Source organism: Exiguobacterium alkaliphilum 12/1, from assembly GCF_000714435.1.
GTDB lineage: Bacteria > Bacillota > Bacilli > Exiguobacteriales > Exiguobacteriaceae > Exiguobacterium > Exiguobacterium alkaliphilum.
Window position 1 is genome coordinate 1 of the sequence record NZ_JJMW01000022.1, and the last position, 107,835, is coordinate 107,835.

The 107,835-nt window shown below is 52.6% G+C and carries 109 protein-coding genes, 1 tRNA gene and 1 other annotated feature; of the genes, 41 read left to right on the forward strand and 69 right to left on the reverse strand.

Annotated elements, in window-relative coordinates; translation table 11 throughout:
* Positions 1-220: 220 nt before the first annotated feature.
* Together RT52_RS05435 and RT52_RS05440 are read right to left on the reverse strand one after the other, a co-directional pair.
* Positions 221-1,318, reverse strand: a complete 1,098-nt coding sequence (locus tag RT52_RS05435; protein WP_245175470.1) for a PstS family phosphate ABC transporter substrate-binding protein — start codon at positions 1,316-1,318, stop codon at positions 221-223.
* 115 nt (positions 1,319-1,433) lie between these two features.
* On the reverse strand, positions 1,434-2,300 hold the full coding sequence (locus RT52_RS05440) for a nucleotidyltransferase-like protein (protein ID WP_034815692.1): 867 nt from the start codon (positions 2,298-2,300) through the stop codon (positions 1,434-1,436).
* A 170-nt stretch (positions 2,301-2,470) separates the two neighbouring features.
* Between RT52_RS05440 and RT52_RS05445 the strand changes: the two genes are divergently transcribed.
* On the forward strand, positions 2,471-2,830 hold the full coding sequence (locus tag RT52_RS05445) for a YgzB family protein (protein ID WP_034815694.1): 360 nt from the start codon (positions 2,471-2,473) through the stop codon (positions 2,828-2,830).
* Between the two features lie 29 nt (positions 2,831-2,859).
* On the opposite strand, the gene perR is transcribed toward RT52_RS05445, so the two are convergent.
* Entirely contained in the window at positions 2,860-3,291 is a 432-nt protein-coding gene (gene perR / locus RT52_RS05450) for a peroxide-responsive transcriptional repressor PerR (protein WP_167331253.1), read from the reverse strand.
* 192 nt (positions 3,292-3,483) lie between these two features.
* Between perR and RT52_RS05455 the strand changes: the two genes are divergently transcribed.
* Positions 3,484-4,782: a glutamate-1-semialdehyde 2,1-aminomutase gene (locus RT52_RS05455; RefSeq protein WP_034815695.1), complete on the forward strand. Its 1,299-nt coding sequence runs from the start codon at positions 3,484-3,486 to the stop codon at positions 4,780-4,782.
* 32 nt (positions 4,783-4,814) lie between these two features.
* Here RT52_RS05455 and RT52_RS05460 read toward each other — a convergent pair whose 3' ends face one another.
* Complete coding sequence (locus RT52_RS05460) at positions 4,815-6,452, reverse strand: ABC transporter substrate-binding protein (RefSeq protein ID WP_034815696.1); 1,638 nt, start codon at positions 6,450-6,452, stop codon at positions 4,815-4,817.
* A 93-nt stretch (positions 6,453-6,545) separates the two neighbouring features.
* On the opposite strand from RT52_RS05460, the gene RT52_RS05465 reads away from it, so the two are divergent.
* Both RT52_RS05465 and RT52_RS05470 read left to right on the forward strand, forming a co-directional pair.
* A complete protein-coding gene (locus RT52_RS05465) occupies positions 6,546-7,778 on the forward strand; it encodes an MFS transporter (RefSeq protein WP_034815698.1) in 1,233 nt (410 codons plus the stop codon).
* 53 nt (positions 7,779-7,831) lie between these two features.
* Positions 7,832-8,248 (forward strand): thiol-disulfide oxidoreductase DCC family protein, encoded by a 417-nt coding sequence (locus RT52_RS05470; RefSeq protein WP_034815699.1) that lies wholly within the window; start codon positions 7,832-7,834, stop codon positions 8,246-8,248.
* A 15-nt stretch (positions 8,249-8,263) separates the two neighbouring features.
* Here RT52_RS05470 and RT52_RS05475 read toward each other — a convergent pair whose 3' ends face one another.
* The 5 genes from RT52_RS05475 to mutY all read right to left on the reverse strand — a co-directional run bounded on the left by RT52_RS05475 (position 8,264) and on the right by mutY (position 13,709).
* Positions 8,264-9,412: a DUF3238 domain-containing protein gene (locus tag RT52_RS05475; protein ID WP_034815700.1), complete on the reverse strand. Its 1,149-nt coding sequence runs from the start codon at positions 9,410-9,412 to the stop codon at positions 8,264-8,266.
* A 433-nt stretch (positions 9,413-9,845) separates the two neighbouring features.
* Complete coding sequence (locus tag RT52_RS05480) at positions 9,846-11,594, reverse strand: ABC transporter ATP-binding protein (RefSeq protein WP_034805394.1); 1,749 nt, start codon at positions 11,592-11,594, stop codon at positions 9,846-9,848.
* A gap of 36 nt (positions 11,595-11,630) precedes the next feature.
* Entirely contained in the window at positions 11,631-12,173 is a 543-nt protein-coding gene (gene ntdP / locus RT52_RS05485; RefSeq protein WP_034805392.1) for a nucleoside tri-diphosphate phosphatase, read from the reverse strand.
* Between the two features lie 89 nt (positions 12,174-12,262).
* Positions 12,263-12,688 (reverse strand): hypothetical protein, encoded by a 426-nt coding sequence (locus RT52_RS05490; RefSeq protein ID WP_034815702.1) that lies wholly within the window; start codon positions 12,686-12,688, stop codon positions 12,263-12,265.
* On the reverse strand, positions 12,657-13,709 hold the full coding sequence (gene mutY / locus RT52_RS05495; protein WP_034815704.1) for an A/G-specific adenine glycosylase: 1,053 nt from the start codon (positions 13,707-13,709) through the stop codon (positions 12,657-12,659). Before mutY ends, RT52_RS05490 begins: the two co-directional genes overlap by 32 nt.
* Before the next feature lie 84 nt (positions 13,710-13,793).
* Between mutY and RT52_RS05500 the strand changes: the two genes are divergently transcribed.
* Positions 13,794-14,774 (forward strand): metal-dependent hydrolase, encoded by a 981-nt coding sequence (locus RT52_RS05500; RefSeq protein WP_034815708.1) that lies wholly within the window; start codon positions 13,794-13,796, stop codon positions 14,772-14,774.
* Positions 14,775-14,803: 29 nt separating this feature from the next.
* Here the strand turns inward: RT52_RS05500 and RT52_RS05505 are convergent, their stop codons facing one another.
* The gene (locus RT52_RS05505; RefSeq protein ID WP_034815710.1) at positions 14,804-15,337 is read right to left on the reverse strand and encodes a YceI family protein; all 534 of its coding nucleotides are present in this window, start codon (positions 15,335-15,337) and stop codon (positions 14,804-14,806) included.
* 221 nt (positions 15,338-15,558) lie between these two features.
* Here RT52_RS05505 and exaC point away from each other — a divergent pair, with 221 nt between their 5' ends.
* Together exaC and RT52_RS05515 are read left to right on the forward strand one after the other, a co-directional pair.
* Positions 15,559-17,079: an acetaldehyde dehydrogenase ExaC gene (gene exaC / locus RT52_RS05510; RefSeq protein WP_034815712.1), complete on the forward strand. Its 1,521-nt coding sequence runs from the start codon at positions 15,559-15,561 to the stop codon at positions 17,077-17,079.
* Between the two features lies 1 nt (position 17,080).
* Complete coding sequence (locus tag RT52_RS05515; RefSeq protein ID WP_034805372.1) at positions 17,081-17,440, forward strand: DUF779 domain-containing protein; 360 nt, start codon at positions 17,081-17,083, stop codon at positions 17,438-17,440.
* A 55-nt stretch (positions 17,441-17,495) separates the two neighbouring features.
* Here the strand turns inward: RT52_RS05515 and RT52_RS05520 are convergent, their stop codons facing one another.
* From RT52_RS05520 to recX, 12 genes are all read right to left on the reverse strand, one after another.
* Positions 17,496-18,566 (reverse strand): ABC transporter substrate-binding protein, encoded by a 1,071-nt coding sequence (locus RT52_RS05520; protein ID WP_034805370.1) that lies wholly within the window; start codon positions 18,564-18,566, stop codon positions 17,496-17,498.
* On the reverse strand, positions 18,563-19,357 hold the full coding sequence (locus tag RT52_RS05525) for an ABC transporter permease (protein ID WP_034815714.1): 795 nt from the start codon (positions 19,355-19,357) through the stop codon (positions 18,563-18,565). The genes RT52_RS05520 and RT52_RS05525 overlap by 4 nt, the downstream gene beginning before the upstream one ends.
* Positions 19,354-20,175, reverse strand: coding sequence for an ABC transporter permease (locus RT52_RS05530; RefSeq protein ID WP_034815716.1), 822 nt, complete (start codon positions 20,173-20,175; stop codon positions 19,354-19,356). The genes RT52_RS05525 and RT52_RS05530 overlap by 4 nt, the downstream gene beginning before the upstream one ends.
* Complete coding sequence (locus RT52_RS05535) at positions 20,162-21,268, reverse strand: ABC transporter ATP-binding protein (protein ID WP_034815719.1); 1,107 nt, start codon at positions 21,266-21,268, stop codon at positions 20,162-20,164. The genes RT52_RS05530 and RT52_RS05535 overlap by 14 nt, the downstream gene beginning before the upstream one ends.
* Positions 21,269-21,284: 16 nt before the next feature.
* Positions 21,285-21,824, reverse strand: coding sequence for a helix-turn-helix domain-containing protein (locus tag RT52_RS05540; protein WP_034805364.1), 540 nt, complete (start codon positions 21,822-21,824; stop codon positions 21,285-21,287).
* Positions 21,825-21,994: 170 nt separating this feature from the next.
* Complete coding sequence (locus RT52_RS05545) at positions 21,995-22,264, reverse strand: YfhJ family protein (protein ID WP_034815721.1); 270 nt, start codon at positions 22,262-22,264, stop codon at positions 21,995-21,997.
* Positions 22,261-22,575 carry a YfhH family protein gene (locus tag RT52_RS05550; RefSeq protein ID WP_034805360.1) on the reverse strand — a complete coding sequence of 105 codons (315 nt, stop codon included), beginning with the start codon at positions 22,573-22,575 and terminating at the stop codon, positions 22,261-22,263. Before RT52_RS05550 ends, RT52_RS05545 begins: the two co-directional genes overlap by 4 nt.
* A gap of 69 nt (positions 22,576-22,644) precedes the next feature.
* Entirely contained in the window at positions 22,645-23,820 is a 1,176-nt protein-coding gene (locus RT52_RS05555; RefSeq protein ID WP_034815723.1) for an RtcB family protein, read from the reverse strand.
* Between the two features lie 9 nt (positions 23,821-23,829).
* A complete protein-coding gene (locus RT52_RS05560) occupies positions 23,830-25,875 on the reverse strand; it encodes an ABC transporter ATP-binding protein (protein WP_051690284.1) in 2,046 nt (681 codons plus the stop codon).
* Positions 25,876-25,897: 22 nt separating this feature from the next.
* Positions 25,898-27,622 (reverse strand): ABC transporter ATP-binding protein, encoded by a 1,725-nt coding sequence (locus RT52_RS05565; protein ID WP_034815725.1) that lies wholly within the window; start codon positions 27,620-27,622, stop codon positions 25,898-25,900.
* 316 nt (positions 27,623-27,938) lie between these two features.
* On the reverse strand, positions 27,939-29,579 hold the full coding sequence (locus RT52_RS05570; protein ID WP_051690285.1) for an L-lactate permease: 1,641 nt from the start codon (positions 29,577-29,579) through the stop codon (positions 27,939-27,941).
* A 51-nt stretch (positions 29,580-29,630) separates the two neighbouring features.
* Positions 29,631-30,443: a recombination regulator RecX gene (gene recX, locus RT52_RS05575; protein ID WP_034815727.1), complete on the reverse strand. Its 813-nt coding sequence runs from the start codon at positions 30,441-30,443 to the stop codon at positions 29,631-29,633.
* A gap of 158 nt (positions 30,444-30,601) precedes the next feature.
* On the opposite strand from recX, the gene RT52_RS05580 reads away from it, so the two are divergent.
* The 6 genes from RT52_RS05580 (at position 30,602) to RT52_RS05605 (ending at position 36,172) form a co-directional block, all read left to right on the forward strand.
* Entirely contained in the window at positions 30,602-31,510 is a 909-nt protein-coding gene (locus RT52_RS05580) for a TIGR01777 family oxidoreductase (RefSeq protein ID WP_034805353.1), read from the forward strand.
* 16 nt (positions 31,511-31,526) lie between these two features.
* Positions 31,527-32,681, forward strand: coding sequence for an amidohydrolase (locus tag RT52_RS05585; RefSeq protein ID WP_034815729.1), 1,155 nt, complete (start codon positions 31,527-31,529; stop codon positions 32,679-32,681).
* 178 nt (positions 32,682-32,859) lie between these two features.
* Positions 32,860-33,426, forward strand: coding sequence for a GNAT family N-acetyltransferase (locus tag RT52_RS05590; protein WP_034815731.1), 567 nt, complete (start codon positions 32,860-32,862; stop codon positions 33,424-33,426).
* 168 nt (positions 33,427-33,594) lie between these two features.
* Positions 33,595-34,284, forward strand: coding sequence for a response regulator transcription factor (locus RT52_RS05595; RefSeq protein WP_034815734.1), 690 nt, complete (start codon positions 33,595-33,597; stop codon positions 34,282-34,284).
* Positions 34,281-35,894 (forward strand): sensor histidine kinase, encoded by a 1,614-nt coding sequence (locus RT52_RS05600; protein WP_245175471.1) that lies wholly within the window; start codon positions 34,281-34,283, stop codon positions 35,892-35,894. The genes RT52_RS05595 and RT52_RS05600 overlap by 4 nt, the downstream gene beginning before the upstream one ends.
* Positions 35,895-35,914: 20 nt before the next feature.
* Entirely contained in the window at positions 35,915-36,172 is a 258-nt protein-coding gene (locus tag RT52_RS05605) for a transposase (protein ID WP_034805347.1), read from the forward strand.
* Here the strand turns inward: RT52_RS05605 and RT52_RS05610 are convergent.
* From RT52_RS05610 to RT52_RS05615, 3 genes are all read right to left on the reverse strand, one after another.
* Positions 36,169-36,741 carry a hypothetical protein gene (locus RT52_RS05610; protein ID WP_034815736.1) on the reverse strand — a complete coding sequence of 191 codons (573 nt, stop codon included), beginning with the start codon at positions 36,739-36,741 and terminating at the stop codon, positions 36,169-36,171. The two genes, RT52_RS05605 and RT52_RS05610, sit on opposite strands and share 4 nt — an antisense overlap.
* A 4-nt stretch (positions 36,742-36,745) precedes the next feature.
* A complete protein-coding gene (locus tag RT52_RS16330; RefSeq protein WP_156028785.1) occupies positions 36,746-36,916 on the reverse strand; it encodes a hypothetical protein in 171 nt (56 codons plus the stop codon).
* A 244-nt stretch (positions 36,917-37,160) separates the two neighbouring features.
* Positions 37,161-37,448 carry a hypothetical protein gene (locus RT52_RS05615; RefSeq protein WP_034805344.1) on the reverse strand — a complete coding sequence of 96 codons (288 nt, stop codon included), beginning with the start codon at positions 37,446-37,448 and terminating at the stop codon, positions 37,161-37,163.
* A 122-nt stretch (positions 37,449-37,570) separates the two neighbouring features.
* Between RT52_RS05615 and RT52_RS05620 the strand changes: the two genes are divergently transcribed.
* Positions 37,571-37,771 (forward strand): hypothetical protein, encoded by a 201-nt coding sequence (locus RT52_RS05620; protein WP_034815739.1) that lies wholly within the window; start codon positions 37,571-37,573, stop codon positions 37,769-37,771.
* Positions 37,772-37,801: 30 nt separating this feature from the next.
* Here RT52_RS05620 and RT52_RS05625 read toward each other — a convergent pair whose 3' ends face one another.
* From RT52_RS05625 to RT52_RS05635, 3 genes are read right to left on the reverse strand one after another with little or no spacing between them, the layout of a single operon-like run.
* On the reverse strand, positions 37,802-38,293 hold the full coding sequence (locus tag RT52_RS05625; RefSeq protein ID WP_338042349.1) for a cytidine deaminase: 492 nt from the start codon (positions 38,291-38,293) through the stop codon (positions 37,802-37,804).
* 7 nt (positions 38,294-38,300) lie between these two features.
* Positions 38,301-39,677, reverse strand: coding sequence for a 23S rRNA (uracil(1939)-C(5))-methyltransferase RlmD (gene rlmD / locus RT52_RS05630; protein WP_034815742.1), 1,377 nt, complete (start codon positions 39,675-39,677; stop codon positions 38,301-38,303).
* A gap of 6 nt (positions 39,678-39,683) precedes the next feature.
* Positions 39,684-39,881 (reverse strand): hypothetical protein, encoded by a 198-nt coding sequence (locus RT52_RS05635; RefSeq protein ID WP_024371614.1) that lies wholly within the window; start codon positions 39,879-39,881, stop codon positions 39,684-39,686.
* Between the two features lie 85 nt (positions 39,882-39,966).
* On the opposite strand from RT52_RS05635, the gene yfkAB reads away from it, so the two are divergent.
* The 3 genes from yfkAB to RT52_RS05650 are packed head-to-tail and all read left to right on the forward strand — an operon-like array spanning position 39,967 to position 42,504.
* Positions 39,967-41,073 carry a radical SAM/CxCxxxxC motif protein YfkAB gene (gene yfkAB / locus RT52_RS05640; RefSeq protein ID WP_034815745.1) on the forward strand — a complete coding sequence of 369 codons (1,107 nt, stop codon included), beginning with the start codon at positions 39,967-39,969 and terminating at the stop codon, positions 41,071-41,073.
* A gap of 52 nt (positions 41,074-41,125) precedes the next feature.
* Entirely contained in the window at positions 41,126-41,320 is a 195-nt protein-coding gene (locus RT52_RS05645) for a hypothetical protein (RefSeq protein ID WP_034805335.1), read from the forward strand.
* A gap of 41 nt (positions 41,321-41,361) precedes the next feature.
* On the forward strand, positions 41,362-42,504 hold the full coding sequence (locus tag RT52_RS05650; protein WP_034815747.1) for an MFS transporter: 1,143 nt from the start codon (positions 41,362-41,364) through the stop codon (positions 42,502-42,504).
* Positions 42,505-42,542: 38 nt separating this feature from the next.
* Here RT52_RS05650 and RT52_RS05655 read toward each other — a convergent pair whose 3' ends face one another.
* Both RT52_RS05655 and RT52_RS05660 read right to left on the reverse strand, forming a co-directional pair.
* Complete coding sequence (locus RT52_RS05655; RefSeq protein ID WP_034805333.1) at positions 42,543-42,845, reverse strand: hypothetical protein; 303 nt, start codon at positions 42,843-42,845, stop codon at positions 42,543-42,545.
* Positions 42,846-42,977: 132 nt separating this feature from the next.
* Complete coding sequence (locus tag RT52_RS05660; protein WP_034815749.1) at positions 42,978-43,913, reverse strand: DMT family transporter; 936 nt, start codon at positions 43,911-43,913, stop codon at positions 42,978-42,980.
* A gap of 198 nt (positions 43,914-44,111) precedes the next feature.
* On the opposite strand from RT52_RS05660, the gene RT52_RS05665 reads away from it, so the two are divergent.
* The 4 genes from RT52_RS05665 to RT52_RS05680 all read left to right on the forward strand — a co-directional run bounded on the left by RT52_RS05665 (position 44,112) and on the right by RT52_RS05680 (position 48,576).
* Positions 44,112-46,016, forward strand: coding sequence for a heavy metal translocating P-type ATPase (locus tag RT52_RS05665; RefSeq protein ID WP_034815751.1), 1,905 nt, complete (start codon positions 44,112-44,114; stop codon positions 46,014-46,016).
* 117 nt (positions 46,017-46,133) lie between these two features.
* On the forward strand, positions 46,134-47,060 hold the full coding sequence (locus RT52_RS05670) for a carbohydrate kinase family protein (protein WP_034815753.1): 927 nt from the start codon (positions 46,134-46,136) through the stop codon (positions 47,058-47,060).
* 66 nt (positions 47,061-47,126) lie between these two features.
* Complete coding sequence (locus RT52_RS05675) at positions 47,127-47,561, forward strand: NUDIX domain-containing protein (protein WP_034815823.1); 435 nt, start codon at positions 47,127-47,129, stop codon at positions 47,559-47,561.
* A 67-nt stretch (positions 47,562-47,628) separates the two neighbouring features.
* Entirely contained in the window at positions 47,629-48,576 is a 948-nt protein-coding gene (locus RT52_RS05680) for a YihY/virulence factor BrkB family protein (RefSeq protein WP_034815755.1), read from the forward strand.
* Between the two features lie 39 nt (positions 48,577-48,615).
* Here the strand turns inward: RT52_RS05680 and RT52_RS05685 are convergent, their stop codons facing one another.
* Together RT52_RS05685 and RT52_RS05690 are read right to left on the reverse strand one after the other, a co-directional pair.
* Entirely contained in the window at positions 48,616-49,167 is a 552-nt protein-coding gene (locus RT52_RS05685; RefSeq protein ID WP_034815757.1) for a beta-class carbonic anhydrase, read from the reverse strand.
* Positions 49,168-49,185: 18 nt separating this feature from the next.
* A complete protein-coding gene (locus RT52_RS05690; RefSeq protein ID WP_034815759.1) occupies positions 49,186-50,085 on the reverse strand; it encodes a 1,4-dihydroxy-2-naphthoate polyprenyltransferase in 900 nt (299 codons plus the stop codon).
* A gap of 148 nt (positions 50,086-50,233) precedes the next feature.
* Between RT52_RS05690 and RT52_RS05695 the strand changes: the two genes are divergently transcribed.
* The 6 genes from RT52_RS05695 to menC are packed head-to-tail and all read left to right on the forward strand — an operon-like array spanning position 50,234 to position 57,332.
* Positions 50,234-51,619, forward strand: coding sequence for an isochorismate synthase (locus RT52_RS05695; protein WP_034815762.1), 1,386 nt, complete (start codon positions 50,234-50,236; stop codon positions 51,617-51,619).
* A complete protein-coding gene (gene menD / locus RT52_RS05700) occupies positions 51,616-53,265 on the forward strand; it encodes a 2-succinyl-5-enolpyruvyl-6-hydroxy-3-cyclohexene-1-carboxylic-acid synthase (RefSeq protein ID WP_034815764.1) in 1,650 nt (549 codons plus the stop codon). The genes RT52_RS05695 and menD overlap by 4 nt, the downstream gene beginning before the upstream one ends.
* Positions 53,262-54,083 carry an alpha/beta fold hydrolase gene (locus RT52_RS05705; RefSeq protein ID WP_235193359.1) on the forward strand — a complete coding sequence of 274 codons (822 nt, stop codon included), beginning with the start codon at positions 53,262-53,264 and terminating at the stop codon, positions 54,081-54,083. The genes menD and RT52_RS05705 overlap by 4 nt, the downstream gene beginning before the upstream one ends.
* Entirely contained in the window at positions 54,043-54,867 is an 825-nt protein-coding gene (gene menB, locus RT52_RS05710) for a 1,4-dihydroxy-2-naphthoyl-CoA synthase (protein ID WP_034803849.1), read from the forward strand. The genes RT52_RS05705 and menB overlap by 41 nt, the downstream gene beginning before the upstream one ends.
* Before the next feature lie 49 nt (positions 54,868-54,916).
* Complete coding sequence (menE, locus tag RT52_RS05715; RefSeq protein ID WP_034815766.1) at positions 54,917-56,281, forward strand: o-succinylbenzoate--CoA ligase; 1,365 nt, start codon at positions 54,917-54,919, stop codon at positions 56,279-56,281.
* Positions 56,265-57,332: an o-succinylbenzoate synthase gene (gene menC, locus RT52_RS05720; protein WP_034815768.1), complete on the forward strand. Its 1,068-nt coding sequence runs from the start codon at positions 56,265-56,267 to the stop codon at positions 57,330-57,332. The genes menE and menC overlap by 17 nt, the downstream gene beginning before the upstream one ends.
* A gap of 237 nt (positions 57,333-57,569) precedes the next feature.
* On the opposite strand, the gene map is transcribed toward menC, so the two are convergent.
* From map to RT52_RS05745, 5 genes are all read right to left on the reverse strand, one after another.
* Entirely contained in the window at positions 57,570-58,319 is a 750-nt protein-coding gene (gene map / locus RT52_RS05725) for a type I methionyl aminopeptidase (protein ID WP_081852662.1), read from the reverse strand.
* A 14-nt stretch (positions 58,320-58,333) separates the two neighbouring features.
* Positions 58,334-59,515, reverse strand: a complete 1,182-nt coding sequence (locus RT52_RS05730) for an EAL-associated domain-containing protein (RefSeq protein ID WP_034815773.1) — start codon at positions 59,513-59,515, stop codon at positions 58,334-58,336.
* Between the two features lie 48 nt (positions 59,516-59,563).
* Positions 59,564-59,815: a hypothetical protein gene (locus tag RT52_RS05735; RefSeq protein ID WP_034803864.1), complete on the reverse strand. Its 252-nt coding sequence runs from the start codon at positions 59,813-59,815 to the stop codon at positions 59,564-59,566.
* A gap of 101 nt (positions 59,816-59,916) precedes the next feature.
* Complete coding sequence (cshA, locus tag RT52_RS05740) at positions 59,917-61,443, reverse strand: degradosome RNA helicase CshA (protein ID WP_167331251.1); 1,527 nt, start codon at positions 61,441-61,443, stop codon at positions 59,917-59,919.
* A 163-nt stretch (positions 61,444-61,606) separates the two neighbouring features.
* The gene (locus RT52_RS05745) at positions 61,607-62,458 is read right to left on the reverse strand and encodes a CvfB family protein (RefSeq protein WP_034803867.1); all 852 of its coding nucleotides are present in this window, start codon (positions 62,456-62,458) and stop codon (positions 61,607-61,609) included.
* Between the two features lie 287 nt (positions 62,459-62,745).
* On the opposite strand from RT52_RS05745, the gene RT52_RS16445 reads away from it, so the two are divergent.
* From RT52_RS16445 to abc-f, 5 genes are all read left to right on the forward strand, one after another.
* On the forward strand, positions 62,746-62,895 hold the full coding sequence (locus tag RT52_RS16445) for a hypothetical protein (RefSeq protein WP_167331252.1): 150 nt from the start codon (positions 62,746-62,748) through the stop codon (positions 62,893-62,895).
* A 126-nt stretch (positions 62,896-63,021) separates the two neighbouring features.
* Positions 63,022-63,264 carry a hypothetical protein gene (locus tag RT52_RS05750; RefSeq protein WP_034803870.1) on the forward strand — a complete coding sequence of 81 codons (243 nt, stop codon included), beginning with the start codon at positions 63,022-63,024 and terminating at the stop codon, positions 63,262-63,264.
* A gap of 86 nt (positions 63,265-63,350) precedes the next feature.
* Entirely contained in the window at positions 63,351-63,611 is a 261-nt protein-coding gene (locus RT52_RS05755; protein ID WP_034803873.1) for a hypothetical protein, read from the forward strand.
* 82 nt (positions 63,612-63,693) lie between these two features.
* Positions 63,694-64,395, forward strand: coding sequence for a lysophospholipid acyltransferase family protein (locus RT52_RS05760; RefSeq protein WP_034815775.1), 702 nt, complete (start codon positions 63,694-63,696; stop codon positions 64,393-64,395).
* Positions 64,392-66,281 (forward strand): ribosomal protection-like ABC-F family protein, encoded by a 1,890-nt coding sequence (gene abc-f / locus RT52_RS05765; protein ID WP_034815777.1) that lies wholly within the window; start codon positions 64,392-64,394, stop codon positions 66,279-66,281. Before RT52_RS05760 ends, abc-f begins: the two co-directional genes overlap by 4 nt.
* A gap of 9 nt (positions 66,282-66,290) precedes the next feature.
* Here abc-f and RT52_RS05770 read toward each other — a convergent pair whose 3' ends face one another.
* The 6 genes from RT52_RS05770 to RT52_RS17855 form a co-directional block, all read right to left on the reverse strand.
* Positions 66,291-66,833 (reverse strand): GNAT family N-acetyltransferase, encoded by a 543-nt coding sequence (locus tag RT52_RS05770; RefSeq protein WP_034803906.1) that lies wholly within the window; start codon positions 66,831-66,833, stop codon positions 66,291-66,293.
* A gap of 8 nt (positions 66,834-66,841) precedes the next feature.
* On the reverse strand, positions 66,842-67,474 hold the full coding sequence (locus tag RT52_RS05775; protein ID WP_024371642.1) for a response regulator: 633 nt from the start codon (positions 67,472-67,474) through the stop codon (positions 66,842-66,844).
* Positions 67,471-68,499: a sensor histidine kinase gene (locus tag RT52_RS05780; protein WP_024371643.1), complete on the reverse strand. Its 1,029-nt coding sequence runs from the start codon at positions 68,497-68,499 to the stop codon at positions 67,471-67,473. Before RT52_RS05780 ends, RT52_RS05775 begins: the two co-directional genes overlap by 4 nt.
* On the reverse strand, positions 68,496-69,188 hold the full coding sequence (gene liaF, locus RT52_RS05785) for a cell wall-active antibiotics response protein LiaF (RefSeq protein WP_034815780.1): 693 nt from the start codon (positions 69,186-69,188) through the stop codon (positions 68,496-68,498). Before liaF ends, RT52_RS05780 begins: the two co-directional genes overlap by 4 nt.
* Before the next feature lie 84 nt (positions 69,189-69,272).
* Positions 69,273-69,917: a PspA/IM30 family protein gene (locus RT52_RS05790; protein WP_034803884.1), complete on the reverse strand. Its 645-nt coding sequence runs from the start codon at positions 69,915-69,917 to the stop codon at positions 69,273-69,275.
* Positions 69,918-69,939: 22 nt separating this feature from the next.
* Positions 69,940-70,323, reverse strand: coding sequence for a lmo0954 family membrane protein (locus tag RT52_RS17855; RefSeq protein ID WP_024371646.1), 384 nt, complete (start codon positions 70,321-70,323; stop codon positions 69,940-69,942).
* Positions 70,324-70,567: 244 nt separating this feature from the next.
* Here RT52_RS17855 and rsgA point away from each other — a divergent pair, with 244 nt between their 5' ends.
* Complete coding sequence (rsgA, locus tag RT52_RS05800) at positions 70,568-71,542, forward strand: ribosome small subunit-dependent GTPase A (protein WP_034815782.1); 975 nt, start codon at positions 70,568-70,570, stop codon at positions 71,540-71,542.
* A 208-nt stretch (positions 71,543-71,750) separates the two neighbouring features.
* Positions 71,751-72,977: an NAD(P)-dependent malic enzyme gene (locus RT52_RS05805; protein ID WP_034815783.1), complete on the forward strand. Its 1,227-nt coding sequence runs from the start codon at positions 71,751-71,753 to the stop codon at positions 72,975-72,977.
* Between the two features lie 39 nt (positions 72,978-73,016).
* Here the strand turns inward: RT52_RS05805 and pflA are convergent, their stop codons facing one another.
* On the reverse strand, positions 73,017-73,733 hold the full coding sequence (pflA, locus tag RT52_RS05810; RefSeq protein WP_034815785.1) for a pyruvate formate-lyase-activating protein: 717 nt from the start codon (positions 73,731-73,733) through the stop codon (positions 73,017-73,019).
* 56 nt (positions 73,734-73,789) lie between these two features.
* Complete coding sequence (pflB, locus tag RT52_RS05815; protein WP_034803894.1) at positions 73,790-76,036, reverse strand: formate C-acetyltransferase; 2,247 nt, start codon at positions 76,034-76,036, stop codon at positions 73,790-73,792.
* 361 nt (positions 76,037-76,397) lie between these two features.
* Here pflB and RT52_RS05820 point away from each other — a divergent pair, with 361 nt between their 5' ends.
* The 3 genes from RT52_RS05820 to RT52_RS05830 are packed head-to-tail and all read left to right on the forward strand — an operon-like array spanning position 76,398 to position 78,679.
* Positions 76,398-76,820, forward strand: a complete 423-nt coding sequence (locus RT52_RS05820; RefSeq protein WP_034803896.1) for a hypothetical protein — start codon at positions 76,398-76,400, stop codon at positions 76,818-76,820.
* A 54-nt stretch (positions 76,821-76,874) separates the two neighbouring features.
* Positions 76,875-78,041 (forward strand): DEAD/DEAH box helicase, encoded by a 1,167-nt coding sequence (locus RT52_RS05825; RefSeq protein WP_034815787.1) that lies wholly within the window; start codon positions 76,875-76,877, stop codon positions 78,039-78,041.
* Complete coding sequence (locus RT52_RS05830) at positions 78,038-78,679, forward strand: hypothetical protein (protein WP_034815789.1); 642 nt, start codon at positions 78,038-78,040, stop codon at positions 78,677-78,679. The genes RT52_RS05825 and RT52_RS05830 overlap by 4 nt, the downstream gene beginning before the upstream one ends.
* 29 nt (positions 78,680-78,708) lie before the next feature.
* Here the strand turns inward: RT52_RS05830 and RT52_RS05835 are convergent, their stop codons facing one another.
* From RT52_RS05835 to RT52_RS05930, 21 genes are all read right to left on the reverse strand, one after another.
* Positions 78,709-79,806, reverse strand: a complete 1,098-nt coding sequence (locus RT52_RS05835; RefSeq protein ID WP_034815792.1) for a hypothetical protein — start codon at positions 79,804-79,806, stop codon at positions 78,709-78,711.
* A 9-nt stretch (positions 79,807-79,815) separates the two neighbouring features.
* Positions 79,816-80,622, reverse strand: a complete 807-nt coding sequence (locus RT52_RS05840; RefSeq protein WP_034815794.1) for a hypothetical protein — start codon at positions 80,620-80,622, stop codon at positions 79,816-79,818.
* On the reverse strand, positions 80,619-81,299 hold the full coding sequence (locus tag RT52_RS05845) for an ABC transporter ATP-binding protein (protein WP_034815796.1): 681 nt from the start codon (positions 81,297-81,299) through the stop codon (positions 80,619-80,621). The genes RT52_RS05840 and RT52_RS05845 overlap by 4 nt, the downstream gene beginning before the upstream one ends.
* The gene (locus RT52_RS05850; RefSeq protein WP_034808399.1) at positions 81,277-81,669 is read right to left on the reverse strand and encodes a GntR family transcriptional regulator; all 393 of its coding nucleotides are present in this window, start codon (positions 81,667-81,669) and stop codon (positions 81,277-81,279) included. The genes RT52_RS05845 and RT52_RS05850 overlap by 23 nt, the downstream gene beginning before the upstream one ends.
* A gap of 133 nt (positions 81,670-81,802) precedes the next feature.
* Positions 81,803-82,408, reverse strand: coding sequence for a kinase (locus RT52_RS05855; protein WP_051690287.1), 606 nt, complete (start codon positions 82,406-82,408; stop codon positions 81,803-81,805).
* Between the two features lie 54 nt (positions 82,409-82,462).
* Positions 82,463-84,112 carry a b(o/a)3-type cytochrome-c oxidase subunit 1 gene (locus RT52_RS05860; RefSeq protein ID WP_200871118.1) on the reverse strand — a complete coding sequence of 550 codons (1,650 nt, stop codon included), beginning with the start codon at positions 84,110-84,112 and terminating at the stop codon, positions 82,463-82,465.
* A gap of 37 nt (positions 84,113-84,149) precedes the next feature.
* Positions 84,150-84,620, reverse strand: coding sequence for a cytochrome c oxidase subunit II (locus RT52_RS05865; RefSeq protein ID WP_034808393.1), 471 nt, complete (start codon positions 84,618-84,620; stop codon positions 84,150-84,152).
* A 21-nt stretch (positions 84,621-84,641) separates the two neighbouring features.
* Complete coding sequence (locus RT52_RS16335) at positions 84,642-84,761, reverse strand: cytochrome c oxidase subunit 2A (RefSeq protein WP_152545902.1); 120 nt, start codon at positions 84,759-84,761, stop codon at positions 84,642-84,644.
* Positions 84,762-84,939: 178 nt separating this feature from the next.
* A complete protein-coding gene (locus tag RT52_RS05870; RefSeq protein ID WP_034815825.1) occupies positions 84,940-85,650 on the reverse strand; it encodes a Crp/Fnr family transcriptional regulator in 711 nt (236 codons plus the stop codon).
* Positions 85,651-85,819: 169 nt separating this feature from the next.
* Positions 85,820-87,205 (reverse strand): aldehyde dehydrogenase, encoded by a 1,386-nt coding sequence (locus RT52_RS05875; RefSeq protein ID WP_034815799.1) that lies wholly within the window; start codon positions 87,203-87,205, stop codon positions 85,820-85,822.
* 102 nt (positions 87,206-87,307) lie between these two features.
* On the reverse strand, positions 87,308-88,474 hold the full coding sequence (locus RT52_RS05880) for an MFS transporter (RefSeq protein ID WP_034815801.1): 1,167 nt from the start codon (positions 88,472-88,474) through the stop codon (positions 87,308-87,310).
* Positions 88,475-88,608: 134 nt separating this feature from the next.
* The gene (gene deoD / locus RT52_RS05885) at positions 88,609-89,322 is read right to left on the reverse strand and encodes a purine-nucleoside phosphorylase (protein WP_034815803.1); all 714 of its coding nucleotides are present in this window, start codon (positions 89,320-89,322) and stop codon (positions 88,609-88,611) included.
* Between the two features lie 15 nt (positions 89,323-89,337).
* Complete coding sequence (locus RT52_RS05890; protein WP_034815806.1) at positions 89,338-90,045, reverse strand: response regulator transcription factor; 708 nt, start codon at positions 90,043-90,045, stop codon at positions 89,338-89,340.
* The gene (locus RT52_RS05895) at positions 90,042-91,799 is read right to left on the reverse strand and encodes a sensor histidine kinase (protein ID WP_034815808.1); all 1,758 of its coding nucleotides are present in this window, start codon (positions 91,797-91,799) and stop codon (positions 90,042-90,044) included. Before RT52_RS05895 ends, RT52_RS05890 begins: the two co-directional genes overlap by 4 nt.
* 98 nt (positions 91,800-91,897) lie before the next feature.
* The gene (locus tag RT52_RS05900; RefSeq protein ID WP_034815810.1) at positions 91,898-93,106 is read right to left on the reverse strand and encodes a M48 family metallopeptidase; all 1,209 of its coding nucleotides are present in this window, start codon (positions 93,104-93,106) and stop codon (positions 91,898-91,900) included.
* Between the two features lie 95 nt (positions 93,107-93,201).
* On the reverse strand, positions 93,202-94,302 hold the full coding sequence (locus RT52_RS05905) for a PQQ-dependent sugar dehydrogenase (protein WP_034815811.1): 1,101 nt from the start codon (positions 94,300-94,302) through the stop codon (positions 93,202-93,204).
* 36 nt (positions 94,303-94,338) lie between these two features.
* Entirely contained in the window at positions 94,339-95,799 is a 1,461-nt protein-coding gene (locus RT52_RS05910; protein WP_034815812.1) for an MDR family MFS transporter, read from the reverse strand.
* Between the two features lie 175 nt (positions 95,800-95,974).
* Complete coding sequence (locus RT52_RS05915) at positions 95,975-97,270, reverse strand: ABC transporter substrate-binding protein (RefSeq protein ID WP_051622701.1); 1,296 nt, start codon at positions 97,268-97,270, stop codon at positions 95,975-95,977.
* A gap of 181 nt (positions 97,271-97,451) precedes the next feature.
* Positions 97,452-98,432 carry an aspartate--ammonia ligase gene (asnA, locus tag RT52_RS05920; protein WP_034815813.1) on the reverse strand — a complete coding sequence of 327 codons (981 nt, stop codon included), beginning with the start codon at positions 98,430-98,432 and terminating at the stop codon, positions 97,452-97,454.
* Between the two features lie 67 nt (positions 98,433-98,499).
* Positions 98,500-98,741 (reverse strand) — a binding site (T-box leader).
* Between the two features lie 106 nt (positions 98,742-98,847).
* Complete coding sequence (locus tag RT52_RS05925) at positions 98,848-99,753, reverse strand: carbohydrate ABC transporter permease (protein WP_235193458.1); 906 nt, start codon at positions 99,751-99,753, stop codon at positions 98,848-98,850.
* On the reverse strand, positions 99,750-100,655 hold the full coding sequence (locus tag RT52_RS05930) for a carbohydrate ABC transporter permease (protein ID WP_034815814.1): 906 nt from the start codon (positions 100,653-100,655) through the stop codon (positions 99,750-99,752). Before RT52_RS05930 ends, RT52_RS05925 begins: the two co-directional genes overlap by 4 nt.
* Positions 100,656-100,899: 244 nt before the next feature.
* Here RT52_RS05930 and RT52_RS05935 point away from each other — a divergent pair, with 244 nt between their 5' ends.
* From RT52_RS05935 to RT52_RS05945, 3 genes are all read left to right on the forward strand, one after another.
* Positions 100,900-102,585 (forward strand): formate--tetrahydrofolate ligase, encoded by a 1,686-nt coding sequence (locus tag RT52_RS05935; RefSeq protein WP_034815816.1) that lies wholly within the window; start codon positions 100,900-100,902, stop codon positions 102,583-102,585.
* A 19-nt stretch (positions 102,586-102,604) separates the two neighbouring features.
* A complete protein-coding gene (locus tag RT52_RS05940) occupies positions 102,605-103,534 on the forward strand; it encodes an alpha/beta fold hydrolase (RefSeq protein ID WP_245175473.1) in 930 nt (309 codons plus the stop codon).
* 167 nt (positions 103,535-103,701) lie between these two features.
* Positions 103,702-106,263 carry an SH3 domain-containing protein gene (locus RT52_RS05945; protein WP_034815817.1) on the forward strand — a complete coding sequence of 854 codons (2,562 nt, stop codon included), beginning with the start codon at positions 103,702-103,704 and terminating at the stop codon, positions 106,261-106,263.
* 41 nt (positions 106,264-106,304) lie between these two features.
* Here the strand turns inward: RT52_RS05945 and RT52_RS05950 are convergent, their stop codons facing one another.
* Genes RT52_RS05950 through RT52_RS05960 form a run of 3 tightly spaced genes read right to left on the reverse strand, consistent with a single transcriptional unit; the run spans position 106,305 to position 107,631 of the window.
* Positions 106,305-106,718 carry a hypothetical protein gene (locus tag RT52_RS05950; RefSeq protein ID WP_034808598.1) on the reverse strand — a complete coding sequence of 138 codons (414 nt, stop codon included), beginning with the start codon at positions 106,716-106,718 and terminating at the stop codon, positions 106,305-106,307.
* Positions 106,715-107,269 carry a hypothetical protein gene (locus RT52_RS05955; protein WP_034815818.1) on the reverse strand — a complete coding sequence of 185 codons (555 nt, stop codon included), beginning with the start codon at positions 107,267-107,269 and terminating at the stop codon, positions 106,715-106,717. The genes RT52_RS05950 and RT52_RS05955 overlap by 4 nt, the downstream gene beginning before the upstream one ends.
* A gap of 2 nt (positions 107,270-107,271) precedes the next feature.
* On the reverse strand, positions 107,272-107,631 hold the full coding sequence (locus tag RT52_RS05960) for a hypothetical protein (protein ID WP_034815819.1): 360 nt from the start codon (positions 107,629-107,631) through the stop codon (positions 107,272-107,274).
* Positions 107,632-107,760: 129 nt separating this feature from the next.
* Here RT52_RS05960 and RT52_RS05965 point away from each other — a divergent pair.
* Positions 107,761-107,834 (forward strand) — tRNA-Gly (locus tag RT52_RS05965).
* The last annotated feature ends 1 nt before the right edge of the window (position 107,835 follow it).

Here is a 107,835-nt window from a genome sequence, read left to right on the forward strand (position 1 = left end):
CATCGTTCAGTTTTCAAAGTTCGTCTGTCGCGCTTGGCGACTTTATTAATCTATCACGTCGTCGTTCTCCCAGTCAACAACTTTTTTCACAAATTGTTTTTCTGAAATAATCTTTTGCCGTGACAACGTTTATAACTATAATCTCTAATTCCCACATCGTCAATAGAAAATTCATAAATAAATAAAAAAAGTTGAGCCTCGTCTCTCGAGGCCCAACCCATTAGTCTTTAGCGAGTGGAACATACCCTGTTCTCTCTACGAGCGTCTGCCCTTCTTCCGAACCCATCCAGTCTAGGAAAGGCTTGAACTCTTCATAACGATCCTCAGTCGTGATCGCATAAAACTCCGACGTAATCGGATACGTCCCATCGGCAATCGTTTCAACCGTCGGAGCCACACCATTCACTTGAACCAGTTTAATGTCATGGTCTTCAATCATCTCGGTCGCATAGAAGCGGAAAGAGAAGCCAATCGCATTTTTATGGTTTTGGTAAGCGGCCGTCTGTTCGATGATGCCACCCATACCTTCCGGGACATCCTCGACCGGGGCGTCCATCAATTTCCGTTCACCCATCATTCGCTGCAAAGCAGTCTGACTTCCGCTTCCTTCCGGCCGCTGAAACGCACGAATCGAGTCATTCTTACCACCGACTTCTTGCCAATTCCGAATATCCCCTGAATAGATTTGCTGAATCTCTTCTAATTCAAGTGAGTCGACCGGATTGTCTTCATGGACAAAGAAGATGAACGCCTCACGTCCAATTGGTGTCATGTTGAACGCGACACCTTTTCGTTCCGCTGCGGCGATTTGTTGATCTGAAGGGCCGGCGACAAAAATGATATCCGTTTTCCCATTAATCAATCGTTCATACGCTTCACCCGTTGTCGTTGAGACGACCGCACTGTTCCCCCACTCGATATCGTACGGGTCATAGTCTCCTTGTGGATAGGTCGCCTCGACAAAAGAAGCATAGAGTGGGTAGAGCGCTGTCGCCCCATCGAGACGAGGTAGTTCTTCCTCGACCTTAAAGGAAGCCGGCGCATCCAGTTTTGCTAAATTGGATTCCGGTTTAAATGGACGGTAGTCTTGTAGCTCCACGCCCCGCTCTTCAATTCGCAGCCCCGCCGTATATACATAATAGCCTTTGACGGATGCGAACAAGACGACCGCGATGACCGTTCCAACCAAGCCGACGCGTTTTAAGTTTTGTTTGGAGAGTTTTGAGAAATCATATAGCGCAATGATCACAATCGCCAGTGCGGCGACAAACCAAAGCGTCCATATGATTGGACGCCCTCCCGCAATCGGGTCTCCCATAGTAAATATCGCGACCACGAAAGTTAAAAAAACAGTCGCAACGATGATGGATACACTACTTAATAGAAACTTTATCACTTTCATCAATCATACAATCCCCATTCTCATTCTATTCTTAAGAAATTTCATACGCGATTGCTTCAACCCCGACGCCCTTCGTCGGACGCGCAACTGCCCGGACATAGCCTTTCCGGACAAGGAAACTAATGATGCTCCCTAAATCGACACGTAACTCTTGCAAGTCCGGGTGTTCCATTAGTTCTGAGAATGACCATGGTTCTTCTTGTCGTTGCATGACTTGAAGCAACAACAGTGTTCCCGGCAACACTTTCGATTGAATCAAGTGCTCCATCCCAATGATAACGAGATGAATGCGCTGTTCGAGCTCTTCGCCCCCGCTCACAAGCTCTTCGTGTAGCTTATACACTTCTAAATCTAATTTTCGGACTTGTTTCCATAAGATAATCTCCGGATGAATGCCGGCCTCTAAAATCGACAACCGCGCCAAGTGCGTCAAGGCATGATGGATTTGCGTGAATGCGTCTTGATATTCTCCTTGTAAAAACAAACTGCGGCCGTCTTCGAACCGTCTGAGCAGTTTCGCGAACGCAAGCGAGAGTTGGAGACGTTGTTCTTCATTTGAGAAGTTGCGCAATCGCTGCCGAAGTTCTAGTAAGAATTCATTTCTCTCAAATAACACCATACCGTCCTCTATCCAATGAATGGCACGTCGATTTTCATTCAAGACAATCCAGCGATCCATCATCGAATCGCTCACAACGTGAAGGACAATTTTTTCTTGCCCGATTTGATAGTGTTTCACCGTCCAAAACGGATCGTCTTTCGCCTCGATAACAATCAACAGCCGATCCGATTGATCAGTCAACGGATCTCTCGGTCGCTTTTTCTTCACCTCGATAATCCCGAGCGTTGTTTTCAAGGCTGCATATTCTGAATAAATCGTTCGTGTGGCGTATTCCATCGTCACCTTGACCCCTTCTTTCTCATTGTGAACACTTCGTCCACACAAGTATCTACTCTGCTACGAAATTGATTCGCCTTGTTTATAAAATTCTCCTGCCATTGAACGCACGAACTTCTCACCGCTCGATAGATAAGATATAGTAAAGGCAGACATGGAGGGATTGTGGAATGAAAAAACGGGGGAATAAAATCAACCGAGCTCGGAACGTCGCGCTATTGCTCATCTTCGGCGGAATCGGTGTCATGTACCTCGGGTTGCTCGCGAAGAACATCACGTGGCTGATGATTATTTTCATGTTACTCGGTTTCTTGATGGTGTTATCGAGTTCTGCCCTTTACTTCATCATCGGAATGGCATCGACGAAAGCAATCATCGTCACGTGCCCGAATTGTGAGAGAGAGACAAAGATGCTCGGCCGCGTCGATTTATGTATGCATTGCGACGAGCCATTGACGATTGATCGCTCATTAGAAGGAAAAGAGTTTGACGAAAAGTATAACAAACGCCAATCCGGGCAACACGATTAAAAAACACATCCGCGTGTCGGATGTGTTTTTTAATGTGTATGCGTTTGTTCAGCCTGGCACGTCGGACATGTCCCGTACACTTCAAGACGGTGACGATCGACTTTGAAGCCGGTCAACTGAGAAGCGACCGCTTCAATCTCATCGAGTACCGGGTAGTTGAAGTCGACGACTTTTCCGCACGTATCACAGATAATGTGATAGTGACGCGAAGTGACGAAATCAAATCGGCTCGAGGCATCTCCATAGTTCATTTCTTGAACGAGTCCAATCTCTTTGAAGACGCGCAAGTTATTATATACCGTGGCGACACTCATGTTCGGAAAACGTCCCGATAGCGCCTTGTAAATATCATCCGCCGTCGGATGACTGTGCTCCGTGACGAGGTACTCCAAAATGGCCTGGCGCTGAGGCGTCATTCTGACTCCATGTTCTCGGAGCGACTGAACAGCATGGTCAAGCATCTCGCTTCCCACGTCAATCCCTCATTTCTTCTATTAGAATTCATGCGAAATGTTAGTTAGAATTAACCTATTTCTTACATAGTAATCTTTATAAATAGTGTACTGATTTCTAAAGCAGTCGTCAAACGTCGAGCTTAAGCGGTTGACGGCTATGATACAATAAGTGCGAATTTGTAAAAGGAGGCAATACATATGTCAACATCATCTACCCGGAAACAGTCAGACGTCTTGTACGAAGAGGCACAGACCCACATCGTCGGTGGCGTCAACAGTCCTTCACGCTCGTTTAAGGCCATTGGCGGCGGCGCTCCCGTCTATATGGAGCGCGGGGAAGGGGCATATTTTTATGATGTGGATGGCAATCGCTATATCGACTATTTAGCGGCTTACGGTCCAATCATCACCGGTCACGCCCACCCGCACATTCATCGCGCCTTGATGGAGGCGTCGTCAAAAGGACTGCTTTACGGGACACCCCACGCCCTTGAAGTCGATTTTGCGAAGAAATTGAAAGCTGCCATCCCATCGATGGATAAAGTCCGGTTCACCAACTCCGGGACGGAAGCCGTCATGACGACGATCCGGGTTTCCCGTGCCTACACCGGACGCGAACTCGTCGTCAAGTTCAGCGGTTGCTACCATGGCCACTCAGACTTGATGCTCATCGCCGCAGGAAGCGGTCCGGCGACACTCGGCTCACCAGATTCTGCCGGTGTCACACGTGCGACCGCCAAAGAAGTCATCACCGTCCCGTTCAATGACGTCGAGGCGTTCCGTAACATGATGAACGAATGGGGCGAACAAGTCGCTTGCGTCCTCGTCGAGCCGATCGTCGGGAACTTCGGCATCGTAGAACCAAAACCAGGTTTCCTCCAAGCCGTCAACGACATCACCCATGAACATGGCGCCCTCGTCATCTATGATGAGGTCATCACGGCGTTCCGCTTCACATACGGTAGCGCGCAACAAGTGTACGGCATTGAGCCAGACATGACGGCACTCGGAAAAGTGATCGGTGGCGGATTGCCAATCGGTGCTTATGGCGGGAAAGCTGAAATCATGGAGACCGTCGCGCCGCTCGGCCCTGCGTACCAAGCCGGGACGATGGCCGGAAACCCTGCTTCGATGGCGACCGGGATCGCCTGCCTTGAAGTGTTGGAACAGCCGGGCGTCTATGAGAAACTCGACGCCCTCGGCGCCCGGCTCGAGGCCGGAATTCGCGAGGCGGCAAACACACACGGTGTGACGATCACCCTCAACCGCTTGAAAGGGGCGCTCACGGTCTACTTCACAGACGAAATCGTCACCGACTATGACGGTGCCGAAAAGTCGGACGGCGAAGTGTTCGGCCGTTTCTTCAAGCTCATGCTCGAGAATGGCGTCAACCTGGCCCCTTCGAAATACGAGGCCTGGTTCTTGACGACAGAACATACGGAACAAGATATCGACGAGACGATCGCCGCGGTCAACCGCGCGTTCGCCGAACTATAAAGAAACGGAGATGCCGCGGCATCTCCGTTTCTTTATAGCGATGGTCGAATCCAAAGCTGCTCGTAGCGCGGATGACCATAGATGTCGATCGGCACATCGCCGAGGAAACTCGGGAATCGTCGTTCGCGGGCCACATGATAAAGCGGGACGACGTACGCTTGCTCGGTCACGTAACGTTCGACTTCACGATGAAGGTGCGGCCAGACGTCCAAATCGACTTGATGATATCGGTCCATCATCGTCCGAAGCGTCGCGTCTTCACCGAGCAACTTCCCGACAAGCGATAACTCGCTCGTCATGAACGCCAGAAACGCCAAGTCGCGGTCTTCATTCATCATCTCGCCACAAAGGATGATGTCGGCGCGCCGGAGCGTCTCTTCCTCGAACAAGACGGACAACGTATACACTTCTGTCTCCACGGTGAAACCCGCAAACGTCAATTGTTGTGCAATCAAGTTGGCGTCTTCCGTCGCCGTCGCGTAAGGCAAATGCAAGAGACGGATCGGACGCACATCGATGCGGTCTTCCGCTTCTCGCTTCACTTCTTGACTCGCTTCTGGGAAAAAGCCATGGGCGACTTGATGCCGCTCTCCGCCTAATGCGACGAGTGCCGTTTTGTCGATGGTACGGAGAATCGCTCGCCGAACGTCCGGGGCGTCCTTCAACCAAGAATGCCTCATGTTGAAGACGGCGTAACGCGCCCCAGCTTCGGCGACCCATTTCACGAGGCGATGGTCGTCTCGCATGCTCCATTCGGCGTGGTCCGCCTCCGAGAACGTCACGAACTCGACGACATCCAACGACGGCCGCGGACGCAAGCCCCGTTCGAACGCTTGGAAACGCGTGACGTCTTCGGACACACGTTCGAGTTTGAACGGCCCTGTCCCGACCGTCCCCTCAAACCCTTTATACGAAATCGAGGCGGGCGTCTGCGCTAAGAGCCGCTCGATGTAACCACCGTGCGCAGATGTATAGATGTCGACGATAAAAGGAGCCGGTGAATCGACTCGCTCGATTGGCGCGAACAGCCACCGTTGTTTCCCGTATCGCAACAATCGGTTGAGCGAGTAGACGATCTCATTCGCCGAGAGCGACATCCCGTTATGGAACAGTACCCCTTTTCGGATATATAAGCGAAAACCGAAACGTGTTGCTTCTATATGATGGGCGAGCGATGGTCGGATGACATTCCCGTCCCATTCGAACAACCGGTCGAACAGGTGGCGGGCGAGCGACGCCTCCATCGCGATGTGGATATCGAGCGGGTCGAGCGAGGCGAGCGCTCTCGTTCGCGGGAAGATGAAACGATCCTCTTCCGTCTGTTCGAAGCCGAATCGCCCCCAGATGTGAGCCTGGATTTTCTCTCGCAACAGCGGCGGCCATTCCCACTCTAGCCATTTTGCCGCCTCGGCCATCGTGATGCGGGCGAACGTCGTATCTACCCAAGTCGTCAACACCTGATTAAACGACGGCGCGAACTGAATGACGGACTCGTGCCCCCTGCCCCGGCCCGGGCGATACTCGACCCATCCGGACTGCGCCCACACGTTCACGTCTCGCTTGATTTGTTTTTCACTATACCCCGTGGCGTTGACCGCTTCGCGTAACGTCACGTCCTCTCGGTCCCGCTCGATGGCATAGCGATAGATGGAAACAAGCTTCGGATTCATCGGACTCCCCCTTAAAAGTGGACATCTCCACTTTATTTGTCTCTTTTTTCCAAGTGTAGTCCACGTTTAAAGTAGGTGCAAGGAGGTGCTCACATGAAATTTAAAGATTTTCCTACAAACGTCCGACTCCGGCTCGTCTGCGGCTTTTTTATCCGCATCGTCGGTTCGGCTATCTTCCCCTTCATGGCTTTATACTTTTCAGCAGAACTCGGCAAAATCGCCGCCGGGATCATCATGACATCTTTTGTCATCGTCGGGTACGTCACCGGCTTGTTCGGTGGGTACTTCTCGGACCGGTTCAATCGAAAACACGTCTTGCAAATCGGGCAAGTCGTTCAAATTTTATGCTTCATCGGCATGACGGTCGCGATTCACCCCTCGAACAACTGGGCACTCGCCGTCGCCGTCCTTTACTTCGGTCATGCGATTTCAAACGGATTGAACTATCCGGCGCTCGAGGCGATCGTTATCGACTCGATGGAAGAATCGAATCGAAAAGCGATTTACGTGTATGACTACTGGCTTGTCAACTTGGCCATCGCAGGCGGGGTCATGCTCGGCGGGTTGTTCTATCGCGATCATCGCTTCGCCTTATTCGTCGGGATGACGCTCGTCTTACTCATCACGACACTCGTCCTGCAGCGGTATCTCGTCGATTCGTATACCGGTAACCGCGCCACACCGGCGAACCCGATCGTCGGAGTCATCACGAACTACCGGATCGCCCTCGCCGACCGGCGTTGGATGCTGTTTGTCCTCGGCAGCATGCTCGTCTTCTCGACCGAGTTCCATATGGCGAACTATATCGGTGTTCACCTCGCCGAGACGTTTCAAGAACGAACGATTGTCGGTGTCCCATTTGACGGGGTGCGGATGATGGCGTTCATGCAACTCGAGAACACGCTCCTCGTCGTCGCAATCACGTTCGCCGTCACCGCCTTCGTCAAACGTTTCCGCGAGAAACACGTGTTCTTTATCGGTCTCGCGTTATACGTCACCGCATTCGCGGCAATCACGTCAATGAGCTCATTTTTCGTCTTGGCCGTCCTCGCCGTCGTCTTCACGGTCGGGGAACTCCTTTATTCTCCTATTCGCCAAGTGAAGCAAGTCGATTTGCTCGACCCGGAACGGCGGGCCTCATATTTGGCGTTCGGCGGATTGACGTTCCACGGGGCCAAACTCGTGGCCGCTGCCGGCATCGTCGTCGGTGCGTTCATCGGACCGGTCTTCATGAGCGGCTACATCTTCGCTTTCGGCGCGCTTGGAGGATATTTGTATTACTTGTCTCTCTACAAGATGGCGTCGACCCGACAACTGGCGGCATGACGTTTAACCTTTTGCTTGAGCGGTAACTACGAAGAGTGAAGGAGGCGATGTTTATGCCAGCAATCGTATTGTTCGACGGGGACTGCAATTTTTGTGATGCGAGTGTCCAATTCATTCTGAATCGTGACACGAAAGGTCACTTTCATTTTGCATCGCTTCAAGGCGAAGCCGGAAAAGCGTTACGGACCCGGCACCGGATTCCAGAAGCCATCGATAGTATCGTGCTTTTGAAAGATGGTGTCCCTTATCTCAAGTCAGATGCGGCCATCCGGATTGCAGAAGGGTTGGATGGGGGATGGCGTTGGCTCGGGCTCATCCGTATCGTACCGAGACCGCTTCGCGATTTCGGATACGACGTCATTGCCAAAAATCGCTACAAATGGTTCGGAATGAAAGAGACGTGTAAACTTCCGACACCAGAAGAACGGAGTCGGTTCCTCGATCAACAGACAAACCCGCCAACCTCTTGAAGGTGGCGGGTTTTCTTATTGCATACACGTGAGGTATGTCCAGTGACAGTACGGTAAAGGCTGAGCCATAAAGCTGACGCCCAAATCGTCGGCTCGGTGAATGGTGATCCACGGCGCCTCTCCCATGCGAAGATAAATCTCATGGTGGGGAGACTGTGTATGCTCACCAGACAACTTGAACGTCGGTCGATTTTTCAGATGTGCGACAATCGTATACTTAATGTCCGGTGCAATCACGAGCGGATTGCCGACTGAATGTTTAAGACGATACGTCACTTCTCCGGGCTCGATGGAGACATCTTCTAAATAGACTTGATCGACGGAAGCCACGTCTTCTCCCGTCAATTTATGATGTTTCGTATAGCCTCTCGTCACGTTCGCATCTTTCTTAATCGAGACGAATGGCACGTCACGCAACTGTTCGACCATGACTTCGGTTCGCGTTCGATAATCTTCAGCGTAAACATTGTATGAGCGACCATCCCCCTCAAAGTAAGGATGCGGGGAGAACACGTTCGGATTCTTTAAAATTGGCGGTTTTATGAACGGCTGGACACGTAACTGCACGTCGCTCACTTCTATGGTTTCCGGAGTCGACGGACTGACCATAAAGTACATGACATACAGCTCGCTATCCCGTCTCGTCGAGAGCGTATGTTCTTTCCCGAGCGTCATCGCCTTCCCGACAAAATCAATCAACTGCGTACCGGGCTTGCGGGAATGTTTCACCGGACGCAATGCCCGTACTTCATAAAACGTCGGCTCGTGTAACGGTGTATCATCGATATATCCGGACCCGCTCACTTCCGCGACGCGGCGCCCTTGGCGATAAATCGCATACGACTCCACGTCTGGTATCGGATCCCAATGCAAGTAGGTGCCTGCATCGGTTACGACAGCCGCGGTCAAATGTCGGTTCCAATATACGTCGTCTTTCGGGTTGACGGCCGCCGTGTAGACGCACGCCTCTTCCCCTGACGCAAACGTCAACTGATAGGCCACTTGTTCGCCGACTTTTGTTTCAAGGTCCACATAATGGTGCTCGGTTCCTTCGTAAACGTCCGTGCCATTTCGAACGACGTGTACTTCCCCTTCGAGTGACCACGTTAATTCAATCCCTTCATTGAGCGGCCGAACTTGAATCAATCCTTCCCCGTTCATCATTGAATCGTCCCCCTTTTCATGTCGTTACCTCATTCCCGTCTCGCACGAACGAAAAACAAAAAAAAGACTTCGAGTTTAGAACTCGAAGCCAGCTTGTTGACTAACATCAATCGAATCGCTCGTCCTTCCGGCGCCCACGCTTTCCGCAGGCAATCCCGGAGCCGCATCGCGACTTTCGTCGCTGCTGGGTCTCCGTTGGATTGCGTTCCTGTCGGAGTCGGGGCGCCGTCGGAAGATCAACACAAACGGTCGCCGTCTGGCGGCCATTTTTTTCTGTCGCCACGATGGCCGAAACGACCGTCGACATCGTACGTCATCCATTCCGAGTCGGGGTGAACAGATCAAGCTCGTTGAACACAAAAAAAGACGAACCCATTCGCTTTTTACGAATAGATTCGTCAACAGCCAGACTTCGAGTTTAGAACTCGAAGCCTTATTCGACGACAGCTAAGTCTTGAATCATATACAGGTCGTAGTAGGCACCCCGTCGACGCATCAATTCTTCATGCGTCCCGGTCTCCATGATTCGTCCATTGTCGACGACGACGATTTTGTCGGCGTCCGTGATTGTAGACAAGCGGTGCGCGACGATTAACGTCGTCCGCCCTCTCGTCAAGCGCGCGAGCGAGTCTTGAATCATCGCCTCACTCTCGAGGTCGAGTGCACTCGTCGCTTCATCGAGGATGATGATCGGCGGGTGTTTCAAGAAGACGCGGGCGATGGCGAGGCGTTGCTTTTGACCGCCTGACAGTTTCACGCCTTTCTCCCCGACTGGTGTATCATACCCGTTCGGCAAGTTCGAGATGAACTCGTGCGCGTTCGCTGCTTTCGCGGCGGCGATGACGTCCTCGTCTGACGCTTCCGGATTCCCCATCCGGATGTTCATCGCGACCGACTCGCTAAAGAGCACAGAGTCTTGCATGACCATACCGATTTGATCGCGGAGCGCGCGCAGTTTGAAGTCCCGCACGTCGACACCGTCGATTTTGATGCTCCCATCCGTGACGTCATAGAAGCGCGGGATCAAACTGACGAGCGTCGACTTCCCACCGCCGGACATACCGACGAAGGCGACCCGTTCCCCTTCCCGAATCGATAGGCTCACGTCATGAAGGGCACGTGTGCCTTCCTTCTCATAGGCGAACCCGACACGGTCGAGCTCGATTTTACCGGCCGTCTGGACCGGCACGAATGCGCCTCTTTTCTCTTCGATGTCATACGGTTCATCGAGGAACTCGAACACCCGGTCCATCGACGCGACCGACTGCGTGAGCGTCGTCGCCGAGTTGACGAGTCGGCCGAGCGGTGCATACAACCGATCGATATATGCGATGAACGCGACGAGCGTCCCGAGTGAGACTTGATCTTGCAAGACGAGCCATGAGGCCGTCGTGAAAATCAAAATCGGGGCGATGTCCGTAATCGTCGAGACGACGACATACGTCTTCGCGTTCCAACCCGTGTGTCGAAGCGCCGCTTTCAAGAAGCCACCGTTCTGTTGTTCGAACGCCTTGTTCTCATACGGTTCGAGGGCGAAGCTGCGGATGACGGCCATGCCGTTCACCCGTTCCGTCAAATGACCTTGCAAATCGGCGAGTGCGGCCGAACGTTCACGTGTCAAACGACGCAGGCGACCGTAAAAGTAACGGACAGCAATCGCATAGAACGGGAGCGGCAAAATCGCGATGAGCGTCAGTTGTGGGTCGATCGTATACATGATGGCGATGGCGATTAAAATCGTCACCATATCGAGCCAAATGTTCATGAGGCCGGTGATGACGAAGTCTTTCGTCTGCTCGACGTCGTTGATGATGCGGGAGATGATTTGCCCGGTCTTGTTGTTCGAATAATAACGGAGCGATAGCTTCTGCACGTGGTCGAACAAACGGTTCCGGACATCGAATAAGATTCGCGTTGCCGCCCATTGTGCCAAATATTGACGTAAATATTCAATCGGCGGTTTCAAGACGAGAAAGATGAAGAAGACGATGCTGAACAGCCAGACGAGCTCGGTGTAATCGGCCGCCGGGTCTGGATCTGTCAAATAAGTATCAATGACATATTTATAAAGTAACGGTAATCCGAGCGGAATCGAAAATTTCAAGATTCCGACGAAGATGGTGAGCGCAATCTGTTTCTTATACGGTTTAACAAATTGCAAATAACGTTTAATACTGCCCATAGTTCCTCCTTCAAGAAAAAAAGCGGAGATGAACAATCATCTCCGGTAACGTGCTTCGTATTCGCGATACCATTCATCGACGAATGTTGGGTTGAACGGCCCTTTCCGTCCTCGAATCCAGTTGATAAGTTCTTGAACGTTCTGTTTCAAGATTCGATCAATCGCTTTCGGATAATTCATCTCGCGACGATGCCGCTCGTATTCATCCTCATCTAAAATCGTGTACGACATATCTGGGAACACCTTGATGTCCAAATCGTAGTCGATGTACTTGATGGCGCGTTCGTTGCCATCAAACGTCGTCGGCGAACCTAGATTACAGTAATAGTAAATCCCATCTTCGCGAATCATACAGATGACATTGAACCAAAACTCAGATGAAAAGTAGCAAATTGCCGGCTCTCGCGTTCTCCATTGCCGGCCGTCTGACTCGCTGACCATGATACGGTCATTGAATCCGATCATATCCGTTTTTGACGACTGAAGGACGAGCGTTTCTTCCCAAACGCGATGCAAAGTTCCGTTGTGCTTGTAGCTCTGTATCTCGATCTTGCTACCTGCTTTGGGAAATAAGCTCATAAGCTCCTCCTTTCCGCTATGATGCTATACAATTCTCATATTTAATTATAGCGACTTTCAGAACCAATGAAAAAGGAAATCTCTTATTTTCAGGAATTTAGTATGTTTTGGAAAGCAGTAGCGCGTGACTTGAACATCGAGCGCAGCACGAAACGTTCGACGAGCACGTTCGGAAGATAACTGTCGAACGTGACTTCATCGATCATGACCGCCCGCCCCTCACGTGTCTCGACGCGATGGACGTGGCAAAATCGTTTGAACGGAAACGGTAGCTTCACGCCTTGATCACAAAAGGCACGGTCTCCAGCCAACGTGATGACGCTATTCCAAGGCAAAGAGACCGGACCGATTCCGATGCGGAGTTGGACGACGTTCCCTTCAACCGAGGCCCCGTCCCCTACGAGCGTCACTTTCGGGAATGACGTCAGTTTTGATAAGAGCGATGCGTCTTGCAGCAACGCCCATAGTTGCTCCGATGACGTCTCAAACGTCGTCGTTACGTCGAACTGTCTCATCGTCTACACCTGCCATCTGTTCTAATTTTTGTTGCGCGACCGACACCGTCAACTTGGCCCGCTCTTCCCCGTCGAGCCAGACCCAATCCCCTTCCGGTAGCGTCTCGACGACGTACAAATCTAAATACCAAACGATGTGCGAGAAAACATGCTTCACTTGTCCCACATAGGTTCCGTTTACCTGTTCCCCTGTTCCACGTTCTGTAAGCGGGTATTGCCACATTCCGGCGAGCAGACCCGCGTCCGGTCGTTTGACATAAGCTGTCTTCCCATCGCGGCGGCAATAGAGTGCGTCATACATCTCAATTCGGGACGCCCCTTTTTTCGTTTTGACAGGGAGTTCCTCTTGCACGTTATGGGTGTAAGCATAGCAGTGCTCTTGGACGGGGCAAAGCGAACACATCGGGTTTTTCGGCGTGCATACCGTCGCCCCGAGTTCCATAACGCCTTCATTAAAATCAGAGGCATGGCTCGGGTCCATCAAGCGCCGGACGACTCGTTCGAACAGCTTTCGCGTCTTCGGGAGGGCGATGTCGTCATAAATACCGAACTGCCGCGACATGACGCGCATGACGTTGCCATCAACGGCCGGTTCCGGTTGATTGTAGGCGATTGAGAGTACGGCCCCTGTCGTATACGGTCCGACCCCTTTTAGCTTTTCGAACCGCTCTTTCTCTTCCGGGACAATCCCGTCATAAACGGCGACGACTTCGCGGACCGCTTGATGAAGGTTGCGAACACGTGAGTAATACCCGAGCCCTTCCCAATACTTGACAACATCTTCTGGTTCGGCCTCAGCGAGCGACTCCATCGTCGGGAATCGCTCCATGAATCGATTGAAATAGGGGATGACCGTATCGACACGCGTCTGCTGTAGCATGACTTCGCTGACCCAGACACGATATGGATTTTTATTGTGGCGCCAAGGTAAATCGCGTTTTTCTCGATTGAACCACGTCACTAAATTTTCATTGAATTCAGGAATAGTATAATTTGTGAACAATTTATCAAGATCAAGCATTTCGTTTCCCCTCGTTTTAGAAATATTGTATGATATATGAGATCAGTTAACGACGTGTTTATTTGATGGAGGTGCTGAAGCACATTGGATACAGCTACTCACATTGGGATGGGACTTGGTTTAAGTGCCATGGCGACACTCAGCCCGGAAGTGTCAGGCGACGCACAGCTTTTCCTCGCCATGACCGCCACGGCGCTTGTCGGCTCGCACGCTCCGGATTTTGATACGGTCTTCAAATTAAAAGGCAATAGCACGTATTTACGCCAGCATCGCGGTCGTTCACACGGAATCACCGCACTCCTTGCTTGGCCGATCATCGTCAGCGCAGTCATCGGGACCGTGCTTGGCGTCAACCCCGCTTCGCTCTGGGTCATGGCCCAAATCGCCGTGTTGCTCCATGTTACCGTCGATTTGTTTAACGCCTATGGGACGCAGGCGCTACAACCGTTTTCGAAAAAATGGATCGGTTGGGGCGTCATCGGAACGTTCGATCCGTACTTGTTCTCCGCCTATTACGGAGCATATGTATTATGGCTCATCACAGGGGCGACTGTCCCGATTTTTGCATTGCTCATTGCGCTCGTCGTCAGTTATTATGCGATTCAGTTCAAGTTGCGTAACCGCGCGCTCGCCACGGTCGCGCGTCACTTCGCCGGTGCCCATGAGCTCTTCATCTCCCCAGGAATCGGTTGGGATGATTGGCACGTCGCGGTCCGTTTCCGTGATGGTCTCGGTGCCGTCAAAGTGAAAAAAGGGGAAGTCATTGAATGCGGCCGGTTCCGTGACAAACCGATGCCAGGTGAGGACGACCTTCATTTCGTCGAGGCACGAAAAAATGCCGACTTGCAAGCGTTCCTGGCGTTCTCGAAGATTCACACGTACACGGTCACACGCCACAACGGCATGATCGAGTACCGGTTCACGAACTTGCGCTACTTTTCAAAAGACATCTATCCGTTCGTCGCCGTCGTCATCGTCGACGAAGGATCGAACGAAGTGTTGTCTTCGTTCACCGGCTGGGTGTTCAGTGAAGAGAGCTTGCAGAAAAAATTGGCTTATGAATAAGAAAAGTCGCTCCGCGGAGCGACTTTTTATTATGCCTCCGATTCCGTGAACTGGAGCTCGAAATCGAATTTGACTTTCTTATCGACGAGGACGCCGCCCGCTTCGAGCGCTTGGTTCCACGTCAAACCGTAGTCTTCACGGTTGATCGACCCATCACCGGTGAAGGCATGCTTCATGTTGCCCCAAGGATCTTTGGCGCTTCCTTCATACTCGACTTCAAACGTCTCTTCACGCGTCGTCCCGCGAATCGTCAAGTTGCCTGTCAACTCGAATTCGCTGCCGCCTTTTGAGCGGAACGACGTCGACTCGAACACGATGTCCTCGTGTTGCTCCACGTCAAAGAAATCACCGGACCGCAAGTGGTTGTCGCGATCACCATTGTTCGTGTCAATCGATGCCGCTTTAATCGTCACCTTCACACTCGCGTTCGCGAGATCATCCGGTTGCCCGTTCGCCTCGACGTTGAAATCTTTAAATTCGCCTTTCACTTTCGAGATCATCATATGTTTGACGGTAAAGTTGATGGTGCTATGGGCTGGGTCGACTTGATACGTTTTTGCCATAAGTACGTCCACTCCTTCGGATTATGAATTCATTCTAATATGGTTTTTACCACAAATCTTGACTTCAAAACATTTTTTCGCAAATGTGACAAATTATTGTCGAAAAATTTTGACTTTTATCACAACTACCCGTTAGGATGGAAAAGGGAGCTATTTGCTTACTTGAAAATGTAAGCGCATACATAGGTTCCCGATACTTTACGGAAAAGGGAGGAACGACCATGATTTATGAAGTCCCAAACTCGACAGGCACGAAAGTACACTTTAAAGACCGCTATGAGAATTACATCAATGGCAAGTGGACAGCGCCTGCCGGGGGAGAATATTTTGAGAACACCTCTCCGGTCAACGGTAAAGTTTTATGTGAAGTCGCCCGCTCGACAAAGGAAGATGTCGAACTCGCGCTAGACGCGGCTCACGCCGCAAAAGAAGATTGGGGCAAGACGTCGGTGACGGAACGTGCCGTCATCTTGAATAAGATTGCCGATCGTATGGAAGAAAACCTTGAGATGCTCGCTTACGCCGAGACATGGGAGAACGGGAAAGCCGTCCGCGAGACGCTGAATGCCGATCTTCCGCTCGCCATCGATCATTTCCGATACTTTGCCGGGGTCATCCGCTCCCAAGAAGGTGGCATCAGCGAACTCGACAACGACACGGTCGCCTATCACTTCCAAGAGCCGCTCGGTGTCGTCGCGCAAATCATTCCTTGGAACTTCCCAATCTTGATGGCCGTCTGGAAAGTCGCGCCGGCCCTCGCCGCCGGGAACTGTATCGTCTTGAAACCAGCGGAACAGACACCTGCGTCAATCATGGTGCTCCTAGAATTGATTGAAGACCTGCTCCCGCCAGGCGTCTTGAATATCGTCAACGGGTTCGGGCTCGAGGCGGGTAAACCGCTCGCGTCGAGCGACCGTGTCGACAAGGTCGCCTTTACAGGTGAGACGACGACAGGCCGCCTCATCATGCAATACGCGTCACAAAATATCATCCCGGTGACGCTCGAGCTCGGTGGAAAATCGCCGAACATCTTCTTCGCCGACATTATGGATGCGGACGATGATTTCTTCGATAAAGCGATTGAAGGGCTCGTCATGTTCGCCTTGAACCAAGGTGAAGTATGCACGTGTCCATCACGTGCCCTCATCCACGAGTCGATTTATGAGCCGTTCATGGAACGCGTCCTCGAACGCGTGAAAGTGATCAAGCTTGGCAACCCGCTCGACCCTGACGTCATGATGGGCGCCCAAGCGTCGAACGAGCAGCTCGAGAAAATCTTGTCGTACCTCGAGATCGGCAAATCGGAAGGTGCCGAGTGCCTCATCGGTGGTGAGCGCAACGTGATGGATGGTGAGCTCGCGGACGGCTTCTACGTCCAACCGACGATTTTCAAAGGCCATAACAAGATGCGTATTTTCCAAGAAGAAATCTTTGGACCGGTCCTCTCGGTGACGACGTTTAAAGACGACGCCGAAGCAATCGCCATCGCCAATGACACGCTCTACGGCCTTGGTGCCGGTGTATGGACGCGCGACATGAACCGGGCTTACCGTTTCGGGCGTGAGATTCAAGCCGGTCGCGTCTGGATCAACTGTTATCATCAATACCCGGCGCACGCGGCGTTCGGCGGCTATAAGATGTCAGGGATCGGCCGTGAGAACCATAAGATGATGCTCAGCCATTATCAACGGACGAAAAACATGCTCGTCAGTTACAGCGAACAAAAACTCGGGTTCTTCTAAGATGGTGAACCGCGTCGAGGCCACCCCCGCCACGCTCGCGCTTCTCGATCGACTGAAACAAAAGCATGGACCACTCCTGTTTCACCAGTCTGGCGGATGTTGTGACGGAAGTTCACCGATGTGCTTTCCCCAAGGTGAATTTCTCGTCGGTGATCACGACGTCTTACTTGGCGAAATCGGGGGGTGTCCGTTCTATATCCACGAGAAGCAATATGATTATTGGAAGCATACGCAACTGATCATCGACGTCGTCGATGGCAGAGGCGGCATGTTCTCCGTCGAAGGCGTCGAAGGGAAGCGGTTTTTAAGCCGTTCGCGTGTCTTCACAGACGAGGAGCGGGCCGAGCTGCAACAGTCGTGAATGAACTCTCACTTGAATACAAAAAAGTCCCGCTCATCTTCGAGCGGGACTTCTGTTATTTACTCTGCATTTTGAAGCGCAAATACAACTCGTTGTAATACGCGTTCATGCGCTTGCCTAAATTCTCATACACCTCAAGCTCGTCCGTCACTTCTTTATCGGGATAGAACCGTTCATCCGTGACGACTTCTTCATCGAGGAACTCGAGCGCGGCCTCGTTCGGTGTCGAATAGCCGACATAGTCCGTGTTGCGTGCCGCAATCTCGGCGTCGAGCATGAAATCGATGAACTGATGGGCCCCTTCGACGTTACGGGACGTGCTCGGGATGACCAAATTGTCGAACCAAAGATTCGTCCCTTCTTCCGGGATGACGTACGTCAACTCTTCGTTCTCGTACATGATTTCTGAGGCGTCACCGGACCAGACGACGGCCGCGGCTGCTTCCCGGTTCGCCATGAGCATCTTAATCTCATCGCCGACGATCGCTTTAATGTTCGGCCACAGCGTCTCGAGCTTTTTCTCCGCCTCGAGCAGTTCCGCTTCGTCAGTCGTATTGAGCGAGTAACCGAGCGAGTTCAGACCGAAGCCCATGACTTCCCGTGTTCCGTCCGCGAGCAAGATGTCGTTTTCAAGCGGCATCTCCCATAAATCGTTCCACGACGTGATCTCTCCGTCGACAAGTTCTGGATTATAGACAATCCCGACCGTTCCCCAGAAGTAAGGGACCGAGTATTTATTGCCGGGGTCAAACGACTTATCGAGGAAGCGCGGGTCGATGTTGTCGAAATTCTCAAGCTTGGTATAGTCGATTGGGACGAGTAAATCCTCTTCAATCATTTTGCTGATAGCGTAGTCGGACGGGACAGCGATGTCGTAGGCCGTCCCACCTTGCTGGATTTTCGTGAGCATCGCCTCGTTCGAATCAAACGTCTGATAGATGACCTTCAACCCGGTCTCTTCCTCAAACTCATCAATCAAGTCCTCATCGATATAGTCGCCCCAGTTGTAGACGACGAGCGTATTGTCCCCGCCAAACCCTTGCGCCATATTGATTTGATAAATCCAAAGCAAGATGCCGAAGCTGACGACGAGCGGCGCCGTCAACATGATGACTAACTTTTTCATCGTCTGACCTCCTTCGCCGTGCGTCGCGCGAGTACATAGTACCCGAGGACGAGCATGAGCGTGAACAAGAACAGTAGCGTCGACAAGGCGTTAATCTCAAGCGAGATCCCTTGACGTGCCCGTGAATACACTTCGACCGCGAGCGTCGAGAACCCGTTCCCCGTGACGAAGAACGTGACGGCGAAGTCATCGAGCGAATACGTGAGTGCCGTGAAGAACCCGGCGAAGATGCCCGGTGTGATGTACGGCAAGATGACTTTCGTGAGCACGTCCCATGTGCTCGCCCCTAAATCGCGCGACGCATCGATTAACGTCGGGCTCATCTCTTGTAGCTTCGGCAAGACGAGGATGACGACAATCGGGACCGAAAACGCGATATGGGCCAACAGCACCGAGTAGAACCCGAGCTGAATACCGAGCATCGTGAACAAGATGAGAAACGACGCCCCGATAATGACGTCCGGGCTGACAATCAGCACGTTGTTGAGTGACAAGAGCGACGTCTTCGTGAACTTCTGCTTGGCCGTATAGATGGCGAGCGCACCGATGACTCCGAGCACGGTCGAAATCGTCGCCGAGAGCAGCGCGATGACGATTGTATTTAAGACGATGACGAGGAGACGTGTATCGGTGAAGAGCGCCTCGTACCATTCGAGGGTGAACCCTTCAAAGCTGCTCATCGTCCCACCGCTATTGAACGAGTAAACGACCAAATAGAGAATCGGCGCGTAAAGAATGAAGAACACCGCCATCAAATACAAGTTCGCTAATTTGAATTTTCGTTGTTTCATCGGCGCACCGCCCCTTTCGCACCCCAGTCACGCGTGATGACCATGACGAGCACCATCGCCAAAATTAAGAACACGGCAATCGTCGAGCCCATGCCCCAGTTTTGCGTGACGAGGAATTGTTGTTCAATCGCCGTACCGAGCGTGATGACACGGTTCCCGGCGATGAGACGTGTAATCATGAAGAGTGAGAGTGCCGGGATGAAGACGATTTGAATCCCGGACTTGACGCCGTCGAGCGTGAGCGGGAAGATGACCCGTCGGAACGTCGTCCAATTCGAGGCCCCGAGGTCACGCGACGCATAGACGAGTGACGGCGGCAACTTCTCGATGGCGTTATAAATCGGCAAAATCATGAACGGGATAAAGATATACACCGACACGAACACGAAACTGAAATCCGTGAACAAAATCTGCCGTGACCCGATACCAATCGCATCTAAAAACTGGTTCGTGATACCGTACGTCCCGAAAATCCCGAGAAACGCGTAGGCTTTGAGCAACAAGTTGATCCATGACGGCAAGATGATGAGGAGGAGCCACAACTTTTTGTGCTTCGTCTTCGTCAACAAGTACGCCGTCGGATAGCCGATGAGAAGCGAGAAGAATGTGATTAAGAACGCGTACCAGAACGACGACAGCGTCATCGTCAAATACGTCGACGTGAAGAACGTCCGATAGTTCTCTAAACTCAAGTTCCCTTCAATATCAAAGAAGGAATAGTAGAGAACGAGGAAGAGCGGTGCGATGACGAACAGGGCAATCCACACCCAATACGTCGTCATATAGACCGTCTTCGCCGTTTGACTAGTTCGATTCATGGCCGACCTCCTCATACGATTCGAGGCGGCGGTCGAACTCTTCTTCCGTTTCTCCTAGGCGCATGACATGAATCGCTTCCTCGTCGAACGTGAGCCCAATCTTGGATCCGACGACTGATTTTTTCGTCGAATGGACGAGCCACTCGTTCCCTTCCTCGTCATAACAGCAAATCTCATAATGGACGCCGCGGAACAGCTGGGAATCGACATCGACGACAAGTTTTGCCGACTCGACCGACGTCATCTCCAAATCCTCTGGACGAATGATGACTTCGACGTTCTCATTGCGGTCGAATCCTCGGTCGACACAGTCGAACGTCTTCCCAGCGAACGAGACGATGTTGTCTTCCGGCATGACGCCCGGCACGATATTCGATTCGCCGATAAAGTCGGCGACGAAACGGTTGATTGGTTCGTCGTAAATGTCGGTCGGCGTCCCACTTTGGACGATGCGCCCGTTGTTCATGACGAAGATCTCGTCCGACATGGCGAGCGCTTCTTCTTGGTCGTGTGTGACGAAGATGAACGTGATACCGAGGCGCTGTTGCAATTCGCGGAGCTCATACTGCATCTCGGTCCGGAGCTTCAAGTCGAGCGCCGAGAGCGGTTCATCGAGCAAAATGACTTCCGGCTCGTTGACGATGGCGCGCGCGATGGCAACACGTTGGCGCTGCCCGCCCGACATCTCATCGATTTCACGCGATTCGTATCCGACCAAGTTGACGAACTTGAGCGCTTGCTCGACTTTCGTCTTGATGTCGGCCTCTTTCATCTTCTTGATGCGTAGACCGAACGCGACGTTCTCGAACACGTTCAAATGAGGGAAGAGTGCATAGTCTTGGAACACCGTGTTCACTTGACGTTTATTCGCCGGCACGTCATTGATTCGTTTCCCATCAAAGTGAATGTCTCCATTGGAAGCCTCGATAAACCCCGCGATGAGCCGAAGAATCGTCGTCTTCCCGCATCCCGATGGTCCGAGTAGCGTGTAGAACTTCCCTCGCTCAATCTCAAAACTGATGTTCTCTAAGACGACGGTATCGTCGTAGCGTTTCGACACGTTATCAAAACGGATAATTGTCTGTTCGTTCATCTCATTTCCTCCCTGTTCATAAATATGAATGTGTCGCGACAACGAGACATTCGGTCACGTCCTCGTAATCGTTGACGAGTTGGTGCGAGTCCGACGCGACATAGTAAAGTGTTTCACCCGCTTTGGCAAAATACGTATGGTTCCCAAGCTTCAAAGCGACGCGTCCCGATAACACATAAACGAACGTCTCCGAGCGCGAAGGCTCGTAACGCTTGAACTCACCGTGTCGGGCGAACGTCAGTAAAATGGGCTCCATCTCTTTCTCATTCGATTCCGGGATCAGCCACTCGGTCCGGTATTTTCGTTCCTCGTCGGCATAGACGGTCCGGTCGTCCTCAGTGTAAACGACTTTTTGAAAAATCTCTTCATCGAAAAACTCTTTCGGTGAACAACCTAGCACTTCCAATAAGTCAAAGAGTGTCTCAAGCGAGGGCGAACTCAAGTCCCGCTCAATTTGCGAGATGTACCCTTTGCTCAAATCGGTGCGTTCCGCCAACTCTTCTTGCGTCAATCCGTTTTTAACGCGGAGGCGCTTCAATTTTTGACCGACTTCCAAGTCGCGTTCCTCCTTTCGACTTTGCGGTAAGTTTAGTGAAAGATGATTCCAACTAAAGAAAGTTTATAAATACTTAACTATCAAGCAAACAAATAGCGCCTTTTATTATAACCAACTGTAACACGTTTGCAAGTAAAAAATCACGCCAATTTGGCGTGATTGGCGTGATTTTAGTGAAGATCTCGTTTTGACATCAAGTGTTTGAACTTCTCGTTTTTCGTTTGGAATAGATGTAGTTGCGGGCCATACGCATCAATCTGTTGGACGACGTACTGAAACGATTTCGCCTCCCCCGGATACGGTTCTCCGGCTCGGGCAAGCGTCGTTTCAAAATCCTCCCACAGCACTTCGACCCACGTCAGCGCTTCGAGCTCGCTCAACACATCGTTTTTCGCCTTCAAGATTTCGGCCAACCTTTCATATTGCTCGGACCGGTTCATGCCTTCACCTCCGACAGTTCAGAGAGCGGAATCGCACGCTCCATCATTTCGCCTTCGAACGTCCCCCACCCCATGACGCCGTTGACGAACTTCAAGCGGAACGGACGTTCATTGTAGTTGACGATATACGTCTCTCCCGGTTTGAACGACGACGGGTCAATCAAATAGCTCTCGGCGATGGCGATGCGGCGCAAGACGACTTCAATCTCACTTACCATCCCCATCTGCTCCGCTTTCCGCTTCCGTTCGTGGAGCGCTTGAATCTCTTGCTCCAATTCGTATTTCGATAAGTCACTCAATCGTTTTTCCATTTCGTTCACCTCACTTGTAGCGTATCAGATTTTCGATAGAAAAGAAAAAGGCGAAACTGAACAGATCGTTCAGTTCGCCTTGAAGTTGTAGAGCGGTTTAATGACTTGGTCGATGGTGACGGCCGGTTCGATATAGCGAACGATTTCCTTCATCGATTTATAAACGAACGGTGACTCGTCAATCGTTGACGGCCGGACCGACGTCGACCAGACGCCGGACATCGCTCGTTTGAACTCATTGAAGTCGACACGCTTCCGCGCAGCCGAACGTGACATGATCCGTCCGGCTCCGTGCGGTCCGGAGAAGTTCCAGTCGGGATTCCCTTTCCCGGTACAGATGAGCGAGCCATCCCGCATGTTCATCGGGATGATGACCCGTTCCCCGTCTTTCGCCGAAATCGCCCCTTTTCGAAGGATCCGATCGTCATGGTCGATATAGTTATGCACCGTGTCGAATTGGTCAAGGACGCTCCAGTTCATCGCCTCGACGATGACATCGGTCATGGCAAGGCGGTTCATCGCGGCATACTGTTGCGCGATCCGCACGTCGTGCATATAATCTTGCATCGCGTCGCCTTCGACGTAGGCGAGGTCGCGGAATTGTTTCCGCGTCTCACGCTCTGTCTCGAGATACGTTGAAATTTCATGCTCACGTCCGGTAGCTTTCAACTGTTCAATCGCTTCCATCACATCCGTCGTCTTCATCATGTGTTCGATTGCGCGACTTTGATAATGATCGGCAATTTGTACACCGAGATGGCGTGACCCCGAATGGATGACGAGATATGTCCGCCCGTTGTTCTCATTTACTTCAATAAAGTGATTGCCCGACCCGAGCGTCCCGACCGAGCGTAAGGCACGGTCGAGTTTGAACGGGGCCCGGACGTCTTCTAACGGAAGCTTCGCGGCATAAGCATGGGCTTCTTCCCGAATGTTCATCCCGCTCGGCACCGCTTGACGAATGACGTCATCGAGTTTTTGAAAATCGATTCGTTTCGCCTTGATCTCGGTACAGAGCATGCCGCATCCGAGGTCGACGCCGACCAAATTCGGCACAATCTTATCGTGAATCGTCATCGTCGTGCCGACGACCGAACCTTTACCGGCGTGCATGTCCGGCATGATGCGAATCGTCGCGCCTTCTGTGAACGGTTGATCGACGAGCGTCTGCAGTTGCGCACGCGTCATATCATCCATCCGTTCATTGAATACTTTGGCGCGGTTGTGCTTTCCGATAATCTCCATATTGCCTCCTTAACTGATGGCTTGTTGTTTACTTTGTAGCTCATGCATGCGGGCGTAGACACCGCCGTCTGCGATGAGCGATTGATGGTTCCCGCGTTCGATGATGTGACCATGGTCGAGGACGAGGATTTGGTCGGCTTCTCGAATCGTCGACAGGCGGTGGGCGATGACAAATGTCGTCCGGCCTTTCGTCAGCGTCTTAAGCGCCTCTTGGATGAGCGCCTCTGTCTCTGAATCGACACTCGCTGTCGCCTCGTCTAGGACGAGGATGGCCGGGTCGAAGACGAGCGCGCGCGCGAAGCTGATCAGTTGTCGTTCACCGCTCGAAAGCGATGCGCCACGTTCGATGACCGGTTCCTCTAGTCCGTTCGGCAACTGCTTGACGAAGCGGTCGGCTCCGACCGCCGTGAGCGCCCGCCAGACGCGCTCATCGGAAATCGTCTCGTCGCCGAGCGTCACGTTCGTCTTAATCGACCCCGTAAACAGGAACGGGTCCTGGAGGACGATGCCGAGATGGTCACGGACCGCTTGTGTCGGCAGTTTTGTCACGTCCATCCCATCGATGTTGAGCGCCCCATGTGACGGATCATAGAAGCGCATGAGCAGGTTCATGATTGAGCTCTTGCCACTTCCGGTATGCCCGACGAGCGCCACCGTTTCTCCAGGTGCGGCGTGGATGTCGATGTGTTGGAGCACCGGTTTTCCGGCCTCATAACTGAACGAAACGTCATCGAAGACGACTTCGCCTTTAAAGCGTGGGATGCGTTCTGACGACACGTCTTCCCCTTTCTCATCGAGCAACTGGAACATCCGGTCTGCCGAGACGAGCGCCTGCTGGAGTGGCGACAGTTGGTTCATGATTTGCGTCACCGGCTCGAAAATCCGTGAGACGTAATCGATATACGCGTACAGAATCCCGAGCGTGAGCACGCTGCCCGTACCGAGCGTCTGCGCCCCAACGACCCAGATGAGCAAGGCAAGTGCCATATTGCGGAAAAAGTTGACCAAGTTGTGCGACATGAGCGCGTCGAGCTTGAGCAACTTCCGACGCGTCTGGAAATTGTCACTGTTCTTCTCGTTGAACTCGTCATAGACGAGGTCTTCTTTCACATACGATTGAATGATTGGCATCGTTTGAATGCTTTCATTCAATTGGGCGTTCATATCGGCGACGAGTGCCCGCACCCGGAAGTTGTTCCGTGTCGACAGACGTTGGAACAACTTGATCCAGACGATGACGACCGGGATGATGATGAGCGAGACGAGACCGAGTCGGACGTCTAAGAAGAACATGGCGATCAAGACACCAATCATCATGACGACGCTTTGGAATACACGGGCAAGGACGCCTAAATAAAGGTCGCGAATCGTCTCGGTGTCGTTCGTGACCCGGCTGACGATTTTCCCGATTGGTGTCTGGTCAAAGTAACGCACAGGAATCGTCTGTAAGTGCCGCATGACATCGAGCCGCATCGTCTTGACGATTTGGTGGGCCGAACGTTGGAGGAGCATCTGTTGTCCCCAGTTCAACCCTGCCGCAATCAAAAGCAAGATGACATAAAGTCCGGATAAGAAGAGGACAGCCCGGAGATCTGTCTCATAAAATCGGAACACGTCCGTCGATGAGAGCGGCACGATGTTTTCGTAAGTGGCGGCCTCATCGCTTCGCGTGATGGTGAGGACGTCGTTCTCTACTTCGCGGACTCCCCCGCTCATGACGGCATCCGGTACGAGATAGTAGCCATCTGTCGTCTGGACGATCGAGACCGGCCGGACGACCGTCTCCCCGTCGAGTCTTGATTCTTTCTCGTAGACGTTCCCGGCAAACGAGACGCTACCCCCTGATTCGACTTGTACCCAATCGCGCTCGATGGCGACGATATGGTCGTCAATGATGATTTTTGCAATATACGGACCGGCAAGTTCTGCGCCGACCGCTAAAAAGAGTAACAACAGACCTAGGAAAATCGAACGCTTCACTTGTTTGGCATAGCCGACGAGTGAGCGAATCGTCTTTTTCCTGCGAACTGGATCTAATTCGTGTTGATCGATCATGAGAGATTCCCCCTTTCCCGGATTACTCCGTCTCCCCTTGTCGAACGTATTGTTCATAATACCAACCGTGTCGTTCCATCAGTTGGTCGTGCGTACCGCGTTCCGTGACGCGGCCGTCTTGTAAGACGAGAATCTGGTCGGCATGGGCCACGGCCGATAGGCGGTGGGCGACGATGAACGTCGTCTGTTCCGACCGGCTCGTCCGGACCGAGTCGATGATTCGTGATTCCGTTTTCGCGTCGACTGCAGAGAGCGAGTCGTCGAGTAATAGAATCTCAGGGTCTTTGAGCAAGGCTCGGGCAATCGAGAGACGTTGTTTCTGTCCACCCGACAGCATGACCCCTTGCTCACCGACGACCGTATCGAGTCCGTTCTCTAAATGATTGATATCGGTATCGAACGCCGCAAGGCGAATGGCCGTTTGAAGGTCGTCCTCGGTCGCATCGGCCGCCCCGAACAAGATGTTGTCGCGGACCGTCTTCGAGAACAGCAAGTGTTCTTGCGACACGTAGCCGCTCCAGCCTCGGACTTGTTCGAGCTTGATGTCTGAGATGGGGATGCCGTTGACGAGCAACGCATCGTCAATCGGGTATTCCCGGAGCAGTTGACGCAAGAGCGTCGTCTTCCCGGCCCCGGTCGGCCCGACGATCCCAATCGTCTCTCCGCGTGACACGTGGAGCACGATGTCTTCAAGCGACGCACGGTTTGACCCCGGGTACGTGAACGTGAGCGACTTGAACGTGATCTTCTCAGGAACGGCGACATCCGTCGTCCCCGTCGACTCGACGTCTGGCCGTTCGTTCATCGTCGCTTCAATCCGCTCTAAGCTCGCCGTTCCGCGTTGGACGACGTTAATCAATTCTCCGAACGCATACATCGGCCAGATGAGCATCCCGAGATAAATGTTGAACGAGACGAGTTGACCGAGCGTGATGTCGTTCGTGAAGACGAGATACGTCCCGAACGACAGGCCAATCAAGTAGCTCAGTCCGACGAGTAGTTTGATGACCGGCTCGAACAAGACGTCGATTTTGGCGACGTGCATGTTTTTCGCCATGACGTCGTCGGTGATCGTGTCGAACTTCTTCGTATCCGCCTCTTCTTGGACGAACGAGCGGACGACACGAAGCCCTGAAATCGATTCGACGACTTGGTCGTTCATGACCCCGAACGAATCTTGCGCCGCCGTGAAGCGTGCATGGATTTGGCGCCCGAGCTTGTTCATCGACCAGGCGAGAATCGGCATCGGCAACAGTGCCGCGAGCGTCAGCTTCCAATCGATGAACACGCCCATGATGGTGAGCGCGATGAGCGTCATGTTGAACGAATCGACGAGCGTCATGACGCCGAACCCGGCCGTTCGTTCGACCGCTTTCAAATCGTTCGTCGCGAGCGCCATCAAGTCACCCGTGCGATGCTGCTGATAAAATCGCGGCGTCTGCCGAAGCAAATGACCAAAGAAGCGACCCCGCAATTTTTTCTCTAGCAGGAAGGCCGTCCCGAACAAGCGGGCGATCCACAAGTACGACATGACGTACGACAAGACCATGATCCCGAGGAGCGACCCGACGATGAGGATGAGCCGCTCTGTCGTCAAACTCCCTTCCCGAATCGCATCGATCGCCTGGCCGATAATCCACGGTGGCAACATGTCGACGACACCCGTGATGATTAACAGAATGATGGCGATGAGATACGTCCGTTTTTGCCGTTTAATAAACCAATCCAATTGTCTAATCAGTTTCATGACTGATTTCCCCCTTCCGCCCTTTCCATGCACGCAAAAAAGCGCACGTCACCTGATTGTGCAACCAATCGGATGAAGTGCGCTTGACAGTCTTCAGTCTTTTGCATGGTCAGGGAAAGGACACTACCCCTATCCAGCTGCCCGTTTAAGCAGTCAAATACGAGTAGCCATATGATGTTGTGTGTGTGCGTTGTAGTGTTGTGATGTACTTCATCATGCTGGCTCCTCTCGTTTCATAGTTTTAAAATCTACTAAAACCTTAGCAGACTGTTCAGAAAATTGTCAATATTATTTTGTAAAGAAATTGTAATTTATTTTAGTTGATGAAGAACGTCGCCAAAACCACACCGACAATCCCCGTCGCCACGACGTAGTAAATCATCGGCATGAGCGTGTAACGGATGATCGTTCCTTCTTTTCCGAGGAGACCGGCGACCGAAGCAACCGCGACGACGTTCAAGACGCAAATCATGTTACCGGCGTTCGCCCCTGCCATTTGCATCGATAGGGCGAGCGTCTCACTCATGCCGACCGATTCGGCGACACTCGTCGTCAAGCTCGAGAACATCATGTTCGAGAACGTGGCGGACCCGGATACGAACGACCCGAGTGCCCCAATCCACGGCGCGACGAGCGGCCAAACCCCACCGAACGTGTCAGCCGCAGCCGTTGCAAGTTCGACCGGCATGGAACCTAACCCTGCCCCGCCATTCTCCGAGTGGATGAAGATGCGGACCATCGGCACGGACGCCGCGAGGGTGATGAGTGTCCCGCCGATGCCGAGCGTCGTCGATTTAAACACCGACGTCACTTGCGACCAACTCATATTGTGCAAGAAGAACGTCGCGATCATCGTCAAAATGAACATGAACCCTGGCGAGTAGAACGGCTCCCACGATGTCGAGATTCCGACGACCCCTAAGATGTCTGGCAAGTTGATGCGGACACTTCGCGTCAGTTCGTTCAAGAACGGGACAGTCCGCGTCAAGATGAGGAAAATCGTCAAAATCAAGTAAGGGGCCCACGCTTTCCATTGCGGCAGTTCACGCTTGCCTGTCTTGACGGTCGGTTGTTCGAGCGGCTCGTCGAGTTCGTCGACGTATCCGTCAAACGTCCAAACACGCTTCGGCATCAAGATGCCCTTCTTCGCCATCGCAACCAAAATGACGAGACCTGTCAATCCACCGAGCATACCTCCAAATTCAAATCCTAGGGCGAGCGTCCATAAATAGGCCGGGATGCTGTAGACGAGCGCTGCGACGAGCGCGATTGGCAACACTTCAAACGCCGGTTTGACCGACTTTTGTTTACTGAAGAACCGCGTCAGCATCAAAATGAGAATGAACGGAATAAACAGACCGACGACCATATCGATGAGCACCGTCTGCAAGACGACGCTCGTCAAAAACTCAATCGCTTCCGGTTGACTCACGTCGAGCGAAAGACCGTTCCCGATTCCGATGAGCGCCGGTGTTCCGACCGCGCCGAACGTGACGGCCGAAACGTCAGCCGACAAGGCAATGACGACGGCCGCAATCGGCGGAAAACCTAACGCGATCAGAAGCGGAGCCGCGACCGTGGCCGGAGTCCCGAAACCGGATGCCCCTTCGATGAAAGAAACGAACAGCCAGCCGACGATGAGTACTTGAATCCGTGGATCCGGCGTAATCGTGACAAACCCGGAGCGGATGGCGTTCATCCCACCGCCCTCTTTCATCGTGTTCATCATTCCAATCGCACCGTAGACGATCCAAGCCGCCGTAATGGCGATGACGAGCCCTTGTAGAACAGCCGCCGTGATTTGTGTGGCGTCGAGTTGCCAGACGAAAAATGCGAGAATTGCTGTTAAAACGAGCGAAAGTGGCATCGCAATCGATGCCGGTAACCGCATAATGACCAGTAAGATGAGCACCGATACAATCGGCATCAGTGCTGTAATCCATTCGAAAATCGTCAATGTAGACCCACCTTTTCAGTTTTTTCCCCTATACCGTAAACCGATGTCCCACTACGATTGTTCCTCAACGAGGCGCTCTAACGCGCGCTCGATGACATCATATGGAAATCCTTTGCGCCGAAGCTGCATCTTCATGCGCTGTTTCCGTTCGAATGCATCATATCCGCTATACTTTCGATTCAACTTTTCGGCTTGTGTCAAACAGGCCGCAAGCTCGACGTCCTCATCCTCGTTTTCCCAAAACGTGTGAATCGCCTCTGAAATAATATCAAACGTGAAACCCCTTTGCATCAGGTTTTGTTGAATTCTTTGTTGCACTTCTGTGGCGGAACGTCGATTTGTTTCCATTTGTTTCCTTTTAACAAACTTTCCGGCCTTTTCGAGCTGATCCTCATGCGTGAGGGAGGCGATCACGTCTTCGATGATCGTTTGGGCGATGCCAAATTGCGCAAGCTCTCGTTTGATTTTCACAGGTCCGCTCGGACTCGTGTTGAACTTCGTCTGCACGTAGGCTTTGGCGAACTCTGCATCGTTCAAGTAACGCTGTTCGATCAAACGGTCCGTAACGCGTTTAATGACCGGTTCGCTTACTTCTTTCTTCATCAAATAGTCATGCACCTCTGAAACGGCACGCATTCGGTACGACAAATAGTTAACGGCCGCTTTGTAAGCCTTTTGCTCCTCTTCGGCTTCGAGTACGTCACGGACGAAGTCATCTTCAAGCTCCATCCCTCTCGTCAATCCATATTTAATGAACACATCGACATCGATCGCAAAGGCAAACTCTTCTTTGCCGTCTTTCTCGACGAAGACGTTCAACCGGTCTTTGTTTTTCTGTTGCGTCGTAAACTTGGCGATTTTCACAAAAACCCTCCTTTTCCTAGTTCTAACATATCACGTTCCCCGCTTAAGGAGGATTTTTGATAAGTTAGAAGAAAGGGTATTCACAATACGAACGACCCACTTTCTTTATGGAACTCATACCCGTTTTGAAATCGCTTCAATATACTGGAGGGAGACTCATGAAAATTGCAATTACCGGTGGGACCGGATTGATCGGTCGTCCGCTCGTCCGCGCCCTTGCTGAGGCCGGCCATCAAGTCGTCGTCCTGACACGCAATCCGCGGCCGCGGCAAGGAGGCATCTCCTTCGTGGAATGGATGACACCGGACAGCCAGCCGGAAACAGCGCTCCAAGACGTCGACGCCTTCATCCATTTGGCCGGCGCCTCGATCAACGACGGGCGTTGGACCCATAAACAAAAACAAGCCATCCTACAAAGTCGACTCGACGGAACGAAAGAGCTTGTGCGCATCATTAAAAATATGAAGCAAAAACCGAGTGTCGTCATCAGCGGCTCGGCCATCGGAATATATGGTGAAGACCGCTCGATCACGTACTCCGAGTCCACACCGCTCCCGGAACGGACAAACTTCTTAGGGAACGTATGCGTGCTTTGGGAAAAAGAAGCCGCCCCAATCGAAGAGATGGGAATCCGGCTCGCATTTATGCGGACAGGTGTCGTCCTATCAAATGACGGCGGCGCGTTCCCGCTCATGAAGTTACCGTACACGTTTGGCGTCGGCGGAAAAATCGGTTCCGGAAAACAGTGGGTCCCGTGGGTTCACCTCGACGACCTCGTTCGTCTATTTGTCCATGTCATCGAGACCCCGGCCATCGCGGGTCCCGTCAACGGAACAGCCCCGACGCCAGTCACGATGGATGAGTTCGGACGAACCATCGCCCGCGTCATGCATCGTCCGCACTGGATTCCCGCACCGGCACCGCTCATGAAACTCGCGCTCGGTGAGAAAAGCGTCATCGTCTTAGAAGGCGCGAAAGTCGTCCCGACGAAAGCGCTCAACCATGGGTTCAAGTTCCGTTATGAGACATTGGAGCCCGCACTGAAACAACTGCTACATTTAACTTGAGGAGGATATACAATACGTGAGTAACTTATTGATTCGTAACGCCCATATTTACCCGATCACCGCTCCCCACTTCTACGGGGACTTGCGCGTCAAAGACGGCAAGATTGTCGAAATGGCCGATCTTCTCGACCCGCTCGAAGATGAGACGGTCATCGAGGCCGAGGGAAACTTCTTATTCCCCGGTTTTATCGATGCCCATACGCACCTCGGACTCTATGACGAAGGAACCGGCTCGGTCGGGAACGATGCGAACGAGACGGTCGAAGCGATGACGCCGCATGCCCGGGCCATCGACGGTGTCTATCCGCTCGACGAAGGGTTTGAAGAAGCACTTCGGGCCGGTGTCACGGCCGTCCAAGTCATGCCCGGTAGCATGAACGTCATCGGCGGCGTGACAAGCGTCATCAAAACACACGGTCGCTTCATCGAAGATATGATTCTCAGGCGGTATGCCGGGCTCAAGATGGCGCTCGGCGAAAACCCGAAGCGCATCCACAGCATGGGCAAGACAGGTGATTTGACGAGGATGGGGATTATGGGGCTTCTGCGCGAGGCGTTCCGGACCGTCGACTCGACGAAGACGATTGGCACGTTCGGCAGCCAGATGATCCAGCTCGCCCTTGACCGAAAGATGCCGGTTCGAGTCCACGCCCATCGCGCCGATGATATTTTATCGGTCGTCCGTTTCGCCGAAGAGTTCGACCTCGACTACCGCATCGAACATTGCACGGAAGGTCATCTCGTCGCCGAAAAGTTGCGTGAGCTTGGGGTGAAGCACGTCACCGTCGGGCCGACGTTCACGCGCAAATCAAAAATCGAGCTTCAAAACAAGACGTGGGAGACGTACCGTATCCTACACGAGCACGGCATGATCGTCTCGATCACGACCGACCACCCGTATACACCGGTCCAATACTTGAACCTTTGTGCCGGACTCGCCGCACGTGAAGGGCTGCCGGTCGATGTCGCGCTACGCGCCATCACGATTCACCCGGCCGAATCGCTCGGTGTCGACGACCGAATCGGCTCGCTCGAAGTCGGGAAAGATGCCGACCTTGTGCTCTGGAGCCACTTCCCGCTCGACTACATGTCGAAGCCGATTATGACGATTGTGAACGGTCAAATTGTGTATGCGACAGAACGCGCGAAAACGCATCATGAGATGGACTAATTTTCATTATTTTTCATAAGCGTTTTTACGCATAATTTACTTGCTTTTTTAAAAAATCTATATAAAATTATCTTGTAACTTCAAAAAAGCAACCAAGGCGGTTCGAACAGCGAAGCCAGAAGTATGCTTTCGTTACGACTATTCTTCAGCGGTCTGAAATAGGAGGAGGAATGTAAAGGTGCTCAAATTTCGTGAGCTCACCGACTGCGCGGAGTTGTTCGAACTGATGCAACACCCAGATGTCTTTCCGTATGTCCGTCAAAAGACGGTCCACTTTGACGAGTTTTTATTTAGCACGAAGCAAGTGATCGAGCTAGAAGAGCAAGGAAACATCATCTCACGCACCATCACGAACGAGTTCGGGACCCCGATTGGGACAATCAGCTTGTTCGATGTGGAATCCGGCTACGGGTTCCTCGGTACGTGGCTTGGCAAACCGTATCACGGGAAAGGTTACAATCAAGTCGCGAAAGAAGCGTTCTTCTCAGAATTGTTCTTCGAGCTTGATATTGAAAGTGTGTTTTTAAAAATCCGAAAATCGAATGAACGCTCGATCGCCGCGGCCGAAAAGTTGCCGTACGCGTTTTGCGCCAATGAGATTCGTTCGGAGCTGCTTGCTGAAATCAATCAAGGGGACGTCGAGTACGTACTATATGAAGTGTCAAAGTCGAGCTTCCAGCTTTACTTGCACTCGCTCCATGCCCCAGAATTCGAGATTGCCTACGAGGCGCAACTCGAAGCTTAAGCCAATTCTGACAAAGAATTGGCTTTTTTGTGGCGTTTTTGTGTGGATTGCATGAGGACAACTTTACGGCGATGAATATTTCTGTTCTAATTCGGAGAGATAGGTATGATAGAAGTATGAGGGATTTCTCACACGCCCCGTTAACTGTTTTGTAAAGGAGAATGGACCATGTCAGAACCAACGTTTCGAATTTTAGTGACTGATGATGAAGAACAAATGCGGGATTTGCTCGTCTCGAACTTAGAGAAGGAAGGATACGAGACCGTCACGGCGACGAACGGGCTCGAAGCGATCGAGCTGTTGAAAGCACAGTCGTTCCACCTCGTCTTACTCGATGTGATGATGCCTGAACTTGACGGGCTAACGGCGTGCATGCGTATCCGTGAGTTCTCGAACGTGCCGATCATCATGCTCACGGCCCGTTCCGAGGAACTCGACCGCATTCACGGATTGAAGATTGGGGCAGACGACTACATCACAAAGCCGTTCAGCCCACGGGAACTGCTCGCCCGGATTGAAGCGACGCTTCGCCGGACACACAACTTCTCAAAAGAACAAGAAGCGACGTTCGATGTCGGCGTGTTATCGATTGATATCGAAGGACGTGCGGTCAGCGTGAAAGGAAAGACCGTCAACTTGACCCGTAAAGAGTTCGACCTCCTCTACTTGTTCATCACGAACGAAGAGAAAGTCTTCTCTCGCGAACAGCTGCTCGACCAAATTTGGGGAACCGAGTATCACGGGAACCTTCGCACGGTCGACACACACATTAAAACGCTCCGCCTGAAGCTCGGCGAAGCCGGCGGCTACATTCAAACGGTCTGGGGGATCGGCTATAAGTTCGAGGCGAACGTATGAAGCAATACACGATCCGGAAGCGGATTTGGATCACCATTTGGACGGCCAGCCTCTTCTCCGCGTTCGTGTTCATCATCATGACGTTTTACTTGTACGACAAGTTCTACATCCAGACGCAAGAAGAACTACTCATCAACCGCGGAGAGAAGCTCGTCACCATCTACAAGGCAGACGGGTTCTCTGACGCGTTCTCTGACAGCATGACCTACACGAACGAATTGACGGAGACGAAAGTGTTCTTATCTTCCGTCAAAGAGGACGGGCTCGGCTCAGGCAAGACGTTTTTGCGCGAACAAGACCTAGCCCGACTCCAGGACGGCTACGCCATCTCGGTCACACGCAAGCATCCGACCGAGGACGTCGATATCCTCATGTCGGCCTTCCCGCTCATTCGTAACGGAGAGCTCGACAACGCGCTCATCCTTTATATGGAGCTGAGTAAAATCAGTGAGCCGTTCCAACCGATTCGGCTCATGATCACGTTTTTACTCCTCCTCATGGTCGTCAATCTGCTCATCTTCGGGACGCAAATCATCGACACCATCATTCAACCACTCATCCAGATGAAACGCGCCTCACAAGTATATGCCAAAGGCGACTTTTCGCACCGCATCCCCATCTACTATGATGACGAGATCGGTGAACTGGCCGAGACGCTCAACCGGATGGCCGAATCGCTCGGGCTCGTCGAAGAGCAGCGAAAAGAGTTTTTGGCGAACGTCAGCCATGAGCTCCGGACCCCGCTGTCTTACATCCGCGGTTACACGGAGATGCTTCAAGACCCATCGCTCGATGAGAAGACGAAAGCACAATATTACGACATCATCGAGAACGAGACGGAACGCTTGCAACGGCTCGTCAACGATTTACTCGACCTCGCCCAACTTGAACGCGACTCGTACCCGATGACGAAAGAGCCGGTCGTCTACTCGCAAGTGCTTGAAGACGTATTGTATCGCTTCGAACCGATTGCACAGGCGAAAGGCGTCGCCATCGAGACGGATCTCGACTTTGACCTCATCATCCTCGGAGACCACGATCGCCTCGAACAAGTCGTCGGGAACTTGCTCGATAATGCGCTACGGTATACGGAGGCCGGCAAAGCCATCCATGTGAAGACGTTTTCTGAGGAAGGATATGCCATCACCGAGATTCGTGATGAAGGCCGCGGCATCCCGCGGGAAGATCTCGACAAGTTGACGGAACGATTCTATCGCGTCAACAAGTCCCGGACCCGCGAAGACGGTGGCACCGGTCTCGGACTCGCCATCGCCAAACACATCATGGAACGTCACGGAGGCTCGATCCATTTCGCTTCCGAAGTCAGTCAAGGCACACGGTCACACTTGGCCTGCCACTGCTACCGGATGACGAATTCGACATATAAAAAGGCAGCTGCGGCTGACTATCGGACTGTAGACAAAACATTGTCTGCAGTTTTTTATTTGTCCGACCGGGCACAGCTCGCTTTTCTGGGGGCAAGCAGGGAGCCGCATCGCTTAACGCTGCTGGGGTCTCCCTTTGCTTGCTGTTCCCCTAGAGGTCTCGCCGTGCCCTTGGTCGGTCCACGCATCCATCTCTCTTTTCGTACCCTCGTCCCTTTTTTATAATGAGAGGTAGAGAACCCGTCATGGGGGCGAATCGGACGATCAGGAAATCAACAGAATCGGAAACCAATCGAACACGATTGGAGATGGTCACGCCAGACGAGCGCGTGTTCGCGGACGCAAAAGAGAAGCATGACATGCGTTGGACCCGTTACCGGGGACTTGAAAAAGTTTCAATGCAGACGATGCTTACCTTTGCTGCCCTCAATCTCAAGAAGATGGCGGGCAGAGCGCCCTCATTTGTGTGGCCGTCAACAGTGGTTGAGGTCTTTTTACTTTAATTACCGAAAGCTGCTGCACATGATCCGACCACTGATGATACCCCGAAAAGGTCTAATAAAGCCTCTCTCGTATCTGGACCAGCATCTTTGGCAGCTAGTCGGACGGCTTGATTGAGTGATGCTGTCTTACTTAGCTTATCCTCTCGCGACATTTGGTAATACGGTTTGACGGCTTTTACGAACTTAGTTGCTCCTCCGACCGATTTAAGTGCAGATTTGATTTTAAGGATTTTAGCGGGTGTGAAGTTAACCACGAGTGCAGTGCCCACTGCTCCTACACAACCAGCAATCGACGAGACACTTGCTGCCCGGAACACAACTGATTCTCCATTCTCATTTAATTCAAGATGGAAGCTGACTTCGCTCTCGATATGAGCCTTAATAGCATCTTCACCCTGCAAGATTATCTCATCAGGCATGTTCTCGATTGCAGTCAATAATTCAATTAATTCCAAATCCTCCTCACTTAATTCTTCCTCAGCACTAGCTACACCCATTGGGATGAAAGCTACTGAAAACAGGAGTACTATCGACATTACAAGAGATAAAAGTTTTGACTTTTTGGGCATGATCTCAGTCCTCCTTAGTAGTTTTGACTGCAAACTTAAGTCCAACAACAGCTATAAATACTGCAATGGTGACTATAGTCTTTGTTGTATTGGTCATTCCATCGACAAAGAAATACATAAATGTTACTGCGGCGAGCAACAAAATGTAAATCCACTCTTTAGCTGAATTTTTCATATGTCCAACCTCCTAACAGTTGCCAAATTAACATACTCAATCATGGAACGAAACCCCTGGAAAAATCGTTAAAGGGAAAAGACATGCGTCTTAAATTGGAACTAGGGAAATATATATTTTACGGCGGTTATGAAAAAAGTAGACTTATGAAAGGTAGAGAACCAGTCAACGAAAAAGTCACGTTTCAGTTCGCCTGAAACGTGACTTTTTCTTCAATCTGAAAGGCAGCCGCGGCTACCTTTTTTTATATGTCTTGGCCTTTGAACGTTTCTTCCGATTCGTTCATGAGCCGCTCACGCTCGGCGTGGGTCTGCGGGAAGCCGTTCGCTTGCCATTCGGCCCGGTGGTTCGAGTCGAGCTGGGTGAGTCCCGCCTCGGCCTCGTCCTTATCCGAATCGACACTCTCCATCCGGTCCATCTTGCTCCACGTGTCATCCTCGCGGTCTTGCGTCAGCAGTGCCGCCACTTTCGGCGCCACGAGCGCGGCCCCGGCGACGCCGAGGACGATGCCCATTAACACTTTTTTATCCATGCTACCCCTCCTTAGTCACTATGTACGGATAATTCCACCATTGTTTTAAATCGAAACCATTTCGTGAAGCGTTTACACGAAATCGGAAAGTGGAATAACAGAGAGACAAGGAGGCGAAACGAATGAAAAAAGAAAACCAGCCATCTAAGCGTCGCTTCGACAATCCGGACGCCGTCGATACAGACAAGGACAGCATCTTCGACGAGGAAGGGATGGAGACGGTCGACCCGATTCCAGTCGAAGAATTGAATCAAGAAGTGAAAGACGAGAAGCGTAAGCGCCACTCAAAAGACGACTCGGTTAGCGAGAAAAAATATAACTAACGTAAAAGGATGCGGCTCGGCCGCATCCTTTTACGTTAAATCTTTCGGCGAGAAGCCGTATGGAAGCATCTCTTCTTTCGTCATCACTTTCGTGTCTCCCGCCATATTCGCCAAAATCAACGTGAAGTCGTCACTCGCGAACTCGGCGATGACTTGACGGCAAGCACCGCACGGCGAGATCGGCCCGTCTGTGTCACCGACGACGACGACCGTCTCAATCGTCTTGCTGCCTTCTGACACGGCCTTAAAGATGGCCGTCCGTTCAGCACACATCGACAAACCGTATGAGGCGTTCTCGACGTTACAACCGGAAATCTCTTTCCCCGTCTCATCGATGACGACGGCGCCGACATTGAATTTTGAATAAGGCGTATATGCGCGCGTACGGGCCGCGATCGCCTTTTGGACAAGTTCGTTCACTTGGTCTTGTGGAATCATTGGATGTTCCTCCGCTTCGTTTTCTAAAGGAAGTCTGACATCTGAACTATACAATGAAAACGCTTTCTCATCAAGCGTTTTCATCGACTTGTCAATATTTCTTCTTTTTCTTTTTCTCGAAGACGACGACCGACTCGACGTGCGCCGTCTGCGGGAACATATCGTACGGCTGGACGTAATTCACTTTGTATCCGGCTTTCATGAGTTGGTCCGCGTCACGGGCGAGCGTCTGTGGGTTACATGACACATAGACGAGTCGTTGCGCTTTCGAAGAGATGATCGCGTTCAACAGTTGGTGGTCGACTCCGGTGCGCGGTGGGTCGACGACGATGACGTCAGGGATCCATCCGTCCTTCACCCAACGCGGAATCCAGTGCTCGGCCCGACCTTCGACATACGTCGCATGGTTGAACCCGTTCTCGCGCATATGGGCATTGGCGTCTTCGACCGCCTCTGGGACGACTTCCATCCCGCGAATCTCTTTGGCGTGCGGCGCGAGCCACAGCCCGATCGACCCGACGCCGGCATACGCGTCGATGACACGTTCTTCGCCCGTCAAAGCGGCCGCCTCGACGACTTCACGATACATGACCTCGGTCTGGGCCGGGTTCAGTTGGAAGAACGCGCGTGGCGACAAGTGGTAATGGACGTCGTCGAGCTGTTCGTCCATCTTCTCTTGGCCGGCGATGTGAATCGTACGATAGCCGAAGATGACGCCCGAACGGTTCGAGTTGATGTTCAAATGGAACGAGACGACGTTCGGCAACCCCATGATGCGATCGCTAAGTTCGTCTAGGTCCGGTACATCTTCATGCCCGACGACGAGGACGACTTGGACGTCGTTCGTCTTATAGCCCGAGCGGACGACGACAGTCCGGGCAAAGCCAGTATCACGACGCGCGTCGTACACCGGGATGTCGAGCTCGTTCAAGATCCGGACGATGGCGTTGTTGATATTCGTCGTGTCGCGCTGTTGGACCATACAATGTTCAATCGGGACGAGCGTATTCGAGTTCGGTTTATACAGCCCCGACACGATTTCACCACGACGGACACTGAGCGGGAACTGAGATTTGTTTCGGTAATACCAAGGATCTTTCATCCCTTTTGTCGGGCGGATGTTCGATTTGTCGACGTTCAGTTTCGTCTTTTGACGGAACGCGTTGCGAACGATTTCTTCCTTATACTCCATTTGAAGGCGTGGGCTCATATGTTGAATCTGACAGCCCCCACACTCGTCATAGATTGGGCACGGCGGTTTGACACGGTCTTTTGACGCATTGTCGCGCTTGACGACACGGGCCTCGGCATAGTTTCGTTCGACGCGTGTAATCTCGACTTTCGCCTCTTCACCCGGCAACAAGTTCGGAATAAAGACGACCATCCGATTGATGGTCGCAATCCCCTCCCCGTTAATTCCGAGACGTTCGGCGGTGACGCTCTTGTAATCTCCTACGATCAGTTTCAATGTGTTTCATCCTTTCGATCCTTGTTCTAAATCTTTGGCGTAACGTACGACTTTCGCACGTAAGGAATCAATGTCAGCTAACAGGCGATGCAAATCCTCTGGCGTCGTGTGCTCGTCCAACGTATTGACTGACAGACAGAGCAATTCCGTTCTCGATTTCAACACATTCATTTTTCCTGCCGTATCGGTTCGTGATTTACCCATCTCATGATCGCTCCTTTGGTTCGTGACAAAGAGTTGTTATTATAGCATACTATTTCGTGTGACTAGATGAAAAGGTGGAATCAACATGCAAAACATCTCGACAACGTTTGATCCGTGGGAAGCGTATCTCGATCAAACCGAGTTCGGTCGTCTCGTCCTTTCGAACGTGGAAGTGACGACGACCAAACTATGCAACATGCGCTGCGAACACTGTGCCGTCGGCTATATGCTCGACCAGACCGAAACTCCTGAAGTGCCCCTCGAACTGCTCATCTCGCGTCTCGACGAGATTGAACATTTGCGTGCGTTCTCGATTACGGGCGGCGAGCCGATGCTATCAATGAAATCGGTCCGCAACTACGTCGTGCCGCTGCTCAAATATGCCAAGGAACGCGGGGCTAGGACGCAAATCAATTCGAACTTGACGTTGCCGTTGTCTCGCTATCATCTTATTACCCCGTACCTCGACGTTTTGCACATTTCGCATAACTGGGGGACGGATGCCGACTTTTTAGAAGGCGGATTCGCGATGATGGATCGGAAGCCGAGCGAGGCCGCGCGGTTGAAGATGCTCCAGACGATGAAAGACAACGCCCGTGCCCTCACGTCAGAAGGCATTATCGTATCGGCCGAGACGATGCTCAACAAACGGACGATTCCTCATCTGAAGGCAATCCATGAGGAAATCGTCTCGCTCGGCTGTCAGCGCATGGAGGTACACCCGATGTACCCCGCCGACTTTGCGAGCGCGCTCGAATCGGCCTCACTCCCGGACATTCGCCAAGCCATCCACGACCTGCTCGACGTGCGGGATGAAAACGTTTGGATGCTGTTCGGTACGTTGCCTTTCTATGCGTGTTCCGACTTACCGGAAGACCGCGCCTTGTTGAAGCGGCTGCATGAAGCGAAAAACGTCACGGTCCGAAACGACCCAGACGGCCGTTCTCGTTTGAACACGAACATCTTTGACGGTGAGATTATCGTCACTGATTTCGGCGATGAACTCGGGTCGCTCGGGACGTTGTATGACACATCGTTCCAAGAGGCGTATGAGACGTGGACGAACAGTACCTTGAACGCGACGTTGTCTTGTCATTGTCCGGCCGTGAAATGTCTCGGTCCGAACGCGCTCGTCAAGCAAGCGTACTATCCAGAAATTGACTTTCAAAAACGTGTCGCCGACCCGTTTTAATTCCTTCGCATCGGGAAATATTTAGTATCTAAACTGAATCGAGGTGTATGAGATGACTGCCATCTATGTATTCATGATCACCGTCATGGCCATCATCATTTTCGGTGGTGTGCTTAGCATCTTATTGACAGCCGCATTCGTTTCAGACAAAGTAGACCGTGATGAAGTTTTCAGTCAAGGCAGTTGGGACGATGAGCTCTTACATTTGAACCATCTCACTCAACCGATTGACGAAACAAAAAGCTGAGAACCTTCTCAGCTTTTTACTATGTAATGACGAGGTGAACTATGCAACGGTTTCGTTTTTCGATTTTATTGCTTATCGTATTTATTTCCGGGTTGATTCAAGGGGCGCTCATCCCGCTGTTATCGACGCTCATCGAACGCGACGGGACCCCTGCATGGTTGAATGGCCTGAACGCCACGATGCTCTATCTCGGTGTCATCGTCTCGGCGCCATTGCTCGAACGGTTCGTCCGCAAGTACGGGTTTCGACCGACCATCGTCTTAGGCATCGTCTTGACGGCGCTCGCGACGTTCTTCTTACCACTTTGGCCAACGCTCCTTGCCTGGGCCGTCATGCGTTTCGTCATCGGTTTTGGTGACTCCGCACTCCATTACGGCTCGCAAGTATGGGTGACGTCCGTGAGCGAAAAACGAAGCCTCGGTCGAGCGATGGCGTACTACGGCATGTCGTTCAGTCTCGGCTTTGCCGTCGGTCCACTCATCGCACCGCTCGTCGACCTGCATTTCTGGTTGCCGTTCCTCGTCTTGATTTTCTTCTGTCTCGCCTCACTCGTCCTCATCTTTAAAGTCGAGAACGAATTCCCTGAAGCGGAGAAAGTGAAAACAGACTCGACCGGGCGGATTCGGCTTGTGTTGATTGGTGCCGGCTATACGCTGCTCCCTGCCTTTACATACGGGTTTCTCGAGGCGAGCTTGAATGCGAACTTGCCAATCTTCACGGTCCGAAACGACATCGGGCTCGCTCAGACGAGTACGCTGATCACGACGTTCATCGTCGCTTCCATCCTCGTCCAACTCCCGCTCGGTCGTCTTGCCGATCACTTCGGGAAGAAACGCATCTTACAAATCGTGTTGACGCTCGGTACGGTATTGTTTGCGCTCGCGAACTTAGCCGTCGACCATTATGTGTGGCTACTCGTCTTGTTCGCCTTGGCCGGGGCCGGTCTCGGATCGACTTATTCCCTCGGCCTCGCCCATATGACCGAAGTGTTGCCACGCTCGCTGTTACCGACCGGCAACATGCTCTATAGCATCGCGTTCAGCGTCGGTTCGATTAGTGGTCCGATGATTGGTGCGTTTTGGATCAGTTTGCCAAAAGACGTATATTTTCTCATGTATACACTCATCCTCGGGATTCTCGCCGTCAGCCTGTTCACGGCCAAAGCCAAACCGATTGATATGTAAAAAGGGATGGAGCTCGCCGGAGCCCCATCCCTTTTCGTTTATTCTCTCGCCGGACCGACGCGGACGTCATTTCGCTCGAACGCCTGAATGAACACTTCATCGAGCGCGTACGGTTCTGTCTCAAGTGTGGCCAACACGTCCGACTTGAGCGTCACCTCGATGACCCGGTCGTTAATTTGCCATTTCGTCTGAATGTCGTCGCCTTGTCGCACGGCACGCGCATCCACTTGGTCATGGTGCTCTTTTAACCCCCGACTCACGCACTTCATCACGTACTTGACGTACTCATCACGCGGTTGCCGCGAGACGAGTATATTGCGGACAATCTGGTTTCTCGTCACGTTCTTTCCTCCTTCCTTTATGACACGTTGTACGCAAGTCTTTACGACGAAGACCGACTGTGAACTGAAAGAATTCAGAATTTTTAATATATTTTCCCATGAGAACACAATTCCGTCAACCGCGCTTCAATCTCATTTGCGCACAGACTGTTTACGACCTTGGAAGTAAGTCGATAAATAAATCCCCGCGACGACGAACAACAGCCCGACGAGTGCATTCCACGGAATCGTCTCTCCGAGTAAAACACCCGATAAGATGACCCCGAATAAGGGAACAAAGAACATATAGAGTGACACGCGGCTGACCGGATTATATTTCATCAGCGTGTTCCATAAGGTGAACCCGACCGCAGATAACAGTGCCAAGTATAAGAGGAATAACAGCGTTTTCCCGGTGTAAGGCAAGAACACACCACCTGGGTCCAGTACCACGCCAACGGTGAGCAGGCCGAGCGATCCGAACACCATCGCCCAAGCCGTCATCGGCGCAACGTCGTGGCTACGGGAGTAATCTTTTGCGATCAAGTTGCCGAACGCCCCCGAGACCATCGCCAAAATGAGCAACACTTCCCCGACCCCAAACCCGATCTCTGAACTCGCGGACGGCCAGTTGGCGATGACGATGCCGGAAAAGCCGAGTGTGAGGGCGATTCCTTTCAACCGATTCAACCGGTCGTCCTCGTACCGAAAATGCGCAAGCGCCATTTGGAAGAAGGATGTCGAACCTGCGATAATCGAACCTTGCACGCCCGTCGACAGCGACAGTCCGACGTAGAAAAACAAATATTGTAAAAATGTCAGAAACGCACCGAGGTGCGCATACGCCTTCACGCGTTCGACCGTCAAATGAATCGGTCGCTTGAAGACGGTACGGCTTATCAATAAAAGTAAGACACCCGCAAGCAAAAACCGTTCTCCAGCAAAAATGAGTTGCTGACCATATTCGTCCGGACTGATTTCAAGCGCTTCATAGCTCAGTTTGATAAACGGGAACGCACTCCCCCATAAGAACGTGTTCAATAAAGCGAACAACGTGACGGTCCAAGGCCGTTGAAACAAGTTGGGCATGTCACCAAATCTCCTTAATCTTTTAGTTTGTGAGTTGTTCTCTTCCATGATAAAATAACCTTACATGATAATAATTATAAATAAGGATAATCGATTAAAACCAATAAAAACCCTCATTTTAAGGGTTTGGATAATGATAATCATCCTCATTCATTATCATTTAAGTGATATCCATTATCAATTAGAAAGAGGTGCTTCATGAACACATCAACCGCTACACACGAAAAAAGCCACGTCTTCAAACGGGCAAGTTGGTTCGAGCATATCGAGCTCATCATGGCGCTCTTCAGCGGTGTATTGATTGTACTCGCTTATCTCGCTGAAAAACAAGTTGGAACGCCGTGGATTTATGTCACTTTGTATTTGTCTGCCTTCTTGATTGGGGGGTACGCCAAGGCGAAAGAAGGATTGACCGACACGTGGGAGACGCGGTCGCTGAACGTCGAGCTGTTGATGATCATCGCGGCGATCGGCGCCGCCTCGATTGGCTATTGGATGGAAGGTGCCATCCTCATTTTCATTTTCGCCTTATCGGGTGCCCTCGAGACGTATACGATGAACAAGAACGAGCGTGCCCTCGAGTCGCTCATGGAACTGCAACCTGAACAAGCGACACGCGTCACGGGCGACCGGCTCGACGTCGTCCCGATCGAGGAGTTGGCTGTCGGCGACCACATTTACGTCCGCCCCGGCGAGCGTATCCCGGTCGACGGGCGCATCTTGAGCGGTTACGCCTCGGTCGAAGAAGCCGCCATCACGGGTGAGTCAATCCCGGTCGACCGCGGGGTCGGTGACGACGTGTTCGGCTCAAGCGTCAACTTGAACGGCGTCTTAACGATTGAAGTCACGAAGCTCGCCACGGAGACGTTGTTCCAAAAGATCATTCAAATGGTCCAGAAAGCCCAAGAAGAAAAGTCCCCGTCCGCCCAATTCATCGATCGGTACGAAGGACGTTACGTCCAAATCGTCCTCGCCTCGGTGGCCGCGATCATCTTGCTCGGGCCAGCGCTCACGCCATGGTCGCTCGAGACGAGCATATACCGCGGCATGATTCTGCTCGTCGTCGCCTCACCTTGCGCCCTCGTCGCCGCCATCACACCGGCCGCCTTGGCTGCCATCGCCTCGTCTGCAAAGCACGGGATTCTATTTAAAGGTGGCGTCCATATCGAGAATATGGGACGACTCAAAGCAATCGCGTTTGACAAGACCGGCACACTTACGATCGGCAAACCCGAAGTCCAGCATGTGTTGCTTCACCCGGACGTCACCCGAGACGATGTTTTCCGCGTCGTCAGCTTGATTGAAGAACATTCCATGCACCCGCTCGCCGAGGCGCTCGTCGCCTACACAGGCAAACATACCGGCACGATGGAACAGTTCAAAGACGTGACCGGTTCGGGCATCGAGGCGATGATTGACGGAGTGACGTATCGCGTCGGCAAACAAAAGTTCGCCGATGTGAGTGGTGACTTCTTCCCCGATCAAGTCGAACAGTTGAAATCAGCCGGTCACACGCTCGTCTTCATCAGTGACGCGTCACGCACACTCGGTGCGTTCGCCCTCCGCGATACATTGCGTCCGGAAGCGAAACAAGCGATTGAACGCTTGAACCGTCTCGGCATCGCAACAATCATGATCACCGGCGACAATGAGGCGACCGGGCGGGCCATCGCGACAGAAGCTGGTTTGACCCGTTATATCGCCGAGTGCCTGCCGGATGAGAAGGTCGAACAAATCAAGTTGTTGAAAGCGGAATACGGCTCGATCGGTATGATTGGGGACGGCATCAATGATGCCCCGGCGCTCGCGACGGCCGACGTCGGCATCGCGATGGGCGAAGGAACGGACGCCGCACTTGAAACGGCAGATGTCGTCCTCATGAAAAACGACCTCGTCCGCCTCAGTTCCGCCATCGAGCAATCGCGCAAACTGAATCGGATTGTCCTTCAAAATGTCGTCTTCGCTCTCGGGGTCATCCTCGTGTTGATTGCCTCGAACATCTTTGAGTTACTCGTCATGCCGTTCGCCGTCGTCGGACATGAAGGGTCGACCATTCTCGTCATTTTGAACGGCCTCCGCTTGCTCAGCTCATCATGGGACTGACAAATTTCGACACGTCACGAAACCGTCATTGAAAGCAAATGCCGATTTCGCTATAATGGAAACAATGTGTCTAACAGACCGAAACAATAGGTAGATTGGCTAAAGGTGGTACAAGGTATGAATACGATTGCAGTAATCGGCAAGGTGTTTGTCGACATTAAAGGAACGTCGTTCGCCCCGCTTCATAAAGATGCGAAAAACGTCGGAGACATCGCGTTCTCAAACGGCGGTACCGGTCGCAACGTCGCCCAAAACTTAGGTGTGCTCGGGAACGATGTCCGCTTCGTCTCGACCGTGACGAACGATCAAATCGGCATCGGTGTCCTCGAAGAACTTCGTGGTTTGAACGTCAACGTCGACCATGTCGACTTGCTCGAAGACAACGGTATGGGCATGTGGCTCGCGGTCATGGACAACAACGGAGACCTCCAGACGTCAATCTCAAAACAACCTGACGAGGCGATGATGGAAGAGTGCATCCTCCGTCGCATCGATACCGTGTTCGCTGAGAGCGCGGCCGTCGCCATCGACCTCGACTTGTCGGTCAACGTCTTGAACGAGACAATCGAATTGTGCCGCGAGATGAAGCTCCCGCTATACGGTGTATGCGGCCATCTCTCGGTCATCGAACGCAACCGTCACTTGCTCCAAGGGTTCACGGGCTTCATCTGTAGCCGCGAAGAAGCCGAGATTCTCTCGGATATGTCCATCGTCACGGTTGACGATGCCCTTCGCGTCGCCGAGGTGCTCGCCATGAAAGGCGCGCCGCTCACGATTGTCACGATGAGCGAGCTCGGCGCCGTCTACGTCGACCTTCGTACGAACGAACAAGGTCACGTGCCGACGACGAAAGTGAAAGTTGCCGACTCCACAGGCGCCGGGGATTCCTTCTTCTCTGCCGTTATTTCCGAGCTCATGAAAGAGCATTCGATTGAAGATGCACTTCGTCTCGGCATGCGTGTCGCCGGGAAAGTCATCGGCTCTCATGACAACGGACTGACGCCTGAGATGTATGCTTCACTTGAACAACCAACACGTGACTGAGCTAACGCATCGACCGCCGTGTCGATGCGTTTTGTTCTCGGTTTTAAGAAAGGAATGATTGAATTCATGAGAACGAAACAACGGAGCGCCATCATTCTCGTCAATGAACAAGATGAGATCGCCCTCATTCGTCGCGAAAAAGCTGACGTCCTTTATTATGTCTTCCCGGGCGGAGGTGTCGAATTTGGCCATACGACCGAAGAAACGGCGATACGCGAAGCGCACGAGGAACTCGGCGTACACGTCGAACTTGAAGGCGTCGCCGCCCATGTCGCATTCAACGGTGAATTGAACCCCTACTACTGGGCCCGCGTCACCGGTGGCGAATTCGGGACCGGGACGGGCGAAGAGTTTCAAGCCGAACAGACGGAAGGATCCTACACACCGATGTGGATCAAACGGAGTGCACTCAGCCACCTTCCCGTCCGTCCGCCCTCGCTCGCAGAATTGCTTAGTCAGTCTTCAGAGCGCTTTTACGACAAAACATTGGCCGAAGATTGAATTTATAGTGTAACCTCCTCACAAATCGGGAAGATAGTTTCTAACGATAACGTTCAGGAGGCATGTTATGGACACGAAAGAAGTGAAAGAAAAAAAGAATTGGCTCGCGTTCGGAAAAGAATTATTGCGCCGATTTAAAGATCATAACGTCCAAGACTTTGGTGCGACGCTCGCTTTTTTTTGGTTTTTATCTATTTTCCCAGGAATCATCTTCATTCTGGCGCTGCTGTCGTTCTTTGACATCACACAGGCGTCGTTTCAAGAGCAGTTGAACGATTTGGCACCGGGTGCCGCTGCGACCGAGTTCCTATCGGGCATCTTTGAAGCGCTCGGGGAACCGCGTGGCGGACTGCTCTCCATCGGTGCGATTTTAGCGATTTGGTCGGCCTCGAAAGGGGTCGAGCGGCTCATCAACATGGCGATTCACGCCTACGGGGAAGACAACGAACGAAATTTCTTTGTCAGTAAAGGCATCGCCCTCGGATTGACGTTCTTACTCGGTGTTGGCGTATTGCTCCTCATCGTCTCGAACGTGTTCGGGTCGCAGATCATCTCGTTCCTTATGGAATTCCTTCCGATTTCCGGGGCCGAGGTCATCTTAATCAATATTTTTCGTTACGCGCTGACGACGGTCATCTTGATTTTGACGCTGTCGATTTTCTATAAAATCGCACCCCAGCAACACGTCTTTTGGAAGAGCACGATTCCAGGCGCCATTTTCGGGGTCATCACGTGGCAACTCGTCTCGCTCGGGTTTAGTCTATACGTGTCGAACTTCGGAAACTACGATTCGACGTACGGTTCGCTCGGCGGAATTATCGTGACACTATTATGGCTTCAATTGACCGGTATGATCATCTTGATCGGCTCCGAGATCAACGCCACGTGGATGCGATTCTTCAAGTCCCCAAGCGAACAAGAATATGAACGTGATTTCAAGAAGAACAAGAAAGCGAAGAAAAAAGGCGAAACAGAAGACGATTATAAAGATATCCCAATCAATACGTACGGATGAGAAAAGGCGAACTCGACAGTCGAGTTCGCCTTTTCTGATTCACACCTCGACGACGTCGAGTCGCCCCGTTCCCGGGTCGATGACAAATCCATGGACGTTCGTTTCCGGTGGCAAGAGCGGATGATTCTTAATCAAGCTGACCGAGTTCATGACGTTCGCCTCGACCGAATCGAATCCGTGCAACCACTTCTCCAAATCCATCCCGGACGCTTTGAGTGTTTGAAGCGTCTGAGGGTCAATCCCCCGCCGCTCCATCTCAGCAATGACCGCGTTCGGATCAATGGCGGCCATCCCGCAGTCATAGTGTCCGACGACGATCACTTCCTCCGCTCCGAGCGCATATAAAGCGACGAGAATCGAACGCATGACCGAACCGAACGGATGCGATAAGACGGCTCCTGCATTTTTAATAATTTTGGCGTCCCCGTTTTTGAGCCCGAGCGCCTGCGGCAACAAAGCTGTCAATCGTGTGTCCATACACGTCAAAATGACGATTTTTTTATCTGGAAACTTATCGGATACGAACTGCTCGTACTGTTTTTCCGTCACGAATCGTTCATTGAACGCTAACATTTCTTTGACGACTGTCATCTTCCCCACTCCTTTACGTTATGTGATCACGCGGGCGACCATCAGACCGATGACCATCCACGCCCCGAACAATGTGTTCACCTTCGCCGTCATCGCCATCGCCGGCATCAATTCAACCGGTTCACGTTTCACCCAGAACCGCTTCACAGCGCGGACCATGAGTGGAATCGTGAACAGTGACAGCAATACCCATGGCGTAACACCATACACGAACACACCGACGAGAATTCCGACTAAAGCTGCCACGAAAAATCCTGCCAATACGAGCACAGCTCGGCGATGCCCGACGAGACATGCGATCGTCCGTCGACCGTTCTCTTTATCGTTATCTAAGTCCCGGATGTTGTTGGCGAGTAAAATCGCCCCGATCAACAGTGCCATCGGGAATGAGACGATGAGCAGTTCAGTCGTCACCGTCCCGACTTGAATATATCCAGAAATCCCGATAATGACATATCCCATGAATAGTCCCGCGACCAGCTCGCCAAATGGTGTATAGGCGATCGGCAGCGGCCCGCCCGTATACAAATAGCCGACGACCATCGACAAGGCGCCAATCCATAATAAGTGCCAGTTTGTAGACGCGGCAATATAGAGACCGAGCGCGGCCGCGACCCCATACATCCCGAGGGCAATCCCGAGTATTTGCCCTGGCGTGAAGCCATCCCGGACAATCGAGCCACCGATTCCAATCGATCCTTCATGGTCCAGACCACGTTTATAGTCATAGTATTCGTTAAATAAGTTCGTTGCGATTTGAATCAAGACGGACGCGATGAGCATTGCTAAAAACAATCCCCATTTCAACTCGACTTGACCGACGACGATAAACGTCCCGAGCAACACCGGAATAAAGCTTGCCGTCAACGTATGCGGCCGAATCATGCGCCAATACGCACCTTTCTCTCTCTGTTTCATATCCTTCCCTCCCTTCGTTAGTTTACGTCTACGTAAAAAAATCTGTCAATGCCCGCCGTTTCCTCGAGCATTTGACAGGCAGTTCGACAGCCAAGTCATGATACACTAAAAGATGAGAATTCTATCGGATTGAGGAGGCTTTTCGTTCATGCCAGATACTCAAACACATATTAAACAACGAATCGAACAGGCCCATAAACGTGCCCGCGCTTGGCAACGTCCTGTCCTTGCGTCATACACGTGGGAAATCCCTTCGTTCGATGCGTTTCATATCATTCAAAACACGGAAACGTCCCATTATTATTTCACTTCCGCTGACCGTTCCCTCGAGATGCTCGGCTGTGCCGACGCCCTCGTTCTAACAGCGTCAGGTGCGGAGCGCTTTCAGCGACTACAGTACGACTGGAGCTTGCATCGCCGAGACGTCGACGCGATTTTATACGCGTTCTCGGGCTTTTCATTCGATACGTTCGTTCGGCCTCAAAAGAACATGTGGGAAGCGTTCGGGGAAGCTTCTCTCGTCGTGCCGAAATTTTTATATCGCCGGCTCGGCGATACGCACACGCTGACCGTGTCGACGCTCGTATCGGCAAAACAATCGGTCGAACAGTACTTGATTCAATTGGCAGACCAGTTGGCCCAGTTTAGCTCGCTCCAGACGCCAGACAGCCCGTCCCCTACGTATACGCAAGTGAAGAATGGGGTCGATCATTTTAAATCGAGCTTCCAACAAGCCAAACAAGCGATCAAGGAAGAAAAAGTTGAAAAGATTGTCATCGCCCGAGAAGAGATTTACCAGACGTCCGATGAAGCGTTTCCGTTTGCCGAGACGTTACGTCATCTCGAAGCGCAACAACTCGGAAGCTACATCTTCTTATATCAACCGAAACGAGAAATGGGCTTCTTCGGCGCTACGCCAGAGCGATTAGTGAAAAAAGAGGGACCGTATATCGAGACGGCAGCCATCGCCGGGACGACAAAACGTCCACTCTCAGAAGACGAAGCCGAGGCGGCGAAAGCGCACTTGCTCCACGATCAGAAAAACCTTGAAGAGCATGATATCGTCGTCAAATCGATTAAACACGCACTCGCACCTTATTCGGCGACCATTAAAGCGCCTGAGTCACCTCGCATATTACAGACCCGCTCCGTCTACCACCTGCATACGCCGATTCAAGCGACACTCGATACGAATGCCTCGCTCTTATCGATTATCGAGTCGCTCCATCCGACGCCTGCCCTTGGCGGATACCCGAAACGGACATCCGTCAGGCTGCTTCGTGACATCGAGCGATTCGACCGCGGTTGGTACGGATCCCCGTTCGGATGGCTCAGTACCGAGGGCGAAGGCGAGTTTGTCGTTTCTATTCGTTCGGCGCTCGTCCATCACCAATTTGTCGCGATGTATGCAGGCTGTGGAATCGTCCAAGAGTCTGAGCTCGAATCAGAATTAGCAGAGACCGAGATGAAACTGAGCCCAATCAAAGAAGCGCTCGGATTAAATCGCGTCACACCAGGAGGCAGTCCATCATGAACGACACGTTAACGGGATGGGTCGCCCATATGGTGAACCGGCTCGTCGAACAAGGCGTCACGGACGTCGTCATCAGTCCCGGCTCTCGTTCGACGCCGCTCGCCATGGCCGCCTATCTCCATCCAGAAATCCGGCATCACATCGTCGTGGACGAACGTTCGGCCGCCTACTTCGCGCTCGGTTTGACCCGCTCGGGTGAAACGATTCGACCGGTCGCACTCGTCTGCACGAGCGGAACGGCCGCGACGAACTATTTCTCCGCCGTCGCCGAGGCGATGATTGCGCAATTGCCGCTCGTCGTGTTGACGACCGATCGACCGCACGAGTTGCGAAACGTCGGTGCACCGCAAGCCATCGATCAAGTTCGTCTCTACGGGGAACACGTCAAAGCGAGTGTCGACTTGCCGGTACCAGACGATGCCGCGCTTTCCTACATGGGTCAGACGATGAGCCGGCTCGTCCGGCTCGCCACCGCGGCGCCGCTCGGACCGGTTCACGTGAACGTCCCGTTCCGTGAACCGCTCGTACCGGACATCGACCAGTTGAAGGCGCGCTTTTGTTCGACACGTTCACCGAGCGAGCCGACTTACGTCCGTCCAACACCCCAAGATATATCACGGTTCATTGAATACGCCCACGTCGAACGGCTCGCCTTCGTCGTCGGACCTGGTACACCTGACGACTGGTTAGCAGCCATTCACGAGACGGCATCCGTCCATCGTATTCCGATTTTCGCAGATCCGCTCAGTGGAATGCGACGCTTCGAGAACGTATGTGTCAACTATGATACGTGGCTCGCGAGCGAGCATCGGGATGAATGGCTTCCCGATACGACCATCCGTTTCGGGGCCGCCCCGGTATCGAAGCGATTGAATCAATGGCTCGGAAGCACGACACAAGTCGTCATCGAACAACTCGGCTCATTCCGCGACCCTTCTAGCATGGCGACCGTCGTCTACGGGGATGCCCGGGACTATTTGCGGGAAATCGACAGCACGTATGACGAGGTGTACCATGCGCGCCTCGAGTCGTTCGAACGGGTGACAGAGGCCGCGAAAGGTGGGCTGACAGGAGAGAGCGCATTGACACGCCACCTGCTCCAAACATCAATCGAGCGCTTATTCGTCAGCAACAGCATGCCGATTCGTGATGTCGACACGACGCTAAGCGCCGGTCGACGCATCGACGTCCTCGCCAATCGCGGTGCGAATGGGATTGACGGGATTTTATCGAGTGCACTCGGCGCTTGCTATGACACGGAACACGCCGCCCTTCTCGTCGGCGACTTGGCGTTTTATCACGACAGTAACGCGTTACAGTTGTTGAAGACGCACCCGGGGACGTTCTCGGTCGTCGTTGTCAACAACAATGGCGGCGGCATCTTCTCGTTCTTGCCACAAGCATCCATCGAGCCGCAACTATTCGAAGACTTGTTCGGCACCCCGCTCGAGTTGAATATCCATGGATTCGCCGACACGTACGGACTGAGCTATCGTCTCGTCGAAGAGCCAGAAGCCGTGCAAGAAGCCATCGAAGCGGGGGTCCAATTGATCGAGTTCCCGTCTGACCGGGCCGCGAACGTCACCGCCCATCGCGAATGGACAGCTTTACTCTGCGACCGGTTGACGTTGGAGAATGGGACGTGATTCGTCGAATCCGAGATGTCGATTATGAACTGTTCGACCACGGGAGCGGACGGCCAGTGCTCCTCTTGCATGGGTTTACCGGGCGAGGGGATTGGTTCGACCGCTTCCCCGACCTGTCTGTACGCCTCGTCTCCCCGTCGCTCCTCGGACACGGCGGGACGAGCCATCGCGATGTCAATCGGATGCGGATGAGTCAGCAAGTCAGGGACTTGTCTAACCTGCTCGACCTCGACGATCGACCGTGGACGGTCATCGGCTACTCACTCGGTGGGCGAATCGGTATGACGTTAGCCGCATGTGACGACCGGGTCGAGCATTTCATCGGGATTAGCACGACCCCGGGACTCGAATCCGCAATCGAACGGCGTGAGCGTAGAGCACAAGACGCAGAGCTCGCCGCTTTCCTCGAGCAACGTGGCATCGAGGCGTTCGTCGACCGGTGGGAACGGCTCCCGCTTTGGCATCAGACCGACGAGATGCGCGCGACGCTTCGTCTGGAGCGGCTCGCCCAACGTCCCGAGGCGCTAGCGGATAGCCTCCGTGCCATCGGGAGCGGCAGCATGCCATCTATCTGGCCGATGCTCGACCGTTTGCCGCGTACCGATTTGATTGTCGGAGGACGCGACGTCAAATTCAAAGACATCGCGAGACGGATGCAAGCACGACAACCACATATTCAACTATACGAAATTCCTGACGCCGGCCATGCTCCACATATCGAGAATGCCCAACAATTTGGTACAATGATAGAGAAATTGATTTTAGGGGGAAATGAGAATGGAATCAGTAGCAAACTGGACATCGGTCCGAACGTATGAAGATATTAAATACGAGAAATGGAACGGGATCGCCAAAATCACGATCAACCGCCCGGAAGTGCGGAATGCTTTCCGTCCACTAACGGTAAACGAATTGATTGACGCGTTCGCCCGCGCCCGTGACGACAAGGAAGTCGGCGTCATCATCTTGACAGGCGAAGGTGAAAAAGCATTCTGTTCAGGCGGCGACCAAAAGGTTCGTGGCCACGGTGGATACGTCGGTGACGATGAAATCCCACGTTTGAACGTCCTCGACCTTCAACGCTTGATTCGCGTCATCCCGAAACCGGTCATCGCGATGGTCGCCGGTTTCGCCATCGGCGGCGGACACGTCTTGCACGTCGTCTGTGACTTGACGATTGCCGCGGATAACGCACGTTTCGGTCAAACCGGACCAAAAGTCGGTTCGTTCGACGCTGGATACGGCTCAGGCTATTTGGCGCGCATCATCGGCCATAAGAAAGCCCGTGAGATTTGGTACTTGTGCCGTCAGTACGACGCACAAGAAGCACTCGACATGGGACTCGTCAACACGGTCGTCCCACTCGAGCAACTTGAAGCCGAAACGATTCAATGGTGCCAAGAGATTTTGCAACACTCACCGACTGCACTCCGTTTCTTGAAAGCCGCGATGAACGCGGACACGGACGGCCTCGCAGGTCTTCAACAGCTCGCAGGGGATGCGACGCTCCTTTATTACACGACAGACGAAGCAAAAGAAGGACGCGACGCGTTCAAAGAAAAACGCGACCCGGACTTCGGTCAGTTCCCGCGTTTCCCTTAATCTGTACGAGAGTAGCGACTTCGCTACTCTTTTTTTGGAGGTATGCCTGATGAATGCACTGAACCATCCGACTGATCACATCGCCCTCGTCACGGCCGGACGCCGTTTGACATGGGGCACGTTGTGGAACGAGAGCGCACGCCTCGCGCACTATGTGAAACGGAACGCACCCGATGCCCGTCATATCGGACTGTATGCTGCCAATAGCGCCGAGTACGTCATCGCTGTCCATGCCGTTCTCTTACTCGGGAAAGTGCTCGTCCCACTGAACACACGGTTGACGAAAAGTGAGATCAAGACGCAACTCGAGACGGCGGATGTCGATCTTTTGCTCGTCGACGAAACGTGCGACGTCCCGGTTCCCCAGCTGACGCTCACGATGCGCGACGACGAACCAATCTCTGACTTCCACGCGTGGAAACAAGACGAGGTCATGTCGCTCATGTTCACGTCCGGGACGACCGGACGCGCGAAAGCGGTCAAGCAGACGTACGGCAACCATGTCGCAAGCGCCGTGGCCGCTCGAGAGCACCTCGGCTATGGCACACGCGACCGCATGCTCGTCGTGACCCCGCTGTTTCATATGAGCGGGCTCGCCCAAGTGTATCGGGCCGCCTGTTTCGGTTCGACATTATACGTGGAACCGAAGTTCGACGCCGCCCGGACGCTCGACTTGATTACACGCGAACACATCACCCACGTTTCACTCGTCGCCGTCATGCTCGACCGGTTGCTCGCAATCGGACTACAGCGCCAAGCCCTGCGCGTCGTACTCGTCGGGGGTGGCCCAGTACCGAAGCCGCTCCTCGAGGAAGCCGAGCGCCGTCACATCCCGGTCGCCCAAACGTACGGCATGACCGAGACGTGCTCCCAAGTGGCGACGTTACTCCCGTCGGAAGCACTCGACCATCTCGGTTCTAGCGGTCGAGCCATCTTGCCGACACGAGTCCGCATCAATCCAGATGGCGAGATTGAAGTGAGCGGTCCGACCGTGACACCCGGCTACTATAAGCAACCAGAAGCCGACGCGTGGACGACAGACGGGTTTTGGCGGACCGGAGACTTGGGTACAATCCAAGACGGCTATTTGTACGTCCACGACCGAAGAAGCGACTTAATCATCTCAGGGGGCGAGAACGTCTACCCGGCCGAGATTGAGAGCGTGCTCCGGCGTTGCCCTGGCATTGAAGACGCCGGGGTCACCGGACGCCTTGATGCGACATGGGGAACCGTCCCTGTCGCCTATATCGTCGGGTCGTATGACCCGCTCGAACTGGAACGCTTGCTGACGGAACACTTAGCCAGCTATAAACATCCGAAAGCGTTCTATTCCGTCCGTGAACTCCCACGCAACGCAAACGGGAAATTGATGCGCCATCGCCTAAAGGAGACCGCTTATGATTCGACACGCTGAATTATATATCGTCCCATTGACGTTCAAACATCCGATTGTAACCGCCCACTCCGTCCTCTCGACCCGACGGACGATCATTCTCCGGCTCGAGACGACGGACGGCCTCATCGGATACGGGGAAGGTGTTGCTTTTGAGACGCCCTGGTATACGGCAGAGACGGTTCGCTCGACAATCGATGTCTCGACGCTCATCACCAACCTGTTAGCGGGGCAGTCCGTGTCACCCCACTCGTTTCCGGCGCTCGTCCGATCCATCATTGGCCATCCGATGGCCAAGGCGATGTGGGAGAGTGCCTGTTGGGAGATTGAAGCAGCCCGGCAACAGAAGACACTCAAACAACTGCTCGATGCGGGTGACACGGTCGACTGCGGACGAACGATTGGGATCGGTCTTCTGGCCCAGACGCTTAAATCGATTGAAGGGGCACTCGAGTCGGGTTTCGACCGCATCAAGCTGAAGGCAGCACCGGAAGAGTTGTTGTACTCGTTGAACGAGATTCGTGCCGTCTTCCCCGATGCCCCCCTCATGATCGATTTGAACGGGAGCGGGGTCGAACAGCCGCTCTCGTGGTTCGAACAGTTGGATGCGCATCGCCTCTTGATGATTGAACAGCCGTACCCGAGCACATATTGGGCTGCGTCTACCGATTTACAAGTCCGGCTCGAGACACCGATTTGTCTCGACGAGTCCATCACATGCCGGCAAGACGTCGAGACGATGACCAGACTCGGTGCCGGCCGCATCGTCAACATTAAACCGGCCCGCGTCGGCGGCTTGACCGAGGCGCTCGCCATCCGTGAAACGAACGTACCGTATTGGGTCGGCGGCATGTATGAGTCCGCAATCGGTCGTTACCATACGCTCTTGTTCGCTTCCTTGAGCGGTGCCGCTTACCCAGCCGACATGGCGGGAACGAGCGCCTATTTCGAGACCGATTTGCTCGACACACCGCTCGAGGTCAACGGCGGACAGCTCATCATCCCGGACGACCCGCGACCTGATTGGGCAAAGATCCGGCGCTTAGCCGAAGAGACGATTCAGCTGAAATAAAAAGGCAGATGACGAACCCATTCGCAAAAAGCGGCTCGGTTCGTCTTTTTTGTGTTCAAGAAGATCGAGTCCCCCAGAAAACACAAACGGCCACCCGACGGCGACCGTTTGTGTTGCTCGTCCGACGGAGACCCAGCAGCGAAGCGAGTCGCGATGCGGCTCCGGGATTGCCTGCGGAAAGCGTGGGCGCCGGAAGGACGAGCGATTCAATTGATGTTAGTCAACAAGCTGAGGCAGTCAACGGAACGAACCCGTCAACACTTCAAAGCCGTCCTCGGTGACGACGACCGTATGTTCAAATTGCGATACGAGACTATTGTTTGGCGTGAAGAGCGACCAACCGTCCTCTTCCGACTGATAGACAACTTCGTCTTTCGTCGAGATGAACGTCTCGACGGCAATGACTTGGCCGACTTTCAAGATGTCGTTCTCTTCCCGGTTGTAGTAGTTCGAAATCGACTCCGGCTCCCCATGGAGTGTACGCCCCAACCCGTGTCCGGCCAAGTTGCGGATTACCGTGAAGCCGTTCTTTCTTGCATCGGCGTAAATCGCCTTTCCGATTTGGTTCACTTTCGTCCCGGCTTTCACTTTGCTGAGCCCAGCTTCGAGCGATGTGAGCGACACTTCGACGAGCCGTTCGTGCTGTGATGATTTTGGCGTACCGGCGATGACCGTCCGCCCGGTGTCCGCGTAATAACCGTCCTTCACAGCCGAAACATCGATGTTGACGAGGTCCCCGTCTTGAATGACAAGTTCGCCCGGGATGCCATGTGCGGCAATCTCGTTGACCGAGATGCACGTATAGCCCGGAAACTCGTACATCGTGATCGGCGCCGATGCCGCTCCTTCTGCTTCGAGAATTCGTTGTCCGATCTCATCCAGCTGTTTCGTCGTCATTCCCGGTGTGACGGCTTTCGCCATCTCATCCCGGGCCAAGGCGACGATGCGTCCAATTTCACGTAATGCGTCGTAATCATAATCAAGCATCATATATCCCTCTTTCAGTCTAATAATCGATTTTGGTATAAGTATTCCTCCGACAAGTCGGCGAATAAGAACATGCCATCTGGCAACGGATAGCTAAACGTCCGCGTCACTTCATTCGAGCTGAAGTCTCGATAGTCATCGGATAAATAACCGCGCCCGCGAACACGCATCGCCGCCATAGTCTGAATGAAATACGGACGAAAGCTCCAGTTGTAACCCCGATACGTATTGTCGACTCTCCATTCGGCATCCGCCTGATAAACGTTCGCACTCGTCTGGAAACCGGTACGGTCGGTCAAATAATACCGCACGAACTTCCCTTCGAGCTTCGTCGCGATATGAAGTAGCCACTCATCCTTCTTGTCACGGGACCACTTTCCGGCCGCGAGCTCTTGGATTTGACGGTGTAACTCAAATTCGAGTTCATAAAGGCGCTGCAACCGTTCTTGGTCGTGAAGAAAGAATGACGGTACTTCTTGCGCGAGGACGTTCATCCCTTTCGTCTCCAGAACAGGCGACGTCGCTCGCTGGCCAAGCAGTCCGCCCATGTAAAAACGCCCACCGTGTTGCCACGCGTAACGCAACTGCCCGACGTGATCGATTGATTTATAGAGGAGCGGAGCCCCGAGCTTTGAAGCGATATACTCCATCGTTTGCAACATGTGCGGATACGTCACCGGCAACGTCTTCTTCTCGACCATCGTCGCTAAGTCCACGAGTAATAGCTCCGGCGCGATGGCCATGATGTCCTCGATGCTCGTCGACTCAGCGAAATCGAGCGCGATTTTCACCCCGTATGAACGATAATACTGGACGACGCGCGACAGTCTCGATACGTCGACGAGATCGGTCCCTTGAATCGTCACGTAAATGCGATGGAGCGGGAAGTTCAGTTCGTGAAGCGGCGCAAGGAACGCTTCGCCCCCTGCTTCAAGAATCCATTCGGCCCGGCATCGAAACGTGACGAACTGTTTCGCATCTCGCAGCGACTCCGCAGCCAAACGTTCCATCCGTTTTGCGATGTCGAGCTGATACTCGACCGGCACGTCGTCATCATAAAAGAACGATGTGAGCGAGTCACCCCTGAACTGGCCATGCACCATATAGCCTTCGACTTGAAACGTAGCCGCCCCAAGAATCGGCTCATACGTCACCTCGACTTCGTCTGGATTCATCATCACATCCACTGCATCCACTCGTCATCACCTCATTCATTTAATCAAAAATAAGAAAGCGAGCCGGTTTCAGCTCGCTCGTGTATGCACATACATATAGGCACCGAAACAAGCAATGAAATACACGATACTCATTACCCCATAGCCGATTCCCATTTTCCCACCGACACCGATGGCCATGACGAGCCAAATCATCGCGCCAAATAGTAACGTCGCTACGGGGATATAGCGAAAATTCGGCCGGTCCGTCTTTGATACGATTGGCTTTAACGCCAATACACATACCAACAGTATGACGAAACCGAAACTAAGTTCTACCATCCATTGACACCTCATCCTTCCATCTCTACTCGTTTAGTGTAGCATGACCGCAATAAAAAAACCGCAAATCCACTTAAGGAAATGCGGTTTTGATTTATCGATTAGTCACGTGGACGGCGTGGGCCACGGTCGTCTGAACGACGGCGATCGTCCGAACGACGACGGTCGTCTCCACCGCTACGTTTGCCACGGTATCCACCGCCGCCACCGCTACGGCCGCCACGGTCTCCGCCGCCACGACGTTCGCCGCCGCCACTACGGTTTCCACGGTATCCACCGCGGTCGTTGCGTCCGCCTTGACGCTTCACGCGAATTGGGTCTGCGTATGAGATTTCAACTGGTGTTGAATCCGGCTCTTTCGTCAATCCACGAAGGGCTGCCGCAAGAATTTCAACTGCTTCATACTCTTCAAGAAGCTCTGTCGCAAGTTGCGTGTAAGCTTTGAAATCGCCCGCTTGAACGCGTTCGATCAACTCTTCAGCTGCTTGCTTTTGGTTGCCTTCGAGTACTTCCGCGATCGTCGGTACGTGACGACGGTTCATCTTCTTGTTCGTCACGCGCTCGATTGCTTTCACTTGGCCGAACTCACGTGGTGTGATGAACGTAAGGGCAGTACCTGTTTTACCAGCACGGCCTGTACGTCCGATCCGGTGCACGTAGCTTTCCGGGTCTTGTGGCACATCGAAGTTGTAAACGTGTGTCACACCTGAGATGTCAAGACCACGTGCCGCTACGTCTGTTGCGACTAAGATGTCAATCGTGCCGTTTTTGAAACGACGGATGACTTGGTCACGTTTCGACTGCGTCAAGTCACCGTGAAGACCATCAGCCGTGTAACCACGCTTGATGAGGGCTTCTGTCACTTCGTCAACGCGTTTCTTCGTACGAGCGAAGATGATGCTGAGTTCTGGTGAGTCGATGTCAATCAAACGGCAAAGCGTATCGAATTTCTGGCCTTCGCGCAATTCGAGGAACTGTTGGTTGATGTTCTCAACTGTCATTTCCTTCGCTTTTACTTTGATGATTGTCGGCGACTTCATGAAGCGTTCAGCAATCTTCTTGATCTGTGGTGGCATCGTCGCTGAGAAGAGAAGCGTCTGACGCTCAGCTGGAAGACCAGCCAAAATCGTCTCGATATCTTCTACGAAGCCCATGTTGAGCATTTCATCCGCCTCGTCCAAGATGACCGTTTGGATCTCGTCGAGTTTGATCGTCTTGCGTTTCATGTGGTCCATGAGACGTCCTGGTGTCGCAACGACGATTTGTGGGTTCTTTTTCAAGCCGCGGATTTGACGGTCGATTTGTTGACCACCGTAAACAGGGAGTGCGTATACACGTTTTGATTCCCCAATTTTGTTTAATTCTTCTGCAACTTGAATCGCAAGTTCACGTGTCGGTGCAAGAACGAGTGCTTGGACTTGACGCGCCTTTGAATCGATTCGCTCAATTGTCGGAATACCGAAAGCTGCTGTTTTCCCTGTACCTGTTTGTGCTTGTCCTAATACGTCCACTCCAGTGAGTGCGACAGGAATTGTTTCAGCTTGGATCGGTGTCGCTTCTTCGAAGCCCATCTTGAGTACACCTTTTACTAATGCTTCACTTAACTGTAAATCTTGGAATTTTGTCAAATTATATTCTCCTTTGTTCATACAAAAAACGTCTGAGAGTTCGTTCAACAGACGTTCTTTCAATGTTTCCTCTTAGTCAACTTTACTAACTATAACGTATTCATTTCTAAAATGAAAGAAATACATTCTAAAACTTTTCATGACTGCGTCAGCATGAGTAATCTTATTTCAATTTGTACCCGTTGTCGAGCTTTTCAACTCGCTTTTCTTTTAATAACTTACCGAGCGCACGTTTGAAGGCCGCTTTGCTCATCCCGAACTCCCGGTCGATGATGTCAGGTGCCGTTTTATCGCCATAAGGCATTTGGCCACCTCGTTCTTCAATATAAGAGAGAACGTTTCCTGCGTCCCCTTCAATCGCTTCGTACGCACGTGGCTTCATTGAGACGAGTACCGTACCGTCTTGTTTCACTTTCGTCACGCGGACTGTCAACTGCTCACCGAGGCGTGGCCATCTTGTCATCTCCGCTTCATGTAAGAAACCGAGTGACTCGTTCTCGACCCAAACGTTGACCCCGACGTCTCGTTTATTTAATACGATTGCCGACACGTCTTGGTTGCCCCACTCTTCTTTTGCGGGGCGAGCTAATAAATTCAAGTAAGCGTATGGAGCCGGGTCGCCTAACAGACGCCCTTTTTGGTCGTACTTGAGGCGAACGCATAGCTTGTCGCCTTCTTTTGGCCAGTACGACCGATTTTCAGGAAGGTCGTCTTGTGAGACGAGCACATCTTTTTGAATCCCGATATTGACGAACACGCCCGTATTGTACCGGACACCCGTCACTTCGAACCATTCGTACTCATCGAACGTCACGTTCGGAATCGTCATCGTCGAGGCGAGCCGTCCTTCTGAATCATGATAAAGGAAGACACGCACCGTCTGTCCGACCGTGACTTCTTCCGTTTGCTCTTTTCGATGAAGCAGTACTTCTTCACGACCGTTTCCGATGAACACACCGAAATCAGCGGAACGTTCCGCGACCAAGTCTACGACTTCTCCTGCACGTAATGCCATATGATCCACATCCTTTTTTCTTCTATTACTGTCAGTATACCTACCTACACACGTTCCTAATCATATCATGTTCCTTTTTCTTCCCCCAAACAAATGTGACCAAAATGTGAACACAAACCCTCATATGAAAAGAAAAAAAGACCGGCTTATGCCGATAATGTTCAAATGATTGTGACAATTTTGTGAACGGCGTATTTCCATCTAGTATCCACATTTTGAAAACGTTATTATAAGAGAAGTGTTGTTTAACAATTAGGTTTCAGCCATGGCCGAACGGGGGATATAAAATGTTTGATGTTCAATCTCGCTCATTTGCGAAACGCTTTATGAAGGGGCTATTGATTACGTTCTTCGCCCTTCTCGCTTCACTTAGCTTCATTTTCTCAAACGGTGTCGACACGAACGTGTCTTCATCGGTCACAATGGTTCAAGAGTGAAACGCCTCTCTATTCGGGAAGGCGTTTTTTTCTTTTGTTCGACAGAAAAAGGAATTTATCTGGCGATTGTCGAACGAATTTAACGTTCGGCACTTTTTGAATCTTGTCGGAAAGGAAGAGTCACTCATGCTATTTTACTTTCTCGCCACGATTGTTTCGGTCGTCGGTTTATCCGTCTCGTTCCAAACCGGTTTTTTCAAGGACCCGATCGGCACGTTCTTATTCGCAGCGCTGCTCGCGATGGGATTGTCTTCATGCAAGCAGTTGATCGCGCAAACGAACAACCTGCTCAAAGAACGGCGTGACCAAAAGCGAATCAATCGAATCGTCGCCCGGATGCACTCTAGCTCGCGCAAACGCTCTACATAACACTCGTCTTCGACGGTCAGTTTTGTTATTCTAATGAAGATAGTAGATCGCATAACGGATTTGAACCGTAGGAGGCACACACACGTATGAATGAAATCCCCTTATCGAACGAATGGATCTTACGCTATTCACCGGTCATGGAGCTATGGCTGAAAGAAGACGGAATCTTGCTCGTCGACGATGACAACCGGATTCGGCTCACGCTTGAAATCGGGAACGATCAAGCGATGCAAATCAAAAGCATCGAGCAAGACGGTGCTTACTTCGTCGTCGACCCGGTGAATAAACGAATGACGTTCGAACTCGAGGAAGAAGAAGAGGAAAGCGATTCTCGCTTCTGGGAATAAGGTTTCATGCCGTAGAGTCGGATTCTCCATTCGAGAAGAAGACTCTTTCTTATTGCGCGCTACATGGAAAGGAGACAACTGTATGATTCGCACCGCTGTTTGGTTTTTCTCATTTTTCGCCGTACTTCCAGTGACATTGCCGTTTTTAAAGAAGGCAAGCACGATCGAGGTACCGGCCCGCTATCGCTACGTGCAAGACATCGCCTATAAATGGGCCACCTTTTTATTAAAGGTTGCCGGGGCGAACGTTCGTGTGAAGGGACTCGAAAACATCCCGAACGAACCGGTCGTCTACGTCGCGAACCACCAAGGAAACTTCGACGTCCCGATTATGATCACGGCGACGAAACACCCGAAAGCGTTCATTTCAAAAATCGAAGTTCAAAAATTCCCAATTATCCCGCGTTGGATGGAGCTGATGGGTTGTATCTTTATCGACCGGAGTGACCGCCGGCAATCCATCAAGGCGATTCGCTCTGGCGTCGAGACGATTAAGTCCGGACAGTCCATCATCATCTTCCCAGAAGGCACACGCTCGAAAGGCGGACCGATGAAAGAATTCAAAGCCGGCAGTCTGACACTCGCCACTTCGAGCGGTGCCAAAATCGTCCCGGTCGCGATTCAAGGTAGCCACCATCTACTCGAGACGAAAAACCGTATCACGCCCGGCACGGTTGACGTGACGTTCCTTCCGGCCATCGATCCGGCCGATATCCCGAATAAGGAAGTCGCCGCCACGGTCGAAGCCGCGATTCGTCAAATCGTAGAAGGAGATGTGTCATGAGTTTACTCACCATCGAAGGGATCCATAAAGAGTTTGCCGATAAAGTCCTATTCGACGACGTAACGATGACGATTCACCCAGGGAATCGGATTGGCATCATCGGCGTCAACGGCTCTGGAAAATCCACCTTTATGAAAATCATTGCCGGGGTGGAGACGGCCGACCGCGGCACGATGCAACACCCGAACGACTACCGAATCCGTTATTTGACACAGACGGTCGAATTCGCACCTGACCAAACCATTTTAGATGCGCTGTTCACGAGCGAGACTCCGTCCGTCCTGGCGTTAAAAGCATATGAACAGGCGCGGCAACAACTCGAAGCCGATCCGGCGAGCGAGCAGCGGCTCGAGCGGTTCATGAAAGCCCAACAAGCTGTCGATGCCGCTGACGCGTGGGAAACCGAGGCGAAATTAAAATCGATTTTAAACCGGCTCGGACTTCCGGACGTGACGGCTGACGTCAGTTCTCTGTCGGGTGGTCAACAAAAGCGGGTCGCCCTCGCTGCGGCGCTGCTCGACGAAGCGGACTTGCTCTTACTCGACGAGCCGACGAACGAACTCGACGCCGATACGATCGCTTGGCTCGAGACGGTGCTCGCGGACTATCGTGGTGCCATCCTACTCATCACGCACGACCGCTACTTCTTAAATCGTGTCACGAACCACATTTTGGAGATTGCGGACGGGACGAGCTATTTCTATGACGGGAACTATGAGCTGTTTCTCGAAAAACGGGCCGAACGAAAAGCGCGGACGCAATCGATGGAACAAAAACGTCAGAACATCCTGCGACGTGAACTCGCTTGGCTCCGACGTGGCGCCAAAGCACGGACGACGAAACAAAAGGCCCGGATTCAACGCGTCGAAGACTTGAAGCATCAGGAGTCGCTCGCCGAAGACGAGGTACTCGAGGTATCCGTCGGATCGCGCCGTCTCGGGAAAAAGGTGATTGAAGTCGAACACCTGTCGTTCCAATATGACGACACGCCCATCATCCGTGAGTTCAACTGGTTGTTCGGTCGCCGTGAACGGTACGGCATCGTCGGCCCGAACGGAAGTGGTAAGACGACGCTCATGAACCTCCTCGCCAAGCGGCTCGAGCCGACGTCCGGCACGGTCGTGCATGGCGAGACGGTCCATCTCGGCTATTACGGGCAACAAGTCGAATTCGAGGACTTGTCACGCCGTGTCATCGATGAAATCGAACGCATCGCGCAAGTGATTCACACCCCGGACGGTGAATCGATTACGGCGAGCCAAATGCTCGAGCGGTTCTTATTCACGCCGGATGCGCAATATAAACCGATCGCGAAGCTTTCCGGTGGCGAGAAACGACGTCTCGTCCTTCTCCGCATTTTGATGGACGAGCCGAACGTCTTGTTCTTGGACGAACCGACGAACGACCTCGATACCGAGACGTTATCCGTTCTCGAGGACTATTTGGAATCTTTCCCCGGAACCGTCATCGCCGTCAGCCACGACCGCTATTTCTTAGACCGAATCGCCGGCCAACTGATCGCGTTCGAAGACGGCTCAATCAACGTCTATCATGCCGAATATAGCGACTATTTAGCCTCGCTCGTCGAGACGAAGGTGCAGGCGAAAAAGGAACCGAAAGAGAAGAAAGAACGCGTCAAGACGGACGTCGTCAAATTCACGTTCAAAGAACAGAAGGAATGGGAAACGATTGAGGACGACATCGCCTCAATCGAGTCTGCCATCGAGACAGCTGAGGCACGCTTGGCCGATGCCGGGAGCGACATCGGAAAAGTGAATGAGATTTATGCCGAAATCTCGACGTTGAAAGAAGCGCTCGATTCGAAGATGGAACGATGGGAATACCTATCAGAAATTGACGAACAAATAGAGGCCCAGAAACGCTAAAAGGCAGGATCATTCGTGATCCTGCCTTTCATGTATGTAGCTATACATATAAACGTCATGTGCCCTGCCATCTTGGCGCATGTAGTGTCGGAGCGTGCCTTCGCGTATGAACCCGTTCCGCTCAAGCATGTGTTGTGAGGCGACGTTCTCTGTATAGACGACTGCCCCGATTCGATCAAACGCTGCCACGCGGCTTGAATAGTCGAGCGTCGTTTGCAACGCCTCGGACGCATAGCCGTTACGCCAATAGTCCGGGTGAATCTCATATCCGACCTCGGCGCGGCGGTGGCGTGGAACGAGATTATGAAAGCCGATGGTCCCAATCAACGTCAAGTCGTCTTTGCGAACGATTCCCCAACGGATGACCGTCCCCGCCCGCATCCCCTCGACCATGTTCGTCACCATTTGAACCGTCTCATCCACTGTGGCGTGCGGCTCCATGCCGTAATGCTTCAATACGGTCGCGTTCGAAAAGATTGGGAACAGCCGACCTGCATCGACCACCTCGAGCGGCCGCAACGTCAGCCGTTCCGTTTCTAACGTCGGAATCACGACACCGCTCATTTGCTCACCAAGTTGTGCTGGAACGCATAGACGACGGCTTGGGTCCGGTCATATACGTCGAGCTTCGTCAAAATGTTCGACACGTGTGTCTTCACCGTCTTGAGCGAAATGTACAATTCATCGGCGATGACTTGATTTGCTTTCCCTTCAGCCATCAGTTGTAAAATCTCACGTTCCCGTGCCGTCAGACTCTCATGAAGCGTCGTTTCTGGATGACGGAGACGCTCGAGCATCTTACCGGTCACTTGCGCGGCCATGACGGGATTCCCCGCCGCTGTCTGGCGAATCGCGTCGGCAATCTCGTTGGCGTTCGCCGTCTTCAAGACGTAACTCATCGCCCCCGCCTCGATGACCGGGTACACTTTTTCATCGTCTAAGAAACTCGTGACGACTAAAATCTTCGCTTCTTTCCAACTCGCTTTGATGCGTTTCGTCGACTCGACCCCGTCGACCGGCTCCATGACGAGGTCCATCAAGACGACATCCGGTTTCTCCGCGATCGCGAGCTCCGCGCCCGTCGCCCCGTCGGAGGCCTCGCCGACGACTTCGATGTCCGGTTGCGTCGACAAGAAAGCCGACACCCCGGCCCGGACCATCTCGTGGTCATCAATTAATACGACTCGAATCATTCCAATCCCTCCACTTGTTGTTTCACGCGCACTTCAATTTGAGTACCGGCACCAGGCACACTGACGAGACGTAACGTCCCACCGACCTCGGCCGTTCTCTCTCTTATCGATTGTAAGCCATATGAGGCGACTTGTGTATCATCGACATTAAACCCGATGCCGTCATCATTGATTTTCAAGATGACCGTCTGTTGGACGGTCCGCATCTCAATCTCGAGCCGCTTCGCCTTGGCGTGACGGAGGGTGTTGCTAATCGCTTCTTGGACGATGCGAAACAGTTCGTTCTCCGTGTGACGGGACAAATGAACTTCTTCGAGCCGCCAGACGAGTTCCGTCGATTGTTTACGAGACAACTCTTCTAACAACCGTTCAATCCCGGTCTTCAGCGTCATCCCTTCTAGCTCGACCGGACGCAGTTGCAAAAGAAGCGAACGCATCTCGGCTTGGGCGGTTTGGGCCATGACCTCGACTTGTGCAATCTGTTTGGCGGCGACGTCCGGTTTGACGTCAATCGTCTGCTTCGCTGCAGTCGTCATCATCGAGATGGCGTACAACTGTTGACTGACCGAATCGTGCAACTCGCGGGCGACACGGCGACGCTCTTCGACGACCGCTTCACTCCGCGCCTCCTCGACGCTGACAGGACGATCCCCGACGCGTTTGGCGACTTCGACCATTTCGGTCCGTTGTTTGCTGATGCGGACGATTCGTTCTAACGTGTCACGATATGGGGATAGCGGACGAAACGTAATTTCTTTTTGGTTCTCTAGTTTCCATAAAGCGTTCGCGACTTCCCGAAAATCGCGGCGTAAGTAAAAGTAGGACCCGACCCCGAACACACTGCCAATCAAAACGGCGATGACGAGGATGGACACACCGAAAGGCAACCCTTCTTCACGCGTGAACAAATCTCGGAGTGAAGTCGAGTCACCTATTAAAAAGGCTAATGTGACGAACAGCGCCGTCAACAAGCTACTGAATAGTTGATGCCAGACGACCGTCCTTGGGTAAGAATCTTTTTTCATACCGTCATCACCTCGACACTTCCGCTCATGAGCACGATATGAATCCGGACTTTGCGCGTCGCCGTCGAATAGTCGTCCGACGCCGTATAGAAACGGCGATTGAACACCGGCGAATAGTTCGATTCATCGACTTGAATCTTACCAAATCCAATCGAGGCATCAATCGAATAATCGTACCCTGCCGGAATCAAGATCCGGACGTCACCGGCGAGTCCGTTCAACAGTAAGAACGTCTCTCCTTCCGGGATGATGGCGCGAGACAAGTCCATTTCGACGTCACGCAGCAAGAAGAACTCGTTCGTGTCTTTCAACACGTAATGTCCCGACTCTTTTGTGCCGAACGAAAACGCCTGTTCTTGCCGGAGGTGTGTGCGGAATCGATTCGATTCGATTGGACGATTTTTATAAAGACGATATCCGAACATGAGTAAGAGTCCTGACAAGACAAATCCGAAAGCGGCCGATGAGAAGATGAGTCCGACGAGCATGATGCCACCGATGCCATAAAAGACATAGCTGACCGGCTGGTTGCCTTTCCGGCTAAAGCGACGTCCGATGTAAAGCAAAAGTAACGGTAAAATCATGCTGAACAAGACGCTATTGCCGCCAGTGATGATGTCGATGAATAGACCGATGGCAAATAAGATAATCATAAATCCGATAATTTGGCGTGTGTTCCAACGTTCCACCCGGCTTCCTCCTCTCCCGATATGTAATATGAAGCAAAGAAGCGATGGCCCGAATCCATCTCGGACCATCGCTGAACCGTCGCGTCAGTCTTGTTTGAAACGACGCTCAAGTTCTTTCAGTTTTGCTTCAAAGTCATCTTCGTCTGCCGAATCGATTGATTCTTCTGGAGTTGACTCTTTCTTCTCTTCCTCTTCTGTGAACGGATGCGATTTCGACGTGTCTGCTCCGAAAATTTGGTCGAGTGCCCCTTTCAACAAATCCATGTTTTGACGCATCGCAAACTCGTAACGTTTGTTTTGCATCTCATCGAGTTTCAAACGCATCTCGAGGGCACGACGCTCGAGGGCATCGAGTTCACGCGTTCCTTCATCGATCAACCCTTCGAAGTAGCGGTATTGTTCCCCGTAGTGCTTCGACTCAAGAGCGGCCCGTTCGGCAAGCTTCTCTTCACCCGCTTTTTTCGCCAATTCCGTCTGCTCGTATCGCTTATCGGCCATCTGTTTGGCGTCATCACGTTTTGTCGCCAATTCATCAAGCAACGTTTTTTGACGCTCGACGAGGCGTTCGACCGACAACGCTTCTTTTTCAGCGCCACGGATGTGACGGTTCAACTCGGCTTCACCGCTCGAGCGCGGTGCCTCTTTATCTTGATACTTCTTCATTTCTTTCGATAACTCTTTCGTCAACTCATTAGCTAAATCACGAAACTGGTCAAATGGTGTCTTCATCCTCGTATCCTCCTTGTGAATCTTAGCGACGGTTTACAAACTTCTGCCAGACTTGGTCAAACGATTGAAAGCTACTTCCGCTCGCACGCGACCCGTCCGCGTTAAAAATCTCGACATCCCGCTTTTGGTTGGCATACATCATATACCCTTTAAACAGGACCCATGCTACCAAAATTCCGATTAACGCCCAAATATTCGACAATACCGTGAGTATCCCGACTACGGCGAGTGCGCCGTAACCGATTTTCGCGCCGACATGTGTCACAGCCATGAATCTGACTCCAGCCCACAGTGCTAAGAGCGCCCCCAAACCAAATAAGATCATATTTGGTAAAAAGCCGATTAGAACGAGAACTAAAGAGATCGCGGCCACGATGAACAGCACTTGCTTCACCTGGCGATTCATCTGTCATCCCTCCTCGTTAAGTACACTCTTATCATAATACGTTATTTTTCGGGATGCGACGAGCGGAAGGCCTGTTTTCCCTCGGTCTGAAGACTGAGATGTTAGCGTTCTCAATCGATGTGGTATACTACTGCTATCGAACAACGAAAGGATGATGTTTTATGAGCACCGTAATCCATGCAGTACCGACCTTGTCAGCCAATCGGAGGGCGACTGTCCTCCACTACTAAAGGGAGGATTCTATTTGAATCAAACAACAAGCACAACGGGACGTGTCACGGCACAGTTCCAACATATGTACACCGTCACGACAGAGAACGAAACCTACACGTGTAGCGTCTCCGGAAAATTTCGGCATGAGGCCGAGAGCGAGCGCGACTATCCCGTCATCGGCGACTATGTCGAGTTCACCGTTCGCGAGCATGGTCAAGGCTTGATTCGACGTCTCCTTGAACGACGCACTGTCCTTTCACGGGCAGCGGCCGGCAACGAGACGCGCGAACAGCTGATCTGCGCGAACGTCGATTTCATTTTAATCACGATGGCGTGCGGCCACGATTTCAACCTGCGCCGCCTCGAACGTTATTCGCTCGCCGCATGGGAGACCGGCGCCACACCGCTCATCGTCTTGACGAAATCGGACCAAGTCGACAGCGCAGATGCCCTCGTCGACGAGCTCACGTTGACGGTTCCTGGGGTCGACGTCTTTCCTGTCAGTGCAGTCACTGGGGACGGCGTGGAAGCGTTGCGAGCCGCACTTCCGGGCGGAAGCACCATCGTCCTCGTCGGCTCGTCCGGTGTCGGGAAATCGACGCTGACGAACGCGCTCGCCGGGACGACCGTCGCCGAGTCACAGGCCGTCCGCGAGAGCGATGAACGCGGCAAGCATACGACGACACATCGCGAACTGTTCCAGATTGACGATTTGTTCGTCATCGACACACCCGGGATGCGCGAGTTCGGACTTTGGGACGGGGCCGACCACCTCGACGAGACGTTCCGCGATATCGAGACGCTCGCCGAGACGTGTCGGTTCCGCGACTGTTCGCACGGCAACGAACCGGGCTGCGCCGTCCGAGCCGCCATCACATCCGGAACGCTCGATGCGAAACGGTATCAAAGCTTCGTCAAACTCGAGCGCGAACTCCGCTACGCCGAGAAACGACAAGCGGAAGCAGCTCGCATCGCCGAGAAGAAGAAACGAAAGACGAAAGCATAACGAATCGGGAGTCACGGAAATGACCGTGTCTCCCTCTTTTGATGGATGCAATTAGCACCATGTCCTATCATGAGTCCGACATTTGTGAACATCCGTTCAGAAATTGTTCCATCAAATGTGCACAAATCCCTCGAAAGAAAGCGGTTACTTCGTTACAATATACACGAATCGCCATAGACAAAATCGTTTTAGCCATAGGGAGAGAGACATGAAAACATTGAATGAACGCGCACTCGAGATGCATGCTTTCCATCACGGAAAATTAGAAACGACTCCGAAAGTCGAGGTCGACACGAAGGAGGCGCTCAGCCTCGCCTACTCGCCCGGTGTGGCCGAGCCGTGCCGACGCATCGCTGACGATAAAGAATTATCTTATGACTATACACTCCGGGCCAATACCGTCGCCGTCGTCTCAGATGGCAGCGCCGTCCTCGGTCTCGGGAATATCGGACCTGAGGCCGCCCTCCCGGTCATGGAAGGGAAAGCCGTCTTGTTTAAAAGCTTCGCCGGCGTCGATGCGTTCCCCATCTGCCTAGACACGCATGACGTCGACGAGATCGTTCGGACGGTCGAACTGCTCGCACCGACGTTCGGCGCGGTCAACTTAGAAGACATCAAAGCACCCGAGTGTTTTGAAATCGAGGCTCGGTTGAAACAATCGCTTCCGATTCCCGTCTTCCATGACGACCAACACGGCACGGCCATCGTCGTCTTGGCCGGTCTCGTCAACGCGCTACGCCTTGTCGATAAGACGATGCCGGAACTCCGCGTCGTCATGAACGGGGCCGGTGCAGCCGGCATCGCCATCGCCAAATTATTGACGCGTTTCGGTGTCGAGGACCTCGTCATCTGCGACACGAAAGGCGCGATTTACGAAGGACGCGTCGAAGGGATGAACCCGTTCAAAGACCAAATCGCCAACGCGACGAACCGGAAGCAACACGAAGGATCGCTCGCCGACGTGCTCGAAGGGGCCGACGTCTTTATCGGCGTCTCGGCGGCCGGGGCTGTCACGGAAGACATGGTCCGTTCGATGGCCGTCGACCCAATCATCTTCGCCCTAGCGAACCCGATTCCAGAGATTATGCCGGAACTCGCGACAAACGCAGGCGCCCGCGTCGTGGCGACCGGCCGTTCAGACTTCGCCAACCAAGTGAACAACGTCCTCGCCTTCCCAGGCATTTTCCGCGGCGCGCTTGACGTTCGCGCGACCGAAATCAATGAGGAAATGAAGGAAGCCGCCGTCCATGCGATTGCCGACCTAGTGACCGAGGAAGATTTGACGAACGGGGTCGTCATCCCGAGTCCGTTCGATGAACGCGTCGCACCGGCCGTAGCCGTCGCGGTCGCTACCGCGGCCGTCGAGACCGGCGTCGCCAAACGCCCGCTCGATGAGACCGCCATCCGTCTACACGTGAATCAAAAGCATCTATAATAAAACTGCGCAGACCATGATGACGGTCTGCGCAGTTTTTTAAACGGTTCCTTGTAAGATCCCTTCCGCCCATTCGACTTGTTCCGTCGTCGGGGGTTTGATCCCTTTGAGCGGATAGTCGAGACCGAGCGCCTCCCATTTGTAGACGCCCATCTCATGGTACGGTAAGATTTCGACTTTCTCGACGTGATCGAGTTTTTGAATGAACGCTGCCGTGCGGCGGAGCGCGCCTTCATCGAGTGTCCATTCCGGGACGAGGACGTGGCGAATCCACATGTTCGTTCCGCGCTCGGATAAGTGCTCCGCGAGCGCGAGCGTGTTGACGTTGCTCCGTCCTGTCAGTTTCTTACACATGTCATCGTCGATATGTTTAATATCAAGCAAGACGAGATCGGTATGGTCCAAAATCGCGTCCAAGTTAGGGGGACGGAGTGCACCTGACGTGTCGAGTGTCGTATGGAGACCGTGTTTCTTCGCCTCACGCAACAGCGCCTCTAAAAACTCTGGCTGCGCAAGCGGGTCGCCCCCAGAAATCGTGATGCCGCCTTTTGACGCTTCCATGAACGGACGATAGCTGAGCGCTTCTTGGATGACATCCTCGGCCGAACGATGGTTATTCTTTTTGAAATCCCACGTGTCAGCGTTATGGCAATAGAGGCAACGCAGCGCACAACCTTGTAAAAAGACGATAAAACGAATTCCCGGGCCGTCAACGGTTCCAAACGATTCGACCGAGTGTACATATCCCATTGTCATCGAAATGACCTCCTAACGAATGAGCGGCCCTCGAGTGAAGGCCGCCAAGCCTTTGTTTACAGTGAACCGTGGAACGTCCGGTTGATGACGTCGATCTGTTGCTCGCGTGTCAACTTGATGAAGTTGACCGCGTAACCTGAGACACGGATCGTGAGCTGTGGATATTCTTCCGGATGCTCCATCGCATCGAGCAACGTCTCACGGTTGAAGACGTTGACGTTCAAGTGATGGCCTTTATGTGCCCCGCCCATATAACCGTCAAGGAGTGCCGCCAAGTTGAGTTCACGTGCCACTTCTTCTTTACCGAGCGCTTTCGGGACGATCGAGAACGTGTAGGAGATACCGTCTTGCGCGTGTTCGAACGGGAGTTTCGCGACTGATGAGAGCGACGCGGCTGCCCCTTTCGTATCCCGGCCGTGCATCGGGTTCGCACCTGGTGCGAACGGTTCGCCGGCGCGACGTCCGTCCGGTGTGTTCCCTGTCTTCTTGCCGTAGACGACGTTTGATGTGATCGTCAAGACCGACTGCGTATGGAGCGCGTCACGGTACGTTTTATGCTTGCGTACTTTTTCCATGAACGATTCAACGAGTTCGACGGCGATCGCATCGACACGGTCGTCGTTGTTGCCGAATTTAGGGAAGTCGCCTTCTGTCTCGAAGTCGACGGCGATGCCTTGTTCGTTTCGGACCGGTTTCACGGTCGCATATTTGATGGCTGACAGGCTGTCGGCTGTGACCGAGAGGCCGGCGATGCCGCATGCCATCGTCCGTAAAATCTCAGGGTCGTGGAGCGCCATCTCGATACGTTCGTACGCGTATTTGTCGTGCATGAAATGGATGACGTTGAGCGTGTTGACATATAGTTCAGCGAGCCAATCGAGCGTCCGGTCGAAGTCAGCGTACACTTTTTCGTACGTGAGGACGTCTTCCGTGTTCATCTCCCAAGCCGGTGCGATCTGGTCGCCGCTCTTCTCATCGCGTCCCCCGTTCATGCTGTAGAGGAGTGCTTTCGCCATGTTGGCGCGAGCGCCGAAGAACTGCATCTGTTTCCCGATTTTCATCGGCGACACACAGCAGGCGATCCCATAATCGTCACCGAACGTCGGAAGCATGAGATCATCGTTTTCATATTGGATGGCCGACGTCTCAATCGACATCTTCGCGCAGTATTGTTTGAACCCTTCTGGCAATCTCGTTGACCAAAGCACCGTCAAGTTCGGCTCAGGAGCCGGGCCGAGGTTTGAGAGCGAATGGAGGAAGCGGAACGAGCTCTTCGTCACGTTCGAGCGACCGTCTTCACTCATGCCACCGATTGACTCGGTCACCCATGTCGGGTCACCGGAGAACAGTTCGTTATAGTCTGGTGTCCGTAAAAACTTGACGATTCGAAGCTTCATAATGAAGTGATCAACAATTTCTTGGACATCCGACTCCGTCAATCGACCAGCTTCGATGTCACGCTCGGCATAGACGTCGAGGAACGTCGAAACGCGTCCGAGCGACATGGCGGCCCCGTTTTGTTCTTTGACGGCTGCGAGATAAGCAAGGTACACCCATTGATACGCCTCTTGTGTATTTTCCGCCGGACGGCCGAGGTCAAACCCGTACGCCGTACCGAGCTGTTTCAATTCTTGGAGCGCCCGGAGCTGTTCCGACATTTCTTCGCGTGTCCGAATATCGGCTTCAGACAAGAAGCCACCACGCTTCGCCAAATCTTTCTTCCGTTCAGCCATCAAGAAGTCGACACCATAAAGAGCGACGCGACGATAGTCTCCGATAATGCGTCCGCGTCCGTATGCATCAGGAAGACCCGTAATGATCCCCGATTTCCGCGCCGCACGCATTTCAGGCGTGTACGCATCGAAGACACCTTGGTTGTGCGTCTTCCGAATGTCCGAATAAATTTTGGTGATCTGCGGATCCGGCTCGAATCCGTACGATTCGAGTGCCGCATCGACCATCCGAATCCCGCCGTTCGGGTGGATTGAGCGTTTGAACGGCTCATCCGTCTGAACGCCGACGACTTTCTCTAACGCTTTGTCTAAGTATCCTGGTCCGTGCGAGATGATGGTCGATGGCGTATGTTGATCAACATCCCAAACCCCGCCACGTTCTCGCTCTTGTTTCGTCAATTCCATCACATGTGCCCAAAGACGATCCGTCGCCTCTGTCGGGCCCGCCAAGAAACGGTCGTCTCCCGTATACTCGTGCCGGTTCAATCGAATAAACTCCCCGACGTTCACTTCCGTCGTCCATTGACCAGGAACAAATCCTGACCACGCTGATTTGATTTCGGTTGCCATGGTTGGTCACTCCTCATAGGTTGAGATAACTGCCTGCTTTCTATAATATGAGTGTACGTGAAAAAGTGAACAAGATGTATTACGAACTTGTGAATGTTGTAACAATCTAATGAACGTTGATACGCCTCGCCGTTTGTAAGCGCTTCACCATCTGTTATACTAGGCAATCACTCAAATTTGAAACAGATGAGGCGCATGGTTGCGTGACTTCAGCGTCATCTGTACTCCTCTTTGCTTTCTGTGACGAAGTATACAGATTTAGGTGTGATGTCCCTCACACTTCAGGGATAGAACTTGAATTTTTGACGCATTTCAGACACAATGAAGGCAGAACATTGTAGAAGAGGAAGGGGTTCTTCCCATGACGTATGAACCATTGACACCTGAGCACGACTTGAAAGTCGGTGATCGAATTTCACTTAAAGTCGATTCAGCCGGAGAATCGCGTGACGGATTCATTACAGAATTTGAAGATGCAGGATTTTGGATTCGCTTCGATGATGACATCGAAAACGAAGATTTCATCGATTATCGAGACAGCTTACTCGTCGCGCTCGTCTCACGACCGATTGATGTCGTCGCGACGCATCCCGAGTTAAAACCGTATGAGCAGTTGGTGACGGAGTTACAGTACCGCGTCTACCAAGGGTTCACGCTCGAAGGCATCGAACGGACAGCCGACGGAATCGATGTGCACATTTCGCTCATCGAAGACGGCCAAACGTATACCCAGACACTGCGCTCGTCATTTGACGGCGACACCGAACATGTTCGTTATATTTGAGACAGGGAGCGCTTATGCTTCCTTTGTTTTTGCCCAACGATAAGGAGAACTGATATGAACTTTACAAAACCATTTATTAACGAAGCCTGGGAGCGCCTCGGCTTCACTGAACCAATGCCGGTCCAAGCAGAAGCGTTCCCGCTCTTGCTTGACGGCAAAGACGTGACCATCGAGGCGCCGACCGGCACCGGGAAGACGCTCGCCTATTTGTTACCGGCAATCGAGAAAATCGACCCGACGAACGAACGCATCCAAGTCGTCATCGTCGCCCCGACACGAGAACTCGTCATGCAGATTCAAAACGTCGCCCAACGCTTCACGGAGAAAGGTGATGTTCGCATCGCTTCATTCATCGGTGGGGTTGAGCTGAAGCGTCAAATCGACCGATTGAAGAAAAAACCGCATTTGATCGTCGGGACGCCGGGACGTCTCGTCGAATTGATTGAAAAGAAAAAATTGAAGTTGCATGAGACGCACACTGTCATTCTCGATGAAGCGGATCAAATCATCGACAGCGGGTTGACCGAGACCGCGGAGCGGATCATCAAGCATACGGCAGCAAATCGCCAAATCGCGCTCGTGTCAGCGACGTTGACGGATTCGTTGAACGCCTGGGCCGCACCGTTCTTGAATGAACCGGCTCACATTAAAATCGAGCGGGCCGTGAATAACCAAGTGTCGTTCGGCTACATGTTGACGACACGCCGCTACAAGCCGGAGCTACTCCGCCGTCTGTCTCACGTCGACGGTGTCAAAGCGCTCGCCTTCATCAACAACCGCTCGTTCTTGCCGCCTTTAAAAGGAGAGCTCGAGAAGATGAACGTGAACTATCGCATGCTCGATAGCTTAAAAGGCAAACGGGAACGCGTCGAGACGCTCCGTGAATTCCGCAAAGGCGAGTACCCGCTCCTCATCACGACGGGCCTTGCCGCTCGCGGCCTCGACATCGAAGAAGTGACGCACGTCGTCCATTTCGACTTGCCCGAATCGATTGACGACTTCATTCACCGCTCGGGCCGGACGGCTCGTGGAAACGCGGCCGGGACTGTGCTATCCCTCGTGACCGATGAGGACTTGAAGCACTTGAAGGCGTTCGCCCGTCAACTCGGCGTCGAATTGAAGGAGCTCGAGATTTACCGCGGTGACGTCATCGAGAAACGCATGGAAGACAAACCGAAAGTCGTCAAGCGCCCTGCGAACAAGCGAGGACCACGTCGATGAAAAAAGACCGGAAAGTGATTCCATTCCCATTGCTTGTGGAAGAGTCCGAATTGCTGGCCGAGCTGAAGAAATTATATGAGCAAGCGGCACTCGCACGGAGCACGCAATGGACAAACTATATTCAAGAAATCGCCTCGGAAGGCACATGGCATTTGAAAGACGCCGAACTGTTCCGCGACCTATTCATCGATTGGGCCGTCTTCTTTGAGACGGACGAGGACGGGATGACGCCGCACGGTCGCTATTTAGCGGACCATAAGGCGGACATGTCCCCGGCCCTGTATCACGCGCTCCGCGGACTCGCCGTCCCGCGCTGTTCAGTCTTTGAAGTGACCGAGGACGGTCTTCGCGACTGGGAGACGAAGGAGACGTATCGCGTCAAACTCCCTGAAAAGCGTGAGGTCGGTGACATCATGCTCGGGAAACTGCTCGACATTCGCGGCAGCTGGCGTTTCGGGTCGGCGTTTCTCGCCCTCCCGGCGAAAATGGCCGGCAACGTATCGGATTTATACATCGACTTCACGGACGAGGTCGGCCCAGGTGCGTTCCTCGACCAGTTCCCCGAATTTTGTGCGGAGCTGATCGATTTGTTGCTCGATTTAGAAGAAGGGGTCATCATCCCGAAACCATCAAAATAACCGAGAGGCGGCCGCCTCTCGGTTATTTGTTATTCTACGTAGAATTGTGTGCTCGGAAGCAACGCTTTCGCTTCGTCGTTCGCAGCCGATATGGCTGCACTTGAAACAGCTTTTCCGTCTTCATATACGTCGATGATGGCCCCGTCTGTCACTTGTTGCACATGGTAGAGTTGTTTGCCAACGTAAGCCGTCGTTCCATTCTCGCCTTCGATGACTTTACGTGAAGACGACTCGCCACTCTTCAAGTCCACGACGATTTCCGTCTTGTCCTCTTGTAGAGCCAACAACTCATCGTCATATAGCACAGCGTCCCACATCTCTCCTTCGTCCACCAACGTGACGACTTCCTTCGACTCGACGTCATAGGCATAGATTCCCGGACGAGTTTCCTCACTCGTATACGTCTCCCCATCCTCGGTATACGTCCCAATCGTGGCGACCCGTACTGGAATGAAGCGGTTATCGATTGCGATTGGCAGCTGATTCACCCCGTAAAACCAGGACGACCCGAACATGTCTGACACGTAACCGCGATCCACTTCAACGTCTTGGATGGCAATCGCCATTTCCTTCTCATCAAACACGGCCAACTTCGTCACGGGCTCATCGTATCCGTCTCGATACATTAAATGGAGCGTCTCACCTTGTAAGAACAATCCGACCCAATTCCCTTCCATGACGTCGACCGCCCCACTCACATTCGATGGAATCACAGTCGTCGTCACGTTTTCACCTTCTGACCGGTAGATGATGATCTCTTTGTTCTCTTTTTGCCCGATTCCGACATACCCATCGACCGTTCGAACCGTTTGCAAGTAATTTAAGTTTGTCGTCTGACGATACATGTTTCGCATGGCTGGTTCTACAAGTTCACGTTGCCGCAACGCCTCCTCGATATAATTTAAATGAGTCGTGACCCGGCTTCGATCTGTCGTCACAATGAACCGCTCCCCAATTGTATCGTCATGATCGTAGAGCACGTTGACATGCTTGTCTGTCCACAATTCTTCGTTCGAGCTCACATTGAGCGACCATTCCGCCGACGATGCTCTAGAATCGACGGCATATGTACCGAGTCCGATCATGACGACCGCGCCGAGCGCGACGACGTTCCACATTCGTTTCATACTCTCACCTCACACACTTAGTTTCTGTTTCAACTGGCGACGTCCCATCCATACGGTTCCAACAAACCAAAATGCCAAAATTAAACCGAATACGAGAAGCGTCTCTCCCATGAAGAGCTCGTTCTCAATCGCGAGAAATCCGAGCAACGGGAACCCGATGACGGCCCCGATTGTCAAGGCTGACAAGAGCGGCGCCCATATCGTCCGTTGCCATAAACTCCGTTCCAATAAGACGAATGCAAAGATAAACAAGATGACGAGCATAATCAACAGTTGATGAATGAAGAAGTTGAACACGGAGCCCGGATACATAATCATCAACGTCCCGTCATACGCCACGATTTGATCGAACGCGCCACGCACCGGAATCATCTGTGAATCGAACCAACTCGTGAACGCGACGTATTGAAGCTTCAGCGCAATCCATTGAATCGAGAACAATCCGAGCACCATCAAGATCATTGTCGCCAGCTTCGCAGCGAAGACGAACATCCGCTGTTGCGGTAGCATCAGCAACCGCATCATGAACGTACCACGGCCTTGGAAGTCGCGATACCAAATCCAAAAGCTATACAAGAGCATCGCCGCGACGGCAAATCCAATCGACAAGATGAACGGAGTGCCCCCAATGTAGTTCCCGAACGTCAACACGTAATCCGGCGTCCCGGTACGGCGAATCTCTTCATACAGCGCTGTCTCGCTCCATAAGAAATAGCCGAGCCATGCGAACTGTGTGACGACGAGCAGTGAAATCAAGATGAGGTATGGTTTCGTCACCCGTTCGACTTCCCATCCGATTAGTTTCAATAGGTTCATGCCCCGTACTCCTCTCTCATGACATCGACGATCGATTTCCCATGTATGAAGCGGACGTCCTCGACATCGAACTCGCGGACGATTCGTCCCCGGTTCAACATGACGGCCTTGTCGACCAAATATTCGATATCGTCAATCTCGTGCGTCGTAATCAGCACGCCGCGGTCTTCCATCACATCACTCGAGAATAACGCGACGATTTGTTCTTTCGAGAACACGTCGATGCCCGAGAACGGTTCATCGAGCAATAAGTAGTCCGGATCTTGCGCGATGCCGAGCGCCAAATTCACTTTCGCGAGCGTCCCTTTCGACAGCTCGTTCAACTTGTCTTCCGGGAACAGCTTGAACTCGTCGACGAGACGGGCGAACAGTTTCGAATCGAACTTCGGATAAAAGTCGCGCATGAACGCCTCACACTGTTCAATCGTGAAGTGAGTCGGGAACGTCGAATGGTCAGGAACGAACGCGACGCGATTCAAATCGAGCGGCTTCCCATCGATTAACACTGTACCGCGGTCGAACGGAGTGAGCCCCATGATGCCTTTTAAAATCGTCGATTTCCCAGTCCCGTTCAATCCGATGAGGCACGTGATTTCCCCTTTTTGTGCCGTGAAAGACACGTCTTCGAGCACTTGCTTTTTACGGTATCGCTTCTTAACTCCCAGTACTTCGATCATCGAGATTCCCCTCCCCATATTGCCGTTTGATTTTATCAACAAGCTCATCCATCGTGACGTCGAGCTCTTGAATCGATTCGACGAAGACGGCGACCGCCTCGTCGACGAGCTCCGTGCGGATTCGTTTCAGAACATGTTCATCGGTCGTGACGCGGCTCGGCCGGTTCCGTTCGGTCGTAATCAATTGTTGTTCCTCCATCTCTTTGAACGCCTTTTGGACGGTGTTCGGATTGATTTTCAGTTCGGTCGCGAGTTCGCGACGCGACGGCATTTCTTCGCCCGCCTGTAATTCTCCGAGCGCCATCTTCTTTTTGAAGTAATCGACGACTTGGATATAGACGGGGGCTCTCGTGTTGAATTGAATGATCATAGGCCACCTCTCTAAGTGTATGATGCGACTAATACACTATCTGACTGTATTATTACCGTAATACACTTGACTGTCAACAACTATTTGTAAAAACCATCCAAAATAAAAACGCATCCACTTGAATATGGATGCGTCAATCCGCTTGAACGATGTGGTCGGCCTTGCCTTTCGGGTTGACCGTCTCGAGATAATGCGCTTCTCCTGGCCAGTAACGTCGCGTATACTTGTCGAGCCGCTCTGCCAAGTCACCGATGTATGTATCGCGATGCAATACCCGCTCATAGCGGACCTCTTGAGGGCAATCGAGGTAGACGACGTAATCAAAATAATTCCGCCATTCGTCACGCAGCAAAAAGATGCCTTCGATGAGGACAAGTCCGTTCGGTGTAATTTCTACCGTTCGGTCGATGACCTCATCTCGGTCGCGCTCATAATAAGGCAATGTCAACTTCGCTTGCCCTTCCTGTAGCGGCTTGAACAACGTCTCCACGAGCAAGTCGACGTCCCATTGGCGCGCATAATATTCCATCGCCTCCGATTCACCAGTCCCATAACGCTTGAACCGCTCGACGATAAAGTCATCGATATGAAAGACCATCACATCGTTCGCAAGGTCGCGCAACTGCTCGACCATCGTCGTCTTCCCAGATCCGCTCAGCCCATCGATGGCGACGATGAAGGGTTTTCCCGCTGAATGTTTGGTGTATGCCTGATTTATGTTTTTCCGAAGGATGTTCACCTTCCCCACTCCTCTCACGAAAAAGCCAGCCCTCACATGAGGGCTGACTTCAGTTTACCAGAGCACCCACCCGCGCGCTCCCGGAGGTGCACTTTCAATCAAGTGCCAAATCGGGATCGTGTACGCGAACGCGATTAAAACGAACGTGACGGTGATCCACAGTTTCCAGTTCTCGAAGAAGCGAGGTGTCTCCATCGCGGCTTCTTCGGTCTCCGCGAGCGGGAATTCTTCCTCTCCTTTCGGGGCTAGGAACGACAAGTTGAACATCGAGTAGACGAAGATGAGAACAGAAATTAAGAGGATTGTCCCCCCGATCGCCATGGCGATATGGTACGGGATCCATTCCCGCGTGAGCGCGTCCGAAAAGTAAGTCGCCGGACCGGTCCGTCGCGGGTTGCCTTGGAGTCCCGAGATGTGCATCGCGTATGACATGATCGACATCCCGAACGCCCACGTAGCCGTTTGCAGCAGCCCGAGGCGATTCATCGCCTTCGTGAGCGTGCGGCCGCGAAGGACCGGGACGAGCCAATACGCCGTCCCGAAGAACGTCAAGGCGACAGCCGTTCCGACTGTGATATGGAAGTGACCGGTGACCCAAAGCGTGTTGTGCACCATCGCGTTCAATTGATGCGACGCGTTGATGATTCCGCCCGCACCGGCCGGAATGAAGAACAACATACCGACGAACGGCGCAAGGAAGCGGACGTCACTGTACGGCATCTTCTTCACCCAACCGAACAGTCCGCGGGCACCGAGGGCGCGCCCTCGAAGTTCAAACGTCGCAAACAGCGAGAACGCCGTCATAAACGACGGGATGACAACGAGGAACGTCAAGATGACTTGGACGAACTTCCAGAACGGGTCGATGCCAGGTTCTGTCAACTGATGGTGGAATCCAACCGGGAACGAGAACAACAAGAACAGTAGGAACGCCATCCGAGCGAGCGCATCCGAGAAGATTTTTCCCCCGATGACTTTTGGCACGACCGTATACCAGACGATATAAGCCGGCATGAGCCAGAAATAGACGAGCGGGTGACCGAAGTACCAGAACAACGTCCGCGACAACTCGATTCCGACCGTGTCTTTCCATCCGAGCGAAAGCGGCAGCAGCTGGAACAAAATCGTCCCGGCGACACCGAGCGTGGCGATGACCCAGAGGAGCATCGTCATGATACTCATGAACGCCGGAAGTGGCGGGTGAATCCCCGGGTTCTCCCGCTTGTAGTCCGCGTACATCCGGAACATCGCGAACGCCGAAAGCCACGTCCCGACGACGAACAAGACGAGACCGATATAAAACACCGGATCGGCCATGAGCGGCGCGTAGAACGTATAGAGCACCGTCGCCTTATTCGCGAGCACCATAATCGTGACGAGCACCGCACCGGCGATAATCATCCAAAAACCGAGCCAGGCGAGGCGTGTCGGGAATGCTTCGAATCGCCCGAACGACTTGGCGAGGAGCGCGTAAAGAAGGCCGATGATGAACATCGTTGTGAAGACGAGGCCGAGCATGATGCCGTGCGCGGTCAACAGTTGATAATAGCCGAAGACTTCCGGAATGACACCGGTCCGAATCAATGTCTGCATGAGTCCCGCCAAGCCACCGATCAAGACGGCGAGGACCGAGATGACGACGTGGGCATAGGCGAGGCGCGCTTCTTTGACACCGATACTCGGTACAGGCACGCCCCGCTCCATTTCCCATTGTTTCAATTTTGAAGCGACATCGTTCACGTTAATCCACCACCTTTATTTTTGTCGCCATCATGTGATGGCCTGTCCCGCAATACTCGTTACAGAGGATTAGAAATTCTCCGGCTTCTTTAAACGTATACGTGAGCGAGTTGATATGACCCGGTACGACCATCATGTTGACCGGTGTCCCGACGAGCTGAAAGCCGTGGACGACGTCAGGTGACGTGACGAGGAACGTCACTTTCGCCCCTTTCGGAATCTCGACGTTGCCCGGTGTGAAGGTGAACGCTTGGGCGACCATGACGAGCTCGTATTCGTTGTCCCCGATTTTGTGTAACCCCGGGTTATCGAACGGCGCCGTCTGATGGACGGTGGCCGGGTCGATCAAGTCGGCGTCAGAAGCCGGCTGGTTGCCGGATGCAAATGCGGATATGCCAAGGACGGTCAAAAAGACGCCCAATAAAATGATGCCGAAACCTAACCAATATTTTTCAAGTTTATGAATGTGCAACGTACGTCACTCCTTTCTGCGTTATCGTGTGAGGAATAAATAAAAGACCGACGACCACATGACGATGATGACGCCAGCGACGATCATGACCGATGTGAACGTGCCTCTCAAGTCTGGTTCTTTCCCACCGTTCTTATCCAAGCGAAGGACCCCTTTCCGTTATGATTTCCACTTTCATTGTATGAAATCGAGTTACCGTTAATATGTGACTTTTATCACTCGAAAAGTGACAATCACATCATTTTTGCGTAGTTTTCACACACAAAATTCACAAATACAAAAATAAAAACCGTCTCACGAGGAGACGGCTGTTGAATCGTTATAACCGGCAAATCCCAGCCGGACACCCTTCGCAATGACAGAGTTCTTTTAAGAAATCGAAATCATGGATTGCAATTGCGTTGGACGACGTCGTCAAGATCCCGTCCTTACGCCACTGGCTCATGAGACGATTGACCGTCTCACGCGGTGCACCGATCAGTTGACCGAGCTCCCCGTCCGACGGATGTCTCGGGATGACGACGGTCCCGTCTTCTTCCACCCCATGCATCGCCGCCATGCGGAGCAACGTCGAGGCGAGCGCTCCGGGTTTCCCGTAAAGAAGCAAGTCGCGCACTTTCATCTCGGAGTGCTTGCGCATCATCGACGTCCAGCGAATGATTTCCCCTGCGAACCGGATATCCTGTTGCATGAGCGTCTCGAGCTCTTGCTTCGAGATGGTACCAATGACACTCTCTTCTGTCGTTTCGATACTGTATGAGCTCGGGTACGATTCCACGATGTCGAACTCACCGAAAAAGTCACCTGATCCAAATAAAAACATGACGAGCGGATTCCCTTTTTTCGTGATTTTTGTAAACTTGACCGCTCCACTTTTTATATAAAAGAATTTGTCACACTTCTCGCCTTCCCAACAGACGATACTCGCCTTCGGATAGGTATGCGTCGCCATCATCTCGAGCAACAACTGTTTCGTCTCGCTCGAGAAGATGAAACTATTCGGTTGCGTCGTTCCACATTTCGTAGACATCATGCCCTGCTCCCTTCATCATTCGTTATGAATGTCTCGTACGTTCATGGTATGGGTTTATTATACAGGAGAACGGGCGGTTTCATCACAAAAGTATGTGACATTTCAAACAATCTTCGTTTTTATGCACAAAAAAGACTGTAGCCATAAAGGCCACAGTCTAACAAATTCAACGGTAGACGAGACGAATCAATTTCTCGGCCGACTTAAAGTTCGGATAACGAAGCGGTAAATCGAACTTCGTCGTGTTTCGTAAAATCGACTTCGCATGACTGAACGTCTCGAAGCTGTAACGTCCGTGATATGAGCCGATGCCGCTGTCCCCGACTCCGCCAAACGGTAAGTTCGGGTTCGTCAAATGCATGAGGACGTCGTTGACACACCCTCCGCCGAAGGCCAGGTGTTTGAACGTCTTCTGTTCGACCGCTTTCGATTCGGTGAACAAATAGAGGGCGAGTGGGTGCGGACGCGCGTCCACGAATTCAATCGCCTCATCCAAATCACGATACGTCAAGACCGGCAAGATTGGACCGAAAATCTCGTCTTTCATGACGTTCGCATCCGGCTCGATGTCCGTCATGACGGTCGGGGCAATCTTCAACAAGTCACGATCGGTCTCCCCGCCAAAGTAAATGTCGCCTTCCTCTAGATAACGGCTAATCCGGTCGAAGTGGCTCGTATTGACGATGCGCGTGAATCGTTTCGTCCCGACGCCGTTGCCGAACATCGCGAACGCCTCGCGCTTAATCGCCTCTAAAAATTCGTCTCGCCGCGATTCGTGGACGAGGACGTAGTCCGGTGCGACACATGTCTGACCGGCGTTCATCCATTTGCCCCAGGCGATTCGTTTCGCCGCGATATCAATGACCGCATCCTCATGCACGATGGCGGGCGATTTGCCACCGAGTTCAAGCGTGACTGGCGTCAAATGTTTCGCCGCCGCATCCATGACGACTTTCCCGACCGCAGTCGAACCGGTGAAGAAGATGTGGTCCCACTTCTCGGCGAGGAGCGCCGAAGCGACGTCTTTATCCCCTTCGACACTGACGACATAACGGTCAGTGAACGCACGTTCGAGCACGGTCGTGATCATGCGCGCCACGTTCGGCGTGAGTTCGGACGGTTTGACGACGGCCGTATTCCCGGCTGCGATGGCTCCAATGAGTGGGGCGATCGCGAGTTGGAACGGATAATTCCAAGGGGCGATGATGAGGACCGTCCCGTACGGTTCATACATAATCTCACTTTTCGTCCCGAGATGGATTGCCGCTCCGCTCACGCGTTTCGGACGCATCCAGCGCTTCAATTCACGTGTCGTACGATTGATTTCATCATAGATGAAGCCGATCTCGGTCGTGAACGCATCGAGTTCAGACTTGTTCAAATCTGTCTGGAGCGCCTCGATGATTTCTGGTTCGTGATGTTTGATGGCTTCTTTCAAAAACGTCAACATACTGAGTCGAAACGCGAGCGACTTGGTCGCTTGTGTCTTATAGAAACGGCGTTGCTTCTGAATCAGTTCCTCGACTGACAATTGTTCGATCGGTGCGAGCATGAAGGTTCCTCCCTTGATGGATAGCGCTACAACCATCTTATCATTTCAACCTCGGCCTCGACCATTTTGAACCTTCTCGCTCGTAACGAAGAGATGACGCGCTCACTCCGACTTCGTCGTCCAGACGCGTCGCCGCACTTGTTCGAATAAACCGAAGACGCCGGCCGCCCCGAGCAAGACGACACCCGTGACCGTGAACTTATGTTGTAACGCAATCGTGAGCCAGCCGAGCACGGCGGAGCCGACGACCGTACCGAGTGAGAAGAAGGCGTAAAAGTAACCGTACGACTTGCCTCGATTCGTCCGTGTCGTCGCTCGAATCAATAACGTATTGATGGCCGGGAATAAGATGGCAAAACCAAGGCCGTAGAAGGCGAGCACCGCATAGAGCGCCATCACACTCGTGGCGTTCCCGATGAGCACTTGACTGACACCAAGAATGCCGATGCCGAGCGCGGCGAGTCTCGTCGGTTCGAGACGGTCGAACAGCCGGTTCGTCGGCAAGACGAAGACGAGGACCGCCACGACACCGAACGTACTGAGTAGCGTCCCACTCAACCGGGAGTCGTACCCGAGCGCTTCGACGTAAAGCGGCAACAGATAGGCGAGCGCCCCTTGCGAAAACATGAGCAAGAACGCACCGACGTATGCCTTGAAGACGTCCCGCTGTAGCCCTTGGGACGCCATCGTTGGTTCAGCATCCACCAGACGTTCCGTCAAACGGGACGACCGCATGACGAACAACGTCAAGAGGGTGACGCCAATCCCATAGAGCGCTACGAACGAAAACACGACCGGGACCGACGTCCGGCTCGCCAGGATCCCGCTAAACGCCGGACCGAGGATTGCGGCGAGTCCGACGAAACTCCCGGTGAGGGCGACCTTCTTTCCTTGTCGGTTCGCAGCAGTCAGGTTGGCCGACAAGGTGAATGCCGCCGGCACGATGAGGCCGGCCACGAATCCGTGGATGACACGGACGACAAGCAACGTCGTCGGGTGATCGACAAGCTGGTACGCGAATAAGCTCGCACTCGACAAGAGGAGACCGGCGAGCAAGATGCGATACGGACCGACCTTATCCGTCCATACGCCAGACAAGACATTGCCGAACGTGTTCGCTAACGAGTAGATGGCAATCGCGACGCCGGCGATGAACGGCGTCGCCCCGACTGAGACAGCAAACGTGCTCATGACGGGGAGCTGGGCGAATAAATCAAAGAAGGCAAAAAAGACGATACTGTAGATGACAAACGCTGACGTCTTGTTCAATCGTTTCAACTCCTCGGCCTAGTCAAATCAGACTAAGTTTTCAGCTCCAGTCTAGCTTGCCATCTATATTTTGTATAGACGACTGAGCACACCGACACAAAAATGCCCTACAAACGAATTTGTAGGGCACCCGATTAATTTGTCACTTCGACGGCCGTGTCGAGGGCGACACGAATCATTTCGTCAAACGTCGATTGACGCTCTTCTGACGTCGTCTCTTCGCCAGTCAACAAGTGGTCTGAGATCGTGAGAATCGTCAACGCGTTGACTTTATGTTTGGCTGCGAGCGTATAGAGGCCTGCCGCTTCCATCTCAATCGCGAGGCAACCGAAGTCGGCCCACTTTTTGAAGTGGTGGAAGTCATCTTGATAGAATTGATCGGCTGTGAAGATTTGACCGACTTTGACTGGGATTCCGGCTTTCTCCGCGTTTACATATGCACGATGTAGGAGGTCGAACGTCGCAGTCGGTGCATAATCCATGCCGTTGAAGCGGACACGGTTTTGTGCCATCTCACTTGACGCACTCATGGCGATGACGACGTCGCGGACTTTGACGTCTTCTTGAATCCCGCCAGCCGTCCCGACACGAATCAAGTTTTTCGCGCCATATGACATGATCAACTCGTTCACGTAAATCGACATCGATGGAACGCCCATCCCCGTTCCTTGTACCGAGATGCGTTTGCCTTTATACGTCCCTGTGAAGCCGTACATGCCACGGACTTCGTTGTACAATTCGACGTCCTCAAGAAACGTCTCGGCGATATATTTCGCACGAAGCGGATCTCCTGGAAGTAGTACCGTTTCTGCAATTTGTCCTTCTTTTGCTCCAATGTGTACACTCATGATTCATGTCCTCCTTTAAAGTTGTCGTTGATAATGTTCCCGATATTCATTCGGTGTAACACCAACTTGTTTCTTGAAGACTTTCCGGAAATACTTATCGTCCGAAAAACCTATCGCTTGGGCGACCTCGTAAATACGTTGTCTACTCGTCTCAAGGAGACGTTTGGCCTCGAGCATGCGAATCGAAAGCAAGTACTCGGATAAGTTGACGCCATAGTGTTGCTTGAACCGCCGCGATATGTATTCACGGCTCAAAAAAAAGCGCTCACTCATCCCTTGCAGACTCAGTTCTTCCGCATAATGCCGTTCGATGAACGCCCCGATTTGGACGATCGGGTCTTCTGACGATGGACGGATGTCGACAAGCGCCCGTTCGAGCGTGTCGTTCAAGACGTCCGGGTCAATCGGTTTGAGTAAATAGTCGAAACTGCCGAGTTGAATCGCGCGCCGCATGTACGAATACTCGTCATACCCGGTCAAGACGATCAACTTTGCCGATTCGGCTTCTTGATGGAGCCACTCCATCAACTCGATTCCGTTACATCCCGGCATTTGAATGTCCGATAAGACGAGGGCGGGACGTTCTGTAGCGATCAACGCCTTCGCTTCGTTCCCGTTGCTCGCCTCAATCACGGTCGTGACACCGAGACGCTCCCATTCCCCGAGTAATTTGACAGCCTCCCGTACCGGTGACTCATCATCGACAATCAACACTTTCGTCATGACGCATCCGCCTCCTTCACCGCTGGAAAACGCATGACGATGCGAAAACCGCCTGTCTCTGGTGTAGCCAACATAAATTCAGCCTCCCGTTTATAGTTTAACATGAGACGATCGCGAATGTTCTTTAAACCGGTACCTTCCGCGCCGTAGCGCAATTCGGTCGTCTGTTCCATACGTTCTTGTAACGCTTCAAGTTGATTATTCGGGATTTTTTGTCCGCTGTTCTCACAATGGACGACGAGCTCAGGCCCAATCTGTCGGATGCGCAGTGAAAACCGGTTTGCCGTCGAGGACCCGTCACGTTCGAATCCGTGTTTGAAAAAGTTTTCGGCAAGCGGTTGTAAAATCATCTTCGGCACGACGAGCGTCTGCAGCTCCTCGGGGACGTCAATCTCGATACAGAACTGATCAGGGAAACGGACGTGTTGAAGCCGGACGTACGACTGTAAATGGTCGACTTCACGCCTTAACGTGACCATCGATTCGTCCGGATGCATCGTATACCGCATCATCGACGACAGTTGCGTGATGAGACGATACACTGTCTTGCCATCCCCCTTCAGAGCGAGCGTGCCAATCGATTGGAGCGCGTTGAACAAAAAGTGCGGGTTCGTCTGCGCTTGAAGTGCCCGAAGCTCATTCGTCCGATTCTCGAGCGCGAGCCGATATTCTCGTTGAATCAAATCATCGATTCGCTCAATCATCAACTTGAATTGTCGACCTAATACCCCGAACTCGTCATTTCCGAGGGAATCGAACGAGACGGTCATGTCCCCTTGCTCGATTCGTCGTATGTTCGACGTCAATGTCCGAATCGGTGTCGTCAACCGCATCGATGCATACGTCGCACCGATGAGGGCTAGAACGAGCGAGGCAATTCCGACGATGAAGATGATGAATGACGTTCGTGAAGCCGGCTCGGTGAGGAGACGGTCGGGAATGGACTTGCCGACATAAAACGCCTGATTTTCGAACTCAAACGATTTGATGATGCGATGATGTTTGCCGTCGCGTGATACGGACATCGGGGCAAGTGTCTCTGGAATCGGCTCGGTGCCAAGATGAGCGAACACTTGATCACCTGCCCCGACGAACCAAAGGCTCTCATCCGGGCTGTTTTGTAAAGAAGCGAGCTGACCGACGAAGACGTCTTCCGGGATATCAATTGATAAGACGGCGAGCGGTGTATCGGTCTCGATTTTATCGAGTCGAAAATGGAGTGTGACGACTTCTTGCTCCGAGAGGATCGGGCCAAAGTCATGGTACGGGACGAGCGGATGCGACGCCTCGAGCAAGACACGACTCTCTTTGTTTTCAAGCAGTTGTTGTTGAATCGGGCTCGGTTGTTTCTTCGAACGCGGTGACACCTTCATCTTATACGCTGCGAACGAGTCCATATCCTCGAGTATAAGCAGTTGGATTTGTGCGACGTCTTCCCGTGACAAGTACATCCCGAGTAGCGCCCGCCTTACTTCGAGTTCGGTCTGTTCGAGGGAGAGACCCGGACCGTACTCTAAAATATCGAGCACGTCCCGATTCGCATAGAGGCTCGTCGGGAGACGGCTCAAATCGGATATGTAGCGTTCAAACTGCAACGTGCCACGTTCGAGCGACCATTCGGTCAACTGCAGGCCGCGTTCACGCTCACGGTCCTTCACGTACCAATAGGAAATAATCGTCGCCAAAATGACCGGAACGAGAATCGTCAGCGCGATCATTCCCGTCAGTTTCGTTCGAATGCTGTTCACCGTCATCCCTCCTCCTCCGATTATATCACGGCCGATGCAAACGCTTGCAAAGAAGCAAAAAAAAAGATTCGTTCCGTAGACTTTCTACAGAACGAACCTCTACATCACTCGTACGAGCGCAATAATTCCACTAAATCGAAAGGATGTCCTTCCGCAACTGCCAAATCACGTGGCGTCATGCCGTCCATGTTCTCAATCGACGCATCGGCCCCGTTCTCAAGCAATAGCTCGACCGTCGCGTAGTCGACTTCTTCGTTATAGAACAAGTTATGGAGCGGCGTGTCGCCATATCCGTCTTGCGCGTTGACATCGGCACCGCCTAAAATCTCGGCTTCAATCTCGTCATAGCTCGCATTGTCATAGGCAAGCTGTGAAAGTGGATCTTCCATCGTCATATCGGTGAATCCTTCACTAAATGGTGTCGAGGCAAGACTCGCGAACCCGTCACTCATGACGAGCCACGCGATGATGGCCCCGTTCAACACGACCGTCATGGCAATCGTCCCAATGATTGACGCTTTGACATATCCGGCCGTCTTGAATACCGGTACATTCACTTCGCCAGCTGCCGTGGCAATGGCGGCGATTCGTTTCGGTAGCGTCGGATGTGTCGAAATGAGTTCACTGTATTTGGCGATAAAGCCGTTCTCACGGCTCGCCTCTTGTAAATAGTCGAACTCGTTCACTTCCTTAGCGAGCGTGCCACCAACTGCAAGGACGGTAAGCGCCTGCTTCGCTGCCGCTTCGTCTTGAATATAATGGGCCGCCATCCGGTCGCACGTATATTCGCAAGCCCGCGAGTAGGCCGACCCGAGGAACGGGACGATATTCCCGAGCAAGACGAGCCATTGTTTTTGCACATGGTTACGGCGAATATGCGCTAGTTCATGCGCAATAATGAACTCGACTTCTTTCACTTGACCGTTCCGTGACAACTCAACGATGTCTGAGTATAAAATAATCATATTCTTTTGGAAGAACCGTGTCGCGAACGCGTTCAAGATGCCCCCGGCTTGCAAGATATAGACGTCCGGTAACATCCGGATGCCCATCCCTTGTCCGACGCGTTGATATATCTCATACAGATCCTTAAATTGATGTTCCGTCACTTTGACCCCGTTCGTTCGGATATAGCCGATTTGAATCCAGTGGGCGAACATCGATAATGACACGATGAAGCCGATGATGACTAAAAAGATGCCGAGTGAGGCAATCGTTAAGACGATGGCTAAAAGAATTGTCATAACGCTCGCCGCGACGAGCAAGCCGAAATACAAGTTTTCATGCTTATGAATAAGTTTTGTTTGATTCACGTAATATTCCCCTTCATTTTCCAATTAACAACCTAATTATAGCGACTTACTTTCAAAAAGCAACAAAAAAATAGAAACTGACAAAGTGTCAGTTTCTATCGAATCGTCACGCGATACAATTGATCGTCGTCGGCACCCGGATTGCCGCGTCCGTCCGTATTGTTCGTGATGTAATACAGCACGTCCCCTTCGAGCCAGACGTCACGTATCCTGCCTTTATCCTCGATGATCGAGAGCACGTCACGCGTCTCGCGATCGAGGGCGACGAGACGATTCCCGCGCAACGTTGCCATATAGACGTATTCCTCATCCGCGACGATTCCGGACGGGGCCCACGAGGTCGAACCGACTTCGAACCATGGCGTCTCGAGCCCGTCCGCGGTCTCATCCGCCTCAATCAACGGCCATCCATAATTTTTTCCTTGCTCGATGCGATTGACTTCATCGTGACCGGATGCCCCGTGCTCACTCGCATAGAGGACATCGTCAACACTCGCCAACCCTTGCGGATTACGGTGACCTGAAGAATAGATCCAGTCAGTCGGTTCCCCTTCACCGGACAGCGGAATTCGAAGAATCTTCCCAGCGAGCGACGTCTCATCTTGGGCGAGGTCAGGGACGAGCGCATCGCCGTTCGTCACCCAAAGCGCCTCACCGTCCAAAAGCAATCGGCCGCCGTTATGGAACTGCGCACCCGGGATGTCTTCGAGGATGACGTCCGTCTCGACGAAGCGGTCCTCTTCCCATGTCAGTTCGACGACACGATTTTGGACGTTGCCTGGTGTGCCGTACGTGTGGTAAGCGTACAGTTGGCGCGAGGTGTCGAAGTCCGAAGCGAGGGCGAGGCCGAGTAGCCCTCCTTCGCCAATCTCGAGCACCGCTTCAGTCAACTCGACGGTTTGCCGGTCCACGTTCCCTTCCTCATCGATGACGGCGATCGTACCACCGCGTTCTGAGACGAGCCAGCCGTCTTCGATCCTTGCAATGGACCACGGCGCTTCGAGTTGGCTTGCGACAGCTTCACTCGTTCCGACCGACAAGCCTTCACCCTCGTCAGTCGTTTGTTCGTTTTCAGTCTCGTCCGTTTGTTCAGGCGCCTGTTCAATCGGTGTTTCGTCTTGCGCTCCATCCTCTGCCGGTTCGGTTGCACATCCGGCGACGAAGATGAGGCCTAACATGAGAATCCATCGTTTCACGATAATCGCCTCCCTTGTCTCCATCATAACGCGATTTTAGTTGTCGCGTGAAGGCTCGGGTGGGTGCACCGGCAAACGAAGCGCGATGAGAAGCGCGATGAACGCGGCAAGCGCGGCCCCGGCAAAGACGGTGTTCAAGCCATCTGCAATCAACTGCTCACCTTGCAGACGGACACCCGTCTCAAGCGCCGTGCTCGCGGCCCGGTTAAAGAATGATTCGAGCGAGACGCCACGTAGCGCCTCTTCCGTCCGAAACCCGCTCAAGACGATGAAGTTAAAGACGGCCCCGAACACGGCGACGCCAAGCGTTTGACCGACCGTGCTCAAAAATGAGTTCGCGGCGGTCGCCGTTCCACGCTCCCGATATGAGACGACCGTCTGCAAGACGACGATAAACATCGGTTGCGATAATCCGAAACCGACGCCAATTAAGGCGACGGCGAGATAGACGAACACGTCGGGACTCGCTTGCGTGAGGCTCGTCAGAAGAATCGTACCGAAAAGCAACAGGCTCATCCCCGATACGGCGCGGCGTCTCGGGGAAGCCGCACCGAGCGTCCGGCCGCCGATAATCGAGGTGACCGTCCACGACACGGAGAGCGGCATGAGCATGAACCCTGCCTCTGTCGCCGTCTTCCCGAGGACCGCCTGTGCCCAAATTGGAATATACGCCGACATCGACACGAGCACCCAGGCCGCAAAGAAGACGGCCCCGTTAATCGACGCGATCACCGGATGCTTTAACAGCGCGAACGGGAATAGCGGTGTCTTAGCACGACGTTCGGACACGTAAAAGCTGGCGAGCAACAACAGACTCGCCACCCCACTGATGATGACCGGAGACGTCCAAACGTTCGTCTCGCTGAACGTGATGAGGGCATACAGGAATGCTGACGTCCCTCCCGCAAACAACAGGGCACCTTTGACATCAATCCGCTCCGTCGTTTCGCTCACATTTTCTTTATAGAAGGCGACAATCATCAAGAACGAGAGGAGCGCAAACGGAACGTTCAGTAAAAAGACGTAACGCCAAGACAATGTCTCGACCAAAAAACCACCAATTACAGGACCCAACACACCGGAGACCCCCCAGACGGCACTCAAGATTCCTTGAATCTTCCCGCGCTCCTCGTATTTATACAAGTCCCCGATAATCGTCATCGAGATCGGCAGCACCGCACCGGCGCCAAGCCCTTGTAGCGCCCTGAAAATGATCAGTTGTTCCATCGACCCGGCAAGCCCACAGAGAAGCGAGGCGACCGTGAACAACCCGATTCCGAATAAGAGTACGCGTTTACGTCCGAACAAGTCAGCCACTTTCCCGTAAATCGGGGTCGAGACCGCCGTGAACAACAAATACGAGGCGAACACCCAACTGACGAGCGCGGCGCCGTTCAACTCGCTCGCGATGACCGGTGTCGCGACGGATACGACCGTCCCTTCAATCGCGGCTAAAAAGGTCGCAAGCAGTAAGGCGACCGTGACATTCTTTCTCATCCCATTCATCTCCCCAACAAAATAGTGGCGTCGGTCAGTCCCGAACGCCACCTCAACTGTCTATTATTTTGTCTGAGCGACGCTTGTTTGACAAGAGAGAATACTTAAGCAAGAGAATGATTTCAGTTTATCCAAAAAAAAACAGGCGCGAAGGGGTCATTTCGCGCCCGTGTCTTCATTTCGTCTTATCGAGCCAGACTTTTGTGAAGTCTTGCAACATCTCGTCTCCGGTCTTTTGACCGCCGACGTACGCCTGCATCAACGCACCGTACTCATTGACGGCACCGTCTGGATATTTGAACCAGTTCCACGAGATGGTCTTGCCTTCATTCGAGTAGGCGAGAATATCATCGGCGAGCGGGCCGAGGTCGTTCGCTTCAATCGACTTAAACGCCGGGATGAATTTGAACTTGTTGACCATATAGTCTTGTCCCGTCTCAGATGTCGCCATCCACTCGAGGAAATCCTTCGCTTCTTCTTTATATTGTGAGTTCTTGTTGACGACCCAGTTGTTCGGGACGCCGACCGGCAGACGGTCCATCTTCTCTTTGTCATCATTGATTGGAATCGGCACGAAGCCCATCTCGATGTCCGGATTCACGTCGAGAATCATCTGTTGGGCCCAGTTCCCTTGCTGGAGCATCGCCGTCTCGCCTTGAGCGAACTGCGTGACTTGCGTGTTGTAATCTGTCGTGAGCGGGTTCTTGTTCCCGTATTTGATTGTGAGGTCGAACAGTTTCAAGAACTGTTGGAACTGCTCGTTGTCTTCGAATTTCGCTTTATTGTCGTTCAACGCCTGAATAAAGGCATCTGGGTCGTCTTGCTGCGCCACCGGGATATTCAATAGATGGATACCGAGAATCCAAAACTCAGCGTACCCGACCGAAAATGGCGTGATGCCCGCTTGATCGAGTTTTTCCGCCGCCTCCGTCAACTCGGACAACGTCTTCGGCAATTCGTTGATTCCGGCCTTTTTGAACAGCTCTTTGTTATAGATGAAGCCATATCCTTCTAGGTTCATCGGCATGCCATACAACTTGCCGTCCATCGTCATCGGCTCTTTGGCGACGTCGCTCAAGTCGCCGACCCACTTCTCATCCGAGAGGTCTTCGAGTTTGTCTTGCCACGTCTTCGCTTCTGTGAAACCGCCGTTGTTGAAAATGTCCGGCTCATTGCCCGAAGCAAATTGTGATTTCAACGCCGCACCGTAATCGGCACCGCCTCCGACCGTTTGCACCGTCACTTTGACGCCTGTTTCTTCTTCGTATTCTTTCGCCATCGCCTCGAGGTCTTTCGCGATTTCAGCTTTGAATTGGAACACGTTCAACGTCACTTCTTTTTTCTCGCCTTCGTTCGCGTTCGCATCGTTCGACCCTTCGTTCTCAGTGAGCGAACCGCCTCCACACGCCGCAAGCGTCATCACCATGCCCGCCGTCATGACGGCCGTGGACAGTCTCCATGTTCGTTTCATCCTGATTCCTCCTTTGACAGTTGATGGGTTCACGCAATCCCATCGGTACATCCTTAATGTAAATGAAAACGCTTCCATTATGTAGGTGTAAAAATTGACGTGTAGGGTGGAAAATGTTGCACAGAAAACCAGGACTTCCATAAATGAAAGTCCTGGTGACGAGTTTCTTCTATATTATTAATTACAGCAAGCTGATGCCGGCTTCCTCACATGCGGCCACGACTTCACTCGGCCAAACCGATGATTGGACTTCACCGATGTGACGGGCCCGGAGGAGATACATCGCGACACGCGACTGTCCGATTCCGCCGCCGATTGTAAGTGGCAGACGTCCTTCAAGAACAGCCTGGTGGAATGGGTACTTCCGCTTCTCTTCAGCGCCTGCGATTTCAAGTTGCTTCGCAAGGGCCGCTTCATCGACACGAATACCCATCGACGACAATTCGAACGCAGACTCGAGTTCAGGGTGCCAGACGAGGATGTCGCCGTTGAGCGACCAGTCGTCATAGTCTGCCGCTCGACCGTCATGCTTCTCACCTGAAAGGAGGGCGCCTCCGATTTGTGAGATGAACACTGCACCGTATTCTTTACAAATCGCGCTTTCCCGATCTTTTGATGAGAGCGTCGGATAGGCGTCTTCGAGTTCTTGGCTCGTGATGAAATGGATCGCCTCAGGAAGAATCGCTTTGATGTCATACTTCGCCTCGACCGTCTTTTCCGTCTCTAGAAGAGCCGCATAAATCGATTCGACCGTCGCCTTCAAGTAATCCGTCGTCCGCTCTTCACGGGTGATGACGCGTTCCCAGTCCCACTGATCAACATATAGCGAGTGCGTCGCATCGAGTTCCTCGTCGCGACGAATCGCACGCATCTGTGTGTAGAGCCCTTCCCCGGCAGCGAACCCGTAACGCCCGAGCGCCTCGCGTTTCCATTTTGCGAGTGACTGGACAATCTCGAGCTCATGTCCCGGGTACTGTGTGTCGAATTGGATGATGCGTTCCACACCGTTCAAATGATCGTTCACACCGCTCGCCGACGTGACGAACAACGGAGCTTGGACTTGCGTGAGACCGAGCGCCGTGCTGAACTTCTCTTCGAACGTTGCCTTTACCGTCGTGATCGCCTGTTGCTTTTCCTTCATCATGCTTGTTGCTGTTGTCATTTTGTCTTCCTCCAATTGTGGGATATTTAGGACGGAGCAATAGAAAAAAGCCCTCCAATCCCATGGACTATGGGACGGAAGGCTTCAAGCTCCGCGGTGCCACCCAAATTAGTAGACGAATCTACTCACTTTTTCGAGACGAACATCTCGTAGTTCCGATAACGGGGAACGGTCCGGCTACGTCTACTTGCAAAGCGTTCGGGTAGCGACTCCAGGAGGTTCTTCGACAGAGATTTCAGACCGGGCTCTCACCGCCCCCGGCTCGCTTTGCTTACGTCTTCTGTGTACTCGTCCTTTCAATGTCGTTCACAATTGAATTGACCCTATTATTATCAATATTCAGACGAATGTCAACAGTCTTTTTCAAAAAAAATTCTCCCCCGTGTAGCGGACGGGGGAGATCCCTTGGGAAGGGTTATTTGATCGAGCCGCTCGTAATCCCTTTGATAATATGCTTTTGCATACCGAAGAAAAAGACGAGGAGCGGAACGATCCCAAGGACTAATCCAGCGAGTGCCAAATCCCATTGTTTCGTATATTGTCCGAAGAAATAGAACGTCGCGAGCGGAATCGTGCGCAGCTCGATGTCTCGGAGGACAAGTGAAGGTAAGAGAAAATCGTTCCAAATCCATAGGCTATTCAAGATGACGATCGTCACCGTGATCGGTTTTAATAGCGGGAAGACGATGCGCCAAAACACACCCCACGTCGAGCAGCCGTCGATAATCGCGGCTTCTTCAATTTCCTCGGGAATCGATTTCATAAAGCCGTGATATAAGAATACCGAAATGCCGGAACCAAAGCCGAGATACATAATCATCAAGCCCCAATGGCTGTTCAACAACCCGAGAATGCTCGACACCTTGACGAGCGGAATCATGATTGACTGGAACGGGATGACCATCGCTGCGACGAACAAGAAGAAGATGACCGTCGAAATCCAATGTTTCGTCCGCACGAGCTTCCACGCCGCCATCGACGTGAAGATGACGATGAAGAGATTCGCCCCCGCCGTGATGAAGAGCGAGTTAAAGAAGACGCGCCCATAGTTCATGGCTTCCCACGCCTCTGTATAGTTCGATCCGAGCCAAACGTTCGGCAATGCCGACGTATTTGTATAAATCTCCGCAATCGATTTGAACGAATTGACGATCACATAATAGAACGGCACGAGATAAAGCAGACCGAGTAAGATGGCAACCAGTTCAACTAGACCGAGACTCGCCGTATAGCCTCCGGTACGGAGCGGTTTTTGGGGCAACAGCCGCCTCGGGGTTTGATCAAGTTTTGACTCCATCTGTTCAATTTTTTCCGTCGTCATGCTTCCACCTCCCGCTTTTTCGTCAAGTAGACTTGGGTGACCGTAATCGCTGCGACGACGAGGAAGAAGATGACCGCCTTGGCCGACCCGAGTCCGTAATTATTGTTCACGAACGATTCCGTGTAAATGTTCAAAGCGAGCATCTCGGTCGATTTGAACGGTCCGCCGTTCGTGAGCGACAAGTTCGTATCGAACACTTTGAACGACCAGGAAATCGTCAAGAACAAACAAATCGTGATGGACGGCATAATCATCGGCAGGGTGATATGACGTAACATCTTCAACCGATTGGCCCCATCGATTTTGGCTGCTTCGAGAAGGTCCGTCGGCACGTTTTGGAGTGCCGCGATGTAGATGACCATGACATAGCCGCCGCCTTGCCAAATCGCGACGATGACGATTCCCCAAAACGCCGTCTGGGCATCCCCCAACCACGGCAGTTCGAACAAGCGCCACCCGGTGAGTGAGCCAATCGACTCAAACCCTTTAACGTAGATGAACTGCCAGATGAACCCGAGGATGAGTCCGCCAATCAAGTTCGGCATGAAAAAGACCGTCCGCAGCAGATTGCGCGTCTTTATGTTCAACGTCAGCAACAATGCGAGCGAAAACCCGACGACGTTCGTCAATAAAACGGCGACGAGTGTATATTTCGTTGTGATCCAAAACGACGCCCGAAACTGTTCATCTTCAAACAATAGACGCTCATAGTTGTCGAGTCCGATGAAGTTCAACTGTCCGGTCACCCCGTTCCAATCCGTGAAACTGTAATAGATTCCGTTAAAGAACGGGATGAGAACGATGGCCACGAACGCCAAAAATGCTGGGCCGACGAAGCCGATAAAACTGACCGATTTCTTCCAATTTCGTCTTCGCTTCGTTCGTTTCGTTTTATCTGTCATGTTGATCGCCTCCACTATCAATTTACATGGATACCAACGTTATGAAAACGGATACATTTGACGGAATGGGTGGAATATATTGAACTTACCGGATGAATTTCAAGCAGCGATACTGTATGATATACACAATGACAATACGAACGAGACCGTTCAAATAAGCGAAACAGATTCATTTACGGATCGATTCACGAATGAAACGATTACTTTATTAACAAAACGTTCGAAAGTGGAGGGAATTTTGTATATGACGACCATCAAGCCATTGACCGACCTGACGATTGCCCAACAAGCCGAGATGCTCCCTATCAAACAGATTGCAGAAAAGCTCGGATTGAAAGAAGACGACCTCGATTTGTATGGCAAATACAAAGCAAAATTATCGTTCGATTTGCTCGACGACGTGAAGACGCGGACGGATGGGAAACTCGTTCTCGTCACGGCGATTAACCCAACACCAGCCGGCGAAGGGAAATCGACCGTCACCGTCGGACTCGGACAAGCGCTCAATCGTCTCGATAAGCAAGCAATCGTCTGTCTCAGGGAACCCTCCCTCGGCCCGACGATGGGCTTAAAGGGCGGTGCGGCCGGCGGTGGCTTCAGCCAAGTGTTGCCGATGGAAGATATCAACCTGCACTTCACTGGTGACATGCACGCCATCACGGCGGCACATAATACGATTAGCGCGATGCTTGATAATCACTTACATCAAGGGAACGACCTCGGGATCGACGTCCGAAATATCGTCTGGAAACGCGTCCTCGATTTGAATGACCGAGCACTTCGTAACGTGACAATCGGCCTCGGTGGTCCCGTTCACGGTGTCCCGCGGGAAGACGGGTTCGATATCACCGTCGCCTCAGAAATCATGGCGATCCTCTGTCTCGCCGACTCTCTCAGCGACTTAGAAGCTCGCATCAAGCGCATCGTCGTCGCCTACGACCGTGACAACGAACCGGTCACGGCCGAACAACTCGGCGCAGCCGGTGCGGCGACGCTGCTTTTAAAAGAGGCGTTCAAACCGAACTTGGTCCAGACGCTCGAACAGACGCCGGCCCTCGTGCACGGTGGACCGTTCGCGAACATCGCCCACGGATGTAACTCCCTCATCGCCACGAAGACCGCATTAAAGCTTGGGGAGTACGTCGTCACGGAGGCGGGATTCGGGGCTGACCTCGGTGCCGAAAAGTTTTGCCACATCAAATCACGCATCGGCGAATTGAGCCCGGATGCCGTCGTCCTCGTGGCGACCGTCCGCGCACTCAAGATGCATGGTGGGGTCGCGAAAGACGCGCTTCACGTCGAACATGTCGAAGCTGTCAAACGAGGGCTGCAGCTACTCGCGAAACATGTCGAGACGATGGCGAAACTCGGCCTCCCGGTCGTCGTCGCCCTTAACCGCTTCAACTCCGATACGGAAGAAGAGCTCGCAGCGGTCCTCGACTGGTGCCGCTCGCAACAAATCCGCGTCGCGCTCAGTGAAGTGTGGGCACACGGTGGACAAGGCGGTGAAGCACTCGCCGAGGCCGTCATTGCAGCGGTCGAGTCGAACGAGGCGGCCCTGACTCCGCTCTATGAGCTGACCGCATCAATCGAAGACAAAATCACGACCATCGCTCGGGAAGTGTACGGTGCATCGGACGTGACGTTCACGGCGAAGGCCCGTAAACAGATGGCCCACATCCAAGCGAACGGATGGGCCGATTTACCAATCTGTATGGCGAAGACGCCGTTCTCGCTCTCGGACGACCCGACAAAAGTCGGCTATCAAGCAGGCTTCACTGTCACCGTCCGTGAATTGAAACCGTCCGTCGGCGCCGGCTTCCTCGTCGCGTTGACAGGTAACGTCTTGACGATGCCAGGGCTCCCAAAACAACCGGCCGCACTCAACATGGGAATCGATGCGACCGGTAACGCGATCGGACTATTTTGAATACTTCGGAGGGATGAGCTTGAACGTTACAGTGCATACGTATGCAGACGGATATCGGACGAACATCTTTACTGTGAGAGCGACGAACGCCGTCGCCGACTGCTTTTTGTTCCACGGCATGTTAGAACATCATGAACGCTATCACGAGTTCGCTAGCCACTTGGCGGAAAATGGTTTTAATGTATATGTTTGTGATTTACGTGGTGCAGGTGCGCTCGCGAAAGAACAAGGGAGCTACGCGCATTTGCTTCCAAATGAAGGGTTTCAGCAGATGGTCACGGATGCGATGCACGTCATCGAACAGTACGGGAACGGCCTGCCGATTTTCGTGCTCGGACATAGCTTCGGGTCCCTCTTGTCGCGGCGGCTCGGCCAGGTGATGGGCCATCGACTCGCAGGCGTGGTCGCCATCTCCCCTCCGCCTGGGTCCGGGGTCATCGGTCGAATCGGCCGGTTCGCCATCGATGCGACCATCCGTCGAAAAGGGAGCGATTATCCGTCGCGCCTGTTCGAGCGTCTAATGTTCGGTCGCTATAATCTGAAGTTCTTACCCGCAAAAACGGAAAGCGATTGGATCTCAAGTGACCCGGAAGAAGTGACGTCGTACCGGAACGACCCGCACTGCGGCGGACTGCCGACACTCGGGTACTTATATGAGGTGGCAAGCGCCTCGCTCGACGTCACCTCGCTCCCACGAATCCACGAACATCCGAAGACGCTACCGCTCCTGTTCGTCGTTGGGGCGGACGATCCGGTCGTCCATGACGGGGAAGGCTTGAAAGGAATGGTAAGGAACTATCAGATAGCCGACATCGAAGTGACCGTCCTATCTTATGACGGGGCGCGCCACGAAGTGTTACGAGAGACGAACCGGACCGAGGTATGGAACGATATCACGGCTTGGCTACTACAGACGACTTCTATCCCACTTGAAAAAACCTCCATTTAATAGGAGGTTTTTTCTTTTTGTAAAATTCATACATACGTATTCTAAATCATTTACCTTTTTTGAAATTTTTCATCTTCTTTCCATTTTTTCTGTACGCTATACTTAGACCGCACACTAAAAAACTACCAGTTATGTATAGATTCACATGGATTGAAAGGGGTAACACATTGAAACCAACGATGACAAGACTCAGCGTGGCCGTCCTCGTCTCGAGCACTGTGCTCAGCACGATCGGCCCGATGCAGTCATACGCAGCAACATACGAAGGCACGGTAAACACCTCTATTTTGAATGTACGGTCTTCGACGTCGACCACTTCAACAATCGTCGGCAAGTTGACGCAAGGAACGACGGTCCATGTCTATTCGACGAGCAACAATTGGGCCGAAATCGATTTCCAAGGCCAAAAACGGTACGTGTCGTCTTCTTACTTGACGCTCAAGCCGACCGTTGCGAAAACGAGTACGACCCAGACGTATACAGCCAACGAGAACGTCAACATGCGCTCGGCAATGACGACGACCGCTCCAATCGTCACGACGATTCCAAAAGGCGCGACCGTCACCTACGTGTCGACACATGGCGCGACGGGCTCATGGTTCAAAGTGACATACGGCGGGAAAACAGGTTACGTGGCACAACGTTACTTCACACTCTCAGGAGGTGGAACGGTGACTCCTCAAGCAAACGCCACGCACACGACCGTCAACAACACGTCGATGCATAGTTCGATGATTTCAACGGCACCTGTTCTCGTCACGATTCCAAAAGGCGCAAGCGTGACACTCGTCTCAACGCACGGGGCGACCGGATCTTGGGCGAAAGTGACGTACGCAGGGAAAACCGGCTATGTGGCCATGCGCAACCTGCAAGCCATCGTCACGTCAGCACCAACGACGCTCTACGTCAAGACGGCGACGAGCGTGTTCAGCTCGACATCGACGACAGGGCAATCTCTCGGTACGTTAGCAGTCGGATCGAGTGTACGACTCGTCTCGACACACGGAGCGACCGGGTCTTGGGCAAAAGTGACGGCCGGGACATTGACAGGCTATGTCCCGATGCGTAACTTGTCTGAAACGGTAGTCGCCGCACCGGTGACACCGTATTACGCACAACGAACGGCGACGATGTATTCGTCTATGTCAACATCACGGACCGTTGTTCAATCGATTCCAGTAGGCGCGAAAGTCGATCACCTTTCTACTCATGGGGCGACAGGGTCATGGTATATGATTCGTTACGCCAATAAAACAGGATACGTGGCGGCTCGTGATTTTTCACTAACTGCCCCGTCCACTTCAACCGAACAATACGGACCAGAGCGTGAAGTCCAAGTCGTCTCAAACAATACACCTTTAAACGTACGTCCGACCCCATCGACTATCAACACAGCCATCGGAACGCTCGCACACGGAACGATCGTCAACGTGAAGCCTGTCTTGAATACAGAATGGGGAATCTTGACGAGCGGTAGTTTTGTCGGAGGCTACATTCATTTAAGCTATACAGCACCCGTCTCGACGACACCGCCAACTACCGGCATTCAACGGGTCGTATCTCATACGTCTTATCCAATCTCTGTGCGTGCCATGGCGGAACGTCAAGTCGCTCAGTTTGGTCAAACAGATGCGCACCGTAGCGCCCCAGCTTATTTACCGCGTGCCTGGGTAAGTGTGAGCGGAAATACCGGTACCATCGTAAATAATCAACTTCGCGTCATCTCTGGAGTGGGGACGGCACTTAAAATGTCGGCCTCTTCTACTGCAGTCACAATCGCGACGATACCTAACGGGACGAACATCGAGTATGTGGATCGGCAAGTTGTCGGCACAGCTGTTTGGTATCGCGTCAAATATGGCTCTATGACTGGTTTTGTTACACCAAGTTCGGTCGTTGGTGCAGTTAACATCCTTAGTCAACCGAGTTTGACATCACACGCATACGGTCAAATTAATCCTGGCGAGACTGTTACCATCACTGGTCAGACAGGCACTTACTATACGGTTTCCTACCGCCGCCCTGCAGGACATAATATCCGAATATTTGATAATGTGTGGCGTCGAGCCTCTGTGACGGATCTCGAACCGTTTGTAAACCCGAATAACTTCGACCAAAATTCCCAAGCGTTCTATCAGTTCCTTGATTTATCAAAGAGCGCCGGGACGACTGCAGCAACATTGAATAGAGTGCTCACAAATAGCGGCACACTAACGAACCAAGGGCAAGCATTCATTAACGCTGCAAATCAATATAGCATTAACGAAATTTATTTACTGGCACACGCCGTCCATGAGACAGGTCACGGAAAATCCTTGCTCGCTCAAGGGGTGCCGGTCGATAAAGATGGGAATGCCCTAATCAACTCAAGCGGGACTCGAATCCACCCAGATCGCGAAGTCGCTGCAACCGTCTACAATATGTACGGAATCCAAGCCGTAGATAGCAGTCCGCTCGCCACAGGAGCTAAATTCGCCTTCGATCAGAAATGGTTCACTCCTGAAGCCGCCATCGTCGGTGGAGCTTATTGGATTGGTGCGAGTTATATCAATCACCCGACGCATAAACAAAATACGCTTTATAAAATGCGCTTCAATCCTGCCAACCCGGGCGTGCACCAATATGCGACCGATATCGGTTGGGCGACAAAACAGACGACGCGCATTTATCAAACGTACCAAACACTTGACTCTTATACACTTCACTTTGATGTACCAAAGTTCCAATAACAAACAAGAGACACGAGCCAAACTTGGCATCGTGTCTCTTTTCATGTCCATTCAATCGAATCGATGATCGCTTCAATCTCTAATTTTTCATCCGTCCGTTTATCGGCGACGTACGTCAAGAACAAGAGACGTTTTCCGTCGGTGAGCGACCAGACGTCGAGATGCATCCCGTCCTCAATCCCACTCGCATAAGCGGTCGTCATGCCTGCCGACTGATCGGTCACACTCGGCGCGACTTTCACATCAATCGGAAATTCTCCTAAGAACGTGTTCAGCTCTTGGAGCGCCGCATCCTCCGGGCGCTGTTCGGCCTCCGCCTCATAGATGGACATCTGTAACGTCCCTTGCGCGTCAGGCTCAACCGAGTAAAAACTGACGTGATCTTCTTCTTCGTTATATTCAAAGTGTTCTGGATACGCCAAACGAATCCAGCCATCGATTTCATATTCTTTCATGCAGTCTTCTCCTTCGTCTTTTTAAATGCTAAGCCGGTCACCATCTTGGCTTGGAGCGCATATTTTAATCGCTCCGTCACGTACAGGCGTTGGCTGTTTACGTCTTGGGCAATCATATGCCCAAATAAATTCATGCGAACGGTTTGATGCGAGAGAAAATAAAGGCGTTCGGAACTAAGGGGACGGTATTCTCCAGAGTCCTCCAAATGCTCGATTTCAAAACGTCTCAACACGTTGAGGGCACAATATTCGTCGGATCGCCCCGTCGTCGTATGCAACTCGACACGGACGAGCTGGACGTCATATGGACATAGGTTCATAAAGATTGGCGCGATTCGTGCATGAATCAAGAGTACGCCCATATCGCTCTCAATCAAATCAGGCAGCGTCCCTTTGTCTTGCGAGATGCTCAAGACGACGTATGGACGTTCTGTCGGTGCGAGCAATTCCCCTTTAAAGAAGCGGAATCGTTGTATGCCGGTCAATACACGGGCCCGCCAAGCATTTCCGCGCGCCTCCGCTTCAATCCGATACAGCCTCTCTCCACTCACGACTACTCCCCCTTCAATTGTTTGAGCGCCTCGACGAATCGGTCCCACTCCTGATTGTCACAGACGACCTTACTTTCAATTCCCCATTCTTCCTCAATCTTCAAACGTACCTCGTTCGACTCGACGTGACGTTGAAGCGAGGCAGCGCCAAACCGAATCGAGGTCGGTTCAATCGTGAGTTGCTCGAACGGCCGGCTGACCCACTTGACACGCTCCGTCCGTAAAATGACCGACCAGTCCCGGTCGTGCCGAAACGAAAACGTCCAATCTCGGAGGTTGATCGTCCGCTCGGTTTCTTTCGCTTGTTTCATCATCCGAAACCCTTCGCTCATCAACTGCAAATACGACTTCCGCTCGCTCATGACCGCTCACTCCCCTCTTCTATTATCTTAGCAAGATAACGTACCGCGCCACAACCAATGTTTTTTCAAAAAAAGGTTTGCAAACTCAAATTCCTATGCTATTATATTTATCGTAACGTTAAACGTTTCGCGGGTGTAGTTTAATGGTAAAACCTCAGCCTTCCAAGCTGATGACGAGAGTTCGATTCTCTTCACCCGCTCCAT

Excerpts from the sequence above, each read along its gene's own strand:
- RT52_RS05435 (WP_245175470.1), bottom strand. The coding sequence starts at position 1,318 with ATGGGAGACCCGATTGCGGGAGGGCGTCCAATCATATGGACGCTTTGG.
- RT52_RS05440 (WP_034815692.1), bottom strand. The coding sequence starts at position 2,300 with ATGGAATACGCCACACGAACGATTTATTCAGAATATGCAGCCTTGAAA.
- RT52_RS05445 (WP_034815694.1), top strand. The coding sequence starts at position 2,471 with ATGAAAAAACGGGGGAATAAAATCAACCGAGCTCGGAACGTCGCGCTA.
- perR (WP_167331253.1), bottom strand. The coding sequence starts at position 3,291 with ATGCTTGACCATGCTGTTCAGTCGCTCCGAGAACATGGAGTCAGAATG.
- RT52_RS05455 (WP_034815695.1), top strand. The coding sequence starts at position 3,484 with ATGTCAACATCATCTACCCGGAAACAGTCAGACGTCTTGTACGAAGAG.
- RT52_RS05460 (WP_034815696.1), bottom strand. The coding sequence starts at position 6,452 with ATGAATCCGAAGCTTGTTTCCATCTATCGCTATGCCATCGAGCGGGAC.
- RT52_RS05465 (WP_034815698.1), top strand. The coding sequence starts at position 6,546 with ATGAAATTTAAAGATTTTCCTACAAACGTCCGACTCCGGCTCGTCTGC.
- RT52_RS05470 (WP_034815699.1), top strand. The coding sequence starts at position 7,832 with ATGCCAGCAATCGTATTGTTCGACGGGGACTGCAATTTTTGTGATGCG.
- RT52_RS05475 (WP_034815700.1), bottom strand. The coding sequence starts at position 9,412 with ATGATGAACGGGGAAGGATTGATTCAAGTTCGGCCGCTCAATGAAGGG.
- RT52_RS05480 (WP_034805394.1), bottom strand. The coding sequence starts at position 11,594 with ATGGGCAGTATTAAACGTTATTTGCAATTTGTTAAACCGTATAAGAAA.
- ntdP (WP_034805392.1), bottom strand. The coding sequence starts at position 12,173 with ATGAGCTTATTTCCCAAAGCAGGTAGCAAGATCGAGATACAGAGCTAC.
- RT52_RS05490 (WP_034815702.1), bottom strand. The coding sequence starts at position 12,688 with ATGAGACAGTTCGACGTAACGACGACGTTTGAGACGTCATCGGAGCAA.
- mutY (WP_034815704.1), bottom strand. The coding sequence starts at position 13,709 with ATGCTTGATCTTGATAAATTGTTCACAAATTATACTATTCCTGAATTC.
- RT52_RS05505 (WP_034815710.1), bottom strand. The coding sequence starts at position 15,337 with ATGGCAAAAACGTATCAAGTCGACCCAGCCCATAGCACCATCAACTTT.
- exaC (WP_034815712.1), top strand. The coding sequence starts at position 15,559 with ATGATTTATGAAGTCCCAAACTCGACAGGCACGAAAGTACACTTTAAA.
- RT52_RS05515 (WP_034805372.1), top strand. The coding sequence starts at position 17,081 with ATGGTGAACCGCGTCGAGGCCACCCCCGCCACGCTCGCGCTTCTCGAT.
- RT52_RS05520 (WP_034805370.1), bottom strand. The coding sequence starts at position 18,566 with ATGAAAAAGTTAGTCATCATGTTGACGGCGCCGCTCGTCGTCAGCTTC.
- RT52_RS05525 (WP_034815714.1), bottom strand. The coding sequence starts at position 19,357 with ATGAAACAACGAAAATTCAAATTAGCGAACTTGTATTTGATGGCGGTG.
- RT52_RS05530 (WP_034815716.1), bottom strand. The coding sequence starts at position 20,175 with ATGAATCGAACTAGTCAAACGGCGAAGACGGTCTATATGACGACGTAT.
- RT52_RS05535 (WP_034815719.1), bottom strand. The coding sequence starts at position 21,268 with ATGAACGAACAGACAATTATCCGTTTTGATAACGTGTCGAAACGCTAC.
- RT52_RS05545 (WP_034815721.1), bottom strand. The coding sequence starts at position 22,264 with ATGAACCGGTCCGAGCAATATGAAAGGTTGGCCGAAATCTTGAAGGCG.
- RT52_RS05550 (WP_034805360.1), bottom strand. The coding sequence starts at position 22,575 with ATGGAAAAACGATTGAGTGACTTATCGAAATACGAATTGGAGCAAGAG.
- RT52_RS05555 (WP_034815723.1), bottom strand. The coding sequence starts at position 23,820 with ATGGAGATTATCGGAAAGCACAACCGCGCCAAAGTATTCAATGAACGG.
- RT52_RS05560 (WP_051690284.1), bottom strand. The coding sequence starts at position 25,875 with ATGATCGATCAACACGAATTAGATCCAGTTCGCAGGAAAAAGACGATT.
- RT52_RS05565 (WP_034815725.1), bottom strand. The coding sequence starts at position 27,622 with ATGAAACTGATTAGACAATTGGATTGGTTTATTAAACGGCAAAAACGG.
- RT52_RS05580 (WP_034805353.1), top strand. The coding sequence starts at position 30,602 with ATGAAAATTGCAATTACCGGTGGGACCGGATTGATCGGTCGTCCGCTC.
- RT52_RS05595 (WP_034815734.1), top strand. The coding sequence starts at position 33,595 with ATGTCAGAACCAACGTTTCGAATTTTAGTGACTGATGATGAAGAACAA.
- RT52_RS05600 (WP_245175471.1), top strand. The coding sequence starts at position 34,281 with ATGAAGCAATACACGATCCGGAAGCGGATTTGGATCACCATTTGGACG.
- RT52_RS05605 (WP_034805347.1), top strand. The coding sequence starts at position 35,915 with ATGGGGGCGAATCGGACGATCAGGAAATCAACAGAATCGGAAACCAAT.
- RT52_RS05610 (WP_034815736.1), bottom strand. The coding sequence starts at position 36,741 with ATGCCCAAAAAGTCAAAACTTTTATCTCTTGTAATGTCGATAGTACTC.
- RT52_RS16330 (WP_156028785.1), bottom strand. The coding sequence starts at position 36,916 with ATGAAAAATTCAGCTAAAGAGTGGATTTACATTTTGTTGCTCGCCGCA.
- RT52_RS05615 (WP_034805344.1), bottom strand. The coding sequence starts at position 37,448 with ATGGATAAAAAAGTGTTAATGGGCATCGTCCTCGGCGTCGCCGGGGCC.
- RT52_RS05620 (WP_034815739.1), top strand. The coding sequence starts at position 37,571 with ATGAAAAAAGAAAACCAGCCATCTAAGCGTCGCTTCGACAATCCGGAC.
- RT52_RS05625 (WP_338042349.1), bottom strand. The coding sequence starts at position 38,293 with ATGAAAACGCTTGATGAGAAAGCGTTTTCATTGTATAGTTCAGATGTC.
- RT52_RS05635 (WP_024371614.1), bottom strand. The coding sequence starts at position 39,881 with ATGGGTAAATCACGAACCGATACGGCAGGAAAAATGAATGTGTTGAAA.
- yfkAB (WP_034815745.1), top strand. The coding sequence starts at position 39,967 with ATGCAAAACATCTCGACAACGTTTGATCCGTGGGAAGCGTATCTCGAT.
- RT52_RS05645 (WP_034805335.1), top strand. The coding sequence starts at position 41,126 with ATGACTGCCATCTATGTATTCATGATCACCGTCATGGCCATCATCATT.
- RT52_RS05650 (WP_034815747.1), top strand. The coding sequence starts at position 41,362 with ATGCAACGGTTTCGTTTTTCGATTTTATTGCTTATCGTATTTATTTCC.
- RT52_RS05660 (WP_034815749.1), bottom strand. The coding sequence starts at position 43,913 with ATGCCCAACTTGTTTCAACGGCCTTGGACCGTCACGTTGTTCGCTTTA.
- RT52_RS05665 (WP_034815751.1), top strand. The coding sequence starts at position 44,112 with ATGAACACATCAACCGCTACACACGAAAAAAGCCACGTCTTCAAACGG.
- RT52_RS05670 (WP_034815753.1), top strand. The coding sequence starts at position 46,134 with ATGAATACGATTGCAGTAATCGGCAAGGTGTTTGTCGACATTAAAGGA.
- RT52_RS05675 (WP_034815823.1), top strand. The coding sequence starts at position 47,127 with ATGAGAACGAAACAACGGAGCGCCATCATTCTCGTCAATGAACAAGAT.
- RT52_RS05680 (WP_034815755.1), top strand. The coding sequence starts at position 47,629 with ATGGACACGAAAGAAGTGAAAGAAAAAAAGAATTGGCTCGCGTTCGGA.
- RT52_RS05685 (WP_034815757.1), bottom strand. The coding sequence starts at position 49,167 with ATGACAGTCGTCAAAGAAATGTTAGCGTTCAATGAACGATTCGTGACG.
- RT52_RS05690 (WP_034815759.1), bottom strand. The coding sequence starts at position 50,085 with ATGAAACAGAGAGAGAAAGGTGCGTATTGGCGCATGATTCGGCCGCAT.
- RT52_RS05695 (WP_034815762.1), top strand. The coding sequence starts at position 50,234 with ATGCCAGATACTCAAACACATATTAAACAACGAATCGAACAGGCCCAT.
- menD (WP_034815764.1), top strand. The coding sequence starts at position 51,616 with ATGAACGACACGTTAACGGGATGGGTCGCCCATATGGTGAACCGGCTC.
- menB (WP_034803849.1), top strand. The coding sequence starts at position 54,043 with ATGGAATCAGTAGCAAACTGGACATCGGTCCGAACGTATGAAGATATT.
- menE (WP_034815766.1), top strand. The coding sequence starts at position 54,917 with ATGAATGCACTGAACCATCCGACTGATCACATCGCCCTCGTCACGGCC.
- menC (WP_034815768.1), top strand. The coding sequence starts at position 56,265 with ATGATTCGACACGCTGAATTATATATCGTCCCATTGACGTTCAAACAT.
- map (WP_081852662.1), bottom strand. The coding sequence starts at position 58,319 with ATGCTTGATTATGATTACGACGCATTACGTGAAATTGGACGCATCGTC.
- RT52_RS05735 (WP_034803864.1), bottom strand. The coding sequence starts at position 59,815 with ATGGTAGAACTTAGTTTCGGTTTCGTCATACTGTTGGTATGTGTATTG.
- RT52_RS05745 (WP_034803867.1), bottom strand. The coding sequence starts at position 62,458 with ATGGCATTACGTGCAGGAGAAGTCGTAGACTTGGTCGCGGAACGTTCC.
- RT52_RS16445 (WP_167331252.1), top strand. The coding sequence starts at position 62,746 with ATGTTTGATGTTCAATCTCGCTCATTTGCGAAACGCTTTATGAAGGGG.
- RT52_RS05750 (WP_034803870.1), top strand. The coding sequence starts at position 63,022 with ATGCTATTTTACTTTCTCGCCACGATTGTTTCGGTCGTCGGTTTATCC.
- RT52_RS05755 (WP_034803873.1), top strand. The coding sequence starts at position 63,351 with ATGAATGAAATCCCCTTATCGAACGAATGGATCTTACGCTATTCACCG.
- RT52_RS05760 (WP_034815775.1), top strand. The coding sequence starts at position 63,694 with ATGATTCGCACCGCTGTTTGGTTTTTCTCATTTTTCGCCGTACTTCCA.
- abc-f (WP_034815777.1), top strand. The coding sequence starts at position 64,392 with ATGAGTTTACTCACCATCGAAGGGATCCATAAAGAGTTTGCCGATAAA.
- RT52_RS05775 (WP_024371642.1), bottom strand. The coding sequence starts at position 67,474 with ATGATTCGAGTCGTATTAATTGATGACCACGAGATGGTCCGGGCCGGG.
- RT52_RS05780 (WP_024371643.1), bottom strand. The coding sequence starts at position 68,499 with ATGAAAAAAGATTCTTACCCAAGGACGGTCGTCTGGCATCAACTATTC.
- RT52_RS05790 (WP_034803884.1), bottom strand. The coding sequence starts at position 69,917 with ATGAAGACACCATTTGACCAGTTTCGTGATTTAGCTAATGAGTTGACG.
- RT52_RS17855 (WP_024371646.1), bottom strand. The coding sequence starts at position 70,323 with ATGAATCGCCAGGTGAAGCAAGTGCTGTTCATCGTGGCCGCGATCTCT.
- RT52_RS05805 (WP_034815783.1), top strand. The coding sequence starts at position 71,751 with ATGAAAACATTGAATGAACGCGCACTCGAGATGCATGCTTTCCATCAC.
- pflA (WP_034815785.1), bottom strand. The coding sequence starts at position 73,733 with ATGACAATGGGATATGTACACTCGGTCGAATCGTTTGGAACCGTTGAC.
- pflB (WP_034803894.1), bottom strand. The coding sequence starts at position 76,036 with ATGGCAACCGAAATCAAATCAGCGTGGTCAGGATTTGTTCCTGGTCAA.
- RT52_RS05820 (WP_034803896.1), top strand. The coding sequence starts at position 76,398 with ATGACGTATGAACCATTGACACCTGAGCACGACTTGAAAGTCGGTGAT.
- RT52_RS05825 (WP_034815787.1), top strand. The coding sequence starts at position 76,875 with ATGAACTTTACAAAACCATTTATTAACGAAGCCTGGGAGCGCCTCGGC.
- RT52_RS05830 (WP_034815789.1), top strand. The coding sequence starts at position 78,038 with ATGAAAAAAGACCGGAAAGTGATTCCATTCCCATTGCTTGTGGAAGAG.
- RT52_RS05835 (WP_034815792.1), bottom strand. The coding sequence starts at position 79,806 with ATGAAACGAATGTGGAACGTCGTCGCGCTCGGCGCGGTCGTCATGATC.
- RT52_RS05840 (WP_034815794.1), bottom strand. The coding sequence starts at position 80,622 with ATGAACCTATTGAAACTAATCGGATGGGAAGTCGAACGGGTGACGAAA.
- RT52_RS05845 (WP_034815796.1), bottom strand. The coding sequence starts at position 81,299 with ATGATCGAAGTACTGGGAGTTAAGAAGCGATACCGTAAAAAGCAAGTG.
- RT52_RS05850 (WP_034808399.1), bottom strand. The coding sequence starts at position 81,669 with ATGATCATTCAATTCAACACGAGAGCCCCCGTCTATATCCAAGTCGTC.
- RT52_RS05860 (WP_200871118.1), bottom strand. The coding sequence starts at position 84,112 with ATGGAGCGGGGCGTGCCTGTACCGAGTATCGGTGTCAAAGAAGCGCGC.
- RT52_RS05870 (WP_034815825.1), bottom strand. The coding sequence starts at position 85,650 with ATGTCTACGAAATGTGGAACGACGCAACCGAATAGTTTCATCTTCTCG.
- RT52_RS05875 (WP_034815799.1), bottom strand. The coding sequence starts at position 87,205 with ATGCTCGCACCGATCGAACAATTGTCAGTCGAGGAACTGATTCAGAAG.
- deoD (WP_034815803.1), bottom strand. The coding sequence starts at position 89,322 with ATGAGTGTACACATTGGAGCAAAAGAAGGACAAATTGCAGAAACGGTA.
- RT52_RS05890 (WP_034815806.1), bottom strand. The coding sequence starts at position 90,045 with ATGACGAAAGTGTTGATTGTCGATGATGAGTCACCGGTACGGGAGGCT.
- RT52_RS05895 (WP_034815808.1), bottom strand. The coding sequence starts at position 91,799 with ATGACGGTGAACAGCATTCGAACGAAACTGACGGGAATGATCGCGCTG.
- RT52_RS05910 (WP_034815812.1), bottom strand. The coding sequence starts at position 95,799 with ATGAGAAAGAATGTCACGGTCGCCTTACTGCTTGCGACCTTTTTAGCC.
- RT52_RS05915 (WP_051622701.1), bottom strand. The coding sequence starts at position 97,270 with ATGAAACGAACATGGAGACTGTCCACGGCCGTCATGACGGCGGGCATG.
- asnA (WP_034815813.1), bottom strand. The coding sequence starts at position 98,432 with ATGACAACAGCAACAAGCATGATGAAGGAAAAGCAACAGGCGATCACG.
- RT52_RS05925 (WP_235193458.1), bottom strand. The coding sequence starts at position 99,753 with ATGACGACGGAAAAAATTGAACAGATGGAGTCAAAACTTGATCAAACC.
- RT52_RS05930 (WP_034815814.1), bottom strand. The coding sequence starts at position 100,655 with ATGACAGATAAAACGAAACGAACGAAGCGAAGACGAAATTGGAAGAAA.
- RT52_RS05935 (WP_034815816.1), top strand. The coding sequence starts at position 100,900 with ATGACGACCATCAAGCCATTGACCGACCTGACGATTGCCCAACAAGCC.
- RT52_RS05950 (WP_034808598.1), bottom strand. The coding sequence starts at position 106,718 with ATGAAAGAATATGAAATCGATGGCTGGATTCGTTTGGCGTATCCAGAA.
- RT52_RS05960 (WP_034815819.1), bottom strand. The coding sequence starts at position 107,631 with ATGAGCGAGCGGAAGTCGTATTTGCAGTTGATGAGCGAAGGGTTTCGG.